Source organism: Methylobacterium sp. JK268, assembly GCF_054052225.1.
In genome coordinates this window covers 166,190-279,554 of sequence record NZ_JBSVZN010000003.1, presented here as the reverse complement: position 1 = coordinate 279,554, position 113,365 = coordinate 166,190, and the positions used below count along the sequence as shown (strand labels likewise).

Below are 113,365 nucleotides of genomic sequence, written 5' to 3'. Positions count from 1 at the left end.
TCTCGCCCGCGATCTGGTCCGCAAGGATGCGTCCGAGGCTCGGGAAGGATGAGCGTGCGACGCGCGCGTCCGGCTCCCAGAGCCGCGCCCGCATCGCCGCCTTGCCGCAGTGGAAGTACACTTCCTCGACCGCCACGGTGAGGCCCGCCACCGGGCTCTTCCCGGCAACCGCGAGCGGGCCGAGCAGCGCAGGGTCGGTGGTGAAGGCCGCGCGGCCGTTCACGCGAAGCATCTCGTCGATCCCCGGCACCATGAAAATCAGGCCGACCTGCGGGTTCGCGGCGACGTTCAGCATGGTGTCGACGCGCCGGTTTCCCGGCCGGTCCGGGATCAGCAGGGTGGAGGGATCGCGCACGCTGACGAACCCGGGCGCGTCCCCCCGCGGCGTCGCATCGCCCCGTCCATCGGCACCGGCCGATGCGATCACCAGGAAGGGCGACAGGGCGATGAAGGCCCGCGCATGCCCGTCGAGCTGCGCGAGCTGCTTGCGGACGGCGCGGGGGCTCGGCTCGCCATAATGGTCGCGGATGGCCTGCGCGGATGAGTCGGTCATGGCGGGCAGCGGTCTCCGGCGGGCACCGACGCGACGGCGCGGAGCCCTGTCGTATCCTAGAGCAGCGCCCGATCGCGTTGCAACCGGCCGCTGCTCTAGGTCTTTGTTTTTGCCGCATTTTCTACGACGAACCGGCAGCCACTTCGTCGGAAAATGCTCTAGCCCGGGTCACGCGGCGACGCGCAACCCCTCGATCTCCATCAGCGTGCGGCGGCGCGCGGCACGGACGCGGGCGACGGCCGGGTCGAGATCCTGGCCATCATGGCAGGCCGCCTCCAGCTGGGCGCAGGCGCGCGAGAGCGCGACGAAGCCCAGCATGCCCGCCGCCGCCGTGATGGCGTGGGCGTCGCGTCCGAGCCGCTCGGGATCGCCTGGCGCGAGGCGCGCCTCGCCGAGGCGCTCGTTGATCTGGTCCGCGAGGTGACCGAGCAGGATGACGGCCGCCTGCGTTCCGACGAGGCCGCGCACGTCCTCCAGGATCGCGCGGTCCAGGATCGGTTCGCTCACGGGATCGGCCTCGGGGACAGCCTCGCGGCCGCGGCGCCAACGCGCCACCGCCCGGTGGAGGTCGTCGCGCTTGAACGGCTTGCCGACATGTCCGTCCATGCCGGCCGCACGGAACTCCGCGATCTGGGCCGGGAGCACGTTCGCCGTCATCGCGACGATGGGCAGGGCGGCGGCCGGAGCCGCGAGGGCACGGATGTGCCGCGTCGCCGTGATCCCGTCCATTCCCGGCATCTGGACGTCCATCAGCACGAGGTCGTAGGGCTGTGCCTGAACGGCGACGATCGCCTGCAGGCCGTCGCTCACCACGTCGACCCGGTGGCCGCCGTCCTCCAGGACGGCCCGCGCGATGTCCTGATTGATCTCCAGATCCTCGACGAGGAGGATCCGCGCGGGAGGGGCCGCGGTCTCGGCCCGGTCCGGCGCGGCGGGGGCCGCGACGGCGTTCCCGACGGGAAGCGTGACGCTGAACCAGAAGGTCGCGCCCTCGGACACCACGCTCTCCACCCCGATCGTGCCGCCCATCAGCTCGACGAGGTTCTTCGAGATCGCGAGGCCGAGACCGGTGCCGCCGAAATCCCGGCGGATCGAGCTGTCCACCTGGCTGAAACGCTGGAAGAGGCGCGCGCGCTTGTCGTCCGGGATGCCGATGCCCGTGTCCGTCACGGAGAAGCGGAGCCGCGCCGCGTGGTCCGGCGGCGCCTCGCAGATGATGGACAAGGTGACGCTGCCGGCCGGCGTGAACTTCACGGCGTTGTTGAGGAGGTTGAGCAGGATCTGGCGCAGCCTGTCCTGATCGCCGACGAGGGTGCGCGGCGCCCGCGCGTCGACCCGCGTCGACACGGCGATCGATTTGCGGCGGGCGAAGCCCCGCACCACCGAGATCGTGTTGTCGACGAGGGTCTCGAGCAGGAAGGGCTGAGGGTCGAGTTCGACTTGACCGGCCTCGATCTTCGAGAAGTCGAGGATGTCGTTCACGATGGTGAGCAGGGCCGCGCCCGCCGAGTGGATGCGCTCGACCTGCCGCCGCTGGCCCGCGCCGAGCGCGGGATCGTCGAGGAGGAGGTCGGTGTAGCCGAGGATGCCGTTCAGCGGCGTCCTGATCTCGTGGCTCATCGAGGCGAGGAAGTCGGTCTTGGCGCGGCTCGCCTGCTCGGCGGCGTCGCGGGCGAGTTCCAGCGCCTCGGCCTGCAGCTGCCGCTCGGAGACGTCGCGGACCGCCGCCACGTAGCCGCTCGGGATTCCGTCGGCGTCCCGCAGCACGCGGAACTTGCCCTCGACCCAGACGTAGCTGCCGTCCCGGCGCCGGTAGCGCTGCCGGCTCGTCGCGACGTCGAGGCGGCCGTGGCGGAGTCCGTCGAGGATCGCCGCGTAGGCGGCGTGGTCGTCCGGGTGCACCCCGTCGAGGGGCCGCGTCCCGATTAGCTCCTCGGGCGCGTAGCCGAGGAGTTCCCGGCAGGCGGGCGAGACGTAGCGGCGCACGGTCTCGCGATCCGCCTGGATGATCATGTCGCTGCCGTTCTCCGACAGGAGCCGGTAGCGGGCCTCGCTGGCTTCGAGCGCCGCCTCCGCGGCCTTGCGGGCGCTGACGTCGCGCAGGGAGCAGAGGATCGCGGGCGGGCCGGCGGCCTCGTCGCGCATCAGGCTCAACCCCGCCTCGATCCAGACGTCGCGGCCGTCGCGGTGGCGCATCCGGAAGGTGGTGGTCACCCGTTCTCCGGCGATCTCGCCGGCGGCCAGGCGCCCGGTGAGCGCGTCGAGGCCGGGACGATCCTCCGGATGGACGAGCGCGGCGGCCTCCTCCCGCATGAGGTCGCGGGGCTCGCATCCGAGGACCTGCCGGATCGACGGGGACACGTAGAGGTAGGGGGCGTCGGTGTCGGTCCGCCGCAGGGCGATGACGTCGCTGACGTTCTCGGCGATGAGGCGGTAGCGGCTCTCGCTGTCGCGCAGGGCCTCCTCGGCGAGGCGGCGCGCCGTGATGTCCGTGTAGGTCCGCACGATGCCGCCGCCGGCCATCGGCACCGTGCGCACCTCCAGCACCGTGCCGTTCGGCCGCGTCCGCGTGTAGGTGTGTGCGCTCGGCTTGATCCCGCCCTCGAGCATCAGGCGGCGCACGGCGCCGTCCGCCCCGTCGAACTCGCCGGCGGCCCATTGATGGTCGAGGACCGCCTGCGTGGTCGGCCGTCCGGCCATCATGTCCGACGGCAGGTCGAGGAGCGCGATCGCGCGGGCATTGCAGATCTCGATCCGTCCCTCGGGCGAGACCACGATCAAGCCCTGATCCATGCTCTCGAGCGTGGTGGCGAGCAGTCCGGCGGTCTCGGCCGCCGCCCGCTCGACCCGACGCGTCTCGGTCACGTCGCTCAAGGTCCCGAACAGCGCCACGACGGTACCGTCCTCGTCGCTCTCGCAGAGGCCGCGGGCGACGACCTCGCGCAGGGTGCCGTCCGGCCGCACGAGGCGGAGGCTCGCCGTGTAGGGCTGCCGCTCGGAGATCGCCGCCTCGACGAGGGCGCCGATCACCGGCACGTCGTCCGGGTGGTAGCAGGCGATGGCCTCCTCGACGGTCGGCGCGAAGGTCTCCGGGTCGCGCCCGTAGATCCGGTAGACCTCGTGCGACCAGGTCAGCCGCCGGTCCCGCAGGGCCAGGCGCCAATGGCCCACATGCGCGATCTCCTCGGCCATCAGGAGGCGGCGATTCGCTTCCGCGGTCTCGGCCTCGGCGCGCTTGAGATGCGTGATCTCGCGGGCGGAGGTGAGGACGCGCAGCGGGCGGCCCGCCTCGTCCCGCAGCGGCGTGAGCACGACCTCCCAGATCCGCTCGGTCCCGTCCGGTCCGCCCGCCTCCTCGAAGCGCAGCGGCGCGGCCGCGGCGAGGCAGCGCCGGAGCTGAACCTCCACCCGGCCGGCGTAGTCGGCCGGGAGTACCGCGGCGAGCGGTCGTCCGACCAGGTTCTCGGACGGGGCGTTCAGGCGCGTGGCGGCCGCGAGGTTGCAGGCTTCGAGCCGGAAGGTCCCGTCGGGTTCGAGGCGGCTGATGAAGAGCCCGTCACCGGCGGAGTCGAACATGGCCCGGAACAGGCTCTCGCTCGCCCGCAGGCGCCCCATGGTGCGCACGAAGCGAAGGCCGATCAGTCCGGTGACGCCGAGGGTGCCGAGCGCGATCGTGGTCAGGAGCAGCACCTGGTGCCGCCAGGGTGCCAGCACGTCCTCGCGGGCGAGGCCGACCGCCGCCACGAGCGGGAGCGTCTCCGCCCGCCGATAGGCGATCAGGCGCGCGATGCCCTCTTGGTCGACCGCCTCCCGGACGAGGGTGGCGGCGGGCTCCTGGACGGGCAGGGCGCCGAAGCCGGGGGAGGGGCGGTCGATCTGGTCGTCGCGCCAGGGATTGGCCACCAGCACGTGCCCGTCGGCGCCGAGCAGGGAGACCGAGCCCGCCGGCCCGACCTCCATGGTCTTGTAGAAGCTCAGGAAGTAGTCCGGATCGAGGAGGGCCGCGATCACGCCACCGAAGCGCCCGTCCGGGAGCGCGATGCGGCGGCTGACGACGATCGTCCAGTCGCCGCTGCGGCGGCTGCGGAAGGCGGAACTGATGTAGAGCCCGGCCGCCGGATCGTCCCGCTGGACCGTGAAGAAGGCCCGATCCGCGGCCATCGGCGCGTCGCCGGCGGGCTTACCGTGGGAATCGGCGACGACCCGTCCCTCCTCGTCCATGACGGCGAGGGAGCGGATCGACGGCGACGCGTCGGCCAGGCGGGCGAGGAGCGGCTGCCCGCCGCGCACGAAGCTGTCGAGGCCCTCCCGGTCGATCGAGAGCTGGACGATCCCGAGGTTGAGGTCCACCGCCTCCAGGGTCCGCGCCGTGTGCTGGTCGAGGGCCCGTGCGAGGTTCGAGGCCGCGACCCGGGCCTCGCGCAGCGTTGCCGCGTAGCTCTGCCAGGCCACGAAGCCGATGATCCCCGCGAGCGAGGCCAGGACCGTCGCGCACAGGATGGCGAGCGGCGTCGTCACCGGCCCGTAGGGGGCGAGGCGTGCGACCCGTCCGACGGGCTCTCGCAGGCTTCTCCCCATCACCGCGTCACGATCCGTCAGGACGGTCCCCCCTCGTCAGTCGAGTGTACGCCGCCCTCGACAAACCTTCGACTTAAACGAACAATCTTGTGGCTGGAAGATCGTCCCCCTTCGACAGTCCACCGATCGATGAAGGTGAGACGTGCCGCCCCCGTCGAATAGGTCGACCTTATTCCTGATCCTATTCGATCCCGCGCAGCGCCATCGGTCGACGGGTGGTTGCGACCGAGAAGCGTTGTTCGGGCAACGGGTGGCCGCCCGTAACCTCGCCGACGCCGCTTCTCGTAGCGACCGCCGCAGGACGGGACGATGAATGGATTTCGTCGTCGTGTCGAGATCGTCCGCGACGAGGCGTGAACAGCTCCTGCGGGCGATGGCTGGGACAGGATGCACCCCCATCGGTACCGCCCGTCACCGCCCCATCCTACCGTCGACCGAGGAGTTCACCCATCTGGGCGGCCCGGCCCTGATCGATGTGCCAGCGCGCATCGGCCACTTGGCGTCGCAGGCTGTGGCACCGCCACCGGTGGTAGAGGGCCACGACGGGCAGGCCGCTTGCCACGCCCTTCTCGTGTCGGGCTAGGCGGCGAAGCAGCCCCGGCAGGCAGGCGCTCGCCGCTTGACCGGTCGCGATGTCACCCGCGCGCACTTGGCGCAGCAGTTCCGCCCGATGGTCCTCCATGCCGTCCTCCGGCCCGCCCGGTCTCTCGCCCGGCCCGCACAGAGCATCCGGGAGGGGGACCGCGGTCAAGCGACCAGCCGGTCACAAAAAAGTGCCCCACCGACCCGGTCGGCAGGGCAGTGACTTGGGGGCCTCGGAATCGTCCTCGTCGGCCTCCCGGAGCCGGCGCCGGGCCGGCGACACGGTGGGCGGGTCGAGGACTGCGCCGACCGGTCGACCTTGCCGACACGGCGACCTCCGCGCCTTCACAAAGATCAAAGCGAGACCTTCGCGGAGAACAGCATCCTGCGGTCTCTGATTGCCCCCGAATGGCAGAACTGACAGTCCGGGCATCGGCATGACGCAGAAGCGACCACCGGAATCACCTGGTCGGCCGAGCGCCCCCACCGGTTCCGTCGCGCCGCGGAGACCCCGCGGGCGCCCGCGCGAGCCGGGCCGGATCCTGCCCGGACGGGATGCCACTCATCCGAGCCGGACCAAGTTCCGCCACACTCGCACCGCTCAAGCGGTCGCCCGGAGCCGAGACGAGTGACACAGGACGACGCCCCCCTCCCGCTGGCGGCCGCGACGCGGGCCGTCCGCGACCGTCCGGCCCCAGCGAACACGGCGAGCTTTGCGCGATGACCAGACGGGTGATGTTCCTGCGGGTGTGGCGCGGCTGGCTGCGCGGTCAGCTGCGGCTGCTGGTGTGGCTCGCCCTGGCGATCACGCTGGTCGGCGCCTCGACCGGCATCTACCCGGTGGTGGTGCGCTACGCCTTCGAGGCCTATGCGGCCAACAACCGCGCGGCGCTGTCCTACGTGCCCCTGGTGATCGTGCTCGCCACCGCGCTCCGCGGCACGGCGCTGCTGGCCCAGCTCGTCCTCACGAACCGGATCGTGACCCGGGTCGAGGCGGACATGCTCTCGGACCTCTTCGCCCGCCTCGTGCGGACGGATGTCGGCCGCATGACCCGGGAGAGCCCCGCGGCCCTCGCCCAGCGCTTCACCGCCGATTTCGCCCCGGTGACCGAGGCGCTGACGCGGCTCTCGACCGTGCTGCTGCGCGACCTCGCGATGCTGATCGCCCTCGGCGCTGCGCTCTTGTGGATGGACCCGCTGCTGACGCTGGTGTCGGTGGTGATGGTGCCCCTCGTCGCGCGGCCGGTGAACAAGATCGGCCAGAAGCTGCGGCGCTACGCCCGCGCGATCCACGAGACGGTGGGGGCGACGGCCGGCCTGATCGGCGAGAGCCTGCTCGGCTCGCGGGTCGCGAAGGTCTACGGCCTGGAGGATCTCCTGTCGGCCCGGGCGCGCGAGGGCTTCGAGCAGGTGCGCCGGCTCAAGGTGAAGGCCGCCAATGCGCGGGGCCGGCTCGACCCGCTCCTCGAGATCGGCGGCGGGCTCGGGGTGGCGGCCGTGATGCTGCTCATCGGCGACCGGGTGATGTCGGGCGAGCGCTCCGTCGGCGACTTCACGGGCTTCGTGACGGCCCTGCTCCTCGCCGCGCAGCCGGCCCGCACCCTCGGCGGCCTCAACGCGGTGATCCAGCAGGCGGCCGGCGCGCTCCAGCGCTACTTCGAGGCCTACGACGAGCAGCCGAGCATCGCGGATGCCCCCGACGCGCGCCCGCTGCGGGTCGCGGCCGGGGAGATCCGGTTCGAGGGGGTCGGGTTCGCGCATCCGGACGGGCCGACGGTGCTGCGCGGCATCGACCTCGCCTGCCGGCCCGGGACCGTCACGGCGATCGTCGGCCGCTCGGGCGCCGGCAAGTCGACCCTCCTCGACCTCATCCCGCGCCTGCAGGACGCCACCGAGGGCCGGATCCTGATCGACGGTCAGGACGTGCGCGGCGTGACCCTGGCCTCCCTGCGCTCCTGCATCGCCATGGTGACGCAGGACGTCATGCTGTTCGACGACACCGTCGACGCCAACATCGCCCATGGCCGGCCGGGCGCGAGCCCCGAGGAGGTGCGGGAGGCGGCCCGGGCGGCGGCGGCGGATTTCATCGAGGGGCTGCCGGAGGGCTTCGCGACGCGGGTCGGGCCCGGCGGCTCGAAGCTGTCGGGGGGCGAGCGCCAGCGCGTGACCCTGGCGCGCGCCTTCCTGAAGGACGCGCCGATCCTGCTCCTCGACGAGGCCACGAGCGCGCTCGACCCGGTCTCGGAGGCCCGGGTGCAGGAGGCGGTGCGCCGCCTGATGGCCGGGCGGACCACGGTCATCGTGGCGCATCGGCCCTCCACCTACATGGCCGCCGATCAGGTGGCCGTCATGGAAGCGGGGCGGATCCTGCGCTTCGGGCCGCCCGCGCAGGTCATGGCGGAGGCGGCCCACGCGCTGCCGGATCCGGTGGCCGGCGCGGCCTGATCCACGGCGGGTCCCGGTGGCGGCGGATCAGTGGCTCGCGAGCACCCGCGCCAGCGTCTCGAATTGCTGCTGCATGGTCGCGATGCGCTCGTAGGTCGATTGCCGCGTGCAGGCCGTCATCGTCACGCCGTGGAAGAAGCCGCCGTCCTCGCGCAGCTTGCGGCAGTCGAGAAAGGCCGGCCCGAACAGGCCTCCGGCCATCACCGCGGAGGTCACGACCATCTTCACGAGGAGGCGCAGCGGCCAGGGAACGTACGAGAAGGCCCGCTCGCGCTGCGGCCGCTCCTCGCGGGTCGGAGGGGAAACCTCGTAGTGGATGTCGCTCGCCCGCGGGGCGGGCCGGCTCACCCGCTCCGGCATCGCAGCGCCGAGCTTCTCCCGCGGGTTGAAACGCATCGTCGTTCGCCCCTGTGCGTTGCTTCGCCCTGCGAGCGGCCGGGAGATAACCACGGACCGCTTAAGCGGGCGTTGCCGGAGACGGTCGGATTGCGCGCGGGGGACACGATCCGCGACGATCGGCGGCGGCGCCGATGCCTCCTCACCTTGACACGACGGCCCCCTCTGACGCCAAGCGGAGAGCGTTGGCGGCTCGCCGATCGCCGCTCCAGGGAGGTCCCGCATGCTCTCGCTCCTCGACCTGCGCGCCCGCATCGATGCCGGCCGCCTCACGCCCGAGGGCGCCGTCGCGCTCACGCGGGAGGCGATCGCGCGGCACGACCCGGAGGTCGGTGCGATCCTGCGCCTCGACGAGGCGGCGCAGGTGCCCGCGCGGGGGCCGCTCGCCGGCATCGCGGTCGGCATCAAGGACATCATCGACACCGCCGACCTCGCCACCGAGATGGGCTCCCCGATCTATGCCGGCTGGCGCCCCCGGGCCGACGCGCCGGTGGTCGCGCGGCTCAAGCGCCTCGGCGCGGTGCCGCTCGCCAAGACCACGACCACGCCCTTCGCCTTCCTCGACCCGACCCCGACCCGCAACCCGCGCAACCTCGCCCACACGCCGGGCGGCTCCTCCGCCGGCTCGGCCGCCGCGGTGGCGGCCGGGATGCTGCCCCTCGCCATCGGCACCCAGACGGGCGGCTCGGTGATCCGCCCGGCCGCCTTCTGCGGCGTGGTCGGCGTGAAGCCGTCCTTCCGCCTCCTGCCGACCGTGGGCGTGAAATGCTATTCCTGGGCGCTCGACACCGTCGGGCTCTTCGCCGCGCGGGTGGCCGATGCGGCGCACGCCCTCGCGCTCCTCGCCGGGCGTCCCGCCATCGACCTGCCGTCGGGCGATCCCGGCGCGCCGCGGATCGGCCTCCTGCGCCCGGATTTCTGCGAGCCGGCGGCAGCGGAGGCCCTGGCGGCCCTCGACCGCGCCGCCAGGGCGGCCGAGCGGGCCGGCGCGGTCGTGCACGACCTCGCCCTGCCGTCGATCTTCGGAGAGGCCCACGCCTGCCACCCGGTGATTCAGGATTACGAGGCCGCGCAGGCCCTCGCCTTCGAGTACGACAACCACCGCGCGGCGCTGCCGCCGCTCCTGCGCGCCCAGCTCGACGCCGCGCAGGACATCGCCACCGCGGCCTACGATGCCGGCCGGCGCACCGCCCACCATGCCCGCCGGACGCTCAAGGACGTGTTCGCGGAGGCCGGCATCGACGTGATCCTGACGCTCTCCGCGCCGGGCCCGGCCCCGGCCGGTCTCGCCTCGACCGGAGACGCCCGCTTCAACCGGCTCTGGACCCTGATGGGCGTGCCCTGCGTCACGGTCCCGGTGGAGACCACGGCCGCCGGGCTCCCGCTCGGCGTTCAGGTGGTCGCGCGCTTCGGCGACGACGGGCGGGCGCTGGCGGCCGCGCGCCTCGTCGAGCGCGCCCTCGGCTGAGGCGCCCGGCGCGGTCCGCCCTCCGGCGCGTGGCCGGATACCGGGCGGGGCGCCTTGCCAGCGGCAGCGAAACCGGCCCGAATGCGCGCGCGGCCATCGCCGCTGCGCAACCCCGGAGAGGACATGCCGCTCGATCCCGCGCTCCGCGACCGGATCATCGCCTCGGTGGAGGCGGGATTCCCCGCGCAGATCGCCCACACGCAGGCGCTGGTGCGCTTCCCCTCGACGCGCGGCAACGAGCAGGCGATCCAGGATTTCGTGTTCCGGTGCTTCCGCGAGCGGGGCCTCGCCATGGACCGCTTCGCCATGGACCGGGCGGTCATCGCGGCACATCCAGGCGGGGCGGCCTTCGCGGAGGGGCACTCGGAGGCGCCGATCGTGGTCGGCATTCATCGGCCGAAGCGGGAGGCCGGCCGCTCGCTCATCCTCCAGGCCCATGTCGACGTGGTGCCCCCCGGCCCGGCGGACCTGTGGAGCCGGCCGCCCTTCGACCCCGTGATCGACGGCGACTGGCTCTACGGGCGCGGCGGCGCCGACATGAAAGCGGGCCACGCGGCGAACCTCTTCGCCCTGGACGCGCTGCGCCGCATCGGTCTCCAGCCGGCTGCCACGGTCACGGTGCAATCGGTGGTGGAGGAGGAATCGACCGGCAATGGCGCCCTGATGACCCATCTGCGCGGCTACCGCGCCGACGCGGTGCTGATCCCGGAGCCCGAGGAGGAGATGCTGGTCCGCGCCAACACGGGGGTGCTGTGGTTCCGCGTCGAGGTGCGCGGCCGCCCGGTCCACGTGCGCGAGATGGGCACCGGCGCGAACGCGATCGACGCCGCCTACCGGGTGATCGGCGCCCTGCGCGCGCTGGAGGAGCGCTGGAACGCCGCCAAGGCCGGGCGCCGGCACTTCGAGGGCGAGGCGCATCCGATCAATCTCAATATCGGGCGCATCGAGGGCGGCCATTGGGCCTCCTCGGTGCCGGCCTGGTGCCGGATCGACTGCCGCATCGCGATCTATCCGGGAACGAGCGCCGCGGAGGCGGCCCGCGAGATCGAGGCGGCCGTGCGCGACTTCGCCCTCACGGATCCGTTCCTGTCGAACTCGCCCCCGCGCGTGAGCTTCGACGGCTTCTTCGCCGAGGGCTACGAGCTGGAGGAGGGGTCGGAGGCCGAGGCGGTGCTCGGTCGCGCGCACGCGGCGGCGACGGGGACCGCGCTCAAGAGCTTCATGACGGCGGGCTACCTCGACACCCGCGTGCACGCCCTTTACGACCGAGTGCCGGCGCTCTGCTACGGCCCGATCAGCGAGAACATCCATGGCTTCGACGAGCGCGTCAGCCTCGCCTCGGTGAAGCGCATCACCACCGCGATGGCGCTGTTCGTGGCGGAGTGGTGCGGGGTCGAGGCGGTGTGACGGCCCGGGTTTGCGCGTGCGCCTGTCATCGTCGCAGCTCTTCAGTTGAACGCCCCTGGAGGGCGCACCACTCCTCATGCTGAGGTGCTGGCGGTGCCAGCCTCGAAACACCCCTGAAGGTTCGTCCAAAATGATGGCGCCTCGGACTGGGTGTTCAGGGGTGCTTCGAGGCTCCCTGCGGTCGCACCTCAGCATGAGGAGGGTTGTTTCTTCCCCATTCGTTCAGCTGATGCACCCGTGGTGGAGCGTTGCGCACACGGTCGCCTGCTTGGGAGAGAGGATCCCTGCGCCGCGGTGCCGGAAACCGGGAGCTTCAACTCTCGCAGCAGCGACCATGCCTCGCGAGCGTGTTCGATCTCGACGGGGTCTGATGCTGCCGAGCTCGATCTCGGGCTCACCCGAGATCGAGGAGAGACGAGCGATCCAACGGCGCCGAAACCGCGCTCGCGAGAGAGGTCTCGCCTGGCTCGCACAATCATGCGGCAGTGCGCGAGGCGGCGCGCCCTACGACCCCCGCCGCGCGAGCTGCGCCCGGGCCGCCTCCAGCACCTTCGCCGAGGTGAAGCCGAACTTCGTCTGCAGGTCCTTGATCGGCGCGGAGGAGCCGAAGGTGTGCATCCCCAGGATCACGCCGTCCCGGCCCGCGTAGCGGTCCCAGCCGATCACCGAACCCTGCTCGACGACCACCCGCGCCGTCACCGCCGGGGGCAGCACGCCGTCGCGATAGGCCGCGTCCTGCTGCTCGAACAGCTCCCAGGAGGGCATCGAGACGACCCGCACCCGCACGCCCTCGGCCTTCAGCGTCTCGTAGGCGCCGACGCAGAGCTGCACCTCGCTGCCGGTGCCGATCAGGATCAGCTCCGGCTCGCCCTCGCAATCGCCCAACACGTAGGCGCCCTTGGCGAGGCCCGAGGCCGGCGCGTAGACGGCCCGGTCGAAGGTCGGCAGCGGCTGGCGGCTCAGCGCGAGCACCGCCGGCTGGTGCCGGCTGCGCAGGATCACCCGGTACGCCTCCGCCACCTCGTTGGCGTCGGCCGGGCGGAGGGTGAGCAGGCCCGGGATCGCGCGCAGGGCCAGCAGGTGCTCCACCGGCTGGTGGGTCGGCCCGTCCTCGCCCACCCCGATCGAATCGTGCGTGAAGACGTGGAAGATCGGCAGTTCCATCAGCGCCGCGAGGCGGATCGGCGGGCGCATGTAGTCGGAGAAGACCAGGAAGGTCGCCCCGTAGGCGCGCAGGCCCACGAGGCCGAGCCCGTTCACGATCGATCCCATCGCGTGCTCGCGCACGCCGAAATGGATGTTGCGCCCGCCCGGCGTGAACGGCCCCAGCGCCTCCTCGCCGTCGAGCTTGGTCTTGTTGGAGGGCGCGAGGTCGGCCGAGCCGCCGAGCAGCCAGGGCAGCTTCGGGGCGATCGCGTTGAGCACCTTGCCGGAGGATTCGCGCGTGGCGAGGCCCTTGGCATCGGCCGGGAAGACCGGGATGTCGGCGTCCCAGCCCTCGGGCAGCTCGCCCCGCAGATAGGCGGTGACCTCACCGTGGAGCGTGGCATCCTCCCGCGCCACCTCCGCCATCAGGCTCTCCCACTCCGCCCGAAGGGCGGCGCCGCGCTCGCCGATGCCCGAGCGGAAGTTGTCGTAGACGCCGTCCGGCACGAGGAACTCCGCGTCCTCCGGCCAGCCATAGGCGCGCTTGGCGCCCTTGACCTCGTCGACGCCGAGGGCGTCGGAATGCGCCTTCGAGGTGCCCTGCTTGGTCGGGGCGCCGTAGCCGATCACCGAGTTCACGATGATCAGCGTCGGGCGGTCCTGCGATTGCAGGAAGGTCTCGATCGACCCGGCGAGCGCGTGCACGTCGTTGGCGTCGGCCACGCGCAGCACCTGCCAGCCATAGGCGAGGAAGCGGGTCGCCACCTCCTCGCTGAAGGCGAGGTCGGTGTGGCCCTCGATGGTGACCGTGTTCGAATCGTAGATCCAGCACAGGTTGGCGAGGCGCAGGTGCCCGGCGATCGAGGCCGCCTCGCCCGAGACGCCCTCCATCAGGTCGCCGTCGCTGCACAGGGCGTAGACGTTGAAGTCGAAGACCGGACGCTCGCCGTAGGCGAAGTGCTCGTTGAGGTAGCGGGCGCCCATCGCCATGCCGACCGAGTTCGCGACGCCCTGGCCGAGCGGGCCCGTCGTCACCTCGACGCCGGTGGTGAAGTGGTATTCGGGGTGGCCCGGCGTGCGGCTGTCGAGCTGGCGGAAGCGCTTGATGTCGTCGAGACTCACCGCGGGCGCGTTGGCGCCGTCCTTCTCCGCCACGCCCGCGAGGTGCAGGAGCGCGTAGAGCAGCATCGAGGCGTGGCCGACCGAGAGCACGAAGCGGTCGCGGTTCGGCCAGGTCGGGTGCGCCGGATCGTAGCGGAGGTAACGGTTCCAGAGCGTGAAGGCGACGGGCGCGAGCGCCATCGGGGCGCCGGCATGGCCCGAATTCGCCTTCTGCACCGCGTCGATCGTCAGCGTCCGGATCGTGTCGATGCTGCGCTGGTCGATCTCGCTGATGCCGGCCTTGGCGGCGGTGTCGGCTGCGCTCATGAGGGGGCCTCGCGTCGGGTTCCTGGGCAGGCGGTCAGGACGCCGCCTGCCGCTCGTCGCTGCGCTCCTTAGCGGGTCCGACCGCCCGACTGAAGTTCAGAAGCGTGTTGACGAGCGCGACGTGGCTGAAGGCCTGCGGAAAATTGCCGACCTGGCGCCCGGCGGCCGGGTCGTACTCCTCGGCCAGCAGGCCGACATCGTTGCAGATGCCGATCAGCCGCTCGATCAGCGCGCGCGCCTCCTCGCAACGACCGAGTGCAATGAGGTTATCTGCGTACCAGAAGCTGCAGGGCAGGAAGGCGCCCTCGCCGGCGGGCAGGCCGTCGGTGGTCTGATTCTCGGTGTCGTAGCGCAGCACGAAGCCGTCGCGCATGAGGTCCCGGCCGATCGCCTCGACGGTCCCCACCACCCGGGGATCGGAATGGGGCAGGAAGCCGACATGGCCGATCAGCAGCAGGCTCGCGTCGAGGTGCTTGGAGCCGTAGGATTGGACGAAGCTGTTGAGGTCGGGATCGAAACCCTTCTCGCAGACCTGCGCGTGGATCCGGTCGCGGACCGCGCACCAGCGCGCCGCCGTGGCGTCCCGGGTGCCGCCATTCGCGCGCTCGTAGAAGCGGACCGCCCGGTCGAAGGCCACCCAGGCCATGACCTTCGAGTGCACGAAATGCCGCCGGCCGCCGCGCACCTCCCAGATGCCCTCGTCGGGCTCCTCCCAGACCTTCTCCAGGTGGTCGAGGAGGGCGAGCCCGACCCGGGCGCCGTTGTCGTCGCCCTCCATGCCGCGCTCGGAGGCTTGGTAGAGGGCGTCGAAGATCTCCCCGTAGACGTCGAGCTGGAATTGCTGCGAGGCGGCGTTGCCGATCCGCACCGGCCGCGACCCTTCGTAGCCCGGCAGCCAGTCGAGCTCGATCTCGGGCAGCATCCGCTCGCCCGCGATGCCGTAGAGGATGCGCGCCTGTTCGGGGCTGCCCGCGACCGCGCGCAGCAGCCAGTCGCGCCACGCCCGCGCCTCGTCGAGATAGCCCGCATCCGTGAGGGCGAGGAGGGTGAAGGTCGAGTCGCGCAGCCAGCAGTAGCGGTAGTCCCAGTTGCGCACGCCCCCGATCGCCTCCGGCAGCGAGGTGGTGGGCGCCGCCACGATGCCGCCGGTCGGCGCGTAGATCAGCGCCTTGAGGGTGAGGAGGGAGCGCATCAGGATGTCGTCCCAGGGCGTGCCGCCCTGGCAGCGCCGCGACCAGGAGCGCCACGTATCGGTGGTGCGGCGCAGGACCCGCAACGGCTCGATCGGGCAGGGGTCGTCCTCGGCGGAGGAGCCGTAGCTCAGCACGAAGGTGACGCTCTGCCCCGCCTCCACGGTGAAGTCCGAGACGGTGGTGCGGCCGACCCCGCAGAGGGGCGCCCGGGTGCGCAGCACCACCTTGTGCGGCCCCACGATGGCCCGCAGGTCGCCGTGCTCGTTGCGCGACACCCAGGGCACCGCCGAGCCGTAATCGAAGCGGACCACGAGTTCCATCCGGACATCGACCGCCCCCTCGACGCCCTCGACGAGACGCACGAGGTGCAGGCCGTCGTCCGTCGGCATGTAGTCGGTCACCCGCAGGGTGCCGGTCTCGGTTTCGTGTGTCGTCTCCAGGACGAGGGTTCCGGGCCGGTAGCAGCGTGTGGTGCGGGTGACCGAGCCCGCCGGGGCGATCCGCCACCGGCCGTGCTCGGGCGTGCCGAGCAGGGCCGCGAAGCAGGCCGGCGCGTCGAAGCGCGGCCAGCACAGCCAGTCGACACTCCCATCCCGTCCGATCAGGGCGGCGCTCCGGCCGTCGCCCACCAGGGCGTAATCCTCGATCCGCGATGCCATGGACGCCCCTGGGGAAGGCCAAGGAGGGACAAGTAGGGGCGCCCTCCCGCCGGTCCAGTCACGGTGTCTCTGAGGTTCCGCTGGATGGCCCGGCGCTACGCGAACCGGCGTCGCCCAAGCGTGCGGAGCAGAGCTCCGCCGCGCAGCTTCCCGATACGCTCACCGCTCGATCAGCCGGAGCGCGTCTCAGGGCCGACTGTCGATCAGGTCCAGCATGGCGCTGCCGGCCTGCACGACGCCGTCGCCGAGCGCCACCACGGTGCGCACCACCTCGCGCCCGGTCCGGACGACGTGCGGGAGCCGCAGGCGGGGCTTGTCCTCCGGCGCGGGCGTCTGCGCAGGCGCGGGCGTGACCGGGGCGAGCGGGATCGGCGTCTGGGGCGGCGGTTCGGCCGCGGCGAAGCGCAGCGCGTCGGGCCGCGGCGGCGGCCGCACCCCCGCGAGAAGCGGGAGCGGCGCGCGATGGCGGCCGGCCTGCCGCCTCGCGGCCGGGCGGGGTTCGGCCTGCTGCTGCGCGAGCCGGTCGCGCGCGGGCAGCGTCGGCACCGGGTCGCAGGTCGGGCCGACGAGCGGGGCCGTCGGCGGAGCGGCAGCGAGGAGCGGGAAGTGCTCCTCGAATTCGAGCGGGAAGGGCGCCCGGAACCACCCCTCGCCCGAGGCGAGGGCGAGCGGGAACGGGTCGCTGGGCGGCAGCGGCGCCGGGACGGCGGCCTGACCGGCCGGCGAATGGGCGGGCGCGTCGCGCCAGTAGAGGGATCCCGCGGCGAGGCAGGCGATCACGGACAGGGTCGGGAGCAGCGGGAAGTAGCCGAGCGCGGTGCTCCCCCCGACCGCCGCGGTTCCCCGCCCGCCCTTGCGCAGGCCGCCGAACTCGCCCATGGGACGTGACCCTCCGTTCGCTGACCACCGCAATCAGCCCCGGTTTTGCGGCCGAAGCGGGGCCGGATCTTTGCGCGGGGGTTTCTTTTCGGTCGGCACTTGCGTCGAGTTCCGTTAGGACCGCGCCAGGCCGGAGCGTCCCCTCCCGGCCGACGAAGCCGGATCCGCTCCGGCCCGACACTTGCCTGCCCCGACCCGAATGCCCGCCCGCGTGACCGCCTCCCCCGTGCCTCCCCCCGAGCCGAGCCTGACCATCGCGGTCGTCGACCCGAGCCGCGCCCGCGCCGCCGTGCTGGAGGAGGGCCTGCGGGCCCTGGAGGGCGCCCGCGTGGTGGTCATCCCCGACACGGTCGACCTGTTCGACCGGCTCTCCGCCCTGGCCCCCGACGTCGTCGTCATCCACCTGGAGAGCCCGAGCCGCGACCTCCTCGAGCAGATGTTCGGCGTCTCCCGCCTCGTCGAGAAGCCGGTGGCGATGTTCGTGGACCGGACCGACGCGCCGATGATGCAGGCCGCCGTCGACGCGGGCATCTCCGCCTACATCGTGGACGGGCTCCAGGCCGACCGCATCAAGCCGATCATCGAGGTGGCGATCCTGCGCCACAACGCCTTCGCGCGGCTGCAGCGGGAACTCGCGGAGGCCCGCAACGAGCTCGCGGACCGCAAGCTCATCGACCGCGCCAAGGGCATCCTGATGAGCGCCAAGGGGCTCTCCGAGGACGAGGCCTACAAGCAGCTGCGGCGCAAGGCCATGAACGAGAAGCGCAAGATCGTCGACATCGCCCGCGCGATCGTGACAGCGGCGGACCTCCTCGGATGAGGCTGCAGATCGGATACGTGCCGCTCACGGACGCGGCCTGCCTCATCGCCATGGTGGAGGGGGGCTTCGCGGCGCGCGAGGGCCTGTCCGTCGACCTCGTGCCCGAGCCGTCCTGGGCCACCCTGCGCGACAAGCTGGCGCTCGGCCTGCTCGACGGCGCCCATTGTCTCGCGCCCCTCGCGCTCGCGAGCCACCTCGGCCTCAGCGGCCCGCCCGCGAGCCTGATCGCGCCGTCGGCCCTCGGTCGCCACGGCAACGCCGTGACCCTCTCGCTGTCCCTGTGGGAGGCGATGGCGCCGGCATCGGAGACGCTCGCGGATGTCGCCCGCGCCCTCGCCGCGGTGGCGCGGGCGCGGGCCGCGGAGGAGCGACCGCTCACCCTCGCGACGGTGCACCCCTTCTCCAGCCACACCTACCAGCTCCGGCGGCTGCTCGCGCGCGGCGGCGGCGACCTCGCGCAGGTGCGCGTCGTCGTCGTGCCGCCGCCCCGGACCGTCGAATCCCTGCGGCGCGGCCTGATCGACGGGTTCTGCGTCGGGGCACCCTGGAACAGCGTCGCGGTGGCGGCGGGGGTGGGGCGGATCGCCGCCCTCGGCGCCGACCTCGCGCCGGACGCGCCCGAGAAGGTGCTGGCCCTCCCGGCCGAGTCCGAGGAGAGGGTGCCGCCACTCCTGCGCGCGCTCCGCGGAGCGGCGCGCTGGTGCGGCGCCCCGGCCCACCACCCGGACCTCGCCCGGATGCTCGGCGATCCGCGCTACCTCGGCGTGCCGCCCGACCTCATCCTGCGGGCACTCGACGACCGCCGCGACGGCGGCGCCGTCTCGGACACCCCCACCTTCGGCGAGGACACGCTGGCCTTCGGCATGGACGCGGTCGACTGGATCCTGGCCGAGATGGCGGCGAGCGGGCAGTTCACCCCGACGCCCGCCGCCCGCGCCCAGGCCGCCGCGCTCGTCAGGCCCGATCTCCTGGCCGCACGGGACTGAGGCCGGCGGGCCGCCTGCCCGATTCCCGATCATCCCGCCGCGCAATTGTGCAGCGCAGCAGCCGGGCCGCGGCCGGGACCCGCTTCCCCCGGACGGGCCGCAAACCACTTCCGCGCAACGACAATCTTCCCGCCGCAGGTATCTGGCACGGGATCTGCTTCGAGTTGTTGGGTCCGTCAACGCTGACGGGTCGCAACCGTCAGCAAAGCCGCTGACCCAGGTCTCCGCATCCGCCCCTCCGACAGGGCCGCGGTCGAGCTTGGGCGGCGGTTTTTTTCGTTTCGGCAGGGCGCGTGGCGCGGATCGAGCAGGGAGCGGAGTCGGTGACGATCGGGATGGGTGACGGCGCGGCGCGCCGGGCCTCGGCGGCCTGAGGAGGGGTGCGATGCAGGAACGCCTCGTGGTGGTCGGCAACGGCATGGCCTCGCTCCGCTTCCTGGAGCGGCTGACCGCGCGCGACCGCGCGCCCTTCGCCGTGACCGTGGTGGGGGCCGAGCCGGTGGCGGCCTACAACCGGGTCCTGCTGTCCTCGCTGCTGGGCGGCGAGGTCGACGAGGCCGCTTGCACCTTCCGGGGCCTCGACTGGTACGCGGATCACGGCATTACCCTCGTCACCGGCGCGCCGGCCACTGCCATCGACCGGGCCGCCCGCACCGTGCGGGTCGGGGAGGGGCTCGTCCTGGACTACGACCGGCTCGTGCTGGCGGTGGGCTCGGTGCCGATCCGGCTTCCGAAGCCCGGCATGGACCGTCCGGGCGTGATCACCTTCCGGGACCTCGCCGACGTGGCGGCGATCCGCCGGGCCGCGACGGCGGGCGCGCGGGCGGTGGTGATCGGCGGCGGCCTGCTCGGGCTCGAAGCGGCGGTCGGCCTCGCCCGCCTCGGCGTCGACACGACGCTCCTCCACGTGATGGACCGGCTGATGGAGCGCCAGCTCGACCACGCGGCGGCCGACCTCGTGCGCCGGGCCATGGAGGCGCGCGGCGTGCGCGTGCTGCTGCAGGCGGACACCGCCGCGGTCGAGGGCGACGGGCGGGTCGAGGCGGTTCGCCTCGCGGATGGCCGCCTGCTGCCGGCCGACCTCGTGGTCATGTCCGTGGGCGTGCGGCCCGCGACGGCGCTCGCCGCGGCGGCGGGCCTCGCCGTCGGCCGCGGCATTCAGGTCGACGACCACATGACCACCTCGGACCCGGCAGTCTTCGCGCTCGGCGAATGCGCCGAGCATCGGGGCGTCACCTACGGGCTGGTCGAGCCCGCCTACGAGCAGGCCGAGGTGCTGGCGCGACATCTCGCGGGGGAGGCGGCGGCCTATGCCGGCACGTCCCTTGCGACGAGCCTGAAGGTCTCGGGCCTCCCGGTCTTCTCGGCAGGGCTCGTCGACGTGCCGGCCGGCGCCGAGGCCGTGACCTGGAGCGATCCGGCGGCGGGCCTCTACCGCAAGCTCGTGATCGCCGACAACCGGCTCGTGGGCGCGGTCTTCGTGGGCGACGTCGCCGAGCAGGCCTGGTGCAAGGCCCTGATCCGGTCGGGCGATCCGCTCGGCCGCGCCGATCGGGACGACCTGATGTTCGGGCGTCCCGTCCCCCAACCCCTCGCTGCGTGAAGGAGCGCTCGAATGGCCGACGACTTCGACGCCGAGCAGAAGCGGTACCTCGAAGGGTTCGCGACCGGCATCCAGGCGGTGCGCATGACCGGCGGCCTCGGCCTCGGGGGCGCCGCCTCGCCCGCCGCCGAGCCCACGGGACCCGACGCGATCCACATCAAGGCGCAGGACAAGGTCACCAAGGCCGGCGGGAAGCTCTCCGAGCAGGAGAAGTGGAAGCGCGCCGAGAACCCCTTCGACGGCCACAACCGCCTGATCGCCGAGGCCGAGACCGGCAAGGCGCCGAAGCCCGAAGACAATTTCCGCTGGCGCTACCACGGCCTGTTCTGGGTCGCGCCGGCGCAGAATTCCTACATGTGCCGCCTGCGCATCCCGAACGGGATCCTGCAGCACTGGCAGTTCGCCGGCATCGCCGACCTCGCGGACGCCCATGGTGGCGGCTACAGCCACGTCACCACGCGGGCGAACCTGCAGGTGCGCGAGATCGCGCCGGAGCACGGCCAGCCCTTCCTGGACGGGCTCGTCGATCTCGGCCTCACCGCCCGCGGGGCCGGGGCGGACAACATCCGCAACGTCACCGGTTCGCCCACCGCCGGCATCGACGCCCAGGAGATCCTGGATACGCGGCCCCTCGCCAAGTCCTGGCACAACTGGATCCTCAACGACCGCTCGCTCTACGGCCTGCCGCGCAAGTTCAACGTGGCCTTCGACGGCGGCGGCGTGCTGCCAGTGCTGGAGGAGACCAACGACATCGGCTTTCAGGCGGTCGAGGTCACGGAGGGCGCCGCGGTCGAGCCGGGCATCTGGATGCGCCTCGTGCTCGGCGGCATCACCGGCCACCGGGACATCGCCCGCGACACCGGCGTGGTGCTGCGGCCGAAGGAGTGCAACCTCGTCGCCGACGCGATCCTGCGCGTCTTCATCGAGAACGGCGACCGCACCAACCGCAACAAGTCGCGGATGAAGTACGTCCTCGATGCCTGGGGCTTCGACAAGTACCTCGCCGCCGTGGAGGAGAAGCTCGGGCGCAAGCTCGACCGGGTCGACCCCGCCCACATCAAGCCCCGCGGCGGCTTCGACCGTTACGCTCATGTCGGCGTGCACGCGCAGAAACAGGCCGGGCTGAACTGGATCGGCGTCGTCCTGCCGGTTGGAAAGATGACCACCGACCAGATGCGGGCGCTCGCGGAGATCGCCCGCGATTGCGGCGACGGGCTGATCCGGCTCACGGTCTGGCAGAACTTCCTGTTCTCCGGCGTTCCGGACGCCCGGGTGGCGGAGGTGGAGGCGCGCGTGGCGGCCCTCGGCCTCACCACGCGGGCGTCGAGCATCCGCGCCGGGCTCGTCGCCTGCACGGGCAACCGCGGCTGCAAATTCGCGGCCTCGGACACGAAGGGCCACGCCCTGATGATCGCCGACCACGTCGAGGCGCGGGTGCAGGACCTCGACGTGCCGGTGAACCTCCACCTGACCGGCTGCCATCATTCCTGCGCGCAGCACTACATCGGCGATATCGGCCTGATCGGCGCCAAGGTGGTGGTGAGCGAGGAGGGCGACACCGTCGAGGGCTACGACATCGTGGTCGGCGGCGGCTTCGGCGAGGCGGCGAAGATCGGCACCGAGATCTGGAAGGCCGTGAAGGCCGAGGATTGCCCGGGCCGCGTCGAGCTGCTGCTGCGCGACTACCTCGCTCACCGGACCGGGCCGCAGGAGAGTTTCCAGGCCTTCACCGCCCGCCGCGGGCCCGACGCGCTCAAGGGCCTCGCCGAGGCCCGGATGCTGGAGGCGGCGGAGTAGCCGCGCGCGACACCGCTGGACGCTCCCATCACCCTGCCATCATGACTTCCTCCCCTTTTCCGGACAAGAGCAGCGCCAGCGGAAGGAGATCCGGAAACCAGCGAATGAATCGCCGCGAAGCGGCTCCGAATGCCAGCACCGTTGCAGACGAACGGACGCTTCTCGGAGTCCTTTGCTGGTTTCCGGATCTCCTTCCGCTGACGCTCCAGTCGTCAGGAAAAGGGGAGGAGGCCGAGGGATCATCCTCTTTTTGTCGCGCCTGAAAACCCAATCCCAGACTCCTCCCCGAAAGCGGGAGGGGCCGCCGCTTCGAGAGACACGGCACGCTCCTCATGACCCAGCACGTCACGCCCCCCCTCGTCCTGATTCCCGAGAGCGCTCCCTTCAACGCCGACCAGCGCGCGTGGCTCTCGGGCTACTTCGCGGCCCTGCTCGGGCCGGCCATCGAGGGCGCCACCGCGCTCGGCGCCGGTGAAGGGCCCTCCGGCCCGGCGCTCGCCGACAACGGCGACGCGCCCTGGCACGACCCGTCGCTTGCCCTCGACGACCGCATGGCGATGGCCAAGGACCGCTCGGAGCCGCAGAAGCTGATGGCCGCCATGGCCCAGCAGGATTGCGGGCAGTGCGGCTACAATTGCGCCGACTACGCCAACGCGATCTTCCTCAGGAAGGAGGAGCGCCTGAACCTCTGCCAGCCCGGAGGCAAGGATACCCTCCGGATGCTCAAGAAGCTGGAGGCGGAGTTCGGCACGGCGGCGCCGGCGGGTGCGGGGGCCTCGGCGGCGGAGGATGCCCCCGCGATGGCCGGGCCGTCCGGCCCCTACGGCCTTTGCCGCGAGAACCCGGCCGAGGCCGTGTTCCTCTCCCGTCGGCGCCTCAACGCGCCGGGCGGCGAGAAGGAGACCTGGCACATCGAGATCGATCTCGCCGGAACCGGCATCGAGTACGTGGTCGGGGATTCGCTCGGCCTGTTCCCGGCCAACGCCCCGGCCCTCGTCGACACGGTGATCGCCGAACTCGGCACCCGGCCCGAGCGGGTGATCGCCACCAAGCTCGGCGAGAAGACCCTGCGCGACCACCTCCTCACCAACTACGCGCTCGGCGCCGCGCCGGACGGGCTGTTCCAGCTCCTGTCGCTCCTGACCTCCGGGGCGGCCCGCAAGAAGGCGCAGGCCCTCGCGGCCGGGGAGGATCCGGACGGCGACCTCGCCTATCTCGACGTGCTGGCGGCGCTCCACAAGTTCCCCGCGGCGCGGCCCGACGCGGAGGTCTTCCTCGAAGCCCTCGACGAGCTGCAGCCGCGGCTCTACTCGATCTCGTCGAGCCCCAAGGCCGATCCGGGCCGGGTCTCGCTCACCGTCGACGCGGTGCGCTACAGCCACCGCTCGCGGCTGCGCCTCGGCGTCGCCTCCACCCATCTCGGCGAGCGCTTGGCCGAGACGTCCAAGGTCAAGGTCTATCTCCAGAAGGCGCACGGGTTCGGCCTGCCGGAGAAGCCCGACACGCCGATCATCATGGTGGGGCCCGGCACCGGCATCGCGCCGTTCCGCGCCTTCCTGCGGGAGCGCGCCGCCACCAAGGCGCCGGGCAAGAACTGGCTGTTCTTCGGCCATCAGCGGCAGGCCTCCGACTTCTTCTACAGGGACGAACTCAACGGCCTGAAGGATGCGGGCATCCTGACCCGCCTGTCGCTTGCGTGGTCCCGGGACGGGGGCGAGAAGACCTACGTCCAGGACCGCATGCGCGAGAACGGCCGCGAGCTGTGGCGTTGGCTGGAGGAGGGCGCGCATTTCTACGTCTGCGGGGACGCCAAGCGCATGGCAAAGGACGTGGAGCGCGCGATCATCGATGTCGCCGCCAAGGAGGGCGGGCGCAGCCCCGACGACGCGGTGGCGTATCTCGCCGGGCTGAAGAAGGCCGGCCGCTACCAGGCCGACGTGTACTGACAACTTCCCCCGCAGACGGCATGGCTGTCCGGGAAAAATTCATGGCCCGTGAGAACGCGCCCTGGTCTCCGGAAAGCGCTCATCCAACAAGAAACCCCACCAATCCAGCACGCGCGGGATCCCCTCTCCCACTCGGGAGAGGGGAGAGGTGCCTCACATCTTTCCGGACAGCCCTCCGGAGAGGGAGCGGGTGAGGATGGGTCCACCACCCGGCTCGCCGCTTGCATCACCGACATCCATCCCCGTTGGAGCGGGCATCCCATGAACCTCCACGTCGCCGACATCTCTCGACTGCCCGCGCCGGTGCGGACGACCTGCCCGTATTGCGGCGTCGGCTGCGGGGTGCTGGCGCGGCCCGACGGGCTTGGGGGCGCCAGCGTCGAGGGCGATCCCGAGCATCCGGCGAATTTCGGCCGTCTCTGCTCCAAGGGCTCGGCGCTGGGGGAGACGCTCTCGCTCGACGACCGCGTCCTGCACCCGGCCATCGCGGGTGAGCGCGTGAGCTGGGACCGAGCCCTCGATGAGGTCGCGGCCCGCTTCGCGCGGATCGCCGCCGAGCACGGGCCGGAGGCGATCGCCTTCTACCTCTCGGGGCAGCTCCTCACCGAGGATTACTACGTCGCCAACAAGCTCGCGAAGGGCTTCATCGGCACGCCGCACGTCGACACCAATTCGCGCCTGTGCATGTCCTCGTCGGTGGCCGCGCATCGGCGGGCCTTCGGCTCCGACACCGTGCCGGGATGCTACGAGGATCTCGACGAGGCCGACCTCATCGTGCTCGTCGGCTCGAACGCGGCCTGGTGCCACCCGATCCTGTTTCGCCGCATGCTCGACGCCCGGGCCCAGCGCGGCACCCGAATCGTGGCGATCGATCCCCGCCGGACCCAGACCGGCGAGGAGGCGGACCTGTTCCTCGGGCTTCGGCCCGGCAGCGACGCCGCCCTGTTCTCCGGCCTCTTGGTGCACTTGGCGGAATCGGGCGCGATCGATGACCGCTTCGTCGCCGACCACACGGCCGGGTTCGACGCAACCCTCGACCGCGCGCGGATCATCGCGCCCGACATCGCCGCGACGGCCGCGCTGACGGGGCTCGGCGAGGACGAGGTCCGCACCTTCTTCGACCTGTTCCGGTCGACGCCGCGCGTCGTCACCGCCTTTTCCCAGGGCGTGAACCAATCCGCGCAAGGGACCGACAAGGCGAACGCGATCATCAATTGCCATCTCGCCTCAGGCCGCATCGGCCGGCCCGGGATGGGGCCGTTCTCGCTGACCGGCCAGCCCAACGCCATGGGCGGGCGCGAGGTCGGCGGCCTCGCCAACATGCTGGCCGCCCACATGCACTTCACGCCGGAGGAGGTCGACCTCGTCCGCCGCTTCTGGGGGGCGCCGCGCATCATCACCGGCGAGGGCCTCAAGGCCGTGTCGATGTTCGAGGCGATCGAGCGGGGCAAGATCAAGGCCCTCTGGGTGATGGGCACCAACCCGGCGGTCTCGATGCCCCGCGCCGACCGGGTGCGCGCGGCCCTGCGCGGCCTCGACACGCTGGTGATCGCGGAGGCGGTCTCCACCACCGACACGCTCAAGGCCCGGCCGGACGCGATCGTGCTCCCGGCGCTGGCCTGGGGCGAGAAGGACGGCACGGTGACCAATTCCGAGCGCCGCATCTCCCGGCAGCGGCGCTTCCTCAAGCCGCCCGGCGAGGCGCGGGCCGATTGGTGGATGCTCGCCGAGGTCGGTCGGCGCCTCGGCCATCGTGCGGCCTTCGCCTGGCCGAACGTCGCGGCGGTGTTCCGCGAGCATGCGGGGCTGTCCGGCTTCGAGAATGCGGGCAGCCGCGACTTCGACCTGTCCGGCCTCGCCGAGATCCCGGATGCCGCCTACGAGGCGGCCAAGCCCGTTCAGTGGCCGCTGCCGCGCAAGGCCAAGGCCGGCCAGGCGCGGCTCTTCGCCGACGGGCGCTTCTTCACCCGCGACCGGCGCGCGCGATTCGTCGCCGTGCAGAAACCCTCGCTCGCCGATCCGACGAGCGAGGCCTTCCCGCTGCGCCTCAATACCGGGCGCGTGCGCGACCACTGGCACACTCTGACCCGCACGGGGAAGAGCCCGCGGCTCTCCGCGCACCGGGCGGTGCCCTTCGTGGAGATCCACCCGGACGACGCCGCGCGGGCCGGGCTCGCGGAGGGCGACCTCGCCCGCGTGACCACGCCCCACGGCGCGGCCGTGCTGGAGGTGACGGTGCAGCCCGGCGCGCTGCCCGGCGTGTTGTTCGCGCCGATGCACTGGAGCGAGGCGACCTCCTCCTCGGGCCGGGTCGGCGCGCTAGCGCAGGGGGCGGTCGATCCGGTCTCCGGCCAGCCGGAGCTGAAGGCGACCCCGGCCGCCATCGCGCCCGCGCCGATGCGGTCGCGCGGCTTCCTGATCACCCGGGACCCGGTCGCACCGCCGGAAACGTGGTGGTGGGCACGCGCCGCGATCGAGGGCGGGTCGGGGCTGATCGTCGCGACCAACGACGGCCCTGAGGAGGCCGCGCCCCTGATGCGCCGCCTGTTCCCGGATGCGGCGTTCAGCGAATTCGCGGACCCGGCCCGCGGGATCTACCGGGCAGCGGCCTTCCTGGAGGGGCGGCTCGTCGGCGCCCTCGCCCTCGCCCCGGCCGCTGAACGGCCGTCCTTCGAGGCGGCCAAGGCCTTCTTCCGCACGCAGGAACTGCTGGAGCCGGCGGCCCGCCGGGCGCTGATCTCCGGGCGCGCCGAGAGCGGCGGGGCGGGGCCGCTGGTCTGCGCCTGCCACAGCGTCGGGCAGGACGTCATCACCGGCACCATCGCGGGCGGGGCGCACAGCGTCGAGGCGGTGGGCGCCGCCTGCAAGGCCGGCACGAATTGCGGCTCGTGCATCCCTGAGATCCGCAAGCTGCTGGCGGCCGAACTTGCACCGAGCGCGTCGTGAGCGCATCGTTTCCCACCCTCCGTCCCGTATAAATGCCGATGAGTTCCCCCCGTCTTCCCCGCGACACGCGCTCCCCCGGCCTCGAACCCCTCGCGGTGCTGCCGGTCTTCGTGACGCTGCACGGCAAGCGGGCGGTGCTCGCCGGCGCCAATGGCGGCGCGGCCTGGAAGGTCAAGCTGCTGGCCGCGGCGGGGGCCCATGTCGACGTGTTCGCGCCCGACCCCACGGACGAGATGCGCGCCGCGCCGGCCGAGGCGGTGGCCGGGCGCATCGTCCTGCACGCGCGCGAGTGGAGCCCGGCCGACCTCGACGGCGCCGCCTTCGCAATCGCGGCCTACGAGGACGAGGGCGCGTGCGCCTGCTTCGTCGCGGCGGCGCGGCAGGCCGGCGCCATCGTGAACGCGATCGACCGGCCGCATCTCTGCGACGTGTCCTTCGGGGCGATCGTCAACCGCTCCCCGCTCGTCGTCGGCATCTCGACGGAGGGCGCCGCCCCGGTCTTCGGCCAGAATGTGCGGGCGCGGATCGAGGCGATGCTGCCGGCCGGGTTCAAGGCTTGGGTGGGCGCGGCGCGGGATTGGCGGGCCGCGGTGAGCGCCCGCTACCACGCCTTCGCGGAGCGGCGCGCCTTCTGGGAGCGCTTCACCGACCGCGCCTTCGCGGAGCCCGACAGGGCGCCGACGCGCGCCGACCTCGACGACCTGATGGCGGAGGCGGATGCCGGCCCGCGCGGCGGCGCGGTCGTGCTGGTGGGCGCCGGACCCGGGGACGCGGAACTCCTCACCCTCAAGGCTCTGCGGGCCCTGCGCAGCGCCGACGTGATCCTCTACGACGACCTCGTCGCGCCGGAGATCCTGGATTACGCGCGGCGCGAGGCCCGCACGATGCTCGTCGGCAAGACCGGCCACGGTCCCTCCTGCCGCCAGGACGACATCAACGCCCTGATGGTGAGCCTGGCCAAGTCCGGCAAGCGGGTGGTGCGGCTGAAGGCGGGCGATCCCCTGGTCTTCGGACGGGCCGGCGAGGAGATCGACGCCTGCCGGGCGGCGGGCGTGCCGGTCTCGGTGGTGCCGGGCGTGACGGCCGCGCAGGGCGCGGCGGCCTCCCTGGGGATCTCGCTCACGCACCGCGACGCGGCGCGGCGCCTGCAATACGTGACCGGTCACGACCGGCGCGGCGCCCTGCCGGAGGATCTCAACTGGTCGGCGCTGGGCGATTCCTCGGTCACCACCGTGATCTACATGCCCAAGCGCACCCTGGGCGCGCTGCTGGAGCGGGCCGTGGCGGAGGGGCTGGGGCCGGACACGCCGGCGCTGGCGGTGTTCAACGCCACGCGGGCCGAGCAGCGGGTCGTGCGGGGCACGGCCGCGACCCTCGCGGCCGAGGTCGCGGCGAGCGGCGCCGAGGGTCCGGCGATCGTCATGGTCGGAGACGCGCTCGGGCGCGGCGCGCAGGCGCTGGTCGACGAGGCCGTGACGTCCCTCGGCCTGCAGGCCGGCTGAGCCCCCCCTCGCGCCGACCGGTCGCACCCGGCGGGGCGGCGGCGGGGAAACATCGGAGTCCCGCGGCAGGTTGGTGCCGGCGGTTCGCCGCCCCACGCAGCCCCGAGGGAGATCCCCATGGACCGCCGTCTCGCGCTCACCGCGCTCGCCTCCGCCGTCGCCCTGCCGTCCCTCACCCGCGCGACCCGCGCCCAGAATGCGCCGAGTTCGGCCTCGGAAGCGACCGGCAATGCCGGCGCCCGCATCGGCGAGGCGGAGGCCAAGTACATCGCCGACACGCTCGCCGCCGGCGCCCTCTCCCTCGCGTCGAGCCGCATGGCGCGTGAGAAGGCCCGGGACGACGACGTGAAGGAATTCGCCGGCTTCGAGGTGGCCGAGCAGGAGACGATCGCGGACATCCTGAAGGCGATGCGCGATCAGGGAACACCGGCAACCGGGCAGGTGAAGCCGCCCTCCGCGGCGGAGGTGACCGGCCAGATCGACGCCAAGGGCAAGTCGACGCTGGACACGCTCCAGCAGGCCAAGGCCGGCGCCGCCTTCGACCGCGACTACGTCCGCGGCCAGGTCGAGGGGCACCAGGCGCTCCTCAGGATTCAGGAGAGCTATCTCGGCTCCGGCAAGGATCGCGAGACCCTCGCCGTCGCCAAGCTCGCCCGGGGGCAGATCAAGGAGCACCTGACGCTGCTCGCGGATATCGAGCACGACCTGAAGGACTGAGTGCCGACAGGCCGTCGGAGCCGGCGGTCCCCGCCGGCTCAGCGCCGCTCGTAGAGCAGCCGCGCCCGGATCGTGCCCTCGAGCTGCCGGATCTCCTCCAGCAGCAATTCGGCATCGCCGTCCACGGCGTCGGTCTCGATCACCACGTAACCGACCTCGCCGTCGGTCTGGTAGAACTGCGCCGCGATGTTGATGCCCTGGCGCGCGAAGACGTCGTTGAGGCGCCGCAGCATGCCCGGGATGTTGCGCTGGACGTGGATGTAGCGGGTGCCGAGCGGCCGCGCCGCGAGCTGGACCTGCGGGAAGTTCACGGCGCCGAAGGTCGAGCCGATATCCGAGTAGTCGACGAGCTTGCGCGCCACCTCGGCGCCGATGCGCTCCTGCGCCTCCTCGGTCGAGCCGCCCACATGCGGCGTGAGGATCACGTTCTCCAGGCCCTGCAGGGGCGAGGTGAAGCGCTCGCTGTTCGATTTCGGCTCGACCGGGAAGACGTCGACCGCCGCGCCGCGCAGGTGACCGTCGCGCAGGGCGCCCGCGAGCGCGTCGAGGTCCACCACCGTGCCGCGGCTGTTGTTGATCAGGTAGGCGCCGGGCTTCATCGCCCGGATCTGCGCCTCCCCGATCATGTTGTGGGTGGCGGGCGTCTCCGGCACGTGCAGGGAGACCACGTCGCTCTGCCGGAGCAGGTCGTCGAGCGTGTCGACGGGCTCGGTGTTGCCGTGGCGCAGGCGGTCGGTGAGGTCGTGGAAGATCACCCGCATGCCCATTGCCTCGGCGAGGTTCGAGAGCTGCGAGCCGATATTCCCGTAGCCGACGATGCCGAGCGTCTTGCCGCGCACCTCGAAGGAATTCGCCGCCGACTTGTCCCAGCCGCCCTGATGGGCCGAGACCGAGCGCGGCACGATGCGGCGCAGCAGCATCACGATCTCGCCGATGACGAGTTCGGCCACCGAGCGGGTGTTGGAGAAGGGCGCGTTGAAGACCGGGATGCCGCGCCGGCGCGCCGCATCGAGGTCGACCTGATTGGTCCCGACCGAGAAGCACCCCACCGCGATCAGCCGGTCGGCCGCCTCGAAGGCGGCCTCGTCGAGCTGCGTGCGCGAGCGGATGCCGAGGATGTGCGTGCCCTTGAGCGCCTCGCGCAGGTCGGCCGGATCGAGGGCCTTGGTCAGCCGCGTGACGTTGCTGTAGCCGGCCGCGTTCAGCAGCGTCACGCCGCTGTCATTGATGCCTTCGAGGAGAAGGACGCGGATCTTGTCCTTGGGCAAGGAGAGCTTGTCGGCCATCGGGATCGTCTCGTCGGGCGCGGTGCTTGCGCCGAGGAGCGATAGGGAAGGCGGAACCCAGGCGCAACAGGCGCTCGCCCCGCGCAGGCCTGGCCTGCGCCCGGGGCGGGGCGACGGCCTGCCGTCTTGCACCGCGTGCGGCCGCGTGCTGTGCGGGCGGCCTGCGTCGCGCGAGGCCCCGCCATGCCCCTGTCTCCCTCCGTCCGCCGTGCGGCGGTCCCACTCATCGTCTTCGTCCTGGGCTTGGCGGCGCTCGGCATCGCCGCCGCCACGATGCTCGGCCGGCCCGCCGCCGTGGGGGGAAGCGCGGTCGGGGGACCCTTCGCGCTGGTCGATCAGAACGGCAAGACGGTCACCGACAAGGATACGGCCGGGCGCGCCCATCTCGTGTTCTTCGGCTTCACCCATTGTCCGGATGTCTGCCCGACCACGCTGCAGCAGATCTCGGACGTGCTGGCCGCCCTCGGCCCGAAGGGACGCGACGTGAAGGCGCTGTTCATCACGGTCGATCCCGAGCGCGACACGCCGGCGGCGCTCAAGGACTACCTGGCGAGCTTCGACCCGCGCATCGTCGGGCTGACCGGTGCGCCGGACGAGGTCGCACGCACGCTCAAGGCCTACCGCGTCTACAGCCGCAAGGTCCCGCTCAAGGAGGGCGATTACACGATGGAGCACACTGCGCTCGTCTACATCATGGATGCGCAGAACAGCTTCGTCGGCTCGCTCAACCTGATGCGGCCGGCCGCCGAGGCCGCCGCGGACGTGGCCCGCCAGCTCTGACCGGGGGCGGCGCGAGGGCGCCGCTGCGCGAGGTGCGGGCGAGCCCGTGCTCCGTCTTGTTCCACCGGGACGGCGCGCGCAGCAGTTCCGCGAGGCCGAGCCAAGCCGCGACGCTGACGAGGCCGTAGTAGAGCGGCAGCAGGGCGATCCAGGGCAGGAGGTTCGGCCAGCCGCGGCGCAGGCACCCGAGCGCGGCGGGAAGCGCCAGGGCCGCCATGCCGACCACCAGAACCTCGATGCCGAGCGCCGCCGCCAGGTTCGCCCAGAAGCTCGTTTCGGCGTGAATGGGTCCCAGGAGGAAGCGCCAGGCCGCGACAGCGAGCATCAGCGGATAGAAGAGCAGCGCCGAGATCACGGTCCCGGGGATCAGGGCGATCGCCGCCAGGGTCTCGACCGCGCCGAGCGCCCGCGCGGTGGCGAGCGGGTGGCGGCTATGCGTGATCGCGGTCTGGAGGAAGCCCTTCATCCAGCGCGTGCGCTGGCGCAGCCAGGGCCGCAGGCGGCTCGGCGCTTCCTCGAAGGTGGAGAGCGGCAGGTCGCCGACCTGATATCCGGCCAGGGCCAACCGCAGGCCGAGATCCGCGTCCTCCGTGACGTTCCAGGCGTCCCAGCCGTGCAGGGAGCGCAGCACCGGCGTGCGGAAATGCGTCGTTGTCCCGCCGAGCGGCACCGGGAGTCGCCACGCCGTGAGCGCGGGGATCAGCACGTCGAACAAGGCGGCGTATTCGAGAGCGAAGCAGCGGGTCAGCCACGAATCGGCGGCGTTGTCGACGACCAGCCGGCCCTGCAGACAAGCGATGCGGGTCGAGGAGGACGCGAAGATCGCTGCGGCCCGGCGCAGCTGGCCGGGATCCGGCACGTCCTCCGCGTCGTAGACGGCGAGGTAGGTGCCGCGGGCGAGGGGAAGCGCGATGTTGAGCGCCCGCGGCTTCGTCCGCGGCTCCCCGGCCGGCGCGACCAGGACCTCGATCCAGGCGGGAAGCCCCGCCGCGGCGAGGGCGGCGGCGGTCTGGGGATCGTCCTCCTCCAGGATCAGCTTCACGTCGAGCTTCGGCCGGGGGTAGTCGAGGCGGGCCAGAGCGGCCAGCAGGCGGGGCACTACCGCCGCCTCCCGGTGGAGCGCCACCAGAACCGTGTAGACAGGCAGGTCGGAATCGGCGGCGCGGGGAACCGCCGGCATGGTCGGCGGCGGGACGAGGGCTGCCGCGAGCCGGAACACCGTCATGCTGAGGAACAGCAGGTTGAGCCCGCTCGCGACCACCGCCTGGATGAGGAGCGAGGCGTCCCACAGCAGCGGCACGCAGGCGACGGCGAGGCCGACCGCGAGGCCGTGCCCGGAGGAGATGCCGGGGCGGTACGCCCATTCGGGGGCGTTGCGGTCGAGGGTCTCGGCGCCGTAGAGCGCCGCGCCGGCCGTCCTCATGCGCATCACCGCCTGCCGCAGCCGCGTCGGGGAGGTGATGGCGGCCGGCCGGCCGGGATGCAGGCCGTGCCGGAGCAGGGCCGCGACGGCGCGCCCCTCGGGCGCCAGCACCACGGCGTTCGGCTCCTCGGGCCGGAGGGGCGCCGCACCGGCGAGCAGGCTCTCGGGAAAGCGGGTGCTCGGGTCGAGGGGAAGGTCGTCGGCCAGGAACGGCCGATCGAGGGCGCGGGCGAGGGCCCGGTAATAGGCCTCCTCGCTCATCAGGCCGCCGCGGATGATCGCGGTGGTACCGTCCGTGCCGGTCTCGCGCGCGAGACGCAATGCCTGCGTGAGGATGTCGGGACGCACGCCCTGCCAGAGCAGCATGGCGAGATCGACGGGAGGATCGGGAGGCGGTGCCTGCGCGGCCCCTCTCTCGACCGGTCCCATGGACTCCCGGGGACGTTGGAACATGCTACAGGAGGACCATGGCCCTTCGCCGAACCGACCTCGACGCCCCGCCGGACCCGATGCCCTGTCGTAGCCGCTCGGTCCGCATGACGCAAGGGAACAGGGCGCATCGGGTCGTCCTGGCGATGCTGCTATGCCTCGCGTCCCCGGCCGGACGGGCCGCCGACGGGGTGACGATCCCGAATTTCTGGAATCCCCGGGCGCGCCTGGAGCGGCCGGAACCGCCGCAGACCAGCCGGCCGGTGCGGTTCCTCACCGACGACGAGTACCCGCCCTTCCACTTCGCCGGGCCGGACGGGAACCCGACCGGCTTCGTGGTCGAACTCGCCCGCGCGGCTTGCGAGAAGCTCAATCTTACCTGCACGGTGCAGTCGCGCCGCTTCGACACGCTCCTCGACGCGCTGTCGGCCAAGGAGGGGGACGTGGTGGCGGCGGCGATCCCGCTGACCCCCGCGCTGCGGGCGAATTTCCTGGCGACGCGCCCCTTCTTCCGCTGGCCGGCGCGCTTCGCGGTCCGCACCGACCGCGCGCTGCCGCCCCCCGACGGGAAGGCGCTCGCGGGGCACGGGGTCGGCGCCGTCTCGGGCACCGCCCACGCCGCCTACCTCAGGGCGTTCTTCCAGGTTGCGCCGCGCGAATTCCCCGATCTCGGCTCGGCCGAGGCGGCGCTGAAGCGGGGCGAGATCGACTACCTCTTCGCCGACGGCGTGGCGCTGGCCCTCTGGCTCGGCGGCGTCGATGCCGGGAATTGCTGCGCCTTCTCGGGCGGCGACTACCTGGAGAACCGCTACTTCGGCGAGGGCATGGGCCTCGTCACCCGCAAGGAGGACGAGGTGCTGGCGCGCGCCCTCGACGATGCGGTCCAGCGGCTGTGGGACGACGGGAAATACGCCGAACTCTACCTGCGCTTCTTCCCGGTCAGCCCGTTCTGAAGTCCGCACCCGCGGCGCGAGCCGACCGACCGGCGGCCGCATGCCCCATGACGAGGATCCGATGACCGAGACGCTGCGGCTGTACTACGCCCCGGGCGCCTGCTCGCTGGCGCCCCACATCGCCCTCGAGGAGACCGGCGCACCCTTCGAGGCGGTCCGCGTGGATTTCGCGGTCGGCGAGCAGCGCTCCCCCGCCTACCTGGCGATCAACCAGAAGGGACGGGTTCCGGCCCTCGCCGAGGGCGGCTGGGTCCTCACCGAGAACCCGGCGATCCTGCGCTCCATCGCGCGGCGCTTCCCGGAGGCCGGCCTCTGGCCGGAGGATCCGCGGGAGGAGGGGCGCTGCGCCGAGTGGCTGGCCTGGCTCTCCTCCTCGGTCCACGTCGCCTACGCGCATGTGCGGCGCGCCGAGCGCTACGCGAGCGACGAAGCCGCGCTCGCGGACGTGCAGGCGCGGGGCCGGGAGAGCTGCTTCGACCTCTGGACGATGATCGAGGTCGGGGTCTCGCGCGGCGGGTGGGCGCTCGGCGAGCGCTACAGCGTGGTTGATCCCTACCTGCTCGTGTTCTGGCACTGGGGCCGCGGGCCGGCGCTCGGCTACGAGATGGACCGGCTGTTCCCGTACTGGACGGCCCATGCCCGCCGGATGGCCGGGCGCGAGGCGGTGCGCCGCGCCTTCGCGCGGGAGGGATTGTCCCTGCCGCAAGAGGGCCGGCCCTGACTGAAAGGCTCTCGCGCGGTGTTGTCGTTCAGGCAAGATGTGTAGCAGCCAGTCTCGGAGGGGATCGCGCGGAATCCTCTCGCGCGTGCGGGCTCATACATTCCTAATTCGCGGGATGAAGTGCGGGTTTCTCCTCTCTGCGCGTGCGGAGAGAGGGCTGCGGACCCCTCATTGGGTCCGCAGCGAGGCCGAGTTGGCGCGAAATGGATGATCGTTCCGATCGACCAGACTTCGAGCGGATCCGTTGTCGCTCAGGCGCACCCGCTGCGCGATCGCTCGCAGGGCATCAGAAGGCTCAATCGACGCCGATGGAGCTGAAAACCGGTCGATTTCATCCAGTCAAGTCATGGTGAGCCACAGCTTCAAACCCGACGCATGGCAACAAAACCACCTCCTCATGCTGAGGTGCGACCGAAGGGAGCCTCTGGCGGGCCGCAGGCCCGCACGCACCCCAGAACAGCATATCCAACGCACTCTTCCCTTGTATTGACGGTCGGGAGTGCTTCGAGGCTGCTGCGCAGCACCTCAGCATGAGGAGTGTTGCGTTTTCCGGAAGCGTTCAGCTGATGAAATGGCTGCAAACAGATGTGTGCATCCGGTCGCCGCACACGGGAAGAGGGCATGCGCACGCCGCGATGCGTCGATCGGCGCGCTTCTGCGGAAGATGGCATCCGCAGCCGATCCGAGGGACCACGTTCGAGGGGCAAATCACCCCCGGAACGCGTCCTCCCGGGCCAGATAGGCGGTCTCCTCAGGCGTGTTCGCCCGCCCGAGAACCGCGTTGCGGTGCGGGAAGCGGCCGAAGCGCTGGATCAGCGCCCGGTGCTCGCGCGCGGCCGCGAGGTGGTCGGGGTCGCCCAGGGCCGCGAAGAGAGCGAGGCTGCGCTCCTGCAGCGCCGGATCCTCCGCATGCATGAAGGGCATATAGAGGAAGACGCGCAGCGCCGGCTCCACCGCCTCGTCGAAGCCCCGGTCGAGGGCTCGCGCGGCGGCCTCCCGCGCCAATGGGTCGGTGGCGTAGGCGCGGGGGCTGCCGCGAAACAAGTTGCGGGGGAACTGGTCGAGAAGCAGCACCAGCGCCAGGGCGCCCGCTGGCTGCGTCTCCCAGGCGGCGAGGTCGCCGCGCGCCCCGGCCTCGTGCGCGCCGAGGAAGCCGCGGCAGGCAGCATCGAAATCGGGAACTGCCGCGAACCAGCGCTCCCGCCCGGCCTGCCGCCAGAACGCCACCACCTCGTCGGGACCCGGTTCGCCCACGGCTCCTGCCTCCTCGGTGATCGGTCCCGGATCGCCGCCCCCGGCACCGCACCGCCAAGTCTTCGCGAGACGCGCACCCGCTCCGCGCAGAGGCCGCCGCAATGCCTATTCCCTGCGGCGAGGCGCCCCGCTAAAAGCCGCCGGATCGCACGGCCGCTCCAGCGCCCGGAGCGTCCCATCACCTCCACCAACTCGCACAAGGGGGAGCCGCCATGCGGGTCTATTACGATCGCGACGCCGACATCAATCTGATCAAGGGCAAGAAGGTCGTCATCGTCGGATACGGCAGCCAGGGCCACGCCCACGCGCTCAACCTGCGCGATTCCGGCGTCAAGGACATCGTCATCGCCCTGCGCAAGGGCTCGGCGAGCGCCAAGAAGGCCGAGGCGGAGGGCTTCAAGGTCATGGAGGTCGCCGATGCGGCGGCCCAGGCCGACGTGGTCATGATGCTCACCCCCGACGAGCTGCAGGGCGACATCTACCGCGAGTCCCTGCACGGCCAGATGAAGCAGGGCGCGGCGCTGCTGTTCGCGCACGGCCTGAACGTCCACTTCAACCTGATCGAGCCGCGGGCCGACCTCGACGTGCTGATGGTCGCCCCGAAGGGCCCCGGCCACACCGTGCGCTCGGAATACCTGCGCGGGGGCGGCGTGCCGACCCTGATCGCCATCGCGCAGGACGCCTCGGGCAACGCGCACGATCTCGGCCTGTCCTACGCCTCGGCGAATGGCGGCGGGCGCGCCGGCATCATCGAGACGACCTTCAAGGAGGAGTGCGAGACCGATCTGTTCGGCGAGCAGGTCGTGCTCTGCGGCGGCCTCGTCGAGCTGATCAAGGCCGGCTTCGAGACCCTGGTCGAGGCGGGCTACGCCCCCGAGATGGCCTATTTCGAGTGCCTTCACGAGGTGAAGCTGATCGTCGACCTCATCTACGAGGGCGGCATCGCCAACATGAACTACTCGATCTCGAACACCGCCGAGTACGGCGAGTACGTGACCGGTCCGCGGATCATCACGCCCGAGACCAAGGCCGAGATGAAGCGGGTCCTGACCGACATCCAGTCGGGCACCTTCACCCGGAACTGGATGCTGGAAAACCGGGTCAACCAGACCTCGTTCAAGGCCACCCGCGCCCGCAACGCCGCCCATCCGATCGAGGAGGTCGGCGAGCGCCTGCGCGGCATGATGCCGTGGATCAAGGAGAAGGCGCTGGTCGACAAGTCGAAGAACTGAGCGACCGAGTTCCGTTCGCGACCCTAGGCCGGTCCCGCCTCGCGGCGGGGCCGGCTTTTTTGCGCCGTGACACCGTGAGGGCCACTTGGCCTAAGTTCCGGTTGCTCCCGCCGGCCCGGACGGTGAGGGTGGCGCTCCGCCCCGCCGCCCGCGGGAGACAGCATGACGGGAGGTACGGGATGGGCTCGCTCTACGCCCCGGCGCACCGCGCCCTACAGGAGGAATTCGGGACCGCACGCCTCGCCGAGCGCCTCGACACCGACCACGTGCACGAGGCCATTCTGCCCGAGGAGAAGGCGTTCATCGAGGGGCGGGACATGCTGTTCCTCTCGACCGTGGATCCCGACGGGAACCCGACCGTGTCCTACAAGGGCGGCGCGCCCGGCTTCGTGCGCGTCCTCGACGCGCACACGCTGGTCTTCCCGGGTTATGACGGGAACGGGATGTTCTACTCGATGGGCAACATCGCCGCGCAGGCGCGGGTCGGCCTGTTGTTCATCGACTTCGAGACGCCGCACCGCCTGCGCGTCCAGGGCAGCGCCCGGCTGGAGCGCGAGGGCGCGCTGCTGTCGGCCTATCCGGAGGCGAGATACCTCGTCCGCGTCGCGGTCGCGAAGGTGTGGGTGAACTGCCCGCGCTACGTTCATCCCTACCGCAAGGTGGCCGAGTCCCGCTACGTGCCGCGAGCCGATCGCGAGACCCCGCTCGCGGTCTGGAAACGCCTCGACATGCTGCAGGACGTCCTCGCCGAGCCCGACGCCTCCCGCGCCCGCGCGGAGGGCGTGATCGACGTCGAGGACTACACGGCCCGTCTGCTGCGCGGCGAGGCCTGACCTGGCCGGCGGAGCCATGCGACGCCCGTCGTGCGGCCGCGGACCCGACCTCGCGCCGATCCGATCCTTCCGGCCCGGCGCAACAGCCCCCACGGCCTCAGGACGCGCCCGCCAGCAGCTCCATCCCGGCCAGGATCATGAGCACCGCCGTGAGGCCGTGCATGCCGATGGCACGCCGTCCGGAGCCCCGCGCGGCGAGGATGAGCAGCATGTCTCCCACCGGGATGACGGCCTCGACCAGCAGGATGAGGCCGGCCGCCCGCGATCCCAGCCAGGCCAGGACGGCGAGCACGGCCAGACCCGAGACGACGTCCCGCACGCCCTTGAGCCGCAGCCACCACGTGACATGGGCGCCCTCCTCAGGGAGCGGCAGGCCGAAGCTGCGCGTCGCCGTCCACGGCGCAGCGAGGTACAGGATGCCGATCGCGATGATACCCAGCGCCGCCAGCAGCGCCACTCCGACCGCAAGCGCGTGCATGAGCGCCTCCTTCGATCGTCGATACGTATTCTAGCATTGCTAGATTTTCAAGCTTTTCTATCATGGCTGGCCGGGCATCCGGCGCGTCGGGGAGGACGAGGTGGGGATCGCCGATCGGAAGGGCCGCCAGCGCGCGGAGCGCGAGCAGCGCATCGTCGCGGCGGCGCGCGCGATCGCGGAGAGTGAGGGCTGGAACGCCGTCACCATCCGGCGCCTCGCCGAGGAGATCGAGTACAGCCAGCCGGTCCTCTACGGTCATTTCGAGAACCGGGACGCGATCGTGGCGGCGGTGGCCGTCGCGGGCTTCCGGGATATGGCGGCCGCTCTCCGACGGGCCGCCGCAGAGGCCCGCGACCGCCGCGGCGCGCTCGACGCGGTGGCCGCGGCCTATCTCGGTTTCGGCCGGGACCATCCGGCCGTCTACGAGGCCATGTTCACCCTGCCGACCGGCCTGGCCTTCGGGGAGGCGGGGACGCATCCGGTCCTGAAGGACGCTTTCGCGGCGCTCGCGGCGGTCGTCACGCCCTCGCATACCGACCGCAACGTCGCGACCGAGACGTTCTGGGCGGCCCTCCACGGCCTCGCCGCGCTCGACCGTGCGGGCCGGATCCGGGTCGACGCCCGCGCGGACAGGGTCGCGCTGCTCGTGCGCTGGCTCCTCGACAGCTGAGGACGCGCCGCGGCGTGGCAATGGGGAGCGAGGCCGCTTGTGCCGGCCTCCGGTCCGGCCCGCGGTCCCGCCTCAGGCCCCGAGCTGCCGGGCGAGATCCTCGATATCCCGCGCCGCCACGTCCACCGGCACGCCCGGGCCGGCCTCGCCGGTGGCGGGCCCCCATTCGTCGGGCCGCGCGATGTGGGCCGTGCGCAATCCACTCGCCGCCGCCGCGGCGAGGTCGGAGGAGTGCGCCGCCACCATCATCACCTCGCCCGGCGCCAGGCGCAGCGCCGCGGCGGCCTTCCGGTAGACGGCGGGCTTCGGCTTGTAGTCCTGGGCGATCTCGGCTCCCAGGATCGCGTCCCAGGGCAGGCCGTTGCGCCGCGCATGCGCGATGGCGAGCCGGATATGCGCGTTCGAGCAGGGGGCGAGGAGGAAGCGCGGCTTCAGCCGGGCGAGGCCGGGGGCGACGTCGGGCCAGGCGTCGAGGCGATGCCAGGCGAGGACGAGGTCGCGCTTGGTCTCATCCGCGATCGGGTCGAGGCCGCGCGCGGCGAGCACGGCCTCCAGGCTCTCGGCGTGGAGGATGTCGAGATCCGCGAAGGCGCGGGCGCCCTGCCGGATCGGCTCCATGCCGGGCTGGTAGCGGTCGCGCCAGTCCCGCGCGAAGGCGCCGCCCTCCACCCCGAGCAGCCGCGCGGCCTCGCGGGCGATCCCGCCGTGCCAGTCGAGCAGGGTGCCGAACACGTCGAAGACCAGGGCCTGAATCGCCATCGCTCGATCTCCGCGCCGGTTCTTGTCGCCCGATTATGCGCGCCGCACGAAGCCCAGGATATCCTTCACGGCCGCGATGTTCGGTGCCGCGATGGCCTCGGCGCGGCGCGCGCCCTCGGCCAGCACGCCGTCGATATAGGCCGGATCGGCCACGAGGCGCTTCATCTCGCCGCCGATCGGCCCGAGGGTCTCGACGGCGAGGTCCACGAGCGCGCCCTTGAAGGCGGAGAACTGCGCGCCCGCGTAGTCGCGCAGCACCGCCTCGCGGGTGGTGTCGCGGAGGGCCGCGAAGATGCCCACGAGGTTGTCCGCCTCCGGCCGCCCCGCGAGACCGGCGACCTCCGAGGGGAGAGGCTCGGCGTCGGTCTTGGCCTTGCGCACCTTCTGGGCGATGGCATCGGAATCGTCGGTGAGGTTGATCCGCGAGTAGTCGGACGGGTCCGACTTCGACATCTTCTTGGTGCCGTCGCGCAGGGACATCACCCGGGCCGCCGGACCGCCGATCAGCGGCTCGGTCAGCGGGAAGAAGGCCTCGCCGTAGCCCTTGGCGCCGATCGGCGCCGCGAAGTCGTTGTTGAACTTCTGGGCGATGTCGCGGGTCAGTTCCAGGTGCTGCTTCTGGTCCTCGCCCACGGGAACGTGCGTCGCCCGGTAGGCCAGGATGTCGGCGGCCATCAGCACCGGGTAGTCGTAGAGGCCGACGCTGGCATTCTCGCGGTCCTTGCCGGCCTTCTCCTTGAACTGCGTCATCCGGTTGAGCCAGCCGAGGCGGGCCACGCAGTTGAAGATCCAGGCGAGTTCCGCGTGCTGGGGCACCTGGCTCTGGTTGAAGACGATGGCGCGCGCCGGGTCGATGCCGGCCGCCAGGAACGCCGCCGTGACCTCGCGGATCTGGTTCGTCAGCTCGGCCGGATCCTGCCAGACGGTGATCGCGTGGAGATCGACCACGCAGTACAGGCAGGTCGGGTATTGCGGCTGCAGCGCCACGAAGCGCTTGATCGCCCCGAGATAATTGCCGAGGTGCAGGTTACCGGTCGGCTGCACCCCGGAGAAGACGAGTTCCTGGAACGCGGGCATCGGCGTCTCGTGTCGGGCCGGAGGAGGCGGGGATCCGACGGGGGCGGCCCGCGGGCGCGGCGTTCTGACCCAAGCGCCCGGGTCGGTCAAGGCATCCTGGCCGCGGCATCGAAGCCGGAGGTCAGGCGCATTCCGGCTCGGGGATCCGGTCCGCCGCCGCGGGGTGCCGCGCCCGCCCGGTCGGGCAGAGGTCGAGGAGCGCGCAGCGCCCGCAATCCGGGGCGCGGTGGAAGCAGCAGCGCTGCCCGTGCAGCATCATCACCTCGTGGTTGTCGTAGAGCGCCTGCGCGCTCCAGTCCTCCGGCAGCTGGGCGCGCAGGATGGCGTGGGCGGGGCCGACATCGACCTTCGGGCCGATCAGGCCGGTGCGCTGCGCCACGCGATGGTGGTGGCTGTCGACGGGCAGGGCCGGCATGCGCAGCGTGGAGAAGCTGAGGACGGCGGCGCTCGTCTTCGGGCCGATCCCCGGGATCGATTCGAGCCAGGCCCGGGCCGCCGGGACGTCGAGGTCGCGCAGGAAGGCGAGATCGAGGCTGCCGTGCCGGTCGCGCACCGCCCGCAGGATCGCCTGGATCCGCGGCGCCTTCAGTTCGGGCCAGGTCACGCCGGCGATCAGGGCCTCGACCTCGGCGACCGGCGCCGCGATCAGCGCCCCCCAATCGGCGAAGCGGGCGCGCAGGGCCTTGAAGGCGCGGCCCGATTCCGCGTTGCGGGTGCGGTGGGAGAGGAGCGAGGAGACGAGCTCGCTCATCGGGTCGAGGTCGTGGAAATACGGGATCGGGCAGCCGTAGACCCCGCAGAGCCGCCGGTGGATGAGGAGCGCCTGCGCGGCGAGATCGTGACTCATGAGGGCGGGAATCCGCCCGCCCGGCCACAGGTTCCCTCAGGGCGAAGGGCGATCGACCGGTTTGCGCTCGTGCCGCAGCAGCAGCGGGGTCTGCGCGAGCGCGAAGGCGACGGTCAGCGGCATGATGCCGAAGACCTTGAAGCCGACCCAGAAATCGGTGGTCTGGGTGCGCCAGACGACCTCGTTCAGGGCCGCCAGCACGAAGAAGAACAGGCCCCAGCGGAAGGTCAGCTTGCGCCAGCCCGTCTCGTCGAGGTCGAAGACGCTGTCTAGCACGACCGAGAGCAGCGGCTTGCCGAAGGCGAGCCCGCCGAGCAGCACCACGCCGAACAGGCTGTTCACGATCGTGGGCTTGAGCTTGATGAAGAGCTCGTCCTGAAGCGCCAGGGTCAGCCCGCCGAACACCACCACCACGGCGCCCGAGACGAGCGGCATGATCGGCAGGCGGCGCACGAGCAGGTAATGGACCGCGAGGGCCACGAGGGTGGCGGCGATGAACAGGCCGGTCGCCGCGAAGAGCTTCTGGTCCGCCGCGAAGCCGACGCGCTCGGCATAGGCGTTGCCGAGGAAGAACAGGCCGAGCGGCCCGAGTTCGAGGGCGAGCTTGACCAGCGGTGGCAGGTGGGCCTTGGGCGGGACGGGTTCGGTGATCATGGGCGGCGGTCTGGTTCGGCGATGCGGGGCGCGGAAGGGGGCGGAGCGTCGCGCTCGCGCGGCGTGACCTTTAGTCGGTTCCGGGCCGTTTCCCCAGCCCTCGCGCGGTTCAGAGCCGACATTGCCATCGTCGGGGCGGACATGCGCTGCGCCTCACCCGTCCTTCTCCAGCCCGGCGATGGCCCGGGCGAAGTCCCGGGCCGCGAAGGGCTCCAGATCCTCCACGCCTTCGCCGACGCCGATGAAGTGCACGGGCAGGCCGAACTTCGCGGCGAGCGCCACCAGGATGCCGCCCCGCGCCGTGCCGTCGAGCTTGGTCATCACGAGGCCGGTGACGCCGGCGGTCTTCTGGAACAGCTCGACCTGGCTCACCGCATTCTGGCCGACCGTCGCGTCGAGGACGAGGAGGACCGCGTGCGGCGCGGTCTCGTCGAGCTTTCGGATCACCCGGACGATCTTCTCCAGTTCCGCCATCAGCCCGGCCTTGTTCTGGAGCCGGCCGGCCGTGTCGATCATCAGCACGTCGCGGCCGGCCTCGCGGGCGGCCTGAAGCGCGTCGAAGGCGAGCCCGGCGGCGTCCGCCCCCTGCGCCCGGGTGACGACCGGCGCCCCTGTGCGCTCGCCCCAGACCTTGAGCTGCTCGATGGCGGCGGCCCGAAACGTGTCGCCGGCCGCGAGCATCACGCTCTTCCCCTGCTCGCGGAACTTCTGGGCGAGCTTGCCGATCGTCGTCGTCTTGCCAGCGCCGTTGACGCCGACCATCAGCAGCACGAAGGGCCGGTGCGCGGCGTCGATCGTCAGCGGCCGTGCCACCGGCTCCAGCGCCCGCTCGACCTCGGCCGCCAGGATCGTCCGCACCTCGTCGGGAGAGATCCCCTTCTCGTAGCGTCCCTTGCCGACCGCCTCGGAGATCCGCATCGCCGTCTCGACGCCGAAATCGGCCTGGATCAGCGCGTCCTCCAACTCCTCGAGGGTGCCGGCGTCGAGCTTGCGCTTGGTGAACAGCCCGGTGACGCGGTCGGAGAGCGCGGACGAGGTGCGGCGCAGGCCGCCGGTGAGCCGGCTCCACCAGCCGCGCTTCTCGCCCGCCGCCTCCGGCTCCGCCTCGGACGCGAGGCGGCTCGGCTCGACCGCGCCCTCCGGCGCCTCGGGCGTTGCCGGCGTCTGGCCCGCGGTGCCGCCGGGCGGCTCCTCCGGCGCGCCGTCGATCGGCTGAAGGTCCGCGCCGGCGAGTTCGTCCGGGAGGTCCTGCGCTGTCGCGGTGTCGGGCGAGGCCTCCGTGACGGTCGGCGGCGCCTCCGGCGGGATCTCGGCCGCGGTGGCGAAATCGGGCTCGCCCTCCGGGGCATCGGGCGAGGGCGCCTCCGGCGCCTCCTTCGTCTCGCCCCGCTTGCCGAACAATCGTCCGAACCAGCCCGGCTTGGTGTTGTCGCTCATCCGCGCCTGCTCCACACCGTCCGGGCCATGCGACCGGACCTCCCGCACCCCACCACCGGCACCCGAGGCGCCATGATCGTGGAAGACATAGTCTCGCGGGTCCTCTACCGCGATGCCCTGGTGCTCGTCATCGACAAGCCGGCCGGGCTGCCGGTCCATCCGGGCCCGGGCGGCGGCGAGACGCTGGTCCAGCACCTCGACGCCCTGCGCTTCGGCCTGCCGCGCCGGCCGGAGGCCGCCCACCGCCTCGACCGCGACACGTCGGGCTGCCTCGCGCTCGGGCGCCACGCCAAGGCCCTGGCCCGGCTCGGCCGCCTCTTCTCCGGGGGCGAGGCGCGCAAGACCTACTGGGCCCTGGTCGATGGCGCCCCGGCGGAGGAATCCGGGGAGATCGACCTGCCCCTCGCCCGGCGCTCCGACGATCCGCGCAGCTGGTGGATGAAGGTCGATCCGGCCGGCGACCCCTCGCTCACCCGCTGGCGGCTGCGCGGCCGGGGACCGGACGGCAGCGCCTGGCTCGAACTGGAGCCGGTGACCGGCCGCACCCACCAATTGCGGGTCCATTGCGCCGCCAGGGGATGGCCGATCCGGGGCGACAGCATCTACGGCACCGCGCCGCGCCAGGGCGGCCCCGGCCTACAGCTGCACGCCCGCGCCCTCGCCCTGCCGCTCTATCCGCGCAAGCCGCCGGTCACCGCCGAGGCGCCGGTGCCGCCCCACATGCGGGCGGGCCTCGGCGCCTGCGGTTTCACCGCGTGATCAGCCCTTCGCCCGCTCGCGGTTGCCGTATTGCGCGAGTTCGAGCCGCGCGATCGAGCGGTTGTGGACCTCGTCCGGCCCGTCGGCGAGGCGGAGCGTCCGGATGCGGGCATACGCGTAGGCCAGGCCGGCATCGCTGCTGACCCCGGCGCCGCCGAAGGCCTGGATCGCGTCGTCGATGACCTTCAGGGCGGCCCGCGGCGCCGCGACCTTGATCATCGCGATCTCCAGCTTCGCGCCCTTGTTGCCGACCTTGTCCATCATGTCGGCGGCCTTCAGGCAGAGGAGCCGCGTCATCTCGATGTCGATGCGCGCCTCGGCGATGCGCTGCTCCCAGACCGAATGGTCGGCGATGCGCTTGCCGAAGGCGACCCGCGACAGGAGGCGGCGGCACATGGCGGCGAGGGCCTCCTCGGCCACGCCGAGGGTGCGCATGCAATGGTGGATCCGGCCCGGTCCGAGCCGTCCCTGGGCGATCTCGAAGCCGCGGCCCTCGCCGAGGATCAGGTTCTCGGCCGGCACCCGCACGTCGTCGAGGATGACCTCGGCGTGGCCGTGGGGGGCGTCGTCGTAGCCGAAGACCGGCAGCATCCGCACCACCCGCACGCCGGGCGTGTCGAGGGGGACCAGGATCTGCGATTGCTGCTGGTGCAGGGGCGCGTCGGTGTCGGTCTTGCCCATCACGATCGCCACTGCGCAGCGCGGATCACCCACGCCCGAGGACCACCACTTGCGGCCGTTGATCACGTAGTGGTCGCCGTCGCGGCGGATGCGCGTCTCGATGTTGGTGGCGTCCGAGGAGGCCACGTCCGGCTCGGTCATCAGGAAGGCCGAGCGGATCTCCCCCGCCATCAGGGGCCGCAGCCAGCGTTCCTTGTGGGCCGCGGACCCGTAGCGGTGCAGCACCTCCATGTTGCCGGTGTCCGGCGCCGAGCAGTTGAACACCTCCGAGGCCCAGGGGATGCGGCCCATCTCCTCGGCGCAGAGCGCGTAGTCGAGGTTGGTGAGCCCGGCGCCGCGGAATTCAGGGGTGTCGTGCTCGGGCGAGGGCGGCAGGAAAAGGTTCCACAACCCGGCCTCGCGGGCGAGCGGCTTCAGCCGTTCGATCACCGGCACCGGCTGCCAGCGGTCGCTCCCGAACCACTCCATCTCGGCCTTGTAGGTCGCCACGGCCGGGCGGACCTGCGCGTCGATGAAGGCGGCGACGCGGTCGCGCCAGTGCCGCTGCCGCTCGGAGAGGGTGAAGTCCATCGGCGTGCTCCTCCGGTTCCGGGGTCGGAGCGCCCCGGCATGCGCCGCAACCCTACCGCCATCAGCGTCCGATCGGAAACCCGGTTTTCGAAACCGCGGCTTCTGCGCGGCAGGACGCCGCCGCCCCGACCGTACCGGCCTTTCTAGGCCGAGGGTGAGAACAGCCCGTAGAACAGGGGGCGGACGTAGAGGTCGGCCGCCGTGTCGCAGGTCACGCCCGGCACCCAGGCCGGCAGTTCGGCGGCGGCGTTGATCATGCTGCTGACGAGCTGCGCGGCGATCCCAGGGTCGTGCGCGCGCAGGGAGCCGTCCGCCATGCCGTCGACGAGGCAGAAGGTGAACCGCTCGGCGAGCCGGTTCATGGTCCGGCGGGTCTCGGTCCGCAGGGCCTCCGGCAGGGCGCTGAAGGCGGTGACGCGCAGGAGCGGCCCGTCCGCGCCGAGCTGGCGCCGCACCAGCGTCGCCGAGACGGTGCCGAGCCGCGCCCAGCCGCTGCCGCCGGCCGCCTCGGCGGCGTCCTGCACGGCGCGGATCTGCTCGAAGCTGCGTGCGAAACAATTGGCGACGAGATCGTCCTTGTTGTCGTTGTGGTGGTAGAACGACCCCTTGGTGACCTTGAGAAGGCTCGAGATCTTCTCGACCGAGGCGCCCCGGTAGCCCTGCTCGTTGATCAGGATGGTGGCCGCGCGCAGGAAGGCCTCCGGCGTGACGTCGGCCTCCGCCGGCCGCCCGGGTTCCGGGAGGGTCCCGGGCGCCCAGGGCGCGCCGGGCGCGGCGAGGCCGCCGATCAGCAGGTCGCCCATCCGGTCCGCCACCCGCCCGTAATCGCGCGGCTCGTAGCGGTCGATCCACAGGCGGACCGAGTGGATCACCGAGAGCAGCAGGTGGGTGCGGGCGTTGCGCTCGCTGCGGTCGAGCCCGCCCGCGTCGAACAGCCCGCGCAGCCGCCGGAAGAAATCCGCGTAGGCCGCGAAGACCGTCTCGGCCTGGGGCTCGGGCAGGGCGCGCACGTCGTTGAGCACGGCGATATCCGGCTCGGCGCCGGTCGCGACGGCCGCGCGGGTGGTGAGGTAGAGGTGGAGGAGCCGCCTCAGCCGCGCCGCCGGGTCGCGCTCGGCCTCCGCCCGCGCCACCAGCCCGTCGAGCACCGCGATGGTGTGGAGGAAGCAGGCGGCGGCCAGATCCTCCTTCCGGCGGAAATAATAGGTGACGCTGTTCGTCATCAGCCCGACGCGGCTCGCCACCTCAGAGAGCGTGGCGCCCTTCACGCCCGCCTCGTTGAACAGCGCCACGGCCGCCTGGAGGATCGCGTCGCGCTTCTGGGCGTAGCGCCGGGTCTGGCGGGCAGGCCCCCCTGGCCGCGCGGCCTCGGGCAGGTCGACCCCGTCGATGGGCTGGGACATCAGTCGATTGAGCACGCCGGATGCGAGGGTGACAAGCACCCTCAGGTCGAGGCCCGCGCTCCCGCTCGCCGATCCGCCAGGTTCTCCCCGGCCGCGCAGCCCGGGACGACCATCGGGCGCGTGCCGGCGCGCGTCGCAGGGATGCGCTCGACGATCTCGAGAGACAGGTCGAGCTCGCCGGCCGTCCGGCGGGCCACGCGCAGCAGGAAGCCGGGGAGGTCGGGCAGGGGACTCGAACCCGGCACCACCCGCAGGACCGCGCGCCCGGGCGCCTCCTGCTCGAACTGGAACGCCGTCATCTGCAGCAGGGCCGGGTCGAGCCCGATCAGCGCGGCGAGCGACAGCGCCGCACCGGAGCGTCCGACAAGCGTCTGCGGGTTGCAGCGCGGGCGGATCCGCCGGACGATCAGCCGCCGGCCATTCGCCGGGACCGCGGCCGCGACCAGTTCGGCCTCGTCGCCGGTGTCGTAGCGGATCAGCGGCATCCCCGGAAACCGCAGGCCGGTCGCTATCAGGCGCCCGCGCGCGCCGGGCCGGATCACCGGCGCCCCGTCCGGCCCGACGAGTTCGGTGAATCCGTAGAGCGGGTCGAACACGAACGTGTCGGGCTCGTCCGGATGCTCGGCCGCGAAGGCGATCCGCTCGCGCAGGCCATAGACCGGGATGAGCCGCGCCCGCGGGAACGCCCGTTCGAGAAGCGCCCGGATCGTCGGGGAGAGCGGCTCGGAGGTCGGCAGGACGCCGCGGACCTGGTCGAGGGGCTCCTCGTGGCGCAGCAGATAGGCGGCGAAGGCCGCCAAGGCCGAGGGTACCCCTTCCAGCAACGCCGCGCCCCGGCGGCGGATGGCGCGCAGCTCGTCCGCCATCATCGCATCGCTGGGGTGAAGGACCGGTGCCTCGCCGCGGTGGGTCAGCTCCTGAACGGCGTCCTCCGCACCGTGGGTGAACCCGCGAAAGACGCTCCGGAGGTCCCGCGGCGCGAATCCCGCCCGCACCCAGGCTTCGTGCTGGAAGACGCGCGTGACGGCGTCGCCGGCCGGGTCGCGATGGATCATGACGCTCCGCCCGCCGCTCTCGCCGAGCCGGCACGCGTCGAGCGTGCGCGGATCGACCGTGCAGAGGCGCTGCCCCTCCCGAGCCACGTCCGCGCGCGTGAGGATCGGGATGCGGTGCCACAACGCCCGGAGCGTCGGCGCATCCAGGGCGTCGCTTCCGAGCGCCGCGTCGAGCCGCTGGCGATAGGCCGGGCTCCCGGCGCGCGCCCGGGCGATCAGGCCCAGGAGGGCGAGGTCCTGCGCCCGCGCCGCAAAGGCCGGATCGGCGGTGGCCCGGCGGATCTCCGCCCGGGCCTCGGCCTGGGCCCGAGCGTGCCGCAGGGACGGCGGCAGCGCCCGCGCCAGGCAGGCCAGCGGCACGTGCAGCCCCCGCAGAGCGGTGGCCATGGCGGGGACATGCGGCATCGGCGCACCCTTTCCGTGCGCCGGTCCGGCGCGCCCCGCCGCCGGAGCAAGGTCGGCACCACTCCGTTCTGTCCCGATTTGACGGGCTCGGGCGAGGGCGGCCGGTCGTTGCCGGGCGCGTTTCGCAGCCCGGGGCCCCCGCGCGAACCGCAGGTGACTCGTTCCGAGCCCGCGGAAACGATCCGCGGGCGGCCGCGAGGCCCGCCGCCCGGCCGATCGCGATCGGGGGGCGGACGGACCGCCGCTTGCACCAACCGGCCGGAAGGCGCTGCCGCACCCGCCGCTTGTCCCGTCACGGGACAGTCGGCGGACCGGATCGGGACCGATCCCGGCGGCGCCCGCCTCGGAGGCGCGGGAATGGGTCAACAGGTGCGTTGGGAGAGCGGGCGGGATCCGGCGCGGTCCGGGCCCGGCGCCGCTCCTCCCTCAGGCGGCGATCGAGCCGGTGGCGACCGCGCGCACCATCTCGGTGATCGAGGCGATCGTCCGGAAGCTCTTCGGGTTGAGGTGGCTCGCAGGGATCGTGATGTCGAACTCCGCCTCGATGGCGAGCATCAGGTTCACCATGTCGAGGGAGGAGAGACCCGCCTCCGTCAGCAGGGCCTCGGGCTCGGGGCGGGACTCGATGCCCTTCTGCGCCAGGATTCCCTGAACGAGGGCGGCCGTGCGGGCCGCGATGTCGAAGGTCGAGATGTCGGCCATGTTGGGGGCTCCGTTTCTGCGGATGGGATCGCTGGGCACTGTGGAACGACAGCGTTGCGACTTGGTGGATGCGGTGCGACGCCGAGGAGCGACGGCAGACTTCAAGTGTTCAGGCTTAACGAAATCTGTATTTCTTCTCTTCGACCAAGTGAAGAACCCGTTCTCGAAGGTCTACATCAGGATATCTTAGGTTTTCGCGTCTACCACGGAATGAAAAGAGGAGAGGCTCGCCGCCCCGCCGAAGAGCGGGGGCGCGGCCTCGCGGCATCGAACCAGCGGGGAACAGCATGACCATCCAGACCCTTCCGACGGGTGCGGCGCTCGCATCGGAGACCGGCACCGTCGATCCCGGGCTGCGCGCCCTCGTGGTGGCGGGCATCGCCGCCGCCCACGCGGAGGAGGTGGACCGGGACGGACGCTTCCCCTCGGAGGCGATCGCGGCGGTCAAGAACCAGCGCCTGATGGGCCTGACCGTGCCCACGGCCCTCGGCGGGGAGGGTGCGGACCTCTCCGCGGCGGCGGATGTCTGCTACGCGCTCGGCCGCGCCTGCGCCTCGACGGCGATGATCTACGCCATGCACCTGACCAAGGTCGCCTGCATCGTCGACCACGGCCTCGACCAGCCCTGGCAGGCGGCGCTGCTGCGCCGCCTCTGCGACGAGCAGCTCCTCCTCGCCTCCTCGACCACCGAGGGCCAGGGCGGCGGCAACGTCCGCTCCAGCGCCGCGGCGATCGAGCGGGACGGGGAGGCGGTGACCCTGGACCGGGCCGCGACGGTGATCTCCTACGGCGCCGAGGCGGACGGCGTGGTCACGACCGCCCGGCGCGCGCCCGATGCCGTCGCCTCCGACCAGGTGCTCGCCGTGATCCTGAGGGAGGATTACGCGCTCGAGCGCCTGAGCGGCTGGGAGACGCTCGGCATGCGCGGCACCAGCAGCTTCGGCTTCCGCCTGCGCGCGCGGTTCCGGCCGGACCAGGTGCTGGCGGTGCCCTACGCCACCGTCCATGCCGAGACGATGACGCCTGTCTCCCACATCCTTTGGTCGAGCGCCTGGGCCGGGATCGCGGCCGGCGCCGTGGAGCGGGCGCAGGCCTTCACCCGGCAGGCGGCCCGCGGCGCGGGCGGACAGATGCCGCCGGGCGCCGCGCATTACGGCCGGGCGGCCGCCTCGCTCAGAACCCTGCGCACGATGATCGCGGGCGCGCTCGACCGCTACGCCGCCGCGAAGGCGTCCGGCAGCCTCGGCAGCCTCGACGTCCAGACCGCCGTCACGATGCTGAAGGTCGAGGCGTCGGAACTCGCGGTCGCCACCGTGTCGAGCGCCATGCGAGCCTGCGGACTCGCCGGCTACCGCCAGGACGGGCCGTTCAGCATCGGCCGCGCCCTGCGCGACATCCTCTCGGCGCCGATCATGATCCACAACGACCGCATCACCGCGAACCTCGCGGCGACCGGCCTCCTCTCCACCGTCCCGGCCTCGCTCCGGGACTGACCCGACCCCCCATTTCCGGAGCGCACGCCATGAACATGAACTGGACGAAGCCGTCGGCCCCGCACGCGGGCACCTTGGACGACCTGTTCGACGGCCTCTTCCGCCCGATGGGGGCGGACGGCGTCTACGCCCGCACCGGGCGCTACGAGGCGGTGGTCGAGGCGTTGCAGGCCCTGATCTCCCGCCACCGGGAGGAGGGCACGGAGGTGTTCCGCTTCCCGCCGGTGATGAGCCGCAAGCAGATCGAGACGCACGGCTACCTCAAGAGCTTCCCGAACTTGCTGGGCTGCGTCTCTTGCCTGGAAGGCAGCGAGGCGGAGATCCGCGGCGCGGTCGACCGTCACTACGCGGGCGGCGACTGGACGGAGTCCCTCGACTCCGCCGACCTCGTCCTGGCGCCGGCCGCCTGCTACCCGGTCTACCCGATCGCCGCCGCTCGCGGGGCCGTGCCGGCGGAGGGCTACCGGTTCGACGTCGCCTGCGACTGCTTCCGCCGCGAGCCCTCGCGCGACCTCGACCGGCTGCAATCCTTCCGGATGCGGGAATACGTCTGCGTCGGCACGCCCGACCAGATCCAGGCGTTCCGGCAGCGCTGGCTCGACAAGGCGACCGCGCTCGCCGACCGTCTCGGGCTGACCTACGAGGTCGCGCAGGCGAGCGACCCGTTCTTCGGCCGCGTCGGCCAGCTGATGGCCCTCAACCAGCTGGAGCAGGCGCTGAAGTTCGAGCTCCTCGTGCCCCTGCGCGGCGAGGGCCCGGCCACGGCCTGCATGAGCTTCAACTACCACCGCGAGCATTTCGGCACGACCTGGAACCTCCGCGACGCGGAGGGCGAGCCGGCCCATACGGGCTGCGTCGCCTTCGGCATCGACCGGCTGGCCGTGGCGCTGTTCGCCACGCATGGGCTGGAGGTGGCGGCCTGGCCGGCCGAGGTGCGCGCGACGCTGGCCGTGTGAGCGAAGTCGATTTCCCGCGTTGCGTGGCGGTAGATCGGAAATCGCATGAGGCCGTCATCGGCTTCGCCGTCTGATTGACGGCGAAGCCGGTCAATACATTGGTGCCGACACTTCAAGACTGGCGCGGGATCCCCTCTCCCGAGTGGGAGAGGGGCAGGGGTGAGGGTGGCTCGGGTTCAGGATTGAACTCCGAAGGTCGAGCTGCCAGCTGCACGGTAGCGACTTCTGGCTGAAGCGTCCGTCCCTCACCCCTGCCCCTCTCCCACTCGGGAGAGGGGTTCCCCGCGGCATGACCGACGAAACCGGATGCTTCAAATCTCGCAGCCACGACAACGCCTTGCGAGAGCGTTCCATCGAGCGGTCCTGCTCCTCGCCCAAGGCGATGCCGTCGCGGGGGAGAGAGAGCACCCGGCCGTGAAGACAGCGAAGGGACGAACGGAGCGTCGCCTCCGCGAGACCGCCCCCGTCACTCCAGCCCAAGACCGCGCCGCAGCCACCACGCATAGTGTTCCGCGAGCGCCGTCACCCGCCGCCGCTCGGCGCGTGGGTCGTACCAGGCCCCGCCCGAACTCGCCGGGATCGCGGAGAGCTGCGGGTGGCGCAACAGCACCTCGCCGCGGCGCCCGAGCACCAGAGCCTCGCCGTCGAGGTAGTCCGTGTCCGTCCCGCCGCCGCGACCGCGGCGGACCTGGCTGCCCGCATAGGCCGTGAGGGTGACGCCCGTCACGCGCACGACCAGCACCGGCCCCGACGCTCCGATGCGGTCCGCGAAACTCCGCGCCAGCGCCTCTCGCAGGTCGCCCGCGAGGGTCTCGGCGAAGGCGCCGAGGCCCCGCGCCCGCAGGGGCTCGACATCGACGCGCAGGGCGGAGAAGCGGGCACCGGGGTCGAGCGGCGCCGCCGCCGTCGGACCGGCGAGGCCGAGGCCGATCAGTCCGAGTCCCAGCCAGCGCAGCATCGTCCGCCTCCCGCGTCGTCCGAGCCCTTCATTGAGCCGGGCCGGCGCCGGACGCAAGGTCAGGCGACGAAGCGGATGCCGACGATCTCGTAGGATTTGCCGCCGCCGGGCGTCGTGACCTCGACCGTGTCGCCGATGCCCTTGCCGATCAGCGCCCGCGCCACCGGCGAGGTGATCGAGACCCGGCCCGAGCGCACATCCGCCTCGGGCTCGCCGACGATCTGGTAGGTCTTCTCCTCCTCGGTGTCCTCGTCGATGAGCTGAACGGTTGCGCCGAACTTCACCTTCGATCCCGAGAGCTTGGCGACGTCGATAATCTCGGCGCGCGAGATCAGGCTCTCTAGTTCGAGCACCCGGCCCTCGTTAAGGGACTGAGCTTCCTTCGCGGCGTGGTACTCGGCGTTCTCCGAGAGGTCGCCGAGCGCCCGGGCCTCGGCGATCGCCTGGATGATCCGCGGGCGCTCCACCTGCTGGCGGCGCTTGAGCTCCTCCTCCAGCGCCGCATAGCCGCGAACCGTGATCGGAACCTTGTCCATCGTTCTCGTTCCACACCATAGCAATCGGCCCGGCAGGACGTGATGCCACGCTCCACCGGGCCTGTTCGAACCGTCTCGCGCGGGGCGAGTTTTCCTAGAGCGGGCCGCGCCGCTCAGGCCACGAAATATTCCTGCAGGGCGCGCACTTGGAGGTCATCGCCGAGATAGGCCTTGATCCCTTCCGCAGCCGCCATCGCGCCAGCGAGAGTGGTGTAGTACGGCACTTTATGCAAGAGGGCGGCCCGGCGGAGGGACCGCGAGTCGGAGAGCGCGCCCGCGCCCTCCGTGGTGTTGAAGACGAGGTGGATGTCGCCGTTCTTGATCGCGTCGACGACGTGCGGGCGCCCCTCCAGCACCTTGTTGATGCGGGCGGCGGCGACGCCGTTCTCGGCGAGGTAGCGCTGCGTGCCGCCGGTCGCCAGGATGGTGAAGCCGATCTCGGACAGGATCCGCATCGCGGGCAGGATCCGCTCCTTGTCGGCGTCCCGCACCGAGACGAAGACCGTGCCGGTCTTGGGCACCTGGGTGCCCGAGCCGAGCTGGCTCTTGGCGAAGGCCACGCCGAAGCTGCGGTCGAGGCCGATCACCTCGCCGGTCGAGCGCATCTCCGGGCCGAGCAGCACGTCGACGCCGGGGAAGCGCGCGAAGGGGAACACCGCCTCCTTGACGGCGATGTGCGGCAGGGTCTTCGGCGTGAGCCCGAAGGCCGACAGGGGCTCGCCCGCCATGACCCGGGCGGCGATCTTGGCGATCGGCTCGCCGATCACCTTGGCGACGAACGGCACCGTGCGCGAGGCGCGGGGATTGACCTCCAGCACGTAGATCTCGCCGTCCTTGATCGCGTACTGGACGTTCATCAGGCCGCCGACCTTGAGCGCCAGGGCGAGGGCGCGGGTCTGGTCCTCCAGCTTCGCGATCGTCTCCGCGGAGAGGGAGCGCGGCGGCAGGGAACAGGCGGAATCCCCCGAGTGGATGCCCGCCTCCTCGATGTGCTCCATGATGCCGGCGATGAAGACGTCGGTGCCGTCGGCCACCGCGTCCACGTCGACCTCGGTCGCGTCGGTGAGGTAGCGGTCGAACAGGAGCGGGTTCTTGCCCAGCACCGTGTTGATCTGCCCGGTCTTGTCGTTCGGGTAGCGGGCCTTCACGTCGGACGGGATCAGGCTCGGCAGCGTGTCGAGGAGGTAGTCGGCGAACTGCGTCTCGTCGCGGATGATCGCCATGGCGCGCCCGCCGAGCACGTAGGAGGGCCGCACCACGAAGGGCAGGCCGAGATCGGCGGCGACGAGCCGGCTCTGCTCCACCGAGAAGGCGATGCCGTTCTTCGGCTGCTTCAGGTGCAGCTTGTCGAGGAGCCGCTTGAACTGGTCGCGGTCCTCCGCGAGATCGATCGCGTCGGGGGAGGTGCCGAGGATCGGGACGCCGGCCTCCTCCAGCGCCCGAGCGAGCTTGAGCGGGGTCTGGCCGCCGAACTGCACGATGACGCCGTGCAGCGTGCCCGCCTGCCGCTCGGTCTCGATGATCTCCAGCACGTCCTCGGTGGTCAGCGGCTCGAAGTAGAGCCGGTCCGAGGTGTCGTAATCTGTCGACACTGTCTCCGGGTTGCAGTTGACCATGATCGTCTCGAAGCCCGCGTCGGAGAGCGCGAAGCAGGCGTGGCAGCAGCAATAGTCGAACTCGATGCCCTGGCCGATCCGGTTCGGGCCGCCGCCGAGGATGATCACCTTCGTCTTGTCGGAGGGCTGCGCCTCGTCGGCAACCGTGCCGGCGAAGGGCGCCACGTAGGTGGAGTACATGTAGGCGGTGGGCGAGGCGAACTCGGCCGCGCAGGTGTCGATGCGCTTGAAGACGGGGCGCACGGCGAGCGCCCGGCGTGCCGCCCGCACCGCCGCCTCGTCGGTGCCGGCCAGCACCGCGAGCCGCGCGTCCGAGAAGCCCGCCGCCTTGAGCTGCCGGAAGGCGCCGGCGGTCTTCGGCAGGCCGAAGCGCTTCACCTTGGTCTCGAGGTCGACGATGGCCTGGAGCTGCTCCAGGAACCACGGGTCGATGCGGCAGGAGGCGTGCACCTCGGCCTGGCTGACGCCGAGCCGGAGGGCCTGGGCCACCTTGAGCAGCCGGTCCGGGGTCGGCGTGCCGAGCGCCGCCTTGATGGCGTTGCGGTCGTCGCCCTTGCCCAGCCCCTCGATCTCGATGTCGTCGAGGCCGGTGAGGCCCGTCTCCAGGGAGCGCAGGGCCTTCTGCAGCGATTCGGCGAAGCAGCGGCCGATCGCCATCGCCTCGCCCACCGACTTCATGGAGGTGGTGAGCGTCGGCTCGGCGCCCGGGAACTTCTCGAAGGCGAAGCGCGGGATCTTGGTGACGACGTAGTCGATGGTCGGCTCGAAGGAGGCCGGCGTCGCGCCGCCCGTGATGTCGTTGGCGATCTCGTCGAGCGTGTAGCCGACCGCGAGCTTCGCCGCGACCTTGGCGATCGGGAAGCCCGTGGCCTTGGAGGCGAGCGCCGAGGAGCGCGACACGCGCGGGTTCATCTCGATCACCACCATGCGGCCCGTCGCCGGGTCGATGGCGAACTGGACGTTCGAGCCGCCGGTCTCCACGCCGATCTCGCGCAGGACCGCGATCGAGGCGTCGCGCATCACCTGGTACTCTTTGTCGGTGAGCGTCAGCGCCGGGGCGACGGTGATCGAGTCGCCCGTATGCACGCCCATCGGATCGATGTTCTCGATGGAGCAGATGATGATGCAGTTGTCCGCGCGGTCGCGGACCACCTCCATCTCGTACTCCTTCCAGCCGAGCACCGATTCCTCGATCAGCACCTCGTTGGTCGGGGAGGCATCGATGCCGCGCTCGACGATGTCGAGGAACTCCTCGCGGTTGTAGGCGATGCCGCCGCCCGTGCCGCCGAGGGTGAAGGAGGGCCGGATGATCGCCGGCAGGCCGATCTCGGCGAGCGCGATCAGGGCCTGGCCGAGGGCGTGCTCGCCGTAGCGCTTGCGCCGCTCCGATTCGCCTGACGCCCACTTCTTCTCGAAGGTCGCGAGGGCGGCCTTGCGCGCCTCGGGCTCGGGGTTCGCCTGCTCGATGCGAGCCACCTCGGCCAGGTACTTCTCCCGGTCGGCCTTCTTGGCGGCGGAGGCGTTGGCGAGCGCCGAGCGCGGGGTCGCCAGGCCGATCTTGGTCATCGCGTCGCGGAAGAGGTGCCGGTCCTCCGCCTTGTCGATCGCCTCGGCGGTGGCGCCGATCATCTGCACGCCGTACTGGTCGAGCACGCCCATGCGCTTGAGCGAGAGGGCGCAGTTGAGCGCGGTCTGGCCGCCCATCGTGGGGAGCAGGGCGTCGGGCCGCTCCTTCGCGATGATCTTGGCGACGATCTCGGGCGTGATCGGCTCGACATAAGTCGCGTCGGCCAGCTCCGGATCGGTCATGATCGTGGCCGGGTTGGAGTTGACCAGGATGATCCGGTAGCCTTCCTGGCGCAGGGCCTTGCAGGCCTGCGTCCCGGAATAGTCGAACTCGCAAGCCTGCCCGATGACGATCGGACCCGCGCCGATGATGAGGATGGAGGAGATATCGGTGCGCTTGGGCATCGGACGCGTCGGACTCTTGCAGCGCGCGTCCGGCCTCGGGCGCGCCGCCCCGCGAGGACGCGGAGGCGGACGGGGCAGGCCGGGCGCGGGGGGATGGTCGTCCGGCGCCTTTAACACGCGCTGCGATCGGAAAGAAAGGCCGCGGGTGCTCTGCGCGCATCAGGCTTGAGCGCGACGCGCGACTGGACGCTGGTGACGGGCGCGTCGAGCGGGATCGGGGCGGCCCTGGCCCGCGAATTCGCCGCGCTGGGCCACGCTCTGGTCCTGACCGCCCGCCGGGAGGACCGCCTGCAGGCGCTCGCGGCCGAACTCGCCGGACGCGGCCCGGTCGAGGTGATCCCGGCCGACCTCGCCCGGGCCGAGGCTCCTGCGCGCCTCCTCGACGCGGTCGCAGCCCGCGGCATCACCCTGCACACCCTCGTCAACAATGCCGGCTTCGGCATGCGCGGCCGCTTCGCGACCCTGCCGGCCGAGGGCCTGATGGAGATGGTCGCCGTGAACGTCGCGGCCCCGACGGAGCTGGCGCGCCGCATCCTGCCCGGGTTGATCGCGCAACGCCGCGGCGGCATCCTCAACGTCGCCTCGGTCGGCGCCTACCTGCCGGGTCCCAAGATGGCCGCTTACTACGCCAGCAAGGCCTACCTCCTCTCCCTGTCGGAAGCGCTCTACGAGGAGGCGAGGCCGCACGGAGTCACCGTCACGGCCCTGTGCCCGGGCGTGACCGACACCGAATTCGCCGCCCGCGCCGACCTGGAGGGCACGAAGCTGTTCCACGGCCCAGGCATGAGCGCCGCTTCGGTGGCGCGGATCGGCGTCGCCGCCTATCTCGACGGCCGGGCCGTCGCGGTGCCGGGGGCGGGGAACCGGGTCATGGTGGCCGCCCTCTCGCTCCTGCCGCGCGTTCTCAGCCGCAAGATCGCTGGACGCATGCAGAGCGTGCCGGGGTCATCTTCGGTTCAGTGATCGTCGCTACAACGGGGGCGAGAGCGGCCCCTCTTGGACGGATGACCTCGGAATGGATCGGACACGCGGCGGGATGCTGGAGCGCGCGAGCCGTCACCCGCTGGTGATCCTGGCGCGACAATTCACGACCTATGTGGGCGTCGGCCTCTGCGCGCTCGCCATCCATTACGGGGTGCTGGCGGCACTCGTGGAGTGGGGGCACATGGATCCGGTGGCGGCGGCGATCGTCGGCTACGTCTCCGGCGGGGTCGTCTCCTACAGCCTCAACCGCCGCCACACCTACGCGAGCGACCGTCCCCACGGGGAGGCGCTGTGGCGCTTCACGCTGGTGGCGGCCTTCGGCCTCGTTCTGACCGGCCTGCTGATGGGGATGCTCACCCGCTGGGCGGGGCTCGGCTACCTGACGGCGCAGCTCGTCACGACGGGGCTCGTCGTGTTCTGGAATTTCTCGGGCAACAAGCTCTGGACTTTCGCCGGGCGCGAGCGCCTGGCGGATGCGTGACGCCCCCGCTCTGCTGCGCGCGCCACTATCCCGGCTCTCGCAACATTCCTCGTGCCGAGGTGCCGCCCAGCGGCCTCGAAGCAGCCCGGATCGTTGATCCAAGACGAAGGCGGCCCGGACGAACCGTTCCGGCGTGCTTCGAGGCTCTCTCCGGTCCCACCGCAGCATCAGGAGATGGGTTTGCTGCCGGCGGCCGGGTCTGAGGCTGCGCCTCGCAGGCGCCCGAACACGAAAAACCCCTCGCCCGTGCGGGGAGGGGTCTCGGTCGTCGGTCCTGGCGGACGGCTTTACTCGGCGGCGGTCGCCGCAGCGGCCTTGGCCTTCTCGCCGGAGCGCTCGGCGCGCTCGGCGATGCGGGCGGACTTACCCCGGCGGTCGCGCAGGTAGTAGAGCTTGGCGCGCCGGACCTTGCCGCGGCGGGTCACCTTGATCGAGTCGATCAGCGGCGAGTAGATGGGGAAGACGCGCTCGACGCCCTCGCCGTAGGAGATCTTGCGAACGGTGAAGTTCTCGTTCAGGCCCGAACCGGCGCGGGCGATGCAGACGCCCTCGTAGGCCTGCACGCGGGTGCGGTCGCCTTCCTTCACCTTGACGTTCACGATCACCGTGTCGCCGGGCTCGAAGTCGGGAACGGTCTTGCCGAGCTTGGCGATCTCTTCCTGCTCGAGCTGCTGAATGATGTTCATCGGGGTCAAGCTCCTGCCGTTACGCCGCGCCGCGGGATGCGGTCCGACGCAGGATTTCGGCGTCCTGTTGTGAGTTGGCCGGCTCTCTACAGGATGCGGCGGGGCTTGTCGATGGGTGAGGGCGCCCTTGCGCCCCGCGCGCGCCGGCCGCAGCATCGGTACCGACGGAGCCCGCCCCGACCATGGCCGAGACCACGCATCGCCGGTCCTTCGAGCCGGGACACCGGCTGAAGTTCCTGGTCCTCGTCGACGACACGCCGGAATGCGACCGGGCGGTGCATTTCGCCGTGCGGCGCGCGGCGCGGCTCAACGCCCGCGTGGTGATGCTGGCGGTGGCGGAGCCTCCCGAGAGCTTCGAGTGGCTCGGCGTCGGCGACGCGATGCGGGAGGAGGCCGAGGCCGAGGTCGCGGCGCGCCTCGACGCGCTGGCGGCCACCGCCCGCGCCGCGGCGGGGGTCGATCCGGAATGCGTCGTGCGCACCGGCGAGCGCGCGGAGGAGATCCTGCGGCTGATCCGCGACGACGCGGATATCGGCTTCCTGGTGCTCGGCGCCGCGACCGGGACGGACGGCCCGGGGCCGCTCGTGGCGAGCATCGCCGGGCGGAGCGCCGGGTCCTTCCCGGTGCCGGTGGTGATCGTGCCCGGGGCGCTGACCGAAGCGGAGATCACGGCGCTGGCAGGGTAGGGCCGCCCCGGTTGCGGTTTTCCGCCCGCGGGTCCACATCGATCCCGGCGCATCGCGCCGTTCCCGGCCGGCCTTGAACCGGCGCTGAGAACCCGAAGGATCCCGCATGTTCATCCAGACCGAAGCCACGCCCAACCCCGCGACCCTCAAGTTCCTGCCCGGCAAGGTCGTGCTGCCGGAGGGCACCTTCGAGGCCCGCGACACCGCGCAGGCCGCGCGCTCGCCGCTCGCCCGGGCGCTGTTCTCGGTGCCGGGCGTCTCCGGCGTCTATCTCGGCCACGACTTCATCTCGGTGACGAAGGCCGACGACGGCTCGGAGTGGCCCCAGGTCAAGCCCGCCGTGCTCGGGGCGATCATGGAGCATTTCCTGTCCGGCGCGCCCGTGTTCGAGGCCGGCGCGGCGCCCGAGGCGGCCGCCGAGGAGTTCTTCGCGGACGAGGATTCCGACACGGTCGCCACGATCAAGGACCTGCTGGAGACCCGCGTGCGCCCGGCGGTGGCGGGCGACGGCGGCGACATCACCTTCCGGGGCTACAAGGAGGGGATCGTCTACCTGGAGATGAAGGGCGCCTGCTCGGGCTGCCCGTCCTCGACCGCGACGCTGCGCCAGGGCGTGCAGAACCTCTTCCGCCACTTCCTGCCGGAGGTGCGCGAGGTCCAGGCGATCTGAGGCACGCGGCCCGTCCGTGGACAAAGGCCACGCTTCGCGCTGACGGGGCCGAGCGCATGCGGTAACATGACCGCGTGAGACCGGGCGGCATCGGAGGCTGCCCGGAGGCGGAGTCGGCACCCCTTGCGTATCCTGGCCATCGATACGGCGCTCGAAACCTGCGCGGCCTGCGTTTCGTCGGACGGCGCGGCGGAGCCGTTGGCGCAGGAGAGCCTCGCGCTGCAGCGCGGCCACGCCGAGGCGCTGCTCCCCCTCGTCGAGCGGGTGATGGCGCGGGTCGAGGGCGGGTTCTCCGCGCTCGACCGGGTGGCCGTGACGGTGGGGCCGGGGAGCTACACGGGGCTCAGGGTCGGGCTCGCCGCCGCCCGCGCGGTGGGCCTCGCCTGCCGCGTGCCGGTGGTGGGCGTCACCACCCTCTCGGCGCTGCTCGCGCCGCTCCTCGCCGCCGAGGAGGACTTCCTCGGCCAGGGCTATCTGCTCGCCGCGGCGATCGACGCCCGCCACGGCCACGTCTACTTCCAGGCCCTGAGCCCGGACGGCGGCATCGTGGTGCCCCCGAGCCTGATCCCGGTAGCGCAGGCGGTCCAGTATCTGGGCGGCGGGCCGGCGGCGCTGGCGGGCTCCGCCGCACCCCTCCTCGCCGCCGCCGCCGGCAACGCCGCGATCGTGCCGGAGGGCCACACCGCCCCGGAGATCGCCTGGGTGGCCTCCCTCGGCCTCGTCGCCGACCCGGCGCACGCGCTGCCCCGGCCGCTCTATCTCCGCGGTCCCGACGCGCAGCCGCAAGACCACGCCCGGCTGCCGCGGCGGTGACCGCATGTGGATCCCCTTCTTCAGCCCCGCGCCACCGCCCCACGTGACGCCCCTGGCCTCGGCCGAGCGCGCCGCCGACCTCGCGGCCCTACACGCCACGGGCTTTGCCCGGCCCTGGGAATCGCACGAGTTCGAGCAGATGCTCTGCGCACGCGGCCACCTCGCGCACGGCCTGATGCAGGGCCACCGGCTCGCCGGTTTCGTGCTGTCGCGGATCGTCCTCGACGAGGCCGAGATCCTGACCGTTGTGCTCGGTCCGGCCGCCCGCGGCGCGGGACTGAGCCGCGGGCTTCTCTCCACTCACCTTCGGGCGCTCGCGGATGCGGGCGTCGCCGCGGTGCACCTGGAGGTGGAGGATTCGAACGTTGCCGCGCTCGCCCTCTACCGGCGCCTCGGCTTCGTCGAGACCGGGCGGCGGGCCGCCTACTACACGCGGGCGGACGGGACCAAGGCGGCGGCCCTCACCATGCGGGCGGCGCTCGGGTGATCGCGCCCGCCCTGATCGCGCGCCACGTCAAGACGGGTCTGCGCCTCCTGGTCTACGCGATCGCCTTCGCGATCGTGTACCTGCCCCACCGCCTCAGCCTGTGGCGGGGAGGGCGCCGGGCGGGGCTCGCCCCGCTCCTGATGCACCGGCTCTTCCTCGCCCTGTTCCAGGTCCGGGTGCGGGTGAGCGGGCCGCAGCCCGCGCCCGGCGAGGCGGCCCTCGTCATCGCCAACCACATCTCCTGGCTCGACATCCTGGTGCTCGGGGCGGTGCGGCCGCTCTCCTTCGTGGCGAAGTCCGAGATCGCAGGCTGGCCGGTGATCGGCGCCATGTCGCGGCTGCAGCGGACCGTGTTCATCGACCGCGCCCGCCGGCGCCACACGGCCGTCGTCAACACGGAGCTCAGCCGCCGGCTCTCGGCCGGGGAGGTGGTGGTGCTCTTCGCCGAGGGCACCACGGGCGACGGCAACCGCCTGCTGCCCTTCCGCACCTCCCTGGTCGGGGCGGCCCGCGCGGCCCTCACCGATGGCGGCCTCGACCAGGTGCGGCTGCAGCCGGTCTGCATCGCCTACACGCATCGCCACGGCCTGCCGCTGACGCGGCGCGAGCGCCCCGACATCGCGTGGTACGGCGACATGGACCTCGCGCCCCACCTCGCCCTGTTCCTGGAGCGGGGCCCCATCGACGCCGAGGTGGTCTTCGCCGAGCCGATCACCTTCGCGGCGGGCACCGACCGCAAGGCCGCCACGGCGCTCGCCGAGGCGGCCGTGCGCCGCGCCCTGCAGCGCGCCGTGACGGGGCGGGACCCGCTCCCGGCCGCCCCGCCGGCCGCCGCCACCGAGCGCCCGATCCCGGTGACCGCTTCCGTCTGAGCCCCCCTCCGCCGGGTTCGCGCGGTTGCGTCTCAACCAAACCTTAACCTTGACGGCGCCTTAACTGCGTCGCGGCAGCCAACGGCTTGGCCGCAGCGGCCCTTACTTTCGACAGATTCGAGCGCGATCGAAGCGCAAACCGACCGATCCGAGGACGCACCAGGGGCTGGATCCGCCGCCCGGGACACGAGGACGATTGCATGAACCCCGCCGATGCCGTCCAGGCCCTTCCGGTCCCTGACATCACCATGTTCAGCCTGTTCTGGCAGGCGCACTTCGTCGTGAAGGTCGTGATGATGGGCCTGCTCGGCGCCTCCGTCTGGTGCTGGGCCATCATCGTCGACAAGACGCTGCTGTTCCGCCGCGCCAAGGCGGAGATGGATGCTTTCGAGGAATCCTTCTGGTCGGGCCGCTCGCTGGAGGAGCTGTTTCGCTCCTTCCACGACAAGGCCCCGACCGGCCTCGCGGCGGTCTTCGTCGCGGCGATGCGGGAGTGGAAGCGCTCCTTCGAGGGCTCGGGCCGCTCGATCCACAGCCTCGGCCAGCGCATCGACAAGGTGCTCGACGTGACGATCCAGCGGGAGGTCGAGCGCTTCGAATCGCGCCTGCTCTTCCTCGCCTCGATCGGCTCGGCGGGCCCCTATATCGGCCTGTTCGGCACGGTCTGGGGTATCATGACCGCCTTCACGTCGATCGCCGCCTCCAAGAACACCAGCCTGGCGGTCGTGGCGCCGGGCATCGCCGAGGCGCTCTTCGCCACCGCGATCGGCCTCTTCGCGGCGATCCCGGCGGTGCTCGCCTACAACAAGCTCCAGGCCTCGGTCGGCAAGCTGCAGGGCCGCCTGGAGGGCTTCGCCGACGAGTTCTCCGCCATCCTGTCGCGCCAGATCGACGAGCGCCTCGCGCTCGCCGCCTGACCTGATCCCTCCAGCGAGCCGGGACGACACGCATGGGCATGGCCACCGGAGCGGTGACGGGCGGCAAGCGCCGCCGGCGCGGACGGCGGGGCGGCGCCATCAACGAGATCAACATGACGCCGTTCATCGACGTCGTGCTGGTGCTGCTGATCATCTTCATGGTGGCGGCGCCCATGATGACGGTGGGCGTGCCCCTCGACCTGCCGCAGACCAAGGCGGCGCTGCTCAACTCCGATTCGAAGCCGATCACCCTGTCGATCCGGCAGACGGGCCAGGTCTTCCTCGGCGAGGACGAACTGGGCGACGACGCGATCGTCCCGAAGCTCACCGCGACCGCCAAGGACGGGGTCGAGGAGCGCGTCTTCGTGCGCGGCGACAAGCGCGTCGATTACGGGCGCGTGGCCCAGGTGATGGCGATCGTGACGGGCGGCGGCTTCAAGAAGGTCGCCCTCGTCACCGAGCCCGACCAGCGATAGGCGCTTCATGCCGCGCCTTCCCTCCCTCAAGCGGTCCGAGCCGGGCGTCTGGGTCTCCGGCCTCGTGCACCTCGCGCTGCTGGGCGCCGCGCTCTATGCCGCGGCCGCCCACACGCTGCCGCCGGCCGACGAGGGCGTTCCGGTCGAGGTCATCACCGAGAACCAGTACTCCGAACTCACCAAGGGCAGCCAGGACGGGGAGGCGCCCGCCAAGGCGCCGCGGGCCGACCGGGTCGCCGACAAGGTCGTCGAGAAGGACCCGGGCGAGGCCAAGGCCGACGTGCCGACGCCACCGACCCGGCCGCCGACCATGAAGGTGGCGAGCGCCGAGGACCCGCCGATGCCGCCCCTGCGGCCGGCTCTGGAGCAGCCCGCGCCAATGCCGCCGAGCCGGCCCGACGACTCGGCCGAGCGCGAGAAGGAAGCCGCCGCCAAGGCCGAAGCGGAGGCCAAGGCGAAAGCGGAGGCCGCCAAGGCGGCGAAGGCGGAGGCGGCCAAGGCCGCTGCCGCCAAGGCCGCCGCGGCCGAGAAGGCGGCGGCGGAGAAGTCCGCCGCGGAGAAGGCGAAGGCCGAGGCCGTGAAGCGCCAGGAGCTGGCCGAGCTCCTCGCCCGCGAGGAGGCCGAGGCCAAAGCTGCCGAGGCGAAGGCGCAGGCAGCCAAGGAGGCGGCCAAGGAGGCGAAGGCCCGCGCCGAGGCCAAGGCGCGCGCCGAAGCCAAGGCGAAGGCGGACGCCGAAGCGAAAGCGGAGGCGGAGGCGGAAGCCAAGGCCGAAGCAGAGGCCAAGGCGAAGGCCGCCGCCGACGCCAAAGCGACCGCGGACGCGAAGGCGGCCGCCGACGCGAAGGCCAAGGCGGAGGCCGCTCACGCGAAGGCGGTGGCCGACGCGAAGGCCAAGGCCGCCGCCGAGGCGAAGGCGCGGCGCCAGGCCGAAGTCGCCGACCGCTTCAACGCCGGCTCGATCCGGGATGTCCTCGCCTCTCGCGCGGCCGCGCAATCGACCGGCTCGACCGGCCGCGAGGTGCAGCGGACGGCGGCGCTCGGCACGGCGAGCGGCACCTCCGCCCGTCTCAACCCGAGCCAGCGCGACGCCCTGGTGGGTCTGCTGCAGCAGCAGATCGAGCGCTGCTACGCCGCCCCGCCCGGTGCCCAGCAGGGGATCGTGCTGCCCCAGCTCGACATCCGCCTGAACCCCGACGGGACGCTCAGCGCCGATCCGCGCATCCTGCGCGCCGGAGGCAGCTCGGTCGACCGCTCGATCGCCGAGGCCGCGGTCCGCGCGGTGCGGCGCTGCGCGCCCTACCGCATCCCGGCCCAGTTCGCGCCCTTCTACAACGACTGGCGGGTCATCAACGCGGAGTTCGAGCTCCCCCGGGCGTGACGGCGATGACGCTGCCGAGACGATCACCCGACGCGCACCGGATCCGCTTTCCCGGACGGGAGAGCGGGCCGCACGCGCCGTTCTCCCACCTCAAAGCCTGACGGACTCACCGCTCCCATGCTTCCTCGCCCGTTCCCGCGATGGCCGCACGCGCTCGCCTCGGTGCTGTGGCTCGTCCTCATCCTGGTCCAGCCGGCGGCCGCGCAGCTCAACCTGCGCGTCGGGCCGGGCGGCGCCTTCCAGCCGATGCCGATCGCCGTGGCGGATTTCTCCGGCGACCCGTCGCTCGCGCCGCTGGTCTCCGGCATCATCACCAACAACCTCAAGCGCTCGGGCTACTTCACGCCGGTCGAGCGCGCCCGGTTCCCCGAGACCCCCAGCTTCGACGCGGCCCCGAACTTCGCCGCCTGGAAGGGCACCGGCGCGCAGGGGCTCGTCACCGGCCGCGTCACGCGCGACGGCTCGGGCGCCGTGAAGGCCGAATTCCGCCTCTGGGACGTGCTCTCGGGCCAGCAGCTGATCGGCCAGCAATACGCGGGCGGCTCCGGCAATTCGCGCCGCATGGGCCACCTGATCTCGGACGCCGTCTACTCCAAGATCACCGGCCTCGGCGGCTTCTTCGACACGCGCGTCGCGTTCGTCGACGAATCCGGCACGAAGGAGCGGCGCCGCAAGCGTCTCGCGATCATGGACCAGGACGGCGCCAATGTCCGCTACCTGACGAACGGCGAGGCGTCGGTGGTGGCCCCCCGCTACTCGCCCGCGACGCAGGACATCACCTACATGTCGCAGCTCACCGGGCAGCAGCCGCGCGTCCAGGTCATCAACCTGGAGACCGGGGCCCGGCAGGTGATCCCGACCAGCGCGGAGATGAGCACCAGTCCGCGCTTCTCGCCCGACGGGCGCCGGATCGTGATGAGCGACCAGGACGGCGGCAATGCCAGCATCTACGTGATGGATCTGGCCTCGAAGGCGCAGACCCGCGTCACCAACGCCAACGCGATCGACACCTCGCCGTCCTTCTCGCCGGACGGGCGCGAGATCGTGTTCGAATCCGACCGGGGCGGCCAGCAGCAGATCTACGTGATGGGCGCGGACGGGTCGAACCCCCGGCGGATCTCCTTCGGCGACGGCTCGGCGTCGCAGCCGGCCTGGTCGCCGCGGGGCGACTACATCGCCTTCACGCGCCAGCGGAAGGGCTCCTTCGCGATCTGCATCATGAAGCCGGACGGGTCCGGCGAGCGGGTCCTGACGGAGGGCTTCCACAACGAAGGGCCGACCTGGGCGCCGAACGGCCAATACGTGATGTTCTTCCGCGATCCCGGCGGCGAGGCGGGCGGTAAGCTCTACATGGTCGACATCACCGGGCGGGTGGAGCAGCCGGTTCCGACGCCCTCCTACGCCTCGGACCCGACCTGGTCGCCGCTCCTCGCCGGGCAGCGGTGAGGGGCCGGCCAAGACCATGGGTGTGAACGCGCTGCTCTGGAAATCTCCATCGATTTAAGAAGGCTTCCGGCGCTCGCGAGATCGGGCGCGGGATCCCCTCTCCCGAGTGGGCTTGCCTGTTCACACAATCCGGTTTTCGGCGCGTCGGCTGGACGTGGCCGGGGGCGCATCATTCCTCATGCTGAGGTGCCGCGGCGATCGAAGATCGCGCGCGGCCTCGAAGCACCCCGGAACGGTCGATCCCAAGCGGCCTTGGCTTGGATCTGTGCTCAAGGGTGCTTCGAGGCTCGCGATGCTCGCACCTCAGCATGAGGAGGGGTGCGACTTCCAGGGGCGTTCCGTCCACGAAGGCACGACGGGGACGTCTGACTCTGCAAACGGCCTGCGAGGCGCGGGCATGCGCACGACCGGATGTGTGAACCCGCAAACCCGAGTGGGAGAGGGGTAGGGGCGATCGGAGATCGCGCAGGGTGGCTCGGCTTCAGGATTGAACTCCGACGGTCGAGCTTCCAGCGGGACGGTCCAGTCTTCTTGCTGACACCGACCCACCCCTCACCCCCGGCCCCTCTCCCACTCGGGCTAGCGTATTCACGCGTCGCCTCCCGGCATCAAAAAAAGCGCTTCTTTCGCAGTTGCTTGAACGGAACCGAGGAGACCCGCGGGATCCCCTCTCCCGTGCGGGAGAGGGGTTCCCCACGCCATACCCGGGAACCCTCGTGTGTCGACGCAAGTATCTGCCGTGTTTGTATTTCTCGCGTTCTGTGAATCCGCTAGCCCACTCGGGAGAGGGGAGAACAGCCTCACATTGTCCTCGGACAGCCTCGCCCGCGCACCGGCCAAGGGCACGTCCGGACGCTCCTTCCCGGAACACAGGTCTCGCCGATTCAGTGATGATTAACCAAGCGCCTCTACAAACAGAGACAGCCTGAACCGGCACTTTCCTGAGCGACCGTTCGATCGGTGGCGGCGTGAGCTGTTCCTCGCGCCGGCTTACGCTGGCCTGTGTCCAGACGAACGAACGGACGTGCCGCGGAAGAGCGTCACCGAGTAGCGTTCCCATGGCCCTGCGCGACCATCCCTTCGACGATCAGGCCACGCGCCGGCGCTGGCTCGCGCCGCGCCGCGGCCTCATCCGCAGCCTCCTGGCGATCGGCGGCGTCGCGTGGTTCGCGCTCGCCTCGGACGGCTTCGATCCGGGGCCGGCCGACGAAGAGTGGGAGCCGCTCGCCGCCAGCATCCCCGCGGAGCCGCCCGCGCCGCCGCCGTCACCCGTGGCGCAGCGGATCCGCCAAGCCTGGCTCCTCGACCCGAACCCGAGCTTCGATCCGAGCCAGCTGGCGCTGCGCAAGGGCACGCTGCCCCCGGAGATGGGCGCCTTCGTCGCGCCGCGGACGGAGGAGACCACCCCGATCGCCGCTGCGACCCTCGCGGCGCCCCGGGAGAGCCCGGTCCAGCTCGCGGCGATTGCCGAACCGACTCCCCCGGCCTCGCTCGCCCCGGATGCGCGCCTCGTGCTGCAGCCCGTGCCTCTGCCCGTGCCGCGGCCCGCCGAGTTCCGCCTCCAGCGCCCGCCGGAAACGCCCCGCTTCGCCGAGCGCCAGAGCCCGCGCCGCGCCCGCGCGCAGAGCAGCGCCACCGCCATGGCGGATACCCGCAGCTTCTTCGACAAGCTCTTCGGCGGATCCCCGCAGCCCTCCGGTCCGGCGCTCGCCTACGCCTCCGCGGATCCCGCGGCGACCGCGCCGGCGCCGCGCGTCCCCCTCAGCCCCTCGCCGTTCCCCCCGATGAGCGAGGCGACGGCGATCTACGACATCACCGCCGGCAGCGTCACGCTGCCGAACGGCGAGCGGCTGGAGGCCCATTCGGGCCTGGGCGACAAGATGGACGACCCCCGCTACGTCCACGTCCCGATGCGCGGCGCCACGCCGCCCGGCACCTACGACCTCACCGAGCGCGAGCGCCTCTTCCACGGGGTCCGGGCCATCCGCCTCAACCCGGTCGGCGGCAGCGGCGCGATCCACGGCCGCGTCGGGCTCCTCGCCCACACCTACATGCTGGGCCCGAGCGGTGCCTCGAACGGATGCGTGTCGTTCCGCCAGTACGACCGCTTCCTGCAGGCCTTCCTGCGCGGCGAGGTCCGGCGCCTCGTCGTGGTGGCGGGGCGCGGGTAGCTCAGCCCGCGAGCGGCCGCGTCGCGGCCTCGAGCCAGTCCCGGGTCTCGCGGTCGAGGCGGGGCCCGATCTCCGCCAGGACGCGGGCGTGATAGGCGTCGAGCCAGGCGGCCTCGTCGGGCGTGAGCAGGGCCGGCGCGATCAGCGCCCGATCGATCGGGGCGAGCGTCAGCGTCTCGAAGCCGAGCATCGGCCGCTCGGCGCCCGCGACCCCGCGCTCCTCCACGAGGATCAGGTTCTCGATCCGGATCCCGTAGGCGCCGACCTTGTAGTAGCCGGGCTCGTCCGAGAGGATCATGCCGGCCTGCAGGGCCACCGTCCCGGTCTTGGCGATGCGCTGCGGCCCTTCGTGGACCGACAGGAAGCTGCCGACCCCGTGGCCGGTGCCGTGGTCGAAATCGAGGCCGGCCTCCCAGAGCGGGCGGCGCGCGAAGCTGTCGAGCTGCGCGCCGGTGGTCCCGCGCGGGAACACCGCCGTGGCGATGGCGATGTGACCCTTCAGGACGCGGGTGAAGCGGTCCCGCATCTCCTCGGTCGGCGCGCCCACCGCGACGGTCCGGGTGATGTCCGTGGTGCCGTCCGCGTATTGCGCCCCGGAATCGACGAGGAAGACCTCGCCCGGCCGCACGATCCGGTCGCTCGCGGTGCTGACCCGGTAATGGGGCAGGGCCGCGTTGGGCCCGCTCGCCGAGATGGTCGGGAAGGACACGTCGCGCAGGTCGCCTCCCTCCGCCCGGAACGCTTCGAGCCGGCAGGCCGCCGCGATCTCGCCGAGGCCGTTCGGTGCCTCGCGCGCGAGCCAGGCGAGGAACCGCGTCACGGCCGCCCCGTCGCGGCGATGGGCCTCGCGCGTGCCGGCGATCTCGGCGGCGTTCTTGACCGCCTTCATGGCGGCGATCGGGTCGGGACCGGGATCGGCGACGCCGCCCGCCGCCTCGATCCGGCGCTTGAGCGCGACCGATCCGGTCGCGGCGTCGATGCGGATCCGCGCCCCCGTGCGGCCGAGCGCGTCGAGCGCGGCGGGGAGCGTCGCCGGATCGGCGGAGTCGGCCAGGGGCTCCACCGCGCGGCGCGCCTCGGGCGTCAGCTTGACCGGATCGAGGAAGAGCGTGGCCCGCCCGTCGCGCGGGATCAGGGCGTAGCCGAGGGCGATCGGCGTGTGCGAGACGTCGCCCCCCCGCAGGTTAAAAGCCCAGGCGAGGTTGTGCGGGTCGGAGACGACGAGGGCATCCGCCTTCGCCTTGGCCAGGGCCTCGCGGATCCGCTCCAGCTTGGCAGGGGCGGCCTCGCCGGCGAGGTCGTCCGGATGCGGGACGACCGGCGCGCGGGGCGGCGGCGGGCGGTCGATCCAGACCTGGTCGACGAGGTTGAGGCCGGCCGGTTCGAGCCGCCCGCCCGCCGCCGCCGCGGCCTTCTCCAGCCGGGCGACGCCGTCGGGCGTGTGCAGCCAGGGATCATAGGCGAGCACGCCGCCCGCCGGCAGGTTCGCCTCGATCCACGCCTCCACGGTGGTCTCCGCCAGGGGCACCGGGGTGATCACGGCCGGGTCGACCTGGGCGGCGGCCTGCACGGTGTAGCGCCCGTCGACCAACAGGGCGGCTTGGTCGATCAGGATCACCGCCGTCCCGGCCGAGCCCGTGAATCCGGTCAGCCAGGCCAGGCGCTCGGCCCGCGCCGGCACGTATTCGGATTGGTGCTCGTCGGCCCGCGGCACCACGAAGCCGGAAAAGCCGTTCTGCAGCATCGCGGTGCGCAGGGCCGCGACGCGCTCCCGGCCGCACCGGTGGCTCGGATCGTCGAAGGTCTGAAATCGGGCGTGGCTCATGACGCCTAGGCGTAAGCGCCCGGTCCCGCCGCCGCAATGGCCCGGCCGGGTCAGTAGAGCGGATCGAGCCGGACGTTGGGGATCGCGAAGGGACCGACCGCCACCTTGCCGCCGGTGAGCCGCACCGGCGGCAAGGGCCTGAGGGAGTCCGGCTTCTGGGAGTCCGGCTTCTGCGACTCCTCGGCCGACGGATCGGCCGGTGCCTCCCGGCGTCGGCCGCCGCCGAGGAACTGGCCCACGAGGTTGCCGATCAGCGCCGCGTTGACCCCGCCGATGCGCCCCTCCAGGTGCCCGCTCACCAGGGGGGCGATCACCGTGTCGAGGCCAGCGGTGCGCACGTCCAGCTGGCCCGACGGACGGTGGGCCTCGTCGAGGGCGAGCGTGCCCTGCGCCTGGAGGCGGCTGCGCCCCTTCTCGGCGGAGAGGCGCGTGAGGTCGAGGCTGCCGCCCGCCGCCCGCCAGCGCTCCAGCTCCGTGGCGAGCGGGCGGGTGCGGATGCCGGCCGCTTGGTTCACGGTGGCATCGAGGGCGATATCGACCGGGTCCGTCCCCCCCACCAGCGCGTCGAGCTGGGGCAGGGCAGCTTTCTCGACGCGGGCGCTCACGTCCACGGCGCCGTCGGACTCGAAGCGGCCGGGCGTCGGGCGGGCGTGCAGTTCCAGGTGCTCCGTCGCGAAGCGGATCGGGTCGGGCTGGACGCCGGCCACCCGGCCCTGGAGCCCGTCCGCCACCAGGGACACGCGCTGGAAGCCGTCGCCCGTCAGGTGCAGCGAGCCTTCGAGCAGCCGCCAGGTAACGTCGCCGGTCTTGCCCTCCTGCTCCACGTGGAAGGGCCCGGTCGCCTCCAGGATGACGTGGCGGGGCTGGTAGACCTGCGCCACGGCCACGAGCGGCCCCACCGTGAAGGCGACGTCCGAGCGCGAGAAGCGCAGGCCCGCGCAGCGCAATTCGAGCCGGAACGGGAACCCGGTGAGCGCGCGATCGGCGCAGGTCCAGGTCCGGCCGGCCCTGGCCTCCCGGGCGAACCAGCCGTCGATCTCCCGCTCCGCCCGTCCGCGGATCCAGAACCAGCCCGCCGACCACAGCACGGCGACGAGCAGGAGGAGGATGAAGGGGGTGAAGAGCGCGATACGCCCGCGCCGAAACGCCCGCGCGTCCCCGTCCTGTCCGGTCACCTGCGTCATCGGGCTTGCCTCCGGGTCCGATTGAACCGGGCATCCCTAGCTGCTACCGCCCGCGGCCGGCAAGGAAGGCGGGGAGGGCGCGGCGTGGGCGACGGCGACGCACCCGGGGACCTCTGGGTCTTCGGCTACGGGTCCCTGATGTGGAATCCGGGTTTCCCGGTGCGGGAGCGCCGCCCGGCCCGCCTGCGCGGCTACCATCGGGCGCTCTGCGTGCTCTCGCACGTCCATCGCGGCACGCCGGAGCGCCCCGGCCTCGTGCTCGGCCTCGACCGCGCCGGGAGCTGCCGGGGCGTGGCCTTCCGGGTCGCGGAGGCCGAAGCGGCGAGGACGCTCGCCTACCTGCGGGCCCGCGAGCAGGTCACGGCGGTCTACGTGGAGCGGCGGCTGGGCGTCACGCTGGAGGACGGGCGACGGCTGACCGCCGTCACCTACCTGGTCGACCGGACCCACCCGCAATATGCCGGGCGCCTGCCGGAGAGCGAGCTGCTGCGGCTCGTGCGCCAGGGCCGCGGACGCTCGGGCCCCAATCCCGACTACGTCAGCCAGACGCACCAGCACCTCCTCGCCATGGGCGTCGCCGATCCGCTCCTCGCCCGCATCGCCCAGGCCTGCGCGGTCCCGAGCCCCTGACCCGCAGCCGTCCCCGGCACGAGGGGGGGTCGAAAAACGGCCAAGCCGCGGTGATCCGATCGCGCTCTCCGCGCGTTCATGTCCATCGCGCCGCCCTGCCGGCGGCGCCCGGAGATGTCTCGCCGATGCAGGCCACCACCCACCTCGCGCTCATCAACGTCTTCGTCGGCGACATCCAGGGCGGGCTCGGCCCCTTCCTGGGGACGTGGCTGGCGGCAGGCGCGCAGTGGAGCCCGAGCCGGGTCGGCCTCGTCACGACCATCGTCGGCCTCGCCACCTTGGTCCTCAGCGGGCCGCTCGGCGCGCTGGTCGACCGCGTCGCCCGGCCAAGGCTGCTGATCGCGCTCGCCTGCGCGGCGATTCTCGGCGGCACGCTGCTCCTGCTGCCGGCCCGCTCCTTCCCGGCCGTTCTCGCGGCCCAGTTCGTGGCCGCGCTCGGCGGGACGCTGGTGGTCCCGGCCGTAGCGGCGCTGACGCTCGGGATGGTCGGCAAGCAGGCCTTCCCGCGCCAGCAGGGCCGCAACCAGGCCTTCAACCACGTCGGCATCCTGGGCGCCGCCCTGGCGATCAGCTTCGGGACGCCGTATCTCGGCCCGAGCATCGCGTTCTGGATCCTGGGCCTGCTCGCGGCGGCGGCGATCGTGGCGGCGCTCACCACGCCGCGGAAGTCCTGGAACCCGCGCCGGGCCGTCGGATGGAAGGAGGACGATCCGGAGGACAAGCCGGAGCGCTCCCCGATCCGGGCCGTCCTCTCCGACCGACGCCTGCTCCTGCTCTCCGCCGCGCTCGCCCTGTTCAATCTCGCCAACGGCTCGATGCTGAGCCTGCTCGGCCAGAAGCTGGTCGCGACGGGCGCGGACGGCACCGCCTGGACCGCCCGCTACGTGATGGTGGCCCAGCTCACCATGATCCCGGTGGCGCTGCTCGCAGGCTCCCTCGCCGACCGGCGCGGCCGGCGCCAGCTGCTGGTGGCCGCCTGCGCGGTCCTGCCCGTGCGCGCCCTGCTCTCCGCGTTCCTCGCCGACCCGGCCTGGCTGATCCTCGCCGAGATCCTCGACGGCGTCGCCTCGGGCGTAATCGGCGTCGCCCTGCCGGTGGTGGTCGCGGACCTGACCTGGGGCTCGGGCCGGACCCAGACCGCCCTCGGGACGGTCTCGGCCGTCCAGGGCATCGGCGGCGCGCTGTCGGGATGGGTCGGCGGGTTGCTCGCCATCCATCTCGGCTGGACCTGGGCCTTCGTGGCGCTCACCGCCCCGGCCCTGGCGGCGCTCGGTCTCGCGCTCTGGCTGGAGGAGACCTGCGCGCCCGGCGGCCAGGACGCGGCCGGCACGCCCTGCGGCACCGCGGGCGCCCGGCGGGAGCGCGATCAGCGGGCGCCCCTCCTGGCGCGGTGACCGTCCTGCCGGACGCCCGAACCGGCGCCGCACGGGCCGCGGCAATCGTCGCGACACGCAAGAACGGCGGCGGTACGAAGAATTCCCTCGTCCGCCGGCGCCGCTCGACTGTCCCCACGGCAACATATCGTGCCGCAACGACCTCCCGGTTGACTCGCCTCCGGCGCCATGCTGTGAGGCATACCAACGACGCATAAGCGCGATCGAGGAAACGCAGAGGTGATGTATCGCGATGGCTGACACCACCGTCCGGACCGCGGCCTCACCGCCGGACATCGTGCTGTCCACCGACGGCCTCACGAAAGAGTTCAAAGGATTCCGAGCCGTGAACGGCGTCGCGCTCCAAGTGAAGCGCGGCACGATCCACGCGCTGATCGGCCCCAACGGCGCCGGCAAGACCACCTGCTTCAACCTGCTGACCAAGTTCCTAACGCCGACGGCGGGCTCGATCCGCTACAACGGCCGCGACATCACCGGGATGAAGCCGGCGGACGTGGCCCGGCTCGGCCTCGTGCGCTCGTTCCAGATCTCGGCCGTGTTCCCGCACCTGACGGTGAAGGAGAACGTCCGGATCGCGCTGCAGCGCCGCAAGCGGGGCGATTCCTTCGACTTCTGGCGCTCCGAGCAGGTCCTGCGCGCCCTGAACGACGAGGCCCTGTCCCTGGTCGAGGCGGTCGGCCTTTCGGATTTCGCCGAAGTGCCGGCGGTGGAACTGTCCTACGGCCGCAAGCGGGCGCTGGAGATTGCGACCACGCTCGCCCTCGACCCGGCGATGCTGCTCCTCGACGAGCCGATGGCCGGCATGGGCCACGAGGATGTCGACCGCACGGCGGCCCTGATCCGGCGCGTCTCGGCCAACCGCACCATCCTGATGGTCGAGCACAACCTCTCCGTGGTGGCGTCGCTCTCCGACCGCATCACCGTTCTGGCCCGCGGGCAGGTCCTGGCGGAGGGCGACTACGCCACCGTGTCGAAGGATCCCCGCGTGGTCGAGGCCTATATCGGAGCCGGTCATGGCTGAGGCGGCGCTCAAGACCACTCCGGCGACCGCGGCGGCGCCGCTCCTGCACGTGCAGGGGCTGGAGGGCTGGTACGGCGAGAGCCACGTGCTGCACGGCATCAGCTTCGACGTGAAGCCGGGCGAGGTGGTGACGCTGCTCGGCCGCAACGGGGCCGGCAAGACCACGACCCTGCGGGCCATCATCGGCATCCTCGGCAAGCGCAAGGGCTCGATCCGCTACGACGGTGCCGAGACCATCGCCATGCCCTCCCGCAGCATCGCCCGGATGGGCATCGGCTACGTGCCGGAGGAGCGCGGCATCTTCTCCAGCCTGTCGGTCTACGAGAACCTGATGCTGCCCCCGCGGGTGAAGCCCGGCGGGATGAGCGTCGATCAGATCTACGCGCTGTTCCCCAACCTCAAGGAACGCTCGGCCAGCCAGGGCACCAAGCTGTCGGGCGGCGAGCAGCAGATGCTCGCCATCGGCCGCATCCTGCGCACCGGCGCCAAGCTGATCCTCCTCGACGAGCCGACCGAGGGTCTCGCCCCGGTCATCGTGCAGCAGATCGGCCGCACCATCGCCCGGCTGAAGACCGAGGGCTACACCATCATTCTGGTGGAGCAGAACTTCCGCTTCGCGCAGACGGTGGCGGATCGGCACTTCGTGGTCGAGCAGGGGCGGGTGATCGACACGATTCCCAACGCCGAGCTCGACGCGAACATCGACAAGCTGCACGCCTATCTGGGCGTGTGAGGCGCGGCGCGAGGGCAGGTCATGAGGCGCCGATCTCTTCTCCCGGGTGGGCGAGGGGGATCGGTGCCTCGGTGCGAGCCGTCCGCCTAGAACAAAACGCTTTGCCGCAGCGCCCCCGCGACGGCGATCCTCGGAGGAGAGACCGATGCTGACACGACTGCTCGCCGCGACGGCGCTCGCCGCGCTCGCCGCCGGTCCGGCCCTGGCGCAGACCCCGGTGAAGATCGGCGTGCTCAACGACCGCTCGGGCGTCTACGCGGACCTGTCGGGCGAGGGCTCGGTCGTGGCCGCCCGCATGGCCGTCGAGGACTTCAAGGCCGCCGAGAAGGGCCTCAAGGTCGAGATCGTCTCGGCCGACCACCAGAACAAGCCGGATGTCGGGGCGTCTCTCGCCCGGCAATGGTACGACCGCGACGGCGTCGACGCGATCTTCGACGTGCCGACCTCCTCGGTGGCGCTCGCCGTCGCCCAGGTCAGCCGCGAGAAGAACAAGGCCTTCGTCGATTCCGGCGCCGGCGCCGCGGACCTCACCGGGTCGCAATGCGCGCCGACCACCGTGCACTGGACCTACGACACGGTGGCGCTCGCCAACGGCACCGGCGGCGCCATGGTCAAGCGCGGCGGCACCACCTGGTTCTTCCTCACCGCCGATTACGCCTTCGGGCAGGCGCTCCAGCGCGACACCACGGCCGTCGTCGAGAAGAACGGCGGCAAGGTCGTCGGTTCGGTGAAGACGCCGTTCCCGACCTCCGACTTCTCGTCCTTCCTGCTGCAGGCGCAGGGCTCGGGCGCCAAGGTGATCGGCCTCGCCAATGCGGGCGGCGACACCATCAACGCCATCAAGCAGGCGGCGGAGTTCGGCATCACCGAGGGCGGCCAGGCGCTCGCCGGCCTCCTGATCTTCTCCTCGGACGTCCACTCGCTCACCACGAAGGTGGCGCAGGGCCTCGTCTTCACCGAGCCGTTCTACTGGGACCGCGACGATGCCTCGCGGGCGTTCTCGGACCGCTTCGCCAAGCAGGTCGGCGGCAAGAAGCCCACCTCCGTGCAGGCCGGCGTCTACGCGAGCGTGCTCCACTACCTCAAGGCGGTCGAGGCCCTGAAGTCGGCCAAGGACGGCACGCAGGTCGTCGCCAAGATGAAGGAACTCCCCACCGACGACCCGCTGTTCGGCAAGGGCACGATCCGGGCGGACGGCCGCAAGATCCACGACATGTACCTGTTCGAGGTCAAGAAGCCCGCCGAGTCGAAGGGCGAGTGGGACCTCTACAAGACTCTCGCGACGATCCCCGGCAAGGACGCGTTCCGGCCGATGGGCGAGGGCGGCTGCCCCCTCGTCGGCAAGAGCTGAGCGCCATCCCGACGCGGCGGGGCGACATCGCCCCGCCCCCCGGCCTTCCCCCGCCACGAGTCGCTGATCCCATGACCATGATCTTCGGCGTTCCCCTGCAGGCGCTGTTCGGCCAGCTCCTGCTCGGCCTCATCAACGGCTCGTTCTACGCGATCCTGTCGCTCGGCCTCGCGATCATCTTCGGGCTCCTGAACATCATCAACTTCACGCACGGCGCCCAGTACATGATGGGCGCCTTCGTGGCCTGGATGCTGCTCAACTACCTGGGGATCGGCTACTGGTGGGCGCTGCTGCTGGCGCCGCTCGCGGTCGGGATCTTCGGCGTGATCCTGGAGCGCCTGCTGATCGCGCGGCTCTACAAGCTCGACCACCTCTACGGCCTGCTGCTGACCTTCGGCCTCGCCCTGATCATCCAGGGCCTGTTCCGCAATCAGTACGGCGTGTCGGGCCTGCCTTACGCGATCCCGAGCGAACTCTCCGGCGGCCAGCGCCTGCCGTTCATGTTCCTGCCGAATTACCGCGCCTGGGTGGTGGTGGCCTCCCTGGTCGTCTGCCTGGCGACCTGGCTAATCATCGAGAAGACCAAGCTCGGCGCCTACCTGCGGGCCGCCACCGAGAACCCGACCCTGGTCCAGGCCTTCGGCGTGAACGTGCCGCTCCTCCTGACCCTGACCTACGGGTTCGGGGTGGCGCTCGCCGCCTTCGCGGGCGTGCTCGCCGCGCCGGTCTACTCGGTCAATCCCAACATGGGCGCCGACATCATCATCGTGGTTTTCGCCGTGGTGGTGATCGGCGGCATGGGCTCGATCCTCGGCTCGATCATCACCGGCTTCGCGCTCGGTCTCGTTGAGGGACTGACCAAGGTCTTCTACCCGGAAGCGTCCTCGACCGTGATCTTCGTCATCATGGTGCTGGTGCTCCTGGTGAAGCCCGCCGGCCTGTTCGGCCGCACCGCCTGATGATCCATCCTCTGCTCCCCATCCCGACGAGGACCGCCTGAGATGGCCGACACCGCCGCCGCCGCGTCCGACGCCTCGCCGCTCGCCAGCGCCCTGCCGGAGGGCAGGGACGCCAAGGCCCTGCACCGCGTGGTGTTCGTCGGCATCGCGATCGTCCTCGCGCTGCTGCCCTTCGTGCTCTACCCCGTCTTCCTGATGAAGGTGCTGTGCTTCGCGCTGTTCGCGCTCGCCTTCAACCTCCTACTCGGCTACGGGGGCCTGCTGAGCTTCGGCCACGCCGCTTATTTCGGCATGGCCTCCTACGTCTCGGCCTATGCGGCGAAGGTCTGGGGCTTCACGCCCGAGGTCGCGATCATCGCCGGGACCCTGACGGCCGCGATCCTCGGCCTCGTCTTCGGCGCGCTGGCGATCCGGCGGCAGGGCATCTACTTCTCGATGATCACCCTGGCGCTCGCCCAGATGGCGTTCTTCTTCTCGCTCCAGGCCAAGTTCACCGGCGGCGAGGACGGCATCCAGGCGGTGCCGCGCGGGAACCTGTTCGGGGTGATCAGCCTCGCGGACGACCGCGTGCTCTACGCGGTGGTGGCCGTCATCTTCTTCCTCGGGATGCTGCTGATCTACCGCATCATCCACTCGCCCTTCGGCCAGGTGCTGAAGGCGATCCGGGACAACGAGCCGCGCGCGATCTCGCTCGGGTACCGGGCGAGCCAGTACAAGCTCGCGGTCTTCGTCCTGTCGACGACGCTGGCGGGCCTCGCCGGCGCCACCAAGGCGATCGTGTTCCAGCTCGCCTCGCTCACCGACGTGCACTGGTCGATGTCCGGCGAGGTGGTGCTGATGACCCTGGTCGGCGGGATGGGGACGGTGTTCGGCCCGATCCTCGGCGCCTTCGTGATCGTCGCCATGGAGAACTACCTGGCGCAGTTCGGCGCCTGGGTGACCATCATCCAGGGGATCGTCTTCGTGATCTGCGTGCTCCTGTTCCGGGAAGGCATCGTCGGCCTGTTCGCCCGGATCCTGAAGCGCCCGCTCTGAGTGCACCTGACAAAACTCCCGCCGCGCGGGAGGCGCAACGGCGAGCGACGACGGGGATCGGGAGTTTTGTGAGAGACACGAAGCGGGGGCGATCGGGTCCGGTCGCGGCAACCCGGATCCCGGCCCGTCGGAGCGCGCTCAGGGCAGGCGGTCGGCGAGGCTCGTCGTGCGCCCGCTCGCGCGCTCGGCCGGGGCGAACCCGCCGAGCATGAGACCGACCTCCACGCAGAGCATGAGCAGGATGGCCGCGAGGAGCGCGATGATCGTCGCCTGACCGGCGGGGCTGAAAGCGATGACGAGGCGCGGCTCCGGCTCGACGGGCCAGGATGCAGTCCGCTCGGGGAGCGCGGCGGGCGGGGCGGGGGGCATGTCGGCCTCGAAGATCGGCCGGTAGGTGCCGACCGGGATCCGGATGCGCAGCGGGAGGGCTGCCCCGAGCAGGGCGTAGGCGTCGTCGAGCGTGCGCCGCAGGCGGCCGGCCTCAACCCGCACGCTCGGATCGACGGACGGGTCGAAGGCGCCGCCGCGGCCGAGCGCCTGAGTCGCGATCGTATAGGCTTTCAGGGCCGCGCCGCGCCCGGCCAGTTCCTCCTCGACGACGAATCGCAGGAAGTGCGCGAGCTTGGGCGACCGCGCGAAACCGGGCGTGCGCAACACGGTCTCGAGCACGCTTCGAACCTTCTCCTCGTCGGCCTGCTCAGCGGCCTCACCCATCGGCATCGATCGCCCGATCCTCGTTCATCTGCGAAATACTGATAACTCCCCCCAAGTATAACGCAACCGTTGCGCACCTGACCCGGGGCGAGGAGGAAAACGCGGTTGTCCCAGGGCCGGGACGGTGTGGCGGGGCGGAATCGCGCGCTCCGGCAGCGCGGCCGCGGGTGTCAGACGGCGCCTAGCGGTTCGCGGCCTCCGCCCCCGGCCGCTGCGGATCGAGGCCGCCCCGCAGCTGCTCCACCACCGCGCGCGTCACCTCCTCCTGTGCGCCGCGGACGAGCCGCGCGCGCAGGTCGGGGGGAAGCGCCGCCACCCCCGTCGGCCAGGAATGCGGCGGCGTCTCGCCCGGCCTCGGCGGCTCGGGCACCGGCGCCGAGGCGTAGGCGAGGACACCGATCACCAGCGCGGCGCGCAGCAGGAAGCCCATCCCGAATCCCCTGGTCTCCACCGGGCGACCCTGCGTTAGAATGCTGAACGCTCGCTGAGTCGCGGCGGAGAGCTCACGGATATGCTTAACGGCGCGGCTCTTGCGTTGGATGTCCCTGGGGCCGCGCGCGCCCCTCGGCGGCAGGAGACCACGAATGACGACGAACGCGGCGGCCGTGATCGCGGCCAAGGAGGCCCTGGCGCCGAACGACCTCGACGCGTGGTGGCTGCCCTTCACGCCGAACCGCGCCTTCAAGCGCCGGCCGCGCATGGTCGCGCGCGCGAAGGACATGCACTACTTCGCGCCGGACGGCCGCGCGATCCTCGACGGCGCGGCGGGGCTGTGGTGCTGCAATGCGGGGCACAACCGGGACCCGATCGTGGCGGCGATCCAGACGCAGGCGGCGGAGCTCGACTTCTCGCCCGCCTTCCAATTCGGCCATCCCGGCGGCTTCGCGCTCGCCTCGCGGATCGCGGCCCTGGCGCCGGGCGACCTCGACCACGTGTTCTTCTGCAATTCGGGGTCGGAGGCGGTCGACACGGCGCTCAAGATCGCGCTCGCCTATTGGAACGCGCGCGGCCAGGGCGGGCGCACGCGGCTGATCGGCCGCGAGCGCGGCTATCACGGCGTCGGCTTCGGCGGCATCTCGGTCGGCGGCATCGTCACCAACCGCAAGGCCTTCGGCACGCTGCTGGCGGGCGTCGACCACTTGCCCCACACCTACTCGCGCGAGCACCAGGCCTTCACGGCGGGCGAGCCGGACTGGGGGGCCCACCTCGCCGACGACCTGGAGCGGATCGTCGCCCTGCACGACGCCTCCACGATCGCCGCGGTGATCGTCGAGCCGATGGCGGGCTCCACGGGCGTGCTGCCGCCGCCGAAGGGCTACCTGCAGCGCCTGCGCCAGATCTGCGACCGGCACGGCATCCTGCTCATCTTCGACGAGGTGATCTCAGGGTTCGGCCGGCTCGGCGCGGCCTTCGCGGCGGAGCGCTACGGCGTCGTCCCGGACATGATCACCTTCGCCAAGGGGGTGAATTCCGGCACGGTCCCGATGGGCGGCGTCCTCGTCCGCAAGGGGATCTTCGACGCCTTCATGCAGGGCCCCGAGCGGACGATCGAACTCTTCCACGGCTACACCTACTCGGCCCACCCGCTCGCTTGCGCGGCGGCGCTGGCGGCCCTCGACCTCTACAGGGACGAGGATCTGTTCGCCCGCGCCAAGCGCCTGGAACCAGTCCTGGCCGAGGGCCTGATGAGCCTGCGCGGCCTGCCGAACGTGCTCGACATCCGCACGCTCGGCCTCTCCGGCGCGATCGATCTCGCCTCTCGCCCCGACGCGCCGGGGGCGCGGGCCTTCGAGGCGATGGACCGCGCCTTCCAGGAGCTGGACCTGATGGTCCGCGCCACGGGCGAGACCATCGCGGTGACGCCGCCCCTGGTGATCAGCGAGGACCAGATCGGGGAACTGGTCGACAAGCTCGCGCGCGTGCTTCGAGCCGTGGCTTGACCCAAGGGAATCGCGCCGCGCCGGGGCAGGCGCGACGGGGCGCCTGCCTCCCGACGGGAATCGTGGGCCCGGGCGACAGCCGTTAGATTTTTCTGAGCATTCTGGTCAAGCGATTTAGTCTGGCCCGAATGCGCGCGGTCGGCTTATCGTGCCCGCACGGCGAACGCCACGTCGTGTTCGATCATAACGAGAAACCCGGGACGCCATGCCGACCGACATCGAGATCGCCCGCGCGGCCACCCTGAAGCCGATCAGCGCCATAGCCGAGAGGCTCGGCATCCCGGACGAAGCCCTCCATCCCTACGGGCGGCATATCGCCAAGATCGATCATGGCCACATCGCCGCCCTGGAGCCGAAGCCGGAGGGGCGGCTCGTGCTGGTGACGGCGATCAGCCCGACCCCCGCCGGCGAGGGCAAGACCACCACGACGGTCGGCCTGGGTGACGCGCTGAACCGCATCGGCAAGCGCGCTGTGATCTGCCTGCGCGAGCCCTCCCTCGGCCCCTGCTTCGGCATGAAGGGCGGCGCGGCGGGCGGCGGGCGCTCCCAGGTCGTGCCCATGGAGGCGATCAACCTTCACTTCACGGGCGACTTCCACGCCATCACGTCGGCCCACAGCCTCGCGGCCGCGCTCATCGACAACCACGTCTACTGGGGCAACGCCCTCGGGATCGACGTGCGGCGCATCGCGTGGCGGCGCGTCGTCGACATGAACGACCGATCGCTGCGCGCGATCGTGCAATCCCTCGGCGGCGCCGCCAACGGCTTCCCGCGCGAGGACGGGTTCGACATCACCGTCGCCTCGGAGGTGATGGCGGTGTTCTGCCTCTCCCGCGACCTCGCGGACCTGGAGGCGCGCCTCGGCCGGATCGTGGTGGCGGAAACCCGCGACCGCAAGCCGGTGACGCTCGCGGACCTCAAGGCGACGGGCGCCATGACGGTGCTGCTGAAGGACGCTCTCCAGCCGAACCTCGTCCAGACCCTGGAGGGCAGCCCGGCGCTGATCCACGGCGGCCCCTTCGCCAACATCGCCCACGGCTGCAACTCGGTCATCGCGACCCGCACCGGGCTGCGCCTCGGGGACTACGCGGTGACCGAGGCGGGGTTCGGGGCCGATCTCGGCGCCGAGAAGTTCCTCGACATCAAGTGCCGCCAGACCGGCCTCACTCCGAGCGCGGTCGTCATCGTGGCGACCGTGCGGGCGCTCAAGATGCATGGCGGCGTCGAGAAGAAGGCCCTCGGCACGGAGAACGTCGCCGCCCTGCAGAAGGGATTCGCGAATCTCCGCCGCCACGTCGAGAACGTGCGCCGCTTCGGCCTGCCGGTGGTGGTGGCCGTGAACCACTTCCACGCCGACACGGAGGCCGAGCACGCCGCCCTCAAGGCCCTGTGCCGGGACGAACTCGACGTCGAGGCGATCACCTGCCGCCACTGGGCGGAAGGCGGGGCGGGCGCCGAGGACCTCGCCCGGGCGGTGGTGGCGCTGGCGGAGGCGGGGACGCCCAAGACGCCGAACTTCGTCTATCCGGAGGAGGCGCCGTTGACCGACAAGATCCGCGCCATCGCCCGGACGCTGTATGGGGCGGCGGACATCCAGATCGAGTCGAAGGCCGCCGCCAAGCTCGCCCAGTTCGAGGCGGACGGCTACGGCACGCTCCCGGTCTGCATGGCCAAGACCCAGTACTCCTTCTCGACCGATCCCACGCTGATCGGCGCGCCCTCCGGCCACGTGGTCGGCGTGCGCGACGTGCGCCTGTCGGCGGGCGCGGGCTTCGTGGTGGTGATCTGCGGGGAGATCATGACCATGCCCGGCCTGCCGAAGGTCCCGGCCGCGGAAGGCATCTACCTCGACGCGAACGGGCAGATCGAGGGCCTGTTCTGAACCGGCCCGCCCGCGTCACGCCGGGCTGGAGAGCGGCTTTCCCTTCTCCAGCACGTAGGTGATGCTGAGCTTGGTCGCCCGGGCGGCCTTGCCGCCGGCATGCGGCGTGTGCGGCGGGATCTGGAACGCGTCGCCGGTCTTCACGGTCCGGGTCGGCTGGCCCTCGACCGGAAGCTCCAGTTCGCCCTCCAGCACGTAGGTGGATTCGATGCCCGGATGGGTGTGGCGCGCCACCAGGAAACCGGCGTCGATCTCCACCTCCATCAGGATCGTGACGTAGCCCTCCGCCGGTCCGTCGACCTGCGAGAGGAGCTTGCGCTTGAGGCCGGTCGGCGCCGGCGGCGTCTGCGCCGAGGCGTCGGTGGCGAGGAAACCCGTGGTCGCGCAGAGGGCGCAGGTCGCGATGCGGCCAAAGCCGCGGCGGGTGATCATGGCGTTCTCTCCCTGATCGCCCGGTCGTTCGCGCGCGGGCGTGCCGGCACGCTCCGCTCTTCCACAGACGTCGTCAAGTCCCGCCGGAGCTGACCGACACCCTCTCTGCTTGCCCGAGCGGGCGGCGAGACAGGGAACACTGTCCTTGGGGCGATGAAGCCGTGGCGGGACGACCAGAGAACCAGATCAGGCGCGCTGCGCACTCACGCCGGTTCCTCCTCGGCGCGCAGCGGCCGCGCCAGCAATCCGGCGACGGCCGTGTCGACGCTCACCGCCCCGCCCACCACCTCGGCCACCGCCTCCGCCACCGGCATCTCGATGCCGCGCCGCCGCGCGAGGACGACCAGCGCCCCGGCGGTGAGCGCGCCCTCGGCGAGCTTGCCGGCCGCCGCCTCGGCTGGGGACGCGCCGCGCCCGAGCCGCTCGCCAAAGGCGAAGTTGCGCGATTGCGGAGAGGCGGCCGTGAGCACGAGATCGCCGAGACCGGACAGGCCCATCAGCGTCTCCGGCCGGGCGCCGTAGGCGCGGGCGAAGCGGCGCAGCTCCGCGAAGCTGCGCGCGACCAGCGCCGCGCGGGCGCTCTCGCCGAGTCCGCGCCCGATCACCGCCCCGCAGGCGATGGCAAGCACGTTCTTGGCCGCGCCGCCGATCTCGACGCCGCGCGTGTCGGTGCCGTGATAGACGCGGAAGGTCGGCCCGGAGAGAGCGGCGGCGAGGTCCGCCCCGAGCGCAGGGTCGGGCGTCGCGAGCGTCACCGCCGTCGGCAGACCCCGCGCGACATCCGCCGCGAAGCTCGGACCCGAGAGCACGGCCAGGGTCGCGCCGGGCAGGACCGCCGCCGCGACCTCGGTCAGGAAGGCGTCCGTGCCGCGCTCGATCCCCTTGGCGCAGAGGATCAGGGGGGCCTTCGCCGGGAGGTCCGGGGCGAGCGCCGTCAGCACCGCCCGCAGGGTCTGGGCCGGAGTGACGAGGAGCACGCTCGCCGCGCTGCGCAGCCGCCCGGCCTCGGCGGTCGGCCGGACGCCCGGGTGGAGCGGCACGCCGGGCAGATAGCGGGCGTTCTCGCGCCGTTCCGCCATGTCGCGGGCCGCCTGCGCGTCGCGCAGCCAGAGCACGACCTCGCGGGGCGACGCGGCGGCGGCGGCGTTCGCGAGCGCGGTGCCCCAGGCGCCGCCGCCCACCACCGCGATCGGCGCGGGGGTCACGCGCCGGCTCCGGCCGCGAAGGCGGACGCGGTGAGGCGGTAGAGCACGTGCGGGCGCAGCGGGTCGCCCTCGGCAAGGGCCGGATGCGGGAAGACCTCCAGCCGCTCCATGCCGAGGCGCTCCATCACCCGCTGCGACGGGTGGTTGAGCACGGCCGTGTAGGCGAGGATCTCCGGCAGGCCGCAGCGCCCGAACGCGTCCCCGAGCGCGAGCCGCGCGCCGCGCGTCGCGAGGCCCCGGCCCCACACGGAACGGGCCAGGCGCCAACCGATCTCGACCACGCTCCCGGGCGCCGACGCGAAGGGCAGGGGACGCACCGGCCGCCAGCAGCCGACGAACCCGACGAAGCGCCCCTCCGCCTCCAAGGCCCAGGGACCGAAGCCGTCCTGCTCGAAGCGGCGGTCGAGGGCGCGGGCCTCCGCCTCGCTCTCGCGCCGGTTCTTGAGCGTGGGGAAGAAGCGCATCACCGCGGCATCGGCGTTGAGCGCCGCGAAGGCCGCGTCGTCCTCCCGCCGCCAGCGCCGGAGGGCGAAGCCGTCGCCCCGCAGCTCGGAGGGCGGCACGGGGCGGCGCAGCTTGCCGCGCCACGCGAGGGAGCGCCGGTTCAGTTCCGCGAGATCGGCCTCGCCGGCCAGCACCGCCTCGCCGAGGGCTAGCGCCGCCGCGAGGCGGTCGGGCGGCATGTTGACCCAGGCCGGGGGGGCGACGCTCTCGCGCCAGGGACCCCCGCAGGCGTTGTCGAGGAGGATGCGCGCGAAGCAGTGGTTGAGACGCACGGGCCAGTCCGCCCGTCCCGCGGCGGCGTCGGGCAGACGCTCGTCCACCAGCCGCCGCCAGCGGCGCTGCATGGCGGCGGCCTCCGCGGGGGGCACGGCGATCGCGCTCACCGGACCGCCCCGGTGAGCGCCTCCGCGAAGGGCCAGCGCGGGCGGGCCGGCGCCGTGATGTCGTCCACGAGGCCGAGCCGCAGCCGTTCGAGCCCGGCCCAGGCGATCATCGCGCCGTTGTCGCCGCAGAGCGGCAGGGGCGGGGCCACGAGGGGTAGCCCGGCCTCGCCCGCGAGCTGGGTCAGCGCCCGGCGCAGGGCGCCGTTGGCGGCGACGCCGCCGGCCACGACCAGGGCGGTCGGGTGGCCGGCCACCGCCCCGAAGGCCCGCAGCGCCACCCGCACGCGGTCGACCACCACGTCGACGATCGCCGCCTGGAAGCTCGCGCAGAGATCGGCCACGTCCCGGTCCGACAGGGGCGCGATGCGCTCGGCCTCGACGCGAAGGGCGGTCTTGAGCCCGGACAGGGAGAAGTTCGGCTCGCGCCGGCCCAGCATCGGGCGGGGCAGGGCGAAGCGCTCGGAATCGCCGCCCTCCGCGGCGTGCTCCACCTCCGGCCCGCCCGGATAGGCGAGGCCGAGAAGCTTGGCCACCTTGTCGAAAGCCTCGCCGATCGCGTCGTCGATGGTGGTGCCGAGCCGCAGGTACTCGCCCACGCCCTTCACGGCGACGAGCTGGGTGTGGCCGCCCGAGGCCAGCAGCAGCAGGTAGGGGAAGCCGATCCCGTCGGTCATCCGCGCCGTGAGGGCGTGGGCCTCCAGGTGGTTGATCGCGAGCAGGGGCTTGCGGGTGACGAGGGCGAGCGTCTTGGCGGTGACGAGCCCGACCAGCACCCCGCCGATGAGCCCCGGCCCCGCCGCGACCGCGATGCCGTCGAGGTCGTCGAACGAGCAGCCCGCCTCGTCCAGGGCGCGGTCGATCAGCCGGTCGAGCACCTCGACATGGGCGCGGGCCGCGATCTCCGGCACCACGCCGCCATAAGCGGCGTGCTCGGCGATCTGGCTCAGCACCTCGTTGGCGCGGATGACCGCCTGCCCGTCCTCGGCAGCGGTCACGATCGCCGCGGCCGTCTCGTCGCAGGTGGTCTCGATGCCGAGGACGTTCATCGTGGTCGCGCTCGCGGGAAGCCGGAGGGATGGCGCGCGGCGCCGAGCCCGGTATGCTGACGGACCAGATAACCCGGGAGGCCGGGCCCGCAAAGATGGGAGGCGATGTGAGCGAGAGCGCGCCGAGCCCGGACGGGGTCTCCCTGCGCGTCTGGGTCGCGCGGCCCCTGCCGGCCGGCGCGCGCACGGCGACGCGGCTCGCTGCGCTCGGCCACGCCCCGCTCCTCGCGCCCGTGCTCGACCTCGCGCCCAGCCACGCCCCGGCGCCGGAGGGACCCTTCGACGCCCTGATCCTCACGAGCGCCAGCGCGGTGCCGGCGGTCGCCGGATCGGCCTGGGCGGACCTGCCTGCCTATTGCGTCGGCTCCCGCACGGCCGAGGCCGCGCAGGCCGCCGGCCTCGCGCATCCGCGCGTCGCCGGGGGCGACGCGACGGCGCTGGCCCGGCTCGTTGCCGAGAGCCTGCCACCCGGAGCGCGCCTCCTCCACGCCGCGGGCCAGGAGCGCAAGCCCGAACCCGCGGCGGCCCTTCTCGCGCGGGGGTTCCGCCTCACCGCCTGGATCGCCTACGCGGCCCGCCCGGTGCCCCGCCTGCCCGAGGCGATCGCGGCGGCGCTCGCCGGGGCGGGTCTCGACGCGGCGCTGCACTATTCCCGGCGCAGCGCCGCGACCGCGCTCGGCCTCGCCCGGGAAGCCGGGCGAGAGGCCGAGTTCGCGCGCCTCGCCCATCTCTGCCTGTCGGCGGATTGCGCCGCGCCCCTGGTCGCGGCGGGCATCGCGTCCCATCTCGTCGCGGGCGAGCCGAACGAGGACGACCTTCTCGCCGGCCTCGCCTGCGTGTCGCCCGCGCAAGCGGGCTCGCGCCTGGCCCATGACCGGTGCTAAGGACGGCGCATAAGAGCGGCCGTCGGCCGCGCCGTCCCTCTCGGGACCCGCTCCGCCGGGCCCCGGAGGACCGGCGCGGATCTTCCGCGCGCGCGGCCCCGTTCAGTCGTGAGGATCCTCGGCCGTGACCCCATCCGACAAGGACAACCCGGAATCCCGCAACCGGCCCGGCGGACGCGGCCCCAACCCGTCGGACGGGCCGATCATCGACCTCAAGGCGACCCGCGTCGCCGAGACACCCGGGAAGGGTCCGTCCGGCCCGGCCGCCAAGCCCGCAGAGCCGCCGAAGCCCGCCTCGGGTCCGGCCGCGGCGGCGCCGAAGCCGCCCGAGTCGCCGCAGCCGCCGGAGTCACCGAAGCCCGGCCTCGGCGCGGGCCCCGCCGCGACCAAGCCGACCCCGGCGCCGGCAGCGTCCACGTCCCCGGCCAGCTCGGTCTCGGCCAATGCGACTTCGGCCAACGCGACTTCGACCGGTCCCACATCGGCCAGTTCCTCTCCGGCCGGTTCTTCTTCGGCCGGTTCTTCTTCGGCGAAGCCGTCCTCATCGGTCTCCGAGCCGCCCAGAGCCGGCGCGGCGGGGGTGACAGGCGCCGCGGCGTCGAGCGGGACGAGCGGAAACACCGGACAAGCCGCCGCGGCGAGCTTCGCCGCGAAGGGCGTTTCCGGACCCTCGGGAGCCTCAGGATCGACTGGCCCGGGCGGATCCGGGGTGAGCGCGACAGGCCCGCGGCCGGGGTCGACGGGAGCGTCCGGCCCGACCGGATCGATGTCCAGTTCCGTTCCGAAGACGGGCCCCGCCGGAGCGACGGTCGGCGCGAAGAACGAAACCGTGAGGACGGAGAGCACCAAGACCGACGGCACCAGGACTGAGGCCGTCCGGACCGGGCCTGCCGCGACGGCGTCCGCTCTGTCCGAACCGGCCCGCGGCGGCGCGGGCTTCGGCTCGCTCCTGGCCGCCTCGCTCCTCGGCGGCGTGGTCGGGGCGGGGCTGCTCTACGGGGTTCAGACCTACGGCCCGGCCTCCGGGCTCCTGCCGAAACCCGCGGAGAGTGGCGCCACGCTCGACCAGCGCCTGGCCGGGCTCGCGACCCGCGACAGCGTTCAGGCCCTCGACCAGCGCCTCGCGGCGGCCGAAGGGACCCTGCGGCCGCTGCCCGAGGCGGTGCGCAACGCCGAAGCGGCCGCTAAGTCTGCGTCGGCCCAGGCGGCCGAAGCGGCCAAGCAGGGGCAGAGCGGATCGCCGGCCCCCGCCGTCTCCGCGCCCGCCGGTTCGGGCGAGCCGGCGACGCAAGCCGCCGCTCCGGCGCCGGATCTCGGGCCGCTTCAGGCCCGGCTCGACGGGCTCGACCAGCGCCTGTCCGACCTGCAGAAGAACCAGGGGGGCGATCCCGCCCTGCGCCAGAAGATCGACGACCTCGCCCGGTCGCTGCAGGACCTCCAGGGCAAAGCCGATACGGGCGAGCTGCGGGGCCGGCTCGACGGGCTCGATGCCGGACTCAAGGCGCTGCAGGCGGATCTCGGCCAGGCGCGGGGAGCCGGGCAGGAGGAGAGCAAGGCGCTCTCCGGCAAGCTCGACGCGCTCCAGCAGGAGGTTCAGGCCAGGGGCAAGGCGGACGACCAGCGCCTCGCGGATCTCGCCCGCGACCTGAAGGGCCGCGCGGATGCGGGGTCTCTTCAGGCCGGCCTGCGCGCCGTGGCCGCGGACCGGATCGGCACGGCGCTCGCGACCGGCGCGCCCTACGCGGACGCGCTCGCCGCCCTCAAGCAGCTCAGTCCGGACGACGCCGCGTCCCTCGCCCCCCTGGACCGGTTCGCCGCGAAGGGCGCGCCGACCGCCGCCGCCCTCGCGGACACCTTCCGTCCGATCGGCAACCGCCTCGTGGCGGAGGCGAGGGCGCGGCAGCAGCGCGAGATGGCGACCACCGGCAGCATCACGGACCGGCTGGCGAGCATGGCCGGATCGATCGTGTCGGTGCGCAAGGCGGACGGCCCGAGCGGCGCCGGCGCCGCGAGCCCGGCCGGCGACCCGACCGAGGCCGCGGTGGCGAAGCTCCAGAGCGCCCTCGACCGGGGGGCGATCGCGGAGGCCGCCTCCGCGTTCGACGCGCTGCCCGAGGCGGCCCGGCAGAATGCGGCGGAGTTCGGCGACACGCTGAAGGCCCGCGCTGCCGCCGGGGAGGCCGCACGGGCGCGGCTCGCCGCCACCTTCGGGGCCTTGTCGGGTGCGTCCCGCTGACGGGGCCGGCCGCTCCGGCCTCGGCCGGGGGTCGGGCCTGCCCTCTTGGCGCGGTCGGGGGCGTGTCCGGGACCGCAGCCGGGCGCGTCCACCACGGAGATCCAGGGGCGCGAGCCCCACGCCGCGCCGGGCGCGGACCTGAGGAGTAGAAGAACCGATGTGGCGCGCACTCGCCTTCCTGGCCCTCCTGGCCCTTGCCGCCTACGGCGCGGTCTGGCTCGCAGACCACCCCGGGGCCGTCACCGTGACCTGGGGCGGGTACGAGGTTGCGACGAGCCTCAACGCCGCCCTGATCGGGGTCCTCGTCCTCACGGTGGTGCTCGGTTTCGTCTGGGCCTTCGCCCGGGGCCTCCTGCACCTGCCGCGGCGGATGCGGGTGAACAGCCGCGAGCGGCGCCGGGCGCGCGGCTTCCAGGCGCTCTCGCGGGGCATGGTGGCGGTCGGCTCCGGCGACCCGGCCTCGGCCCGGCGCCACGCGGGTGAAGCGGAGCGCCTGCTCGGCGCCGAGCCGCTCGCGCTGCTGCTGACCGCCCAGGCGGCACAGATCTCGGGCGACCGCGCGGGGGCCGAGCGGGCCTTCCGCCGCATGACCGAGGCGCCGGAGACCCGGGTGCTCGGCCTGCGCGGGCTGTTCCTGGAGGCGCGGCGGCAGGGCGACGAGGCGACGGCCCGGGCCTACGCCAACGAGGCGGCGCGGCTCGCTCCGGGCGTGTCCTGGGCGAACGAGGCGGTGCTGGAGGCCCAGTCGGCGGACCGCGACTGGGGCGGCGCCCTGGAGACGGTGTCGCGGCGCGCCTCCCTGGGCCTGTCCGACAAGGCGGCGGCGCGTCGGCAGCGCGCGGTGCTGCTCACCGCGAGCGCCCTCGAACTGGAGGCGGGCGACCCCGAGCGGGCGCTGGCGCAGGGCCGGGAGGCGGTGCGCCTCGCCCCCGACCTGGTTCCGGCCGCGGCGGTGACCGGGCGCCTCCTCGCCCGGCGGGCCGAGCTCAAGAAGGCCGCCCGGGTCGTCGAGGCGGCGTGGAAGGCCAATCCCCATCCCGACCTCGCGCGGGTCTATCTCGACCTGCGCCCGGGTGATTCGAGCCGCGACCGCCTCGCCCGCGCCGAGACCCTGGCGCGGCTCTCATCCTGGCACCCGGAGGCGCGATTCGCGATCGCACGGGCCGCCCTGGAATCCCGCGAGTTCGGGCGGGCGCGCGACGTTCTCCAGCCGCTGCTGGCGGAGGCGCCGACGCAGCGCGTCTACCTGTTGATGGCCGAGATCGAGGAGACCGAGCACGGCCGCGGCAGCGGGCGCGCCCGCGAGTGGCTCGCCCGCGCGACCCACGCGAAGCGCGATCCCGCCTGGTGCGCGGACGGCATCGTCTCCGACCGCTGGGCGCCGATCTCGCCCGTGAGCGGGCGCCTCGACGCCTTCGTGTGGCAGACGCCGCCCGAGCTTCTCAGCCACTCAGACCGCGACCTCCCGCACGAGACGGAGGCTCCCGAGGCGCCCGGCCCGCTGCCGGCACCGGCCGCGCCCGAGGCGAAGACGGAGCCCGAGCCCAAGAAGGAGCCCGCGACAAAGACGCAGCCCGCGGCGACCGAGCCGACGCCGGCCGCCCGGCCGGCCGGCAACGGCCTCGACCCCTCCGCGCCGCCCTTCGCGGCCACGGCCACGCCGGTGGTCTTCCCGTCGCCGAAGCCGAAGGAGGAGGAGGCCTCCTTCCTGGAGCGGCCGCGTCGGGTGGTGTGACCCTCGTCCGGCGGGCGAGGTCTTCCCCACGCGGCGGCTGACGCTCGCCGCGAACGCTACGTCTCCCGCGCGCGACGCCGCGCGGGCCGGACGAGGCCGCCGCGCCGTCGAAGGAGGCAAGGGTGGCGATCGATCATCCGCGGATCCGCGTCGGCCTGATCGGCTACGGCTACGCCGGCAAGACCTTCCACGCGCCCCTGATCCGCGCCGTTGCGAGCCTCGACCTGCGACTGGTCGGCTCACGCGATCCGGAGAAGGTCCATGCCGACCTGCCCGGCATCGCCGTCCTGGCCGACCCTGTCGCGGTCGCCTGCTCGGACGCGGTCGACCTCGTGGTGGTGGCCTCGCCCAACGACAGCCACGCGCCGCTGGCCCGGGCCGCCCTGGAGGCGGGCAAGCACGTCGTCGTCGACAAGCCGTTCACCCTCGATCTCGCCGAGGCCCGGGCGCTGCGCGCGCTGGCCGTCCGCCGCGGCCGCTTGCTGGCGGTGTTCCACAACCGGCGCTGGGACAGCGACTACCTGACCGTCGCGGCCGCCCTCGCGGCGGGCGTCATCGGCTCCGTCCGGCACTTCGAATCGCGCCTCGATCGCTTTCGTCCGGTCGTCCGGGATCGTTGGCGGGAGGGCGGTGGGCCCGGGAGCGGCATCTGGTACGATCTCGGCCCGCACCTCCTGGACCAGGCGCTGCAGCTGTTCGGCCTGCCCGACCGGGTGAGTGCGAACCTGGCGCGGCTGCGCCCCGGCGCCCTGGCCGACGATTGGGCACACGTGGTGCTTGACTATCCGCAGCTGCGCGTCGTGCTGCAGGCCAGCATGCTCGTCGCGGGCGGGTCGTCCCGCTTCGTCGTCCACGGCGAGGGCGGGAGCCTCGTCAAGCGGCACCCCGATCCCCAGGAAGGCCAGTTGCTGGCCGGCATTGTCCCGGGTTCGCCCGGATGGGGGCGGGACCCGGACGCGCTGGAGATCCACGACGGGAGCGGGACCGTGCGCCACTCGCCCGCCCTCGACGGGGACCAGCGGCGCTTCTACGCGGAGGTCGCCGGTTCGCTTCTGCGCGGCGAGGTGTCGGACAGGACGACGCGGGAGGCGGTCGAGGTCATGGCCTGCCTGGAGGCGGCCGCAACCTCGGCCCGCGAGGGCGCTGCCGTCGCGGTGGCCTCGGAGTGAGGCGAGCTTCCGAACGCGCGGCGGGGGATGGCGGGCGGCCCGGCTTCGCTCCACGCTTCCGACGCCTCACCTCGGCGGGTGCGCGTGCCCTATCCGCACACGCGCGCGCCTGTCCGGGGACAGGGGAGACATTTCTCCCGATCGAAAGGATGATCGTTCCGATCGATCAGACTTCGAGCGGATCCTTCATCGCTCAGCCGCATCCGCTGCGCGATCGGTCGCAGGGCATCGCAAGAACCAATCGACGCCGGCAGACCTGAAGAACGATGGATTTCATCCACTCAGGTAATGATGAGCCATAGCTTCAAACCCGGCTGATGGCAACAAACCCTCTTCCTCATGCTGAGGTGCGACCAAAGGGAGCCTCGAAGCACCCAGAAACAGTATATCCAAGGCGCACTTCTCTTGGATTGACGGTCAAGGGTGCTTCGAGGCTGCTGCGCAGCACCTCAGCATGAGGAGTGTTGTGTTTTCCAGAAGCGTTCAGCTGATGAACCGGCTACAAAGACGTGCGCCCACGGCAGCCCACTCGGGAGAGGGGATCCGGCTCGATCCAAAAACAGCGCAATCGATTGTCGACTAAGCACGGCTCGAACAAGAAAGCGCAGCGAAAACAGCCGCGCTTCGTCCCGTCAGCCGCGCCTCAATGCGTCCAGCGGGTCGCGAACCGGGCGAGTTCGGCGGCACTCGCCAGGGACACCACCTCGAGATGACGTGTCTCCTCGGGCCAGCCCGGGAAGAGCGCGTAGGTCACCGCGCGCCGCCACAGCCGGGCGCTCGGCGCCTCGGTGGCCGCCCAGGCCCTGACCTCCTCGGCCAGATCGTCCGGCGCATCCGGGGCGACCAGGCCGGAGAGGGGGCGCAGCACCACGAAATAGGGACCGAGATCCGGGTGCTGCTCCTTCACGATCGCGACGATGTCGATCATCGCCCGCGTCTCACCACGCCTGCGGCTCGTTGATCTGCACCTGCGCCTGGGCCTGCGTGAAGTTCGGGATGTCCGCGAAGATCTCCTGGCCGTGCGCCGCGACCGCCTTCTGGAAGTCGTCGAGAGAGCGGAAGCTCAGGAGCGCGATGATCTGGAAGGGGGCGGGGCTGCCATCCGGCGTCGCGGCGGCCTTCACCACCTCGGCCTTCTCCAGGCCCATGCCGGACCAGCGCTCGCGCACGAGCGGCATGTGGTGTTTGAGGTAATAGTCGAGGTCGAAGGCGGCGGGCGAGGCGCCGCCCGGATACATCACGCTGACCAGGATCATCGGCGTCGTGTCCTCCCGGGCCCGTGCGGGCCCGGGTCACCGAAGCACCGATCCCGGGCCGGCGCAACCGCCCTCAATGGAGCTTCACCCGCGGCACCGTGTGCCGGGTGAGCGCCCGGGCCGCCGTGTCGAGCGCGACCTTCCAGGTGCCGTGCAGGGCCTGCTGGTGCATCTTGTAGAGCGACTGATACATCATCCGGGCGAACAGCCCGGCGATGAACACGTTGCGCCCGCGGATGAACCCCATCAGGTTGCCGACCGTGGTGTACTCGCCGAGCGAGACGAGCGAGCCGAAATCCCGGTAGCGGAAGGGGGCCAGCGGCTGCCCGGCGAAGCGGTGCGGGATCTGCCGCAGCAGGTGGGTCGCCTGCTGGTGCGCCGCCTGGGCGCGGGGCGGGATCGGCTTCTGCGTCGCGTCGTCGATGAGGTAGGCGCAGTCGCCGAGGGCGAAGATGGCCTCGTCGCGGGTGGTCTGAAGGGTCGGGCGCACCACGAGCTGGTTGTTGCGGGTGGTCTCCAGGCCGTCGAGGTCGCGCAGGACGTCCGGCGCCCGCACCCCCGCCGCCCAGACCACCAGTTCCGACTCGATGAAGCTGCCGTCCGCCAGCATCACGCCGTTCGCCCGCACCTCGGTCACCCGGGCGCGGGTGCGCACCTCGACGCCGATCCCGGCGAGCAGCGCCATCACGTCCTGCGACAGGCGCTCGGGCACGGCCGGCAGGATGCGGTCGGCGGCCTCGATTAGGGTGAGCTTGAGGTCCTTGTCGGGGTCGATCCGGTCGAGGCCGGTCGCGGCCACTTGGCGAGTCGTCCGGTGGAGCTCGGCCACGAGCTCGGTGCCGGTCGCGCCCGCGCCGATCACGGCCACGTGGAGCTGGCCCGGCCGCACCGGCGCCTCCTGCGCGTGGGCGCGGATCATCGCGTTGATCAGCCGGCGGTGGAAGCGCTGGGCCTGGTCCGGCGTGTCAAGGGCGATGGCGTGATCCTTCACGCCCGGCGTTCCGAAATCGTTGCTGGCGCTGCCGACCGCGATCACCAGCGTGTCGTACGGGACCTCGCGCGCCGGCGTGACCTCGCGGCCCTCCGCGTCGTGGCTCGCGGCGAGCCTCACCACCCGGCGGGCCCGGTCGAGGCCGATCATCTCGCCGATCCGGTAGCGGAACCCGTGGGCGTGGGCGTGGTGGAGGTAGTCCACCGCGTGGTGGCCGACATCCATGCTGCCGGCCGCGACCTCGTGCAGGAGCGGCTTCCAGATGTGGGTGCGCGAGCGGTCGATCAGCGTGACCTCGGCCGCGCCCCGCCGCCCGTAGCGGTCGCCGAGCTTCGTCGCGAGCTGCAGGCCCGCGGCGCCGCCGCCCACGACCACGATCCTGTGCCGTTCCGTCACTCCGCCCTCTCCCTCGCTGGCTGCGCTCCGGATCACGGAGCGGAGCATGCCCGAGGCGCGGGACGATGGGGAAGGGCGTTCGGCCCCGGAAGGCGTACGAACGTCCACCCCGCGGCTAGCCGGGCCCGCGCGCCCGGAACACCAGGATCAGGTTGTTCGCCGGCATCGGGACGCACTCCGCCAAGGAGAGCCCGCGCGTCCCCGCCTCCGCCGCGACCGCGGCCACGTCCCGCAGCCCCCAGGCGGGATCGCGCCCGCGCAGGTCGGCGTCGAAAGCGGCGTTGCTCGGGGCGGTGTGGGCGCCGTCGATCGTGAAGGGACCGTAGAGCACGAGGAGCCCTCCCGTCGGCAGCAGGCGGTCGGCGCCCCGCATCAGGCCCTCCGTCGCCGCGAAGGGCGCGATGTGGATCATGTTGATTGCGACGATCGCGTCGGCTCGCGGCAGCGGCCATCCGGCGTCGCGCGCGTCGAGGGCGAGGGGCGGGAGCAGGTTCGGGAGGCCGGCCGCGCGGGCATGGGCCGCGATGCTGCGAAGGCAGGCGGGCTCCGGGTCGCTCGGCTGCCAGGACAGGCCCGGCAGGGCGGCGGCCACGTGCACCGCGTGCTCGCCTGATCCGCTCGCGACCTCCAGGACGAGCCCGGCCGGGGGCAGGACCCGGCGCAGGACGGCCAGGATCGGCTCCCGGTTGCGGGCGACCGCCGGGGCGGTCAGGGCGTCGCCGGAGAGGTCCCAGCCCAGCATCGTGCCCTCATCCCCACAGGGCCGGTTCGGGCGGATGCACGATGCTGCCCTCGTAGCGCAGGCCCGGCTCCCGGTCGCGGGCGAGCAGCAGCGGCCCGTCGAGATCGACGAAGGCGGCGAGGCCCGACAGCAGCATCGCCGGCGCCATGGCGAGCGAGGTGCCCACCATGCAGCCCACCATGATCGTGAGTTCGCGGGCGCGCGCGGCCTCGGCCAGGGACAGCGCCTCCGTGAGGCCGCCGGCCTTGTCGAGCTTGATGTTGATGGCGTCGTAGCGGCCGACCAGCGCGTCGAGGCCTCCGCCGGGATGCAGGCTCTCGTCGGCGCAGAGCGGGATCGCGCGCGCGATGCCGTCGAGGGCGGCATCATCGGCGGCCGGGAGCGGCTGCTCGATCAGCTCGACCCCCGCGGCCGCGCAGGCGGCGAGGTTCTCCGCGAGGGTCTCGGGCCGCCACGCCTCGTTGGCATCGACGATCAGGCGAGCGGCGGGCGCGCCGCGGCGGACCGCCGCGATCCGGGCCGGATCGCCCTCGCCGCCGAGCTTCACCTTCAGGAGCGGCCGGGTGGCCGCCGCGCGGGCCGACGCCTCCATCGCCTCCGGCGTGCCGAGGCTGAGCGTGTAGGCGGTCGTCGCCGGGCCCGGGGCGATGCCGGCGATCGCGTAGGCCGAGCGGCCCGTCCGCTTGGCCTCGAAATCCCACAGGGCGCAGTCGAGGGCGTTCCGGGCGGCGCCGGGCGGCATCCGCGCGAGGAGGTCCGCGCGGGTGACGCCGCCGGCCACCGCCTCGGCCTGCGCCGCGACGAGGGTCCGGACGCCCTCGACGGTCTCGCCGTAGCGGGGATAGGGCACGGCCTCGCCCCGGCCAGTGGCCGTGCCGTCGCTCACCCGCGCCACCACGACCACCGCCTCGGTGCGGCTGCCGCGGGAGATCGTGAAGCTCCCGGCGATGGGCCAGGTCTCGACCTCCACGTCGAGGCGGATCACGCGCCGACTCCCGCCGGGTAGAGGGCGGCGAGACGATCCACGATCCCGGCGACGCCGAAGCGCACCGGATCCGTCGCCGGCAGGTCATGCTCGGCGGCAAGCCGCTCCAGCAAGGCGCGGGCCTCCGCCTCTTCCAGTTCCTGCGTGTTCACCGCGATGCCGGCCGGGCGGATCTCGGGATTGGTGAGGCTGCCGCAGCGGATCGTCAGGTCGATCACCGCCTGGATCGAGGGCAGGGGATGCTGCACCCCGCGCATGCGGGTGCGGGTCGGCTCGTGGCAGATCACGAAGGCGTCCGGCTGGGCGCCGTGGAGGAGGCCGAGGCTCACGCCCGCGAAGGAGGGATGGAACAGGGAGCCCTGGCCCTCGATCAGGTCCCAGTGCTCCGGCGCAGCGGCCGGCGAGATCCACTCGACGGCGCCCGAGATGAAATCCGCCACCACCGCGTCGATGGCGACGCCGCGGCCGGAGATGAACACGCCGGTCTGGCCGGTCGCCTTGAAATCGGCGTCGAAGCCGCGCTCGCGCATGCCCTTCTCGAGGGCGAGCACGGTGTACTTCTTGCCGACCGAGCAGTCGGTGCCGACGGTGAGGAGCCGTCGGCCCGGCCGCTTCGTGCCCTTGCCGGTCTCGAAGGGCTGATCCGAGTGGCGCACGTCGTGGAGCTGATGGCCGTGCCGGGCGGCGGCCTCGGCGACGGCGGGGATCGAGCCCAGGCGCGTGTGCAGGCCGCTCGCGACGTCGAGCCCGGCCTCCAGCGCTGCCACGATCGAGGCGACCCAGTGGTCCGGCAGCTTGCCGCCCGCATTCACCACGCCGACGACGAGCGTGCGCGCGCCCCGGGCGACCGCCTCGGCGATCGGCAGGTCGGGAATGCCGAGATCGGCGGCGCAGCCGGGCAGGCGGAGCTGTCCGACGCACCAGTCCGGCCGCCAGTCGGCGATGCCGTAGGCGGTCTTGGCGGCGAGGCGATCGGGCACGTCGCCGAGGAACATCAGGTAGGGCGTCGCGATCTGCATACGGTCCGGTCCGGCGCGAGGGCGATCAGGGCGGGCAAGCGGCGTGCCGCGGGGGCAGCCCCTTCTTCTCGCGCCTGGGCGGGCGTTGCGCAACCGGCGCGGCGGCGGGCCGGACGCCGGAGACCCTTGACGCACCGCTCCGCGTGGCGGACGTAGGGGCCCGCCCAAAAGGAGAAAGTGAATGGCCCTGAAACGCTTGCTGACCCTGCTCGTCGCCAGCTGCGCCGCGCTTCCGGCCTCAGCGGAAGACCTGTCCGGCACCCTGAAGAAGATCAAGGAGACCGGCGCGATCACGATCGGCTACCGCGATTCCTCGGTTCCGTTCTCCTATCTCGACGGCAATCAGAAGCCGGTCGGCTACGCCATGGACATCTGCCTGAAAGCGGTGGAGTCGGTGAAGGTCAAGCTCGCCATGCCGAACCTGGAGGTCAGGCTGAACCCCGTGACTTCGGCGACGCGCATCCCGCTGATCGCCAACGGCACCGTCGACCTCGAATGCGGCTCGACCACCAATAACGTCGACCGCCAGAAGCAGGTCGCCTTCACCAACACCCACTTCCTGACCGCCACCCGCTTCGTCGCGAAGAAGGCCAGCAACGTCAGCAAGTTCGATGATCTGAAGGGCAAGACGGTGGTGTCGACCTCCGGCACGACCAATATCCGGCAAATCAACGAGTACAACGCGGCCAACAAGCTCGGGATCACGATTCTCCCCGCCAAGGACCACGCCGAGGCGTTCCTGATGGTGGAGACCGGCCGGGCGGTGGCCTTCGTGATGGACGACGTGCTGCTCGCCTCGCTCGCGGCCTCCTCGAAGGAGCCGGACGCCTACATGATCTCGGCGGACGCGATCTCGAAGCCCGAGCCCTACGGGATCATGCTGCGCAAGGACGACGCGCCCTTCAAGAAGGTGATCGACGACGCCACGGCCGCGTTCTACCAGAGCCCGGACGGCAAGGCGACCTACGACAAGTGGTTCACCAAGCCGATCCCGCCGCGCAACATCAACCTCAACCTGCCAATGGATGCCGCCCTGCAGAAGGCATTCGCGCATCCGAGCGACAGTCCCGACCCGGCGATGTACTGAGTTCGCTGGCGCGGCGGGGGCTGGCGCGACGCGATGAACCCTCCCCCTTGGCGGGGGAGGGTGAGGGCGCGTCGACGGTCGCAAGCTGTGGGAGGCGGATTTCGGACGATCCCCCGGCGCTTCGAGATGACTTATGATCGCGCCGGGACGCGGCGCACCAGACGACGGCCGGGCCGGCGGGACAGGGCATGAACTACAATTGGAACTGGAGCATCTTCTTCGAGCCCTCGCCCGAGGGCACGGGGACCTACGCCGACATGCTGCTGTCGGGCCTCGTGTGGACGATCGTCACGGCGCTCTGCGCCTGGGTCATCGCCTTCGCGGTCGGCTCGGTGATCGGGGTCCTGCGGACGCTGCCGAGCCGCCTCGCCCAGGCGATCGGCAACGGCTACGTCGAGATCTTCCGCAATATTCCGCTCCTCGTGCAGATGTTCCTCTGGTACTTCGTGCTGCCGGAGGTGCTGCCGGTGAGCTGGGGCACCTGGCTCAAGCAACTGCCCGACGCCCCCTTCTACACCGCGGTGGTGTGCCTGGGCTTCTTCACCGCCTCGCGCGTGGCCGAGCAGGTGCGGGCCGGGATCCAGGCGCTGCCGCGGGGCCAGCGCATGGCCGGCACGGCGCTCGGGCTCACCACCGCCCAGACCTACCGCTACGTGCTGCTGCCCAACGCCTACCGCATCATCCTGCCGCCGCTGACCTCCGAGTTCTTGAACAACCTCAAGAACACGTCGGTGGCGTTGACCATCGGGCTCCTCGAACTCACCGCCCGCGCCCGCTCGATGCAGGAATTCTCCTTCCAGGTGTTCGAGGCCTTCACGGCGGCCACGATCCTCTACATCGTGATCAACCTCGTCGTGGTGACCGCGGCGGGGTTCCTGGAGCGCAAGGTCGCCATCCCGGGGGCGCGCTGATGCCGGTTTCCCTCTCCTTGCCCCGCGGGTGAGCGTCCATGCTCTCGAACTTCGATTTCAGCGTCGTCCTGGACGCGCTGCCCTACCTGTTCCTCACGGGGATGACCTTCACGCTGACGCTGACCGCGCTCGCGGCGGTCGGCGGCGTGGTGCTCGGCACGCTGATCGCCATGATGCGGCTCTCCGGCCTGCCGGTGCTGCCGACGGTCGCCAAGGTCTACGTCAATTTCATGCGGTCGCTGCCGCTGGTGCTGGTGATCTTCTGGTTCTACTTCCTGGTGCCGTATCTCGGGCAGTGGCTGATCGGGGCGGACCGGCCGATCCAGGTCGGCGCCTTCGCGTCGAGCCTCGTGACCTTCACGCTGTTCGAGGCCGCCTACTTCTCCGAGATCATGCGGGCGGGCATCCAGTCGATCCCCAAGGGGCAGACCGCCGCCGCCTCGGCGCTGGGCCTCACCTACTGGCAGAGCATGGCCAACGTCGTGCTGCCCCAGGCCTTCCGCAACATGCTGCCGGTGCTGCTCACGCAGACGATCGTCCTGTTCCAGGACACGTCGCTCGTCTACGTGCTGTCGATCACCGACTTCCTCGGCGCCGCCTCCAAGGTCGCGCAGCGCGACGGGCGGCTCGTGGAGATGTACCTGTTCGCGGCCGTGGTCTACTTCGCGGTCTGCTTCCTCGCCTCGCTGCTGGTGCGCCGCCTTCAGCGCCGCATCGCCATCATCCGCTGATCCGAACGAGAGCCCGCATGTCCTCGGCCCCCCTGATCGAGACGCCGCCCGTCACAGCCTCCACGGGCCCGATGATCGAGATCGATCACGTCAGCAAGTGGTACGGCGACTTCCAGGTCCTGACGGACTGCACCACCGCGATCCGCAAGGGCGAGGTGGTGGTGGTCTGCGGTCCCTCGGGCTCGGGCAAGTCGACGCTCATCAAGTGCGTCAACGCGCTCGAACCCTTCCAGAAGGGACAGGTCACCGTCGACGGCACCCGCATCGCCGACAAGAAGACCAACCTGCCGAAGCTGCGCTCGCGCGTCGGCATGGTGTTCCAACACTTCGAGCTGTTTCCGCACCTGTCGATCACCGACAACCTCACGCTCGCCCAGCGCAAGGTGCTGGGGCGCGGGCGCGAGGAGGCCGCGGCGAAGGGTCTGGCGCTGCTCGATCGGGTCGGGCTGAAGGCTCACGCGGCCAAGTTCCCGGGCCAGCTCTCGGGCGGGCAGCAGCAGCGCGTGGCCATCGCTCGCGCGCTCGCCATGAACCCGATCGTGATGCTGTTCGACGAGCCGACCTCGGCCCTCGACCCCGAGATGGTCGGCGAGGTGCTCGACGTGATGGTCGAACTCGCGCGCGAGGGCATGACCATGATGGTGGTCACCCACGAGATGGGATTCGCGCGCAAGGTGGCGAACCGCGTGATCTTCATGGATCGCGGCGAGATCGTCGAGGACGCGGACAAGGAGGCGTTCTTCGGCTCGCCCCGCAGCGAGCGGGCGCAGACCTTCCTGTCCAAGATCCTGTCGCACTGAGGGCGGGTGCCTCGGCGCCGAGGGCGACTCTGCCTTCGCGGCCGCCCGCTGGCGGTCGGGCGACGGGCGCGAAGAGCCGGGCGCTTGGATCGGAGGTCCAACCGGCCGCAGGGACGATCGCTGCCGGTGCGCCGGCGCGCGATCGACCTCTCGGTCGCACGGCAGCGGGCGTCGTCCCGGTGCGGCAGAGGCGCGATCCGACCCGGCTTGTACAGGGATAGAGTATAGCTCCCGCCTGTTGCGGTGAAGACACAGACAGTTGCCGCTGCATCAAGTCTGCTCAAAACCTAAGCAGATGCTCGAAAATTGCCTTTGCGCCAACCGCCGTTGGGTGAGAGCTTGGCCGCAGACCCATCGACTTGCGGATTTCAGAGACGTGGCGACCCGTATCACCTCACTCGGCTTGGCCGCCTTCGCCGCGCTGACCGGCACCGCCGCCGCGGCGGACCTCGCGGTCAAGCCGGCGCCCGTGCCGGCCGTGGCAGAGCCCTGCAAGGCCACGCTGTCCTTCCCGGCCTATAACGGCCCGATCAAGCAGAATCCGAGCCCGACCTGCTTCACGATCGACGGCTTCGGGGACATCTACGTCGGCGGCGCGCTGACCGGCTACGCCTACACGCAGTCGAACCAGTTCAACCGCGACCTCGCGCTGCCGCTCGGGATCTTCCCCGATCGCGACCGCGCGGCGCGGGTCGATTTCTCGAACCTGATGGCCTGGGTGCAGAAGGCCGACGGCCCGTTCCAGTTCACGATCGCGGCCGGGCTCTACGCGATCCCGACCCTCGGCACCCAGAACTACAGCGCCTTCAACCAGACGGACCTGCTGTTCAGCCCGCTGCCGGTCGCCTTCGGCAAGTGGCAGATCAACGACGCGTGGTCCATCCAGGGCGGCCGGATGCCGACCCTGATCGGCAGCGAGGCGCCCTTCACCTTCCAGAACCTGAACATCTCGCGCGGCCTGTTGTTCTTCCAAGAGAACATCATCAATCAGGGCGTGCAGGTGAACTGGTCCGAGGGCCCGTGGTCCGTGTCGGTGGCGGGTACGGACGGGTTCTACTCGGGTGAGATCAGCTGGTTCAGCGGCTCGGTCGCCTACAAGATCAACGACGCGAACACGATCGGCGTCAACGGCGGCTTCAACGTCGACCGGACGAACCTGATCAATCGTAGCCCGCGTTACCTGTTCGCGACGCCCAACCCGCAGCAAAACAGCGGCATCTTCAACATCAACTACACCTATTCGGACGGTCCCTGGATTATCACGCCGTACTTCCAGTTCACCAACGTGGATCGGGACGTGCGGAACGGCATCCTGGAGAGCGCCTCGACCTATGGTGGCGCGCTTCTGGCGAGCTACGCCTTCAACGACAACTTCGCGCTGGCGGGCCGCGTCGAGTACGAGACCCAGACCGGCAACCGGGTGAACGGCTTCACCAGCCTGCTCTACGGTCCCGGCAGTTCCGCCCTGTCCGTCACGGTGACGCCGACCTTCACCTTCGGCCGCTACTTCCTGCGCGGCGAGTACGCCCACGTGCAGCTCTACGACATCGCGGCGGGCCTGGGCTTCGGCAAGGCCGGCACCCGCACCTCGCAGGACCGCTACCTGATCGAGACCGGCTTCACCTTCTGAAGACCGCGCCCGCCGGCCCAGGGCCGGCGCCGCACCGCGAGACCCCGCCCGGACTGGTCCCCGGGCGGGGTTTTCGCGTTCGGGTCCCACCCCGCATCGCGGAGAGACCTTGCCGGATGGCCCCGCATCGGCCAGTTCACGGGCAAGGAACGACGCCCGCCGCCGGATCGAGCGGGCGCGCGACCGGGGAGGACGCAATGAGCGAGATCGCAGTGATCGGGGCCGGCCTGATGGGGCACGGCATCGCCCTTGTGCTGGCCCTCGGGGGGCACCGGGTTCGGCTGACCGACAGCCGGGCGCAGACCCTGGAGCGGGTGCCGGGGCTGATCGCATCCGCGCTCGACACACTGCGTGAGGCCGGGGCGGTCGCGCCCGCCTGGACGCCGGAGCGGATCGCGCAGGTGATCCGCCTCGAACCCGATCTCGCGGCGACGGTCGACGGGGCGAGCCTCGTCATCGAGGCGATCACCGAGCACCCGGAGGCCAAGCGCGCGCTGTTCTCCGAACTCGACCGGCTCTGCGCCCCGGAGACCCGGATCGCCAGCAACACCAGCTACCTCGACGTCTTCCCGCTGATCCCGGAGAACCGGCAGAAGCACGCCCTGGTGATGCACTGGTACACCCCGCCCTACATCGTCGACCTGGTCGACGTGGTGCCGGGGCCTCGGACCGAGCCGGCGGTGATCGAGGAGGCGCGCCAACTCGTCCTCGGCCTCGGCCAAGTGCCGATCGTGCTCAAGCGCTTCATCCCGGGCTACGTCGCCAACCGCATCCAGTCGGCGATCTCGGCGGAGGTCTACCACCTCCTCGACGAGGGCGTGGCCTCGGCCCGCGAGATCGACGATGCCATCATCCACGGCCTGGCGCTGCGCATCCCGATCCTCGGGCACCTCGCCAAGGCGGACTTCACCGGCATCGAGCTGCTGCGCCACGCGCTGGCCAATGCGAGCTACTCTCCGCCGCCGCCGCGCACCTCCTCGAAGGCGATCGACGATCTGGTGGCGGAGGGACGCACCGGCGTGATGGCGGGGCGCGGCTTCTTCGACTGGGGCGACCGCGACCCGGCGGAGCTGTTCCGCGACCGCGATCGGCGCCTCCTCGCCCTCAAGCGGGCCATGAAGGAGGTCGGTCGCATGGAGGGCGCCTGAGCCGTGTCGACGGGGCGGCCAGCGGCGCTATAACGGGGCGGTCCCCTCGCTCCGCCACGGCAGCCGGCCCTCCATGTTCGACTTTCCCGTCCTCATCGGCGACATCGGCGGCACCAACGCGCGGTTCGCCGTCGTGACGCAGCCCGGCGCCGACCCGGTCCCGCTCGCCCACGCGGCGACCGCCTCCTTTCCGGATCCGAGCGCGGCGATCCGGCACGCCCTGGCGGGCTACGAGGCCCCGGCCCCGCGCTCGGCGATCCTGGCGATCGCCGGCCGGGTCGACGGGCCGGAGGTGCGGCTCACCAATGCCGATTGGGTGATCGCCGGGGCCGGGATCGGGCGCGATTTCGGGCTCGCCACCTGCGCGGTGGTCAACGACTACGTGCCGGTGGCGGCGGGGGCCGCGGCCCTCGATCCCGCGGGCAGCGATCGGACGAATCTCTCGCCGATCGGTCCGCTGCTCCCGCCCGGGCGCGGCAGCCGGCTGGTCCTCGGCCCCGGCACGGGGTTCGGGGCCGCGGCGCTGGTCCCCTTCGGCAAGCAGCTGGCGATCGTGTCGACGGAGGTGGGCCACACGGATTTCGGCCCGAGCGACGCGGAGGAGGCGGCGTTGTGGCCGGCGCTGGAGCGGATCGAGGGCCGGATCACCGTGGAGGCGCTGCTCTCCGGTCCCGGCCTGGTGCGGCTCCACGCGGGCGTGAGCGGCGGCGGCGGCCTGTCGCCGGAGGAGATCACCGCGCGGGGCCTCTCGGGTGAGGATCCCGCCGCCGCCCGCACCCTGGCGCTGTTCGCCAAGCTCCTCGGGCGGCTCTGCGGCGACCTCGCGCTCACCTTCCTGGCGACGGGCGGCGTCTACATCGGCGGGGGAATCGCGCCGCGCGTCCTGCGCGTGCTGCAGGAGGGCGAGTTCCGGCGGGCCTTCACCCACAAGCCGCCCTTCGCGGCGATGATGGAGGCGATCCCGACCTGCGTGCTCACGATCGCGGATCCGGCCTTCACGGGGCTCGCTGCCCTGGCGTCGCAACCGGACCTCTTCGCCTATGACGGGCAGGTCTGGCGCGCTCAGTAGCCTGTCCAAAGCCCCGGCGTCGCGAGTTCGACGAGGTGGCCGTCGGGGTCGCGAAAGTAGAGGCTGGTGCCGCCCCGCGGCCAGCGGGTCCGTCCCTCGATGATCACGGAAGCGGCCGCGAGGTGCGCCTCCCAGGGGCCGAGCGCGTCCGCCGGGATCGCGAGGGCGACGTGGAGCGGACCTTGCCCGTCGTGGGGCGGGATCGTGCCGCCCGGGGTCTCGATCGGCCGCAGCGACCCGCCGCGCGGGAAGAGCAGCAGGACGCCGCGCCCGCCGACGTCGAAGGCACGCATGCGGTGATCGGCGTGGAGGCAGGGCAGGCCCATCACCTCGGCCCAGAAGGCGGCGGCGCGCTCCAGGTCGTCGACGTACAGGACCGTCTCGAGCACGCCCGCGATCGGCGGCATCGCTCCCTCCAGAACGGTGCCGGAGGAACGGCGTTCCTCCGGCGTGGGTCGCGGCTCAGGCCGCGGCCGGGTTGACGGCCTCCTCGGCGAGTTCGGACAGCACCTCGTCCGTGTTCTCCTCCTCGACGAGGGTCTCCTTCAGCAGGCCCTCGGCCTCGCCGAGCCCGAGCTGGCGGGCCCAGGCGACAAGGGTGCCGTAGCGCGTGATCTCGTAGTGCTCGACCGCCTGGGCGGCCGCGATGATCCCGGCATCGGCCGCCTCGCTGCCGCCGAACTCACCCATGACCTCCTCGCCCTCGGCGATGATCCCCTGAATCGCCTGGCAGGTCACGCCCTCGGGCTTCTCGCCCAGGCTGCGGAAGACCTGATCGAGCCGCTTCACCTGCTCGCGGGTCTCCTGCAGGTGGACGCCGAGCGCGCCGCGCAGATCATCGGCCTTCGCCGCCTCCGCCATCTTGGGCAGGGCCTTCAGGATCGCGTTCTCCGCGAAGTACGTGTCCTTGAGCTGGTGCAGGAAGAGCGCGCGGAGATCCTTGCCGGCCATTTGGTACTCCCGATCAGTATGAGACACCCCGGCAACTCGGGCCTGCGGCGTTCGTTCCGGCGCGCCGATGTCCCGGAGCGGCTTGACCGCGGCGCGCGGGCCGGGCGCCCTGCCTCGTGTCCCCGCGCCCGAGAGCCGCCATGTCCCGACTGCCCGATTCCGACACGGTCCTCGCCCTGCTGCGGCGGGCGAGCGACAAGGTGCGCCGCTCGACCGCCCGGGCCGAGGCGGCGGAGGGGCGGGAGCGGCGGATCGCCAACGCGGTGCGCGACCTCGTGGCCCGCGTCGAGCGCGCCCTGCGCGCGGCGGCCGACCGCGAATCGGCGGCCCTGCGGGCGGCGAGCGAGGCCGAGGCGCGCCGGGGCGCGGCGGAGGCGCTGCTGGCGAGCGAGCGCGAGCGGGTGCGGCGGCTGGAGATGCGGCTTGCCGAGGCCGAGGCGCGCATCGCGCGGGCGCGCGACGTCCTTGACGGCGAGGTGCCGGGCTCATCGGGAGAAGGCCGGGCCGGGAACGCCGCCGCCCTCCACTAGATCGAACGGGCTCGAGCGGCCCTGCCACGGCTGCGAGCGTCGAAGCGTCCGGGTCCGGCTGTCACGGCGCCGAAAAACGCTCTCCCGAGTGCGCCTGCGGGTTCACACGTCGCCGGATGAAGCGCGAGTTCCCCTCTCCCCGCACGCGGGGAGAGGGCATGCGCACGACCCGAGATGTAAATCCGCAAGCCCGCACGGGAGAGGGGATCCGCGGCGTTCCTGGGGCGTCATCATCAGAGATGAGAGGTCGTTGCCGCAAATCAGATCACTCTTTCGTCCGCAAGGGACGGCGGAGCCGGTGACGCATTGATCGGTCATCCGCTCGACGACGGACGTCCTGTTCCGGAAAGCAATCCTTCAGCCCCGGCATCGGTCCAAAAGAAAAAGCCCGGCCTTTCGGCCGGGCTCTCGGTCCTGATCGGGGACCTTGAAGCCGGAGCTTAGTAGGTGCCGAACTTGTAGTTCAGGCCAGCGCGCACCACCGCGAACTCGGTGTTGCGGCGCTGCAGGCCGTTGACCACGACCACGCCCGGGCTGGCCGTGGTGATCACGGTGCCGGCGTTGTTGACCGCGAAGGCCCCGTTGAGGCCGTTGCCGCGATCGAGGTTCACGTAGAGGCCTTCGACCTTCAGCGTCACCGCGTTCGACTTGAAGAAGTTCAGGAACGAGTCGGTGGGCAGGGCGTACTCGACGCCGCCGCCGGCGGTCCAGCCGGTCTGGAAGTCGTCGCGGTTGGCCAGGCCGAAGTTCGACCCGCCGCCGCCGCCGTAGGCGAAGCCGCCGGTGGCGTACACGAGGGTGCGGTCGAAGGCGTAGCCGAGGCGGCCGCGCACCGTGCCGAAGTAGTCGAGACCCGACAGGCCGTTCGGGTTGAACACCTGCTGGGCGGCCAGGCCCGTGACGGCCGGGTTGTTGGTGACGAGGGTGAAGCGGTTCCGGTCACGGCCGAAATCGGCGTACTGGGCGTCCGCCTCGATGCCGATCACGACGCCCGAGCCGGGCGTGAACTGGTAGTTGTAGCCGACCTGACCGCCGCCGACGAAGCCGTCGGTGTTGTTGTTGCGGTTCGAGAAGCCCAGCACGGCGGTGGTGCCGGGGGGCACGAGCCCGGTCAGGGCGTTCACGCCCACGACGGTCGGGTTGTTGTTGCTGCCCGTGCCGAAACCGTAGCCAGCGTTGAAACCGGCGTAGAAACCGGTCCAGGTGAAGACCGGCACCGGGGTGAAGACCGGCGGCGGGGCCGCGCGGCGCGGCAGATCGGCCGCCATGGCGGAACCGGCGATAACGATGCCCGCGAGGGCGGTCGCGCTCTTGAGAAGCGACTTCATGGTTCTGGTCCTCTCTACGATGCTCCCGGCCCGCGCCGGCCTAGGCCGGTCGGTCCGCGGAAGCAGTGCCTCGACATATCTCGGCAGCCCTGTGAAAGCTGTGTCCTGGCGACAACGCTGGTGAGTTCACCGCGGCCTTATCGGCGATCTCGCCGCCCGGACTCCCTTGGCTCCTTGCGACGATAACGCCCGCGAATGGCCAAGGTTCACCGCGTTCGGAAAAAATTTCGCCGAACGACGTCCGACGCGCGAGGGTGACCCTGCGAATACGGAATAGCGCCTATGGGTTCAGCGCAATCGCCGACACGAGGCGGCCGTAATCGGGCTCGGCGCGATGCGTGGTGCGCCTGTAGCTGTAGAAGCGATCCGCGTCCGCGTAGGTGCAGAGACCCAGATCCGCGATCGTGCCGACGCCCGCGCGCCTCAGCCGCCCGGCGATGTAGCCGGGCAGGTCGAAGAGCGCGTGGTCGGCCCGGTCCGGGCTCGGCGCGAAGAAGCGGGCGTTGTCCGGCGCGGCCGCGAGGAAGCGGTCGCGGAACTCCGGGCCGACCTCGTAATTCGCGCGGCCGATCGTCGGCCCGAGCACGGCGGTGATCCGCCCGCGCGCCGCGCCGAGGCGCTCCATGGCGTCGAGGGTCGATTCGATGATGCCCGTGAGGGCGCCTTTCCAGCCCGCATGGGCGGCGCCGACCACGCGGCTCTCCGCATCCGCGAACAGGATCGGCCCGCAATCCGCCGTGAGGATCCCGAGGCCGAGCCCCGGCACCCGGGTCGCCATGCCGTCGGCCCTCGGGCGCTCCGGGAAGGGAGCCTCCACGATGACGCAATCCGCGGAATGGACCTGGTAGAGACTCACGAGGGACGCGGGCGCTACGCCGAGATGCGCCGTCATCCGCCGCCGGTTCTCGGCGACCCGGGCCGGGTCGTCGCCGGAGCCCAGCCCGCCGTTCAGCGAGGCGTAGAGCCCCTCCGAGACGCCGCCCTGCCGGGTGAAGAAGGCGTGGCGCAGGCCGGGCAGGGCCGCGAGCGCGGGGGCTTCGAGGTGCATGGGGCGCCTCTCAAGACGGGATCGAGCGGGGAAGCGCCGGCAGGTCCGGCAGGCCGGGACCAGAGACGCCCAAAACCTTAAAGAGCCGCCCCATCCCGGTCGGCGCGTCCTCGATCAGGCGCGCCGCGCCGGCGGCCACCGCCTGGGCGCGCTCGGCCGAGGCCCGACCGGCCAGGCGCTCGGCCCGCTGGGCCAGGCCGAGGGAGAGCAGGAAGTCGCGCTGCGGGATCGGACCGTGCACCGTCGCGCCCGCCTCCGCCGCGGCCCGGGCCAGGGCGCCGAAATCGACGGGCACCGTAAGGTCCGTCTCGCCGGGCGCCGCGAGAGGATCGGCCACGCGGTGGCGGGATACCGCCTGCAGCGTGTCGGTCAGGCCGAGCCGGGCCTCCCCGTAATCGATCGCGATGAGCGCGCCGCTATCACGCGCGAGGCGCCGCGCGAGGGTCCGCATCACGGAGAGCGCCGCGGCGGGGACGGTGAGGACCGCGCCCTCGGGCGCCGGAGCGGCGATGTCCGGAACCGGCTCCAGGTCGAGTCCGAAGGCGAGGCCTTCGCCGTTCCGGTCGAGGCCGATCCGGCGCTCGCACCAGCCCCTCCCCGTCCGCTCGAATTGCCGGACCGGCAGCGCGTCGAAGAACTCGTTGGCGAGGATGAGGGCCGGCCCGGCCGGCAGGTCCTCGACCCGGGTGTGCCAGGTGGGCGCGACGCCGAGGGGCGCGAGCCGCTCGCCCTGCGCGGCCCGCAGCACCGGGCTGGTCTCGACGAGGTGGAGATCGATCGCCACGGCGAAGGCCGGCAGCGCCGCCCGGATCGCCCGCAGCGCGTCGGCCATCAGCGTGCCGCGCCCCGGCCCGAGCTCGACGAGGCGGCAGGGGGAGGGGCTGCCCATGCCGTGCCAGCTTTCCGCTGCCCAGAGGCCGAGGAGTTCGCCGAAGATCTGGCTGATCTCAGGAGCGGTGGTGAAATCCCCGGCGGCGCCGAGGGGATCGCGGGTGGTGTAGTAGCCGAGCCGGGGATGGCCGAGGCAGAGCGCCATGTAGCGCTCGACCGAGATCGGGCCGGTCTCGCTGATCAGCGCCCGCAGCTCGGCCAGGAGGGCGTGCCGCCGCGGGGTCTCCGTCACGCCGAATGCGCCTCGGCATCGGCGGGCCGCTCGCTCAGGCGGGCCCGGGGGAGGGTGGCGCCGCGCAGGGACGCGGCGATCACCACGATCCCGACGATCAGCATCGGGATGCACAGCAGCATCCCCATGGTGATGCCGCCGTTGAGGGCCGAGACCTGCGTCCCGAACAGGAAGCCGAGCTGCGGGTCGGGCTCGCGGAAGAACTCGCAGGTGGTGCGCGCCACCGCGTAGCCGATGGTGAAGATCCCGCCCAGCAGGCCCGGGCGGCGGAAGCCGAAGCGGCGCGCCGCCACGGCCATAAGACAGAACAGGATCAGCCCCTCGGCGCCCGCCTCGTAGAGCTGGCTCGGGTGCCGGGGCAGCGGCCCGCCGGTCGGAAACACCACCGCGTAGGGGAAGTCCGGCGCGGGCCGCCCCCAGAGCTCCCCGTTCACGAAGTTCGCGAGGCGGCCGAAGAACAGGCCGATCGGCACGACCACCGCGGCGAGGTCGAGGAGCGCGAAGGGGCTCAAGGCTCGGGCGCGGGCGAACAGGACGAGCGCCAGCACCGCCCCGAGGAAGCCGCCGTGGAAGGACATCCCGCCCCGCCAGATCGCCAGGATCTCGGACGGGTTCGCCAGGTAGGCCCCGAAATTGTAGAACAGCACGTAGCCGATGCGCCCGCCGAGCACGACGCCGAGCGCGACCCAGACGATCAGGTCGTCGATGTCGGCGCCCGAGGGCCGGCGCACCGGCCCCCAGAGCGAGGCGGCGGCGACGAGGCGCTTGGCGTAGAACCAGCCCCCGACGAGCCCGGCGATATAGGCGAGCGCGTACCACTTGATGGCGATCGGGCCGATCGCGACGGCGACCGGGTTGATCGCCGGGAAGGGAATGGCGAGGAGCGGCGGCATCGGGCCGCACAGGTGGACCGGGTGCGGCTCCCCGTCAACCCGCCACGCCGCCGCGGCGCTCAGGCGGCCGGGGCGCGGCCCGCATTCCCGTCGAGGAAGAGCCGGTAGGCCGGGTTGTCGCTCTCGTCGTGGAACGGGTAGCCGAGTTCCTCCAGCGCCTGCTGGAAGCGCTCGCGGTCGGATTCCGGCACCTGGATCCCGGCGAGCACGCGGCCGTAATCGGCGCCGTGGTTGCGGTAGTGGAACAGCGAGATGTTCCAGACGTGGCCGAGGCTGTCGAGGAACTTGAGCAGCGCGCCCGGCCGCTCCGGGAACTCGAAGCGCAGCAGCCGCTCGTCCGCGAGGCCCGGCACGCGCCCGCCCACCATGTAGCGGACGTGCACCTTCGCCATCTCGTCGTCGCTGAGATCGAGGACCGGATAGCCGAGGGCGGCGAGGCCCTCGATCAACGCCCGCTTCTCGCCCGGCTGGCCCTGGATCTGCACGCCGACGAAGATGTGCGCGTCCGCCCCTTCCGCGATGCGGTAGTTGAATTCGGTGATGGCGCGAGTGCCGATCGCCTGGATGAAGGCCCGGTAGGCGCCGGGCTTCTCGGGGATCGTCACGGCGAGCAGCACCTCCCGCCGCTCGCCGAGTTCCGCCCGCTCGGCGATGTGGCGCAGCCGGTCGAAGTTCAGGTTGGCCCCGCTGTTGATGGCGATGAGCGCGCCGCCCCCGCCCGCCCCGTGCTCCGCGACCCAGGCCTTCAGTCCCGCCACGGCGAGCGCCCCGGAGGGCTCCGACATGGCGCGGGTGTCGTCGAACACATCCTTGACCGCGGCGCAGATCGCGTCGGTGTCGACCGTGACGACGCCGTCGAGATGCTCCCTGCACAGCCGGAACGTCTCCTCGCCGGCCTGACGCACCGCGACACCGTCCGCGAACAGACCGACGCTGTTGAGCACCACGCGCTCGCCGGCCCCGAGCGCCGCCGCCATGCTGGCGGCGTCCTCCGGCTCGACGCCGATGACCTTCGTCTCGGGCCGCAGGAACTTCACCACGGTGGCGATGCCGGCCGCGAGGCCGCCGCCGCCCACGGGCACGAAGATCGCCTCGATCGGCGCCGAATGCTGCTGCAGGATCTCCAGGCCGATCGTGCCCTGGCCGGCGATCACCTCGGGGTCGTCGTAGGGGTGGATGAAGGTCAGCCCCTGCTCCGCCTCCAGGGTCTTGGCGTGCGCGTAGGCCTCGTCGAAGGCGTCGCCGTGCAGCACCGCGTGGCCGCCGCGCGCGCGCACCGCCTCGACCTTGATGGCCGGGGTCGTGCGCGGCATCACGATGGTGGCGGTCACGCCGAGTTCTGCGGCCGCCAGCGCCACGCCCTGCGCGTGGTTGCCCGCCGAGGCGCAGATCACCCCGCGGTCGAGCAC

99 protein-coding genes (2 of these 99 cut by a window edge) are annotated in these 113,365 nt (G+C 72.0%); 53 read left to right on the top strand and 46 right to left on the bottom strand.

Going from position 1 to position 113,365, the window contains the following annotated elements:
• The 3 genes from ACW9J6_RS05155 to ACW9J6_RS05145 all read right to left on the bottom strand — a co-directional run.
• Positions 1-553, bottom strand: the 5' portion of a protein-coding gene (locus tag ACW9J6_RS05155; protein WP_457115369.1) for a pyridoxamine 5'-phosphate oxidase family protein. Its footprint begins 56 nt before the window's first position; 553 of the gene's 609 nt are visible here — the first part of the coding sequence; its start codon is at positions 551-553; its stop codon lies off the left edge, out of view.
• A gap of 168 nt (positions 554-721) precedes the next feature.
• Positions 722-5,131 (bottom strand): PAS domain S-box protein, encoded by a 4,410-nt coding sequence (locus ACW9J6_RS05150; RefSeq protein ID WP_457115460.1) that lies wholly within the window; start codon positions 5,129-5,131, stop codon positions 722-724.
• A 424-nt stretch (positions 5,132-5,555) separates the two neighbouring features.
• Complete coding sequence (locus ACW9J6_RS05145; RefSeq protein WP_457115368.1) at positions 5,556-5,813, bottom strand: hypothetical protein; 258 nt, start codon at positions 5,811-5,813, stop codon at positions 5,556-5,558.
• A 620-nt stretch (positions 5,814-6,433) separates the two neighbouring features.
• Between ACW9J6_RS05145 and ACW9J6_RS05140 the strand changes: the two genes are divergently transcribed.
• Entirely contained in the window at positions 6,434-8,158 is a 1,725-nt protein-coding gene (locus ACW9J6_RS05140) for an ABC transporter ATP-binding protein (RefSeq protein WP_457115367.1), read from the top strand.
• A 27-nt stretch (positions 8,159-8,185) separates the two neighbouring features.
• Here ACW9J6_RS05140 and ACW9J6_RS05135 read toward each other — a convergent pair whose 3' ends face one another.
• The gene (locus tag ACW9J6_RS05135; RefSeq protein ID WP_457115366.1) at positions 8,186-8,554 is read right to left on the bottom strand and encodes a hypothetical protein; all 369 of its coding nucleotides are present in this window, start codon (positions 8,552-8,554) and stop codon (positions 8,186-8,188) included.
• A 223-nt stretch (positions 8,555-8,777) separates the two neighbouring features.
• On the opposite strand from ACW9J6_RS05135, the gene ACW9J6_RS05130 reads away from it, so the two are divergent.
• Together ACW9J6_RS05130 and ACW9J6_RS05125 are read left to right on the top strand one after the other, a co-directional pair.
• The gene (locus ACW9J6_RS05130; RefSeq protein ID WP_457115365.1) at positions 8,778-10,022 is read left to right on the top strand and encodes an amidase; all 1,245 of its coding nucleotides are present in this window, start codon (positions 8,778-8,780) and stop codon (positions 10,020-10,022) included.
• Positions 10,023-10,145: 123 nt separating this feature from the next.
• Complete coding sequence (locus ACW9J6_RS05125) at positions 10,146-11,429, top strand: ArgE/DapE family deacylase (RefSeq protein WP_457115364.1); 1,284 nt, start codon at positions 10,146-10,148, stop codon at positions 11,427-11,429.
• Positions 11,430-11,933: 504 nt separating this feature from the next.
• Here the strand turns inward: ACW9J6_RS05125 and tkt are convergent.
• From tkt to ACW9J6_RS05110, 3 genes are all read right to left on the bottom strand, one after another.
• A complete protein-coding gene (gene tkt, locus ACW9J6_RS05120) occupies positions 11,934-14,003 on the bottom strand; it encodes a transketolase (protein ID WP_457115363.1) in 2,070 nt (689 codons plus the stop codon).
• Between the two features lie 34 nt (positions 14,004-14,037).
• Entirely contained in the window at positions 14,038-15,855 is a 1,818-nt protein-coding gene (locus ACW9J6_RS05115; RefSeq protein WP_457115362.1) for a glycoside hydrolase family 15 protein, read from the bottom strand.
• Positions 15,856-16,041: 186 nt separating this feature from the next.
• Positions 16,042-16,734 (bottom strand): hypothetical protein, encoded by a 693-nt coding sequence (locus ACW9J6_RS05110; RefSeq protein ID WP_457115361.1) that lies wholly within the window; start codon positions 16,732-16,734, stop codon positions 16,042-16,044.
• Between the two features lie 211 nt (positions 16,735-16,945).
• Between ACW9J6_RS05110 and ACW9J6_RS05105 the strand changes: the two genes are divergently transcribed.
• From ACW9J6_RS05105 to ACW9J6_RS05070, 8 genes are all read left to right on the top strand, one after another.
• On the top strand, positions 16,946-17,554 hold the full coding sequence (locus tag ACW9J6_RS05105; RefSeq protein WP_457115360.1) for an ANTAR domain-containing response regulator: 609 nt from the start codon (positions 16,946-16,948) through the stop codon (positions 17,552-17,554).
• Complete coding sequence (locus ACW9J6_RS05100) at positions 17,551-18,540, top strand: CmpA/NrtA family ABC transporter substrate-binding protein (RefSeq protein ID WP_457115359.1); 990 nt, start codon at positions 17,551-17,553, stop codon at positions 18,538-18,540. Before ACW9J6_RS05105 ends, ACW9J6_RS05100 begins: the two co-directional genes overlap by 4 nt.
• Positions 18,541-18,925: 385 nt before the next feature.
• Entirely contained in the window at positions 18,926-20,143 is a 1,218-nt protein-coding gene (locus ACW9J6_RS05095; RefSeq protein WP_457115358.1) for an NAD(P)/FAD-dependent oxidoreductase, read from the top strand.
• 12 nt (positions 20,144-20,155) lie between these two features.
• Complete coding sequence (locus ACW9J6_RS05090) at positions 20,156-21,940, top strand: NirA family protein (protein ID WP_457115357.1); 1,785 nt, start codon at positions 20,156-20,158, stop codon at positions 21,938-21,940.
• Between the two features lie 332 nt (positions 21,941-22,272).
• Positions 22,273-23,886 (top strand): sulfite reductase subunit alpha, encoded by a 1,614-nt coding sequence (locus ACW9J6_RS05085; RefSeq protein ID WP_457115356.1) that lies wholly within the window; start codon positions 22,273-22,275, stop codon positions 23,884-23,886.
• Between the two features lie 261 nt (positions 23,887-24,147).
• Positions 24,148-26,832, top strand: a complete 2,685-nt coding sequence (locus tag ACW9J6_RS05080; RefSeq protein ID WP_457115355.1) for a nitrate reductase — start codon at positions 24,148-24,150, stop codon at positions 26,830-26,832.
• Positions 26,833-26,870: 38 nt separating this feature from the next.
• Positions 26,871-28,334, top strand: coding sequence for a siroheme synthase CysG (cysG, locus tag ACW9J6_RS05075; RefSeq protein WP_457115354.1), 1,464 nt, complete (start codon positions 26,871-26,873; stop codon positions 28,332-28,334).
• Positions 28,335-28,451: 117 nt separating this feature from the next.
• On the top strand, positions 28,452-29,051 hold the full coding sequence (locus ACW9J6_RS05070) for a DUF4142 domain-containing protein (RefSeq protein ID WP_457115353.1): 600 nt from the start codon (positions 28,452-28,454) through the stop codon (positions 29,049-29,051).
• 38 nt (positions 29,052-29,089) lie between these two features.
• Here the strand turns inward: ACW9J6_RS05070 and serA are convergent, their stop codons facing one another.
• Positions 29,090-30,337 carry a phosphoglycerate dehydrogenase gene (serA, locus tag ACW9J6_RS05065; RefSeq protein WP_457115352.1) on the bottom strand — a complete coding sequence of 416 codons (1,248 nt, stop codon included), beginning with the start codon at positions 30,335-30,337 and terminating at the stop codon, positions 29,090-29,092.
• A 183-nt stretch (positions 30,338-30,520) separates the two neighbouring features.
• On the opposite strand from serA, the gene ACW9J6_RS05060 reads away from it, so the two are divergent.
• On the top strand, positions 30,521-31,117 hold the full coding sequence (locus tag ACW9J6_RS05060) for an SCO family protein (RefSeq protein ID WP_457115351.1): 597 nt from the start codon (positions 30,521-30,523) through the stop codon (positions 31,115-31,117).
• Here the strand turns inward: ACW9J6_RS05060 and ACW9J6_RS05055 are convergent.
• Entirely contained in the window at positions 31,062-32,969 is a 1,908-nt protein-coding gene (locus tag ACW9J6_RS05055) for a glycosyltransferase family 2 protein (RefSeq protein ID WP_457115350.1), read from the bottom strand. The genes ACW9J6_RS05060 and ACW9J6_RS05055 overlap by 56 nt on opposite strands.
• Before the next feature lie 107 nt (positions 32,970-33,076).
• Here ACW9J6_RS05055 and ACW9J6_RS05050 point away from each other — a divergent pair, with 107 nt between their 5' ends.
• Both ACW9J6_RS05050 and ACW9J6_RS05045 read left to right on the top strand, forming a co-directional pair.
• The gene (locus tag ACW9J6_RS05050; RefSeq protein WP_457115459.1) at positions 33,077-33,922 is read left to right on the top strand and encodes a transporter substrate-binding domain-containing protein; all 846 of its coding nucleotides are present in this window, start codon (positions 33,077-33,079) and stop codon (positions 33,920-33,922) included.
• A 61-nt stretch (positions 33,923-33,983) separates the two neighbouring features.
• Complete coding sequence (locus ACW9J6_RS05045; protein WP_457115349.1) at positions 33,984-34,643, top strand: glutathione S-transferase family protein; 660 nt, start codon at positions 33,984-33,986, stop codon at positions 34,641-34,643.
• 708 nt (positions 34,644-35,351) lie between these two features.
• On the opposite strand, the gene ACW9J6_RS05040 is transcribed toward ACW9J6_RS05045, so the two are convergent.
• Positions 35,352-35,897 carry a DUF924 family protein gene (locus tag ACW9J6_RS05040; protein WP_457115348.1) on the bottom strand — a complete coding sequence of 182 codons (546 nt, stop codon included), beginning with the start codon at positions 35,895-35,897 and terminating at the stop codon, positions 35,352-35,354.
• 212 nt (positions 35,898-36,109) lie between these two features.
• Between ACW9J6_RS05040 and ilvC the strand changes: the two genes are divergently transcribed.
• On the top strand, positions 36,110-37,129 hold the full coding sequence (ilvC, locus tag ACW9J6_RS05035) for a ketol-acid reductoisomerase (RefSeq protein ID WP_457115347.1): 1,020 nt from the start codon (positions 36,110-36,112) through the stop codon (positions 37,127-37,129).
• Between the two features lie 179 nt (positions 37,130-37,308).
• Positions 37,309-37,962 carry a pyridoxamine 5'-phosphate oxidase family protein gene (locus tag ACW9J6_RS05030; RefSeq protein WP_457115346.1) on the top strand — a complete coding sequence of 218 codons (654 nt, stop codon included), beginning with the start codon at positions 37,309-37,311 and terminating at the stop codon, positions 37,960-37,962.
• A 97-nt stretch (positions 37,963-38,059) separates the two neighbouring features.
• On the opposite strand, the gene ACW9J6_RS05025 is transcribed toward ACW9J6_RS05030, so the two are convergent.
• A complete protein-coding gene (locus ACW9J6_RS05025; protein ID WP_457115345.1) occupies positions 38,060-38,440 on the bottom strand; it encodes a DUF4267 domain-containing protein in 381 nt (126 codons plus the stop codon).
• 100 nt (positions 38,441-38,540) lie between these two features.
• On the opposite strand from ACW9J6_RS05025, the gene ACW9J6_RS05020 reads away from it, so the two are divergent.
• On the top strand, positions 38,541-39,110 hold the full coding sequence (locus ACW9J6_RS05020; protein ID WP_457115344.1) for a TetR-like C-terminal domain-containing protein: 570 nt from the start codon (positions 38,541-38,543) through the stop codon (positions 39,108-39,110).
• A gap of 72 nt (positions 39,111-39,182) precedes the next feature.
• On the opposite strand, the gene ACW9J6_RS05015 is transcribed toward ACW9J6_RS05020, so the two are convergent.
• From ACW9J6_RS05015 to ftsY, 5 genes are all read right to left on the bottom strand, one after another.
• Entirely contained in the window at positions 39,183-39,869 is a 687-nt protein-coding gene (locus tag ACW9J6_RS05015) for a haloacid dehalogenase type II (RefSeq protein WP_457115343.1), read from the bottom strand.
• 33 nt (positions 39,870-39,902) lie between these two features.
• Complete coding sequence (gene trpS, locus ACW9J6_RS05010; RefSeq protein WP_457115342.1) at positions 39,903-40,946, bottom strand: tryptophan--tRNA ligase; 1,044 nt, start codon at positions 40,944-40,946, stop codon at positions 39,903-39,905.
• 121 nt (positions 40,947-41,067) lie between these two features.
• Positions 41,068-41,793, bottom strand: coding sequence for an endonuclease III domain-containing protein (locus tag ACW9J6_RS05005; protein WP_457115341.1), 726 nt, complete (start codon positions 41,791-41,793; stop codon positions 41,068-41,070).
• A 36-nt stretch (positions 41,794-41,829) separates the two neighbouring features.
• Positions 41,830-42,447 carry a septation protein A gene (locus ACW9J6_RS05000; protein WP_457115340.1) on the bottom strand — a complete coding sequence of 206 codons (618 nt, stop codon included), beginning with the start codon at positions 42,445-42,447 and terminating at the stop codon, positions 41,830-41,832.
• A gap of 153 nt (positions 42,448-42,600) precedes the next feature.
• Complete coding sequence (ftsY, locus tag ACW9J6_RS04995; protein WP_457115339.1) at positions 42,601-43,884, bottom strand: signal recognition particle-docking protein FtsY; 1,284 nt, start codon at positions 43,882-43,884, stop codon at positions 42,601-42,603.
• Positions 43,885-43,956: 72 nt separating this feature from the next.
• On the opposite strand from ftsY, the gene ACW9J6_RS04990 reads away from it, so the two are divergent.
• Complete coding sequence (locus tag ACW9J6_RS04990; RefSeq protein WP_457115338.1) at positions 43,957-44,643, top strand: RluA family pseudouridine synthase; 687 nt, start codon at positions 43,957-43,959, stop codon at positions 44,641-44,643.
• Here ACW9J6_RS04990 and ACW9J6_RS04985 read toward each other — a convergent pair whose 3' ends face one another.
• The 4 genes from ACW9J6_RS04985 to ACW9J6_RS04970 form a co-directional block, all read right to left on the bottom strand.
• Positions 44,644-45,894 carry an acyl-CoA dehydrogenase family protein gene (locus ACW9J6_RS04985; RefSeq protein WP_457115337.1) on the bottom strand — a complete coding sequence of 417 codons (1,251 nt, stop codon included), beginning with the start codon at positions 45,892-45,894 and terminating at the stop codon, positions 44,644-44,646.
• A 143-nt stretch (positions 45,895-46,037) separates the two neighbouring features.
• Positions 46,038-47,297 carry a TetR/AcrR family transcriptional regulator gene (locus ACW9J6_RS04980; protein ID WP_457115336.1) on the bottom strand — a complete coding sequence of 420 codons (1,260 nt, stop codon included), beginning with the start codon at positions 47,295-47,297 and terminating at the stop codon, positions 46,038-46,040.
• Between the two features lie 41 nt (positions 47,298-47,338).
• Positions 47,339-48,757, bottom strand: a complete 1,419-nt coding sequence (locus tag ACW9J6_RS04975; RefSeq protein ID WP_457115335.1) for a CoF synthetase — start codon at positions 48,755-48,757, stop codon at positions 47,339-47,341.
• A 426-nt stretch (positions 48,758-49,183) separates the two neighbouring features.
• A complete protein-coding gene (locus tag ACW9J6_RS04970) occupies positions 49,184-49,459 on the bottom strand; it encodes a phosphopantetheine-binding protein (RefSeq protein WP_457115334.1) in 276 nt (91 codons plus the stop codon).
• Between the two features lie 287 nt (positions 49,460-49,746).
• Here ACW9J6_RS04970 and ACW9J6_RS04965 point away from each other — a divergent pair, with 287 nt between their 5' ends.
• Together ACW9J6_RS04965 and ACW9J6_RS04960 are read left to right on the top strand one after the other, a co-directional pair.
• On the top strand, positions 49,747-50,952 hold the full coding sequence (locus ACW9J6_RS04965) for an acyl-CoA dehydrogenase family protein (RefSeq protein ID WP_457115333.1): 1,206 nt from the start codon (positions 49,747-49,749) through the stop codon (positions 50,950-50,952).
• 29 nt (positions 50,953-50,981) lie between these two features.
• Positions 50,982-51,908 (top strand): amino acid--[acyl-carrier-protein] ligase, encoded by a 927-nt coding sequence (locus ACW9J6_RS04960; protein WP_457115332.1) that lies wholly within the window; start codon positions 50,982-50,984, stop codon positions 51,906-51,908.
• 466 nt (positions 51,909-52,374) lie between these two features.
• Here ACW9J6_RS04960 and ACW9J6_RS04955 read toward each other — a convergent pair whose 3' ends face one another.
• From ACW9J6_RS04955 to carB, 3 genes are all read right to left on the bottom strand, one after another.
• Positions 52,375-52,866, bottom strand: a complete 492-nt coding sequence (locus ACW9J6_RS04955) for a hypothetical protein (protein WP_457115331.1) — start codon at positions 52,864-52,866, stop codon at positions 52,375-52,377.
• A 59-nt stretch (positions 52,867-52,925) separates the two neighbouring features.
• Positions 52,926-53,402, bottom strand: a complete 477-nt coding sequence (gene greA, locus ACW9J6_RS04950; protein ID WP_457115330.1) for a transcription elongation factor GreA — start codon at positions 53,400-53,402, stop codon at positions 52,926-52,928.
• A 113-nt stretch (positions 53,403-53,515) separates the two neighbouring features.
• Positions 53,516-56,989, bottom strand: a complete 3,474-nt coding sequence (gene carB / locus ACW9J6_RS04945) for a carbamoyl-phosphate synthase large subunit (protein WP_457115329.1) — start codon at positions 56,987-56,989, stop codon at positions 53,516-53,518.
• Positions 56,990-57,154: 165 nt separating this feature from the next.
• Between carB and ACW9J6_RS04940 the strand changes: the two genes are divergently transcribed.
• Entirely contained in the window at positions 57,155-57,952 is a 798-nt protein-coding gene (locus tag ACW9J6_RS04940) for an SDR family NAD(P)-dependent oxidoreductase (protein ID WP_457115328.1), read from the top strand.
• A 52-nt stretch (positions 57,953-58,004) separates the two neighbouring features.
• Positions 58,005-58,454, top strand: a complete 450-nt coding sequence (locus ACW9J6_RS04935; protein ID WP_457115327.1) for a GtrA family protein — start codon at positions 58,005-58,007, stop codon at positions 58,452-58,454.
• A 287-nt stretch (positions 58,455-58,741) separates the two neighbouring features.
• Here ACW9J6_RS04935 and rplS read toward each other — a convergent pair whose 3' ends face one another.
• A complete protein-coding gene (gene rplS / locus ACW9J6_RS04930) occupies positions 58,742-59,140 on the bottom strand; it encodes a 50S ribosomal protein L19 (protein WP_457115326.1) in 399 nt (132 codons plus the stop codon).
• A 182-nt stretch (positions 59,141-59,322) separates the two neighbouring features.
• Between rplS and ACW9J6_RS04925 the strand changes: the two genes are divergently transcribed.
• From ACW9J6_RS04925 to ACW9J6_RS04880, 10 genes are all read left to right on the top strand, one after another.
• Entirely contained in the window at positions 59,323-59,826 is a 504-nt protein-coding gene (locus tag ACW9J6_RS04925) for a universal stress protein (RefSeq protein ID WP_457115325.1), read from the top strand.
• Positions 59,827-59,932: 106 nt separating this feature from the next.
• The gene (locus tag ACW9J6_RS04920) at positions 59,933-60,496 is read left to right on the top strand and encodes a NifU family protein (protein WP_457115324.1); all 564 of its coding nucleotides are present in this window, start codon (positions 59,933-59,935) and stop codon (positions 60,494-60,496) included.
• 123 nt (positions 60,497-60,619) lie between these two features.
• Complete coding sequence (tsaB, locus tag ACW9J6_RS04915) at positions 60,620-61,309, top strand: tRNA (adenosine(37)-N6)-threonylcarbamoyltransferase complex dimerization subunit type 1 TsaB (protein ID WP_457115323.1); 690 nt, start codon at positions 60,620-60,622, stop codon at positions 61,307-61,309.
• A gap of 4 nt (positions 61,310-61,313) precedes the next feature.
• On the top strand, positions 61,314-61,796 hold the full coding sequence (rimI, locus tag ACW9J6_RS04910; protein WP_457115322.1) for a ribosomal protein S18-alanine N-acetyltransferase: 483 nt from the start codon (positions 61,314-61,316) through the stop codon (positions 61,794-61,796).
• A complete protein-coding gene (locus ACW9J6_RS04905) occupies positions 61,793-62,668 on the top strand; it encodes a lysophospholipid acyltransferase family protein (RefSeq protein WP_457115321.1) in 876 nt (291 codons plus the stop codon). Before rimI ends, ACW9J6_RS04905 begins: the two co-directional genes overlap by 4 nt.
• A 200-nt stretch (positions 62,669-62,868) precedes the next feature.
• Positions 62,869-63,585 carry a protein TolQ gene (tolQ, locus tag ACW9J6_RS04900; RefSeq protein WP_457115320.1) on the top strand — a complete coding sequence of 239 codons (717 nt, stop codon included), beginning with the start codon at positions 62,869-62,871 and terminating at the stop codon, positions 63,583-63,585.
• A gap of 32 nt (positions 63,586-63,617) precedes the next feature.
• The gene (locus ACW9J6_RS04895; protein ID WP_457115319.1) at positions 63,618-64,061 is read left to right on the top strand and encodes an ExbD/TolR family protein; all 444 of its coding nucleotides are present in this window, start codon (positions 63,618-63,620) and stop codon (positions 64,059-64,061) included.
• Between the two features lie 7 nt (positions 64,062-64,068).
• Positions 64,069-65,439 (top strand): cell envelope integrity protein TolA, encoded by a 1,371-nt coding sequence (gene tolA / locus ACW9J6_RS04890; protein ID WP_457115318.1) that lies wholly within the window; start codon positions 64,069-64,071, stop codon positions 65,437-65,439.
• Between the two features lie 117 nt (positions 65,440-65,556).
• A complete protein-coding gene (tolB, locus tag ACW9J6_RS04885; protein ID WP_457115317.1) occupies positions 65,557-66,885 on the top strand; it encodes a Tol-Pal system beta propeller repeat protein TolB in 1,329 nt (442 codons plus the stop codon).
• 1,058 nt (positions 66,886-67,943) lie between these two features.
• Entirely contained in the window at positions 67,944-69,056 is a 1,113-nt protein-coding gene (locus tag ACW9J6_RS04880; RefSeq protein WP_457115316.1) for a tlde1 domain-containing protein, read from the top strand.
• Between the two features lies 1 nt (position 69,057).
• Here the strand turns inward: ACW9J6_RS04880 and ACW9J6_RS04875 are convergent, their stop codons facing one another.
• Together ACW9J6_RS04875 and ACW9J6_RS04870 are read right to left on the bottom strand one after the other, a co-directional pair.
• A complete protein-coding gene (locus tag ACW9J6_RS04875; protein ID WP_457115315.1) occupies positions 69,058-70,881 on the bottom strand; it encodes an aminopeptidase P family protein in 1,824 nt (607 codons plus the stop codon).
• Positions 70,882-70,931: 50 nt separating this feature from the next.
• A complete protein-coding gene (locus ACW9J6_RS04870; protein ID WP_457115314.1) occupies positions 70,932-72,065 on the bottom strand; it encodes a DUF2125 domain-containing protein in 1,134 nt (377 codons plus the stop codon).
• 84 nt (positions 72,066-72,149) lie between these two features.
• Here ACW9J6_RS04870 and ACW9J6_RS04865 point away from each other — a divergent pair, with 84 nt between their 5' ends.
• The 7 genes from ACW9J6_RS04865 to ACW9J6_RS04835 all read left to right on the top strand — a co-directional run bounded on the left by ACW9J6_RS04865 (position 72,150) and on the right by ACW9J6_RS04835 (position 79,188).
• Positions 72,150-72,695 (top strand): gamma-glutamylcyclotransferase, encoded by a 546-nt coding sequence (locus ACW9J6_RS04865; RefSeq protein WP_457115313.1) that lies wholly within the window; start codon positions 72,150-72,152, stop codon positions 72,693-72,695.
• A gap of 125 nt (positions 72,696-72,820) precedes the next feature.
• Positions 72,821-74,089: an MFS transporter gene (locus ACW9J6_RS04860; protein WP_457115312.1), complete on the top strand. Its 1,269-nt coding sequence runs from the start codon at positions 72,821-72,823 to the stop codon at positions 74,087-74,089.
• 232 nt (positions 74,090-74,321) lie between these two features.
• Positions 74,322-75,110 (top strand): ABC transporter ATP-binding protein, encoded by a 789-nt coding sequence (locus ACW9J6_RS04855; protein ID WP_457115311.1) that lies wholly within the window; start codon positions 74,322-74,324, stop codon positions 75,108-75,110.
• The gene (locus tag ACW9J6_RS04850) at positions 75,103-75,843 is read left to right on the top strand and encodes an ABC transporter ATP-binding protein (protein WP_457115310.1); all 741 of its coding nucleotides are present in this window, start codon (positions 75,103-75,105) and stop codon (positions 75,841-75,843) included. The genes ACW9J6_RS04855 and ACW9J6_RS04850 overlap by 8 nt, the downstream gene beginning before the upstream one ends.
• A gap of 145 nt (positions 75,844-75,988) precedes the next feature.
• Complete coding sequence (locus tag ACW9J6_RS04845) at positions 75,989-77,194, top strand: ABC transporter substrate-binding protein (RefSeq protein ID WP_457115309.1); 1,206 nt, start codon at positions 75,989-75,991, stop codon at positions 77,192-77,194.
• 71 nt (positions 77,195-77,265) lie between these two features.
• Complete coding sequence (locus ACW9J6_RS04840; RefSeq protein ID WP_457115308.1) at positions 77,266-78,153, top strand: branched-chain amino acid ABC transporter permease; 888 nt, start codon at positions 77,266-77,268, stop codon at positions 78,151-78,153.
• Positions 78,154-78,195: 42 nt separating this feature from the next.
• Complete coding sequence (locus tag ACW9J6_RS04835; RefSeq protein ID WP_457115307.1) at positions 78,196-79,188, top strand: branched-chain amino acid ABC transporter permease; 993 nt, start codon at positions 78,196-78,198, stop codon at positions 79,186-79,188.
• A gap of 138 nt (positions 79,189-79,326) precedes the next feature.
• On the opposite strand, the gene ACW9J6_RS04830 is transcribed toward ACW9J6_RS04835, so the two are convergent.
• Together ACW9J6_RS04830 and ACW9J6_RS04825 are read right to left on the bottom strand one after the other, a co-directional pair.
• Positions 79,327-79,902, bottom strand: coding sequence for a hypothetical protein (locus ACW9J6_RS04830; protein ID WP_457115306.1), 576 nt, complete (start codon positions 79,900-79,902; stop codon positions 79,327-79,329).
• Positions 79,903-80,083: 181 nt separating this feature from the next.
• Entirely contained in the window at positions 80,084-80,353 is a 270-nt protein-coding gene (locus tag ACW9J6_RS04825; protein ID WP_457115305.1) for a hypothetical protein, read from the bottom strand.
• A gap of 133 nt (positions 80,354-80,486) precedes the next feature.
• Here ACW9J6_RS04825 and ACW9J6_RS04820 point away from each other — a divergent pair, with 133 nt between their 5' ends.
• Together ACW9J6_RS04820 and ACW9J6_RS04815 are read left to right on the top strand one after the other, a co-directional pair.
• Positions 80,487-81,842, top strand: a complete 1,356-nt coding sequence (locus ACW9J6_RS04820; RefSeq protein ID WP_457115304.1) for an aminotransferase class III-fold pyridoxal phosphate-dependent enzyme — start codon at positions 80,487-80,489, stop codon at positions 81,840-81,842.
• Positions 81,843-82,047: 205 nt separating this feature from the next.
• Positions 82,048-83,724, top strand: a complete 1,677-nt coding sequence (locus ACW9J6_RS04815; protein WP_457115303.1) for a formate--tetrahydrofolate ligase — start codon at positions 82,048-82,050, stop codon at positions 83,722-83,724.
• A gap of 15 nt (positions 83,725-83,739) precedes the next feature.
• Here ACW9J6_RS04815 and ACW9J6_RS04810 read toward each other — a convergent pair whose 3' ends face one another.
• The 4 genes from ACW9J6_RS04810 to tsaD form a co-directional block, all read right to left on the bottom strand.
• A complete protein-coding gene (locus ACW9J6_RS04810; protein WP_457115302.1) occupies positions 83,740-84,156 on the bottom strand; it encodes a cupin domain-containing protein in 417 nt (138 codons plus the stop codon).
• A gap of 203 nt (positions 84,157-84,359) precedes the next feature.
• Complete coding sequence (locus ACW9J6_RS04805) at positions 84,360-85,361, bottom strand: NAD(P)H-dependent glycerol-3-phosphate dehydrogenase (protein WP_457115301.1); 1,002 nt, start codon at positions 85,359-85,361, stop codon at positions 84,360-84,362.
• Positions 85,358-86,209 (bottom strand): GNAT family N-acetyltransferase, encoded by an 852-nt coding sequence (locus ACW9J6_RS04800; protein WP_457115458.1) that lies wholly within the window; start codon positions 86,207-86,209, stop codon positions 85,358-85,360. The genes ACW9J6_RS04805 and ACW9J6_RS04800 overlap by 4 nt, the downstream gene beginning before the upstream one ends.
• A gap of 35 nt (positions 86,210-86,244) precedes the next feature.
• Positions 86,245-87,294 (bottom strand): tRNA (adenosine(37)-N6)-threonylcarbamoyltransferase complex transferase subunit TsaD, encoded by a 1,050-nt coding sequence (tsaD, locus tag ACW9J6_RS04795; RefSeq protein WP_457115300.1) that lies wholly within the window; start codon positions 87,292-87,294, stop codon positions 86,245-86,247.
• 95 nt (positions 87,295-87,389) lie between these two features.
• Here tsaD and ACW9J6_RS04790 point away from each other — a divergent pair, with 95 nt between their 5' ends.
• Positions 87,390-88,178: a uroporphyrinogen-III synthase gene (locus ACW9J6_RS04790; protein WP_457115299.1), complete on the top strand. Its 789-nt coding sequence runs from the start codon at positions 87,390-87,392 to the stop codon at positions 88,176-88,178.
• A gap of 102 nt (positions 88,179-88,280) precedes the next feature.
• Here the strand turns inward: ACW9J6_RS04790 and ACW9J6_RS04785 are convergent, their stop codons facing one another.
• Positions 88,281-89,027 carry a hypothetical protein gene (locus ACW9J6_RS04785; RefSeq protein WP_457115298.1) on the bottom strand — a complete coding sequence of 249 codons (747 nt, stop codon included), beginning with the start codon at positions 89,025-89,027 and terminating at the stop codon, positions 88,281-88,283.
• Between ACW9J6_RS04785 and ACW9J6_RS04780 the strand changes: the two genes are divergently transcribed.
• From ACW9J6_RS04780 to ACW9J6_RS04770, 3 genes are all read left to right on the top strand, one after another.
• The gene (locus tag ACW9J6_RS04780) at positions 89,008-90,414 is read left to right on the top strand and encodes a COG4223 family protein (RefSeq protein ID WP_457115297.1); all 1,407 of its coding nucleotides are present in this window, start codon (positions 89,008-89,010) and stop codon (positions 90,412-90,414) included. The genes ACW9J6_RS04785 and ACW9J6_RS04780 overlap by 20 nt on opposite strands.
• 157 nt (positions 90,415-90,571) lie before the next feature.
• Positions 90,572-92,149 (top strand): heme biosynthesis HemY N-terminal domain-containing protein, encoded by a 1,578-nt coding sequence (locus tag ACW9J6_RS04775; RefSeq protein WP_457115296.1) that lies wholly within the window; start codon positions 90,572-90,574, stop codon positions 92,147-92,149.
• Between the two features lie 122 nt (positions 92,150-92,271).
• Positions 92,272-93,318, top strand: coding sequence for an oxidoreductase (locus ACW9J6_RS04770; RefSeq protein WP_457115295.1), 1,047 nt, complete (start codon positions 92,272-92,274; stop codon positions 93,316-93,318).
• A 643-nt stretch (positions 93,319-93,961) separates the two neighbouring features.
• On the opposite strand, the gene ACW9J6_RS04765 is transcribed toward ACW9J6_RS04770, so the two are convergent.
• The 6 genes from ACW9J6_RS04765 to dgcN all read right to left on the bottom strand — a co-directional run bounded on the left by ACW9J6_RS04765 (position 93,962) and on the right by dgcN (position 98,707).
• Positions 93,962-94,246 (bottom strand): hypothetical protein, encoded by a 285-nt coding sequence (locus ACW9J6_RS04765; protein ID WP_457115294.1) that lies wholly within the window; start codon positions 94,244-94,246, stop codon positions 93,962-93,964.
• 10 nt (positions 94,247-94,256) lie between these two features.
• Positions 94,257-94,574 (bottom strand): EthD family reductase, encoded by a 318-nt coding sequence (locus tag ACW9J6_RS04760; RefSeq protein WP_457115293.1) that lies wholly within the window; start codon positions 94,572-94,574, stop codon positions 94,257-94,259.
• A gap of 73 nt (positions 94,575-94,647) precedes the next feature.
• A complete protein-coding gene (locus ACW9J6_RS04755) occupies positions 94,648-96,009 on the bottom strand; it encodes an NAD(P)/FAD-dependent oxidoreductase (protein WP_457115292.1) in 1,362 nt (453 codons plus the stop codon).
• A gap of 67 nt (positions 96,010-96,076) precedes the next feature.
• Entirely contained in the window at positions 96,077-96,703 is a 627-nt protein-coding gene (locus ACW9J6_RS04750) for a DUF938 domain-containing protein (protein ID WP_457115291.1), read from the bottom strand.
• A 7-nt stretch (positions 96,704-96,710) separates the two neighbouring features.
• Positions 96,711-97,688 carry an N-acetyl-D-Glu racemase DgcA gene (dgcA, locus tag ACW9J6_RS04745; RefSeq protein WP_457115290.1) on the bottom strand — a complete coding sequence of 326 codons (978 nt, stop codon included), beginning with the start codon at positions 97,686-97,688 and terminating at the stop codon, positions 96,711-96,713.
• Entirely contained in the window at positions 97,685-98,707 is a 1,023-nt protein-coding gene (dgcN, locus tag ACW9J6_RS04740; protein ID WP_457115289.1) for an N-acetyltransferase DgcN, read from the bottom strand. Before dgcN ends, dgcA begins: the two co-directional genes overlap by 4 nt.
• A gap of 181 nt (positions 98,708-98,888) precedes the next feature.
• On the opposite strand from dgcN, the gene ACW9J6_RS04735 reads away from it, so the two are divergent.
• From ACW9J6_RS04735 to ACW9J6_RS04705, 7 genes are all read left to right on the top strand, one after another.
• Entirely contained in the window at positions 98,889-99,794 is a 906-nt protein-coding gene (locus ACW9J6_RS04735) for a transporter substrate-binding domain-containing protein (protein ID WP_457115288.1), read from the top strand.
• Between the two features lie 188 nt (positions 99,795-99,982).
• On the top strand, positions 99,983-100,705 hold the full coding sequence (locus ACW9J6_RS04730) for an amino acid ABC transporter permease (RefSeq protein WP_457115287.1): 723 nt from the start codon (positions 99,983-99,985) through the stop codon (positions 100,703-100,705).
• Positions 100,706-100,743: 38 nt separating this feature from the next.
• A complete protein-coding gene (locus ACW9J6_RS04725; protein ID WP_457115286.1) occupies positions 100,744-101,436 on the top strand; it encodes an amino acid ABC transporter permease in 693 nt (230 codons plus the stop codon).
• Positions 101,437-101,507: 71 nt separating this feature from the next.
• Complete coding sequence (locus ACW9J6_RS04720; protein ID WP_457115457.1) at positions 101,508-102,236, top strand: amino acid ABC transporter ATP-binding protein; 729 nt, start codon at positions 101,508-101,510, stop codon at positions 102,234-102,236.
• 376 nt (positions 102,237-102,612) lie between these two features.
• Positions 102,613-103,866, top strand: a complete 1,254-nt coding sequence (locus tag ACW9J6_RS04715; protein WP_457115285.1) for a porin — start codon at positions 102,613-102,615, stop codon at positions 103,864-103,866.
• A gap of 197 nt (positions 103,867-104,063) precedes the next feature.
• Positions 104,064-105,014 carry a 3-hydroxyacyl-CoA dehydrogenase family protein gene (locus ACW9J6_RS04710; protein ID WP_457115284.1) on the top strand — a complete coding sequence of 317 codons (951 nt, stop codon included), beginning with the start codon at positions 104,064-104,066 and terminating at the stop codon, positions 105,012-105,014.
• A gap of 73 nt (positions 105,015-105,087) precedes the next feature.
• Positions 105,088-106,083 (top strand): glucokinase, encoded by a 996-nt coding sequence (locus ACW9J6_RS04705; RefSeq protein ID WP_457115283.1) that lies wholly within the window; start codon positions 105,088-105,090, stop codon positions 106,081-106,083.
• Here ACW9J6_RS04705 and ACW9J6_RS04700 read toward each other — a convergent pair.
• On the bottom strand, positions 106,077-106,490 hold the full coding sequence (locus ACW9J6_RS04700; protein WP_457115282.1) for a VOC family protein: 414 nt from the start codon (positions 106,488-106,490) through the stop codon (positions 106,077-106,079). The two genes, ACW9J6_RS04705 and ACW9J6_RS04700, sit on opposite strands and share 7 nt — an antisense overlap.
• A 55-nt stretch (positions 106,491-106,545) precedes the next feature.
• On the bottom strand, positions 106,546-107,034 hold the full coding sequence (locus ACW9J6_RS04695; RefSeq protein ID WP_457115281.1) for a YciE/YciF ferroxidase family protein: 489 nt from the start codon (positions 107,032-107,034) through the stop codon (positions 106,546-106,548).
• Between the two features lie 140 nt (positions 107,035-107,174).
• Here ACW9J6_RS04695 and ACW9J6_RS04690 point away from each other — a divergent pair, with 140 nt between their 5' ends.
• Positions 107,175-107,564, top strand: coding sequence for a hypothetical protein (locus ACW9J6_RS04690; protein ID WP_457115280.1), 390 nt, complete (start codon positions 107,175-107,177; stop codon positions 107,562-107,564).
• A gap of 440 nt (positions 107,565-108,004) precedes the next feature.
• On the opposite strand, the gene ACW9J6_RS04685 is transcribed toward ACW9J6_RS04690, so the two are convergent.
• From ACW9J6_RS04685 to ilvA, 5 genes are all read right to left on the bottom strand, one after another.
• Positions 108,005-108,892: an outer membrane protein gene (locus tag ACW9J6_RS04685; RefSeq protein WP_457115279.1), complete on the bottom strand. Its 888-nt coding sequence runs from the start codon at positions 108,890-108,892 to the stop codon at positions 108,005-108,007.
• A 280-nt stretch (positions 108,893-109,172) separates the two neighbouring features.
• Positions 109,173-109,940, bottom strand: coding sequence for a peptidoglycan editing factor PgeF (gene pgeF, locus ACW9J6_RS04680; protein ID WP_457115278.1), 768 nt, complete (start codon positions 109,938-109,940; stop codon positions 109,173-109,175).
• 10 nt (positions 109,941-109,950) lie between these two features.
• Complete coding sequence (locus ACW9J6_RS04675) at positions 109,951-111,063, bottom strand: class I SAM-dependent methyltransferase (RefSeq protein WP_457115277.1); 1,113 nt, start codon at positions 111,061-111,063, stop codon at positions 109,951-109,953.
• Entirely contained in the window at positions 111,060-111,956 is an 897-nt protein-coding gene (gene lgt / locus ACW9J6_RS04670) for a prolipoprotein diacylglyceryl transferase (protein ID WP_457115276.1), read from the bottom strand. Before lgt ends, ACW9J6_RS04675 begins: the two co-directional genes overlap by 4 nt.
• Positions 111,957-112,015: 59 nt before the next feature.
• Positions 112,016-113,365: the 3' portion of a threonine ammonia-lyase, biosynthetic gene (ilvA, locus tag ACW9J6_RS04665; RefSeq protein ID WP_457115275.1), read on the bottom strand. 192 nt of this gene lie beyond the right edge of the window; only the last 1,350 of its 1,542 coding nucleotides appear in the window; the start codon falls outside the window, past its right edge — the gene reads right to left on this strand; its stop codon occupies positions 112,016-112,018.

Coding starts and splice junctions, on each gene's coding strand:
- ACW9J6_RS05150 (WP_457115460.1), bottom strand. CDS start 5,131: ATGGGGAGAAGCCTGCGAGAGCCCGTCGGACGGGTCGCACGCCTCGCC.
- ACW9J6_RS05145 (WP_457115368.1), bottom strand. CDS start 5,813: ATGGAGGACCATCGGGCGGAACTGCTGCGCCAAGTGCGCGCGGGTGAC.
- ACW9J6_RS05140 (WP_457115367.1), top strand. CDS start 6,434: ATGACCAGACGGGTGATGTTCCTGCGGGTGTGGCGCGGCTGGCTGCGC.
- ACW9J6_RS05135 (WP_457115366.1), bottom strand. CDS start 8,554: ATGCGTTTCAACCCGCGGGAGAAGCTCGGCGCTGCGATGCCGGAGCGG.
- ACW9J6_RS05130 (WP_457115365.1), top strand. CDS start 8,778: ATGCTCTCGCTCCTCGACCTGCGCGCCCGCATCGATGCCGGCCGCCTC.
- ACW9J6_RS05125 (WP_457115364.1), top strand. CDS start 10,146: ATGCCGCTCGATCCCGCGCTCCGCGACCGGATCATCGCCTCGGTGGAG.
- tkt (WP_457115363.1), bottom strand. CDS start 14,003: ATGAGCGCAGCCGACACCGCCGCCAAGGCCGGCATCAGCGAGATCGAC.
- ACW9J6_RS05115 (WP_457115362.1), bottom strand. CDS start 15,855: ATGGCATCGCGGATCGAGGATTACGCCCTGGTGGGCGACGGCCGGAGC.
- ACW9J6_RS05110 (WP_457115361.1), bottom strand. CDS start 16,734: ATGGGCGAGTTCGGCGGCCTGCGCAAGGGCGGGCGGGGAACCGCGGCG.
- ACW9J6_RS05100 (WP_457115359.1), top strand. CDS start 17,551: ATGAGGCTGCAGATCGGATACGTGCCGCTCACGGACGCGGCCTGCCTC.
- ACW9J6_RS05095 (WP_457115358.1), top strand. CDS start 18,926: ATGCAGGAACGCCTCGTGGTGGTCGGCAACGGCATGGCCTCGCTCCGC.
- ACW9J6_RS05090 (WP_457115357.1), top strand. CDS start 20,156: ATGGCCGACGACTTCGACGCCGAGCAGAAGCGGTACCTCGAAGGGTTC.
- ACW9J6_RS05085 (WP_457115356.1), top strand. CDS start 22,273: ATGACCCAGCACGTCACGCCCCCCCTCGTCCTGATTCCCGAGAGCGCT.
- ACW9J6_RS05080 (WP_457115355.1), top strand. CDS start 24,148: ATGAACCTCCACGTCGCCGACATCTCTCGACTGCCCGCGCCGGTGCGG.
- cysG (WP_457115354.1), top strand. CDS start 26,871: ATGAGTTCCCCCCGTCTTCCCCGCGACACGCGCTCCCCCGGCCTCGAA.
- ACW9J6_RS05070 (WP_457115353.1), top strand. CDS start 28,452: ATGGACCGCCGTCTCGCGCTCACCGCGCTCGCCTCCGCCGTCGCCCTG.
- serA (WP_457115352.1), bottom strand. CDS start 30,337: ATGGCCGACAAGCTCTCCTTGCCCAAGGACAAGATCCGCGTCCTTCTC.
- ACW9J6_RS05060 (WP_457115351.1), top strand. CDS start 30,521: ATGCCCCTGTCTCCCTCCGTCCGCCGTGCGGCGGTCCCACTCATCGTC.
- ACW9J6_RS05055 (WP_457115350.1), bottom strand. CDS start 32,969: ATGGGACCGGTCGAGAGAGGGGCCGCGCAGGCACCGCCTCCCGATCCT.
- ACW9J6_RS05050 (WP_457115459.1), top strand. CDS start 33,077: ATGACGCAAGGGAACAGGGCGCATCGGGTCGTCCTGGCGATGCTGCTA.
- ACW9J6_RS05045 (WP_457115349.1), top strand. CDS start 33,984: ATGACCGAGACGCTGCGGCTGTACTACGCCCCGGGCGCCTGCTCGCTG.
- ilvC (WP_457115347.1), top strand. CDS start 36,110: ATGCGGGTCTATTACGATCGCGACGCCGACATCAATCTGATCAAGGGC.
- ACW9J6_RS05030 (WP_457115346.1), top strand. CDS start 37,309: ATGGGCTCGCTCTACGCCCCGGCGCACCGCGCCCTACAGGAGGAATTC.
- ACW9J6_RS05025 (WP_457115345.1), bottom strand. CDS start 38,440: ATGCACGCGCTTGCGGTCGGAGTGGCGCTGCTGGCGGCGCTGGGTATC.
- ACW9J6_RS05015 (WP_457115343.1), bottom strand. CDS start 39,869: ATGGCGATTCAGGCCCTGGTCTTCGACGTGTTCGGCACCCTGCTCGAC.
- trpS (WP_457115342.1), bottom strand. CDS start 40,946: ATGCCCGCGTTCCAGGAACTCGTCTTCTCCGGGGTGCAGCCGACCGGT.
- ACW9J6_RS05005 (WP_457115341.1), bottom strand. CDS start 41,793: ATGAGTCACGATCTCGCCGCGCAGGCGCTCCTCATCCACCGGCGGCTC.
- ACW9J6_RS05000 (WP_457115340.1), bottom strand. CDS start 42,447: ATGATCACCGAACCCGTCCCGCCCAAGGCCCACCTGCCACCGCTGGTC.
- ftsY (WP_457115339.1), bottom strand. CDS start 43,884: ATGAGCGACAACACCAAGCCGGGCTGGTTCGGACGATTGTTCGGCAAG.
- ACW9J6_RS04990 (WP_457115338.1), top strand. CDS start 43,957: ATGATCGTGGAAGACATAGTCTCGCGGGTCCTCTACCGCGATGCCCTG.
- ACW9J6_RS04985 (WP_457115337.1), bottom strand. CDS start 45,894: ATGGACTTCACCCTCTCCGAGCGGCAGCGGCACTGGCGCGACCGCGTC.
- ACW9J6_RS04980 (WP_457115336.1), bottom strand. CDS start 47,297: ATGTCCCAGCCCATCGACGGGGTCGACCTGCCCGAGGCCGCGCGGCCA.
- ACW9J6_RS04975 (WP_457115335.1), bottom strand. CDS start 48,757: ATGCCGCATGTCCCCGCCATGGCCACCGCTCTGCGGGGGCTGCACGTG.
- ACW9J6_RS04970 (WP_457115334.1), bottom strand. CDS start 49,459: ATGGCCGACATCTCGACCTTCGACATCGCGGCCCGCACGGCCGCCCTC.
- ACW9J6_RS04965 (WP_457115333.1), top strand. CDS start 49,747: ATGACCATCCAGACCCTTCCGACGGGTGCGGCGCTCGCATCGGAGACC.
- ACW9J6_RS04960 (WP_457115332.1), top strand. CDS start 50,982: ATGAACATGAACTGGACGAAGCCGTCGGCCCCGCACGCGGGCACCTTG.
- ACW9J6_RS04955 (WP_457115331.1), bottom strand. CDS start 52,866: ATGCTGCGCTGGCTGGGACTCGGACTGATCGGCCTCGGCCTCGCCGGT.
- greA (WP_457115330.1), bottom strand. CDS start 53,402: ATGGACAAGGTTCCGATCACGGTTCGCGGCTATGCGGCGCTGGAGGAG.
- carB (WP_457115329.1), bottom strand. CDS start 56,989: ATGCCCAAGCGCACCGATATCTCCTCCATCCTCATCATCGGCGCGGGT.
- ACW9J6_RS04935 (WP_457115327.1), top strand. CDS start 58,005: ATGGATCGGACACGCGGCGGGATGCTGGAGCGCGCGAGCCGTCACCCG.
- rplS (WP_457115326.1), bottom strand. CDS start 59,140: ATGAACATCATTCAGCAGCTCGAGCAGGAAGAGATCGCCAAGCTCGGC.
- ACW9J6_RS04925 (WP_457115325.1), top strand. CDS start 59,323: ATGGCCGAGACCACGCATCGCCGGTCCTTCGAGCCGGGACACCGGCTG.
- ACW9J6_RS04920 (WP_457115324.1), top strand. CDS start 59,933: ATGTTCATCCAGACCGAAGCCACGCCCAACCCCGCGACCCTCAAGTTC.
- rimI (WP_457115322.1), top strand. CDS start 61,314: ATGTGGATCCCCTTCTTCAGCCCCGCGCCACCGCCCCACGTGACGCCC.
- tolQ (WP_457115320.1), top strand. CDS start 62,869: ATGAACCCCGCCGATGCCGTCCAGGCCCTTCCGGTCCCTGACATCACC.
- ACW9J6_RS04895 (WP_457115319.1), top strand. CDS start 63,618: ATGGGCATGGCCACCGGAGCGGTGACGGGCGGCAAGCGCCGCCGGCGC.
- tolA (WP_457115318.1), top strand. CDS start 64,069: ATGCCGCGCCTTCCCTCCCTCAAGCGGTCCGAGCCGGGCGTCTGGGTC.
- tolB (WP_457115317.1), top strand. CDS start 65,557: ATGCTTCCTCGCCCGTTCCCGCGATGGCCGCACGCGCTCGCCTCGGTG.
- ACW9J6_RS04880 (WP_457115316.1), top strand. CDS start 67,944: ATGGCCCTGCGCGACCATCCCTTCGACGATCAGGCCACGCGCCGGCGC.
- ACW9J6_RS04875 (WP_457115315.1), bottom strand. CDS start 70,881: ATGAGCCACGCCCGATTTCAGACCTTCGACGATCCGAGCCACCGGTGC.
- ACW9J6_RS04870 (WP_457115314.1), bottom strand. CDS start 72,065: ATGACGCAGGTGACCGGACAGGACGGGGACGCGCGGGCGTTTCGGCGC.
- ACW9J6_RS04860 (WP_457115312.1), top strand. CDS start 72,821: ATGCAGGCCACCACCCACCTCGCGCTCATCAACGTCTTCGTCGGCGAC.
- ACW9J6_RS04855 (WP_457115311.1), top strand. CDS start 74,322: ATGGCTGACACCACCGTCCGGACCGCGGCCTCACCGCCGGACATCGTG.
- ACW9J6_RS04850 (WP_457115310.1), top strand. CDS start 75,103: ATGGCTGAGGCGGCGCTCAAGACCACTCCGGCGACCGCGGCGGCGCCG.
- ACW9J6_RS04845 (WP_457115309.1), top strand. CDS start 75,989: ATGCTGACACGACTGCTCGCCGCGACGGCGCTCGCCGCGCTCGCCGCC.
- ACW9J6_RS04840 (WP_457115308.1), top strand. CDS start 77,266: ATGACCATGATCTTCGGCGTTCCCCTGCAGGCGCTGTTCGGCCAGCTC.
- ACW9J6_RS04835 (WP_457115307.1), top strand. CDS start 78,196: ATGGCCGACACCGCCGCCGCCGCGTCCGACGCCTCGCCGCTCGCCAGC.
- ACW9J6_RS04830 (WP_457115306.1), bottom strand. CDS start 79,902: ATGGGTGAGGCCGCTGAGCAGGCCGACGAGGAGAAGGTTCGAAGCGTG.
- ACW9J6_RS04820 (WP_457115304.1), top strand. CDS start 80,487: ATGACGACGAACGCGGCGGCCGTGATCGCGGCCAAGGAGGCCCTGGCG.
- ACW9J6_RS04815 (WP_457115303.1), top strand. CDS start 82,048: ATGCCGACCGACATCGAGATCGCCCGCGCGGCCACCCTGAAGCCGATC.
- ACW9J6_RS04810 (WP_457115302.1), bottom strand. CDS start 84,156: ATGATCACCCGCCGCGGCTTTGGCCGCATCGCGACCTGCGCCCTCTGC.
- ACW9J6_RS04800 (WP_457115458.1), bottom strand. CDS start 86,209: ATGCAGCGCCGCTGGCGGCGGCTGGTGGACGAGCGTCTGCCCGACGCC.
- tsaD (WP_457115300.1), bottom strand. CDS start 87,294: ATGAACGTCCTCGGCATCGAGACCACCTGCGACGAGACGGCCGCGGCG.
- ACW9J6_RS04790 (WP_457115299.1), top strand. CDS start 87,390: ATGGGAGGCGATGTGAGCGAGAGCGCGCCGAGCCCGGACGGGGTCTCC.
- ACW9J6_RS04775 (WP_457115296.1), top strand. CDS start 90,572: ATGTGGCGCGCACTCGCCTTCCTGGCCCTCCTGGCCCTTGCCGCCTAC.
- ACW9J6_RS04765 (WP_457115294.1), bottom strand. CDS start 94,246: ATGATCGACATCGTCGCGATCGTGAAGGAGCAGCACCCGGATCTCGGT.
- ACW9J6_RS04760 (WP_457115293.1), bottom strand. CDS start 94,574: ATGATCCTGGTCAGCGTGATGTATCCGGGCGGCGCCTCGCCCGCCGCC.
- ACW9J6_RS04755 (WP_457115292.1), bottom strand. CDS start 96,009: ATGCTCCGCTCCGTGATCCGGAGCGCAGCCAGCGAGGGAGAGGGCGGA.
- ACW9J6_RS04750 (WP_457115291.1), bottom strand. CDS start 96,703: ATGCTGGGCTGGGACCTCTCCGGCGACGCCCTGACCGCCCCGGCGGTC.
- dgcN (WP_457115289.1), bottom strand. CDS start 98,707: ATGCAGATCGCGACGCCCTACCTGATGTTCCTCGGCGACGTGCCCGAT.
- ACW9J6_RS04735 (WP_457115288.1), top strand. CDS start 98,889: ATGGCCCTGAAACGCTTGCTGACCCTGCTCGTCGCCAGCTGCGCCGCG.
- ACW9J6_RS04730 (WP_457115287.1), top strand. CDS start 99,983: ATGAACTACAATTGGAACTGGAGCATCTTCTTCGAGCCCTCGCCCGAG.
- ACW9J6_RS04725 (WP_457115286.1), top strand. CDS start 100,744: ATGCTCTCGAACTTCGATTTCAGCGTCGTCCTGGACGCGCTGCCCTAC.
- ACW9J6_RS04720 (WP_457115457.1), top strand. CDS start 101,508: ATGATCGAGATCGATCACGTCAGCAAGTGGTACGGCGACTTCCAGGTC.
- ACW9J6_RS04710 (WP_457115284.1), top strand. CDS start 104,064: ATGAGCGAGATCGCAGTGATCGGGGCCGGCCTGATGGGGCACGGCATC.
- ACW9J6_RS04705 (WP_457115283.1), top strand. CDS start 105,088: ATGTTCGACTTTCCCGTCCTCATCGGCGACATCGGCGGCACCAACGCG.
- ACW9J6_RS04700 (WP_457115282.1), bottom strand. CDS start 106,490: ATGCCGCCGATCGCGGGCGTGCTCGAGACGGTCCTGTACGTCGACGAC.
- ACW9J6_RS04695 (WP_457115281.1), bottom strand. CDS start 107,034: ATGGCCGGCAAGGATCTCCGCGCGCTCTTCCTGCACCAGCTCAAGGAC.
- ACW9J6_RS04690 (WP_457115280.1), top strand. CDS start 107,175: ATGTCCCGACTGCCCGATTCCGACACGGTCCTCGCCCTGCTGCGGCGG.
- ACW9J6_RS04685 (WP_457115279.1), bottom strand. CDS start 108,892: ATGAAGTCGCTTCTCAAGAGCGCGACCGCCCTCGCGGGCATCGTTATC.
- pgeF (WP_457115278.1), bottom strand. CDS start 109,940: ATGCACCTCGAAGCCCCCGCGCTCGCGGCCCTGCCCGGCCTGCGCCAC.
- lgt (WP_457115276.1), bottom strand. CDS start 111,956: ATGCCGCCGCTCCTCGCCATTCCCTTCCCGGCGATCAACCCGGTCGCC.